This window comes from Sporosarcina sp. NCCP-2222 (genome assembly GCF_023168145.1).
GTDB lineage: Bacteria > Bacillota > Bacilli > Bacillales_A > Planococcaceae > Sporosarcina.
In genome coordinates this window covers 15239-97539 of the sequence record NZ_BQYK01000001.1, presented here as the reverse complement: position 1 = coordinate 97539, position 82301 = coordinate 15239, and the positions used below count along the sequence as shown (strand labels likewise).

Annotated in this window: 94 protein-coding genes and 3 pseudogenes; 61 read left to right on the top strand and 36 right to left on the bottom strand. The window is 42.0% G+C overall.

The window, feature by feature from the left end; translation table 11 throughout:
• From NCCP2222_RS20830 to rnz, 5 genes are all read left to right on the top strand, one after another.
• On the top strand, positions 1-142 hold a 142-nt coding region (locus NCCP2222_RS20830), incomplete at its 5' end, for a carboxyl transferase domain-containing protein (protein WP_375709152.1).
• A gap of 21 nt (positions 143-163) precedes the next feature.
• Complete coding sequence (locus NCCP2222_RS00560; RefSeq protein WP_248508597.1) at positions 164-1297, top strand: M20/M25/M40 family metallo-hydrolase; 1134 nt, start codon at positions 164-166, stop codon at positions 1295-1297.
• 2 nt (positions 1298-1299) lie between these two features.
• Positions 1300-1776, top strand: a complete 477-nt coding sequence (locus tag NCCP2222_RS00555; RefSeq protein ID WP_248508595.1) for a chemotaxis protein CheW — start codon at positions 1300-1302, stop codon at positions 1774-1776.
• A gap of 56 nt (positions 1777-1832) precedes the next feature.
• Complete coding sequence (locus NCCP2222_RS00550; protein WP_248508593.1) at positions 1833-3023, top strand: DNA polymerase IV; 1191 nt, start codon at positions 1833-1835, stop codon at positions 3021-3023.
• 9 nt (positions 3024-3032) lie between these two features.
• Complete coding sequence (gene rnz, locus NCCP2222_RS00545; RefSeq protein ID WP_248508591.1) at positions 3033-3971, top strand: ribonuclease Z; 939 nt, start codon at positions 3033-3035, stop codon at positions 3969-3971.
• Between the two features lie 202 nt (positions 3972-4173).
• On the opposite strand, the gene namA is transcribed toward rnz, so the two are convergent.
• The 4 genes from namA to NCCP2222_RS00525 all read right to left on the bottom strand — a co-directional run bounded on the left by namA (position 4174) and on the right by NCCP2222_RS00525 (position 8656).
• Entirely contained in the window at positions 4174-5193 is a 1020-nt protein-coding gene (namA, locus tag NCCP2222_RS00540; protein WP_248508589.1) for an NADPH dehydrogenase NamA, read from the bottom strand.
• 70 nt (positions 5194-5263) lie between these two features.
• Entirely contained in the window at positions 5264-6073 is an 810-nt protein-coding gene (gene proC, locus NCCP2222_RS00535; protein ID WP_248508587.1) for a pyrroline-5-carboxylate reductase, read from the bottom strand.
• A gap of 306 nt (positions 6074-6379) precedes the next feature.
• Positions 6380-7498 (bottom strand): TFIIB-type zinc ribbon-containing protein, encoded by a 1119-nt coding sequence (locus NCCP2222_RS00530; RefSeq protein ID WP_248508585.1) that lies wholly within the window; start codon positions 7496-7498, stop codon positions 6380-6382.
• Positions 7499-7516: 18 nt separating this feature from the next.
• Complete coding sequence (locus NCCP2222_RS00525) at positions 7517-8656, bottom strand: SPFH domain-containing protein (protein WP_248508583.1); 1140 nt, start codon at positions 8654-8656, stop codon at positions 7517-7519.
• A 166-nt stretch (positions 8657-8822) separates the two neighbouring features.
• Here NCCP2222_RS00525 and NCCP2222_RS00520 point away from each other — a divergent pair, with 166 nt between their 5' ends.
• From NCCP2222_RS00520 to NCCP2222_RS00495, 6 genes are all read left to right on the top strand, one after another.
• A complete protein-coding gene (locus tag NCCP2222_RS00520) occupies positions 8823-9764 on the top strand; it encodes an MBL fold metallo-hydrolase (RefSeq protein WP_248508581.1) in 942 nt (313 codons plus the stop codon).
• Positions 9751-10509 (top strand): SDR family NAD(P)-dependent oxidoreductase, encoded by a 759-nt coding sequence (locus NCCP2222_RS00515; RefSeq protein ID WP_248508579.1) that lies wholly within the window; start codon positions 9751-9753, stop codon positions 10507-10509. The genes NCCP2222_RS00520 and NCCP2222_RS00515 overlap by 14 nt, the downstream gene beginning before the upstream one ends.
• Positions 10510-10669: 160 nt before the next feature.
• Positions 10670-11770 (top strand): carbohydrate kinase, encoded by a 1101-nt coding sequence (locus NCCP2222_RS00510; RefSeq protein ID WP_248508577.1) that lies wholly within the window; start codon positions 10670-10672, stop codon positions 11768-11770.
• The gene (locus NCCP2222_RS00505; RefSeq protein ID WP_248508575.1) at positions 11767-12678 is read left to right on the top strand and encodes a pseudouridine-5'-phosphate glycosidase; all 912 of its coding nucleotides are present in this window, start codon (positions 11767-11769) and stop codon (positions 12676-12678) included. Before NCCP2222_RS00510 ends, NCCP2222_RS00505 begins: the two co-directional genes overlap by 4 nt.
• A gap of 118 nt (positions 12679-12796) precedes the next feature.
• Entirely contained in the window at positions 12797-13486 is a 690-nt protein-coding gene (locus tag NCCP2222_RS00500) for a YoaK family protein (protein ID WP_248508573.1), read from the top strand.
• A 134-nt stretch (positions 13487-13620) separates the two neighbouring features.
• Positions 13621-13971 (top strand): hypothetical protein, encoded by a 351-nt coding sequence (locus NCCP2222_RS00495; protein ID WP_248508571.1) that lies wholly within the window; start codon positions 13621-13623, stop codon positions 13969-13971.
• A 10-nt stretch (positions 13972-13981) separates the two neighbouring features.
• Here NCCP2222_RS00495 and NCCP2222_RS00490 read toward each other — a convergent pair whose 3' ends face one another.
• Positions 13982-14893 (bottom strand): catalase, encoded by a 912-nt coding sequence (locus tag NCCP2222_RS00490; RefSeq protein ID WP_248508569.1) that lies wholly within the window; start codon positions 14891-14893, stop codon positions 13982-13984.
• A 198-nt stretch (positions 14894-15091) separates the two neighbouring features.
• On the opposite strand from NCCP2222_RS00490, the gene NCCP2222_RS00485 reads away from it, so the two are divergent.
• The 5 genes from NCCP2222_RS00485 (at position 15092) to NCCP2222_RS00465 (ending at position 17884) form a co-directional block, all read left to right on the top strand.
• Positions 15092-15310: a DUF2829 domain-containing protein gene (locus NCCP2222_RS00485; protein WP_248508567.1), complete on the top strand. Its 219-nt coding sequence runs from the start codon at positions 15092-15094 to the stop codon at positions 15308-15310.
• Positions 15311-15414: 104 nt separating this feature from the next.
• Positions 15415-15561 (top strand): hypothetical protein, encoded by a 147-nt coding sequence (locus NCCP2222_RS00480; protein ID WP_248508565.1) that lies wholly within the window; start codon positions 15415-15417, stop codon positions 15559-15561.
• Between the two features lie 53 nt (positions 15562-15614).
• Entirely contained in the window at positions 15615-16370 is a 756-nt protein-coding gene (locus NCCP2222_RS00475) for a 3-oxoacyl-ACP reductase (RefSeq protein ID WP_248508563.1), read from the top strand.
• A 152-nt stretch (positions 16371-16522) separates the two neighbouring features.
• Positions 16523-17032, top strand: a complete 510-nt coding sequence (locus tag NCCP2222_RS00470) for a QueT transporter family protein (protein ID WP_248508561.1) — start codon at positions 16523-16525, stop codon at positions 17030-17032.
• A 201-nt stretch (positions 17033-17233) separates the two neighbouring features.
• Positions 17234-17884 (top strand): hypothetical protein, encoded by a 651-nt coding sequence (locus tag NCCP2222_RS00465; protein WP_248508553.1) that lies wholly within the window; start codon positions 17234-17236, stop codon positions 17882-17884.
• 65 nt (positions 17885-17949) lie between these two features.
• Here the strand turns inward: NCCP2222_RS00465 and NCCP2222_RS00460 are convergent, their stop codons facing one another.
• Positions 17950-18114: a hypothetical protein gene (locus NCCP2222_RS00460; protein WP_248508551.1), complete on the bottom strand. Its 165-nt coding sequence runs from the start codon at positions 18112-18114 to the stop codon at positions 17950-17952.
• A gap of 138 nt (positions 18115-18252) precedes the next feature.
• Here NCCP2222_RS00460 and dapF point away from each other — a divergent pair, with 138 nt between their 5' ends.
• A complete protein-coding gene (gene dapF, locus NCCP2222_RS00455) occupies positions 18253-19113 on the top strand; it encodes a diaminopimelate epimerase (RefSeq protein WP_248509748.1) in 861 nt (286 codons plus the stop codon).
• Between the two features lie 69 nt (positions 19114-19182).
• The gene (locus NCCP2222_RS00450; RefSeq protein ID WP_248509739.1) at positions 19183-20382 is read left to right on the top strand and encodes a dicarboxylate/amino acid:cation symporter; all 1200 of its coding nucleotides are present in this window, start codon (positions 19183-19185) and stop codon (positions 20380-20382) included.
• A 39-nt stretch (positions 20383-20421) separates the two neighbouring features.
• On the opposite strand, the gene NCCP2222_RS00445 is transcribed toward NCCP2222_RS00450, so the two are convergent.
• From NCCP2222_RS00445 to NCCP2222_RS00430, 4 genes are all read right to left on the bottom strand, one after another.
• Positions 20422-21279 (bottom strand): hypothetical protein, encoded by an 858-nt coding sequence (locus NCCP2222_RS00445; protein ID WP_248508549.1) that lies wholly within the window; start codon positions 21277-21279, stop codon positions 20422-20424.
• A gap of 174 nt (positions 21280-21453) precedes the next feature.
• On the bottom strand, positions 21454-23163 hold the full coding sequence (locus NCCP2222_RS00440) for an ABC transporter ATP-binding protein (protein ID WP_248508548.1): 1710 nt from the start codon (positions 23161-23163) through the stop codon (positions 21454-21456).
• An 18-nt stretch (positions 23164-23181) separates the two neighbouring features.
• Complete coding sequence (locus NCCP2222_RS00435) at positions 23182-23388, bottom strand: cysteine-rich CWC family protein (RefSeq protein WP_282570619.1); 207 nt, start codon at positions 23386-23388, stop codon at positions 23182-23184.
• Positions 23389-23574: 186 nt separating this feature from the next.
• Positions 23575-24039 carry a hypothetical protein gene (locus tag NCCP2222_RS00430; RefSeq protein ID WP_248508546.1) on the bottom strand — a complete coding sequence of 155 codons (465 nt, stop codon included), beginning with the start codon at positions 24037-24039 and terminating at the stop codon, positions 23575-23577.
• A gap of 76 nt (positions 24040-24115) precedes the next feature.
• Between NCCP2222_RS00430 and NCCP2222_RS00425 the strand changes: the two genes are divergently transcribed.
• Entirely contained in the window at positions 24116-24532 is a 417-nt protein-coding gene (locus NCCP2222_RS00425; protein ID WP_248508544.1) for a hypothetical protein, read from the top strand.
• 90 nt (positions 24533-24622) lie between these two features.
• Here NCCP2222_RS00425 and NCCP2222_RS00420 read toward each other — a convergent pair whose 3' ends face one another.
• A complete protein-coding gene (locus tag NCCP2222_RS00420; protein WP_248508542.1) occupies positions 24623-25045 on the bottom strand; it encodes a YugN family protein in 423 nt (140 codons plus the stop codon).
• A gap of 208 nt (positions 25046-25253) precedes the next feature.
• Here NCCP2222_RS00420 and NCCP2222_RS00415 point away from each other — a divergent pair, with 208 nt between their 5' ends.
• Together NCCP2222_RS00415 and NCCP2222_RS00410 are read left to right on the top strand one after the other, a co-directional pair.
• Complete coding sequence (locus tag NCCP2222_RS00415; protein WP_248508540.1) at positions 25254-25853, top strand: TetR/AcrR family transcriptional regulator; 600 nt, start codon at positions 25254-25256, stop codon at positions 25851-25853.
• 20 nt (positions 25854-25873) lie between these two features.
• Positions 25874-26386 carry a GNAT family N-acetyltransferase gene (locus tag NCCP2222_RS00410; RefSeq protein ID WP_248508538.1) on the top strand — a complete coding sequence of 171 codons (513 nt, stop codon included), beginning with the start codon at positions 25874-25876 and terminating at the stop codon, positions 26384-26386.
• A gap of 87 nt (positions 26387-26473) precedes the next feature.
• Here NCCP2222_RS00410 and NCCP2222_RS00405 read toward each other — a convergent pair whose 3' ends face one another.
• Both NCCP2222_RS00405 and NCCP2222_RS00400 read right to left on the bottom strand, forming a co-directional pair.
• Positions 26474-26929 carry an SRPBCC family protein gene (locus NCCP2222_RS00405; RefSeq protein WP_248508536.1) on the bottom strand — a complete coding sequence of 152 codons (456 nt, stop codon included), beginning with the start codon at positions 26927-26929 and terminating at the stop codon, positions 26474-26476.
• A 24-nt stretch (positions 26930-26953) separates the two neighbouring features.
• The gene (locus NCCP2222_RS00400) at positions 26954-28621 is read right to left on the bottom strand and encodes an FAD-binding protein (RefSeq protein ID WP_248508534.1); all 1668 of its coding nucleotides are present in this window, start codon (positions 28619-28621) and stop codon (positions 26954-26956) included.
• Between the two features lie 269 nt (positions 28622-28890).
• On the opposite strand from NCCP2222_RS00400, the gene NCCP2222_RS00395 reads away from it, so the two are divergent.
• Positions 28891-29409: a DUF2512 family protein gene (locus NCCP2222_RS00395; RefSeq protein ID WP_248508532.1), complete on the top strand. Its 519-nt coding sequence runs from the start codon at positions 28891-28893 to the stop codon at positions 29407-29409.
• Positions 29410-29431: 22 nt separating this feature from the next.
• Here the strand turns inward: NCCP2222_RS00395 and NCCP2222_RS00390 are convergent, their stop codons facing one another.
• A complete protein-coding gene (locus NCCP2222_RS00390; protein ID WP_248508530.1) occupies positions 29432-30655 on the bottom strand; it encodes an MFS transporter in 1224 nt (407 codons plus the stop codon).
• A gap of 200 nt (positions 30656-30855) precedes the next feature.
• Between NCCP2222_RS00390 and NCCP2222_RS00385 the strand changes: the two genes are divergently transcribed.
• The 4 genes from NCCP2222_RS00385 (at position 30856) to NCCP2222_RS00370 (ending at position 34170) form a co-directional block, all read left to right on the top strand.
• The gene (locus NCCP2222_RS00385; RefSeq protein WP_248508528.1) at positions 30856-31776 is read left to right on the top strand and encodes a phosphotransferase; all 921 of its coding nucleotides are present in this window, start codon (positions 30856-30858) and stop codon (positions 31774-31776) included.
• A gap of 165 nt (positions 31777-31941) precedes the next feature.
• Positions 31942-32799 carry an MBL fold metallo-hydrolase gene (locus NCCP2222_RS00380; RefSeq protein ID WP_248508519.1) on the top strand — a complete coding sequence of 286 codons (858 nt, stop codon included), beginning with the start codon at positions 31942-31944 and terminating at the stop codon, positions 32797-32799.
• A 159-nt stretch (positions 32800-32958) separates the two neighbouring features.
• Complete coding sequence (locus NCCP2222_RS00375) at positions 32959-33144, top strand: hypothetical protein (RefSeq protein ID WP_248508517.1); 186 nt, start codon at positions 32959-32961, stop codon at positions 33142-33144.
• A 153-nt stretch (positions 33145-33297) separates the two neighbouring features.
• Positions 33298-34170 carry a YitT family protein gene (locus tag NCCP2222_RS00370; protein ID WP_248508515.1) on the top strand — a complete coding sequence of 291 codons (873 nt, stop codon included), beginning with the start codon at positions 33298-33300 and terminating at the stop codon, positions 34168-34170.
• Positions 34171-34271: 101 nt separating this feature from the next.
• On the opposite strand, the gene NCCP2222_RS00365 is transcribed toward NCCP2222_RS00370, so the two are convergent.
• Both NCCP2222_RS00365 and NCCP2222_RS00360 read right to left on the bottom strand, forming a co-directional pair.
• The gene (locus NCCP2222_RS00365) at positions 34272-34646 is read right to left on the bottom strand and encodes an SLAP domain-containing protein (RefSeq protein WP_248508513.1); all 375 of its coding nucleotides are present in this window, start codon (positions 34644-34646) and stop codon (positions 34272-34274) included.
• A 123-nt stretch (positions 34647-34769) separates the two neighbouring features.
• On the bottom strand, positions 34770-35747 hold the full coding sequence (locus tag NCCP2222_RS00360) for an LCP family protein (RefSeq protein ID WP_375709141.1): 978 nt from the start codon (positions 35745-35747) through the stop codon (positions 34770-34772).
• A gap of 241 nt (positions 35748-35988) precedes the next feature.
• On the opposite strand from NCCP2222_RS00360, the gene NCCP2222_RS00355 reads away from it, so the two are divergent.
• Entirely contained in the window at positions 35989-36351 is a 363-nt protein-coding gene (locus NCCP2222_RS00355; RefSeq protein WP_248508511.1) for a hypothetical protein, read from the top strand.
• Between the two features lie 158 nt (positions 36352-36509).
• Here NCCP2222_RS00355 and NCCP2222_RS00350 read toward each other — a convergent pair whose 3' ends face one another.
• Together NCCP2222_RS00350 and NCCP2222_RS00345 are read right to left on the bottom strand one after the other, a co-directional pair.
• A complete protein-coding gene (locus tag NCCP2222_RS00350; RefSeq protein WP_248508509.1) occupies positions 36510-37301 on the bottom strand; it encodes a cytochrome c oxidase assembly protein in 792 nt (263 codons plus the stop codon).
• Positions 37291-37800, bottom strand: coding sequence for a DUF2243 domain-containing protein (locus tag NCCP2222_RS00345; RefSeq protein ID WP_248508507.1), 510 nt, complete (start codon positions 37798-37800; stop codon positions 37291-37293). Before NCCP2222_RS00345 ends, NCCP2222_RS00350 begins: the two co-directional genes overlap by 11 nt.
• 464 nt (positions 37801-38264) lie before the next feature.
• On the opposite strand from NCCP2222_RS00345, the gene hprK reads away from it, so the two are divergent.
• The 6 genes from hprK (at position 38265) to glmS (ending at position 44020) form a co-directional block, all read left to right on the top strand.
• Positions 38265-39194, top strand: a complete 930-nt coding sequence (gene hprK, locus NCCP2222_RS00340) for an HPr(Ser) kinase/phosphatase (RefSeq protein WP_248508505.1) — start codon at positions 38265-38267, stop codon at positions 39192-39194.
• Positions 39195-39363: 169 nt separating this feature from the next.
• Positions 39364-39924, top strand: a complete 561-nt coding sequence (locus tag NCCP2222_RS00335) for a GNAT family N-acetyltransferase (protein WP_248508503.1) — start codon at positions 39364-39366, stop codon at positions 39922-39924.
• Positions 39925-40000: 76 nt separating this feature from the next.
• Entirely contained in the window at positions 40001-40219 is a 219-nt protein-coding gene (locus tag NCCP2222_RS00330; RefSeq protein ID WP_248508501.1) for a hypothetical protein, read from the top strand.
• A 379-nt stretch (positions 40220-40598) separates the two neighbouring features.
• On the top strand, positions 40599-41264 hold the full coding sequence (locus NCCP2222_RS00325) for an MOSC domain-containing protein (RefSeq protein WP_248508499.1): 666 nt from the start codon (positions 40599-40601) through the stop codon (positions 41262-41264).
• A gap of 99 nt (positions 41265-41363) precedes the next feature.
• The gene (locus tag NCCP2222_RS00320; RefSeq protein ID WP_248508497.1) at positions 41364-41831 is read left to right on the top strand and encodes a GNAT family N-acetyltransferase; all 468 of its coding nucleotides are present in this window, start codon (positions 41364-41366) and stop codon (positions 41829-41831) included.
• Positions 41832-42217: 386 nt separating this feature from the next.
• Entirely contained in the window at positions 42218-44020 is a 1803-nt protein-coding gene (glmS, locus tag NCCP2222_RS00315) for a glutamine--fructose-6-phosphate transaminase (isomerizing) (RefSeq protein ID WP_248508495.1), read from the top strand.
• A 209-nt stretch (positions 44021-44229) separates the two neighbouring features.
• Here the strand turns inward: glmS and NCCP2222_RS00310 are convergent, their stop codons facing one another.
• Both NCCP2222_RS00310 and NCCP2222_RS00305 read right to left on the bottom strand, forming a co-directional pair.
• Positions 44230-44610 carry a hypothetical protein gene (locus tag NCCP2222_RS00310; protein WP_248508493.1) on the bottom strand — a complete coding sequence of 127 codons (381 nt, stop codon included), beginning with the start codon at positions 44608-44610 and terminating at the stop codon, positions 44230-44232.
• A 69-nt stretch (positions 44611-44679) separates the two neighbouring features.
• Positions 44680-44962: pseudogene (locus NCCP2222_RS00305) on the bottom strand (IS1595 family transposase); the annotation flags it as partial.
• 275 nt (positions 44963-45237) lie between these two features.
• Between NCCP2222_RS00305 and NCCP2222_RS00300 the strand changes: the two are divergent.
• The 7 genes from NCCP2222_RS00300 (at position 45238) to NCCP2222_RS00270 (ending at position 51005) form a co-directional block, all read left to right on the top strand.
• Positions 45238-46338: a DUF4145 domain-containing protein gene (locus NCCP2222_RS00300; RefSeq protein WP_248508491.1), complete on the top strand. Its 1101-nt coding sequence runs from the start codon at positions 45238-45240 to the stop codon at positions 46336-46338.
• A gap of 292 nt (positions 46339-46630) precedes the next feature.
• Complete coding sequence (locus NCCP2222_RS00295; RefSeq protein WP_248508489.1) at positions 46631-47296, top strand: Type 1 glutamine amidotransferase-like domain-containing protein; 666 nt, start codon at positions 46631-46633, stop codon at positions 47294-47296.
• Between the two features lie 37 nt (positions 47297-47333).
• The gene (locus tag NCCP2222_RS00290; RefSeq protein ID WP_248508487.1) at positions 47334-47609 is read left to right on the top strand and encodes a hypothetical protein; all 276 of its coding nucleotides are present in this window, start codon (positions 47334-47336) and stop codon (positions 47607-47609) included.
• Between the two features lie 289 nt (positions 47610-47898).
• A complete protein-coding gene (locus tag NCCP2222_RS00285) occupies positions 47899-48771 on the top strand; it encodes a GNAT family N-acetyltransferase (RefSeq protein ID WP_248508485.1) in 873 nt (290 codons plus the stop codon).
• A gap of 234 nt (positions 48772-49005) precedes the next feature.
• Positions 49006-49362: a VOC family protein gene (locus tag NCCP2222_RS00280; RefSeq protein WP_248508483.1), complete on the top strand. Its 357-nt coding sequence runs from the start codon at positions 49006-49008 to the stop codon at positions 49360-49362.
• A 55-nt stretch (positions 49363-49417) separates the two neighbouring features.
• Positions 49418-49816, top strand: a complete 399-nt coding sequence (locus NCCP2222_RS00275) for a VOC family protein (protein WP_248508481.1) — start codon at positions 49418-49420, stop codon at positions 49814-49816.
• A gap of 235 nt (positions 49817-50051) precedes the next feature.
• Complete coding sequence (locus NCCP2222_RS00270) at positions 50052-51005, top strand: calcium/sodium antiporter (RefSeq protein WP_248508458.1); 954 nt, start codon at positions 50052-50054, stop codon at positions 51003-51005.
• A gap of 148 nt (positions 51006-51153) precedes the next feature.
• Here NCCP2222_RS00270 and NCCP2222_RS00265 read toward each other — a convergent pair whose 3' ends face one another.
• Positions 51154-51387 (bottom strand): cold shock domain-containing protein, encoded by a 234-nt coding sequence (locus tag NCCP2222_RS00265; protein WP_248508456.1) that lies wholly within the window; start codon positions 51385-51387, stop codon positions 51154-51156.
• A gap of 341 nt (positions 51388-51728) precedes the next feature.
• Here NCCP2222_RS00265 and NCCP2222_RS00260 point away from each other — a divergent pair, with 341 nt between their 5' ends.
• The 4 genes from NCCP2222_RS00260 to NCCP2222_RS00245 all read left to right on the top strand — a co-directional run bounded on the left by NCCP2222_RS00260 (position 51729) and on the right by NCCP2222_RS00245 (position 55474).
• On the top strand, positions 51729-52127 hold the full coding sequence (locus NCCP2222_RS00260) for a cytidine deaminase (RefSeq protein ID WP_248508448.1): 399 nt from the start codon (positions 51729-51731) through the stop codon (positions 52125-52127).
• 227 nt (positions 52128-52354) lie between these two features.
• Positions 52355-53521 carry a YhgE/Pip domain-containing protein gene (locus NCCP2222_RS00255; protein ID WP_248508446.1) on the top strand — a complete coding sequence of 389 codons (1167 nt, stop codon included), beginning with the start codon at positions 52355-52357 and terminating at the stop codon, positions 53519-53521.
• Positions 53522-53587: 66 nt separating this feature from the next.
• Positions 53588-54127, top strand: a complete 540-nt coding sequence (locus NCCP2222_RS00250; protein ID WP_248508444.1) for a PadR family transcriptional regulator — start codon at positions 53588-53590, stop codon at positions 54125-54127.
• 363 nt (positions 54128-54490) lie between these two features.
• Positions 54491-55474 (top strand): phosphotransferase enzyme family protein, encoded by a 984-nt coding sequence (locus NCCP2222_RS00245; RefSeq protein WP_248508442.1) that lies wholly within the window; start codon positions 54491-54493, stop codon positions 55472-55474.
• A 457-nt stretch (positions 55475-55931) separates the two neighbouring features.
• Here NCCP2222_RS00245 and NCCP2222_RS00240 read toward each other — a convergent pair whose 3' ends face one another.
• Positions 55932-56903: a glycine-rich domain-containing protein gene (locus NCCP2222_RS00240; protein WP_248508440.1), complete on the bottom strand. Its 972-nt coding sequence runs from the start codon at positions 56901-56903 to the stop codon at positions 55932-55934.
• A 379-nt stretch (positions 56904-57282) separates the two neighbouring features.
• On the opposite strand from NCCP2222_RS00240, the gene NCCP2222_RS20690 reads away from it, so the two are divergent.
• Positions 57283-57411 (top strand): hypothetical protein, encoded by a 129-nt coding sequence (locus NCCP2222_RS20690; RefSeq protein WP_282570618.1) that lies wholly within the window; start codon positions 57283-57285, stop codon positions 57409-57411.
• Between the two features lie 9 nt (positions 57412-57420).
• On the opposite strand, the gene NCCP2222_RS00235 is transcribed toward NCCP2222_RS20690, so the two are convergent.
• Complete coding sequence (locus NCCP2222_RS00235) at positions 57421-58041, bottom strand: zinc dependent phospholipase C family protein (RefSeq protein ID WP_248508438.1); 621 nt, start codon at positions 58039-58041, stop codon at positions 57421-57423.
• Positions 58042-58592: 551 nt separating this feature from the next.
• Here NCCP2222_RS00235 and NCCP2222_RS00230 point away from each other — a divergent pair.
• Genes NCCP2222_RS00230 through NCCP2222_RS00220 form a run of 3 tightly spaced genes read left to right on the top strand, consistent with a single transcriptional unit; the run spans position 58593 to position 60168 of the window.
• Positions 58593-59144 (top strand): GNAT family N-acetyltransferase, encoded by a 552-nt coding sequence (locus NCCP2222_RS00230; protein ID WP_248508436.1) that lies wholly within the window; start codon positions 58593-58595, stop codon positions 59142-59144.
• The gene (locus NCCP2222_RS00225; RefSeq protein WP_248508434.1) at positions 59145-59693 is read left to right on the top strand and encodes a helicase; all 549 of its coding nucleotides are present in this window, start codon (positions 59145-59147) and stop codon (positions 59691-59693) included.
• Positions 59694-59703: 10 nt separating this feature from the next.
• Positions 59704-60168: a 2-thiouracil desulfurase family protein gene (locus tag NCCP2222_RS00220; RefSeq protein ID WP_248508432.1), complete on the top strand. Its 465-nt coding sequence runs from the start codon at positions 59704-59706 to the stop codon at positions 60166-60168.
• 59 nt (positions 60169-60227) lie between these two features.
• Here NCCP2222_RS00220 and NCCP2222_RS00215 read toward each other — a convergent pair whose 3' ends face one another.
• Positions 60228-60815: a YdeI/OmpD-associated family protein gene (locus NCCP2222_RS00215; protein WP_248508430.1), complete on the bottom strand. Its 588-nt coding sequence runs from the start codon at positions 60813-60815 to the stop codon at positions 60228-60230.
• Between the two features lie 259 nt (positions 60816-61074).
• Complete coding sequence (locus NCCP2222_RS00210; RefSeq protein ID WP_248508428.1) at positions 61075-62019, bottom strand: helix-turn-helix transcriptional regulator; 945 nt, start codon at positions 62017-62019, stop codon at positions 61075-61077.
• Between the two features lie 107 nt (positions 62020-62126).
• Between NCCP2222_RS00210 and NCCP2222_RS00205 the strand changes: the two genes are divergently transcribed.
• The 6 genes and pseudogenes from NCCP2222_RS00205 to NCCP2222_RS00180 all read left to right on the top strand — a co-directional run bounded on the left by NCCP2222_RS00205 (position 62127) and on the right by NCCP2222_RS00180 (position 66321).
• Positions 62127-62606, top strand: coding sequence for a GyrI-like domain-containing protein (locus NCCP2222_RS00205; protein ID WP_248508426.1), 480 nt, complete (start codon positions 62127-62129; stop codon positions 62604-62606).
• A gap of 48 nt (positions 62607-62654) precedes the next feature.
• Positions 62655-63103: pseudogene (locus tag NCCP2222_RS00200) on the top strand (phage tail protein).
• Positions 63104-63200: 97 nt separating this feature from the next.
• On the top strand, positions 63201-63911 hold the full coding sequence (locus tag NCCP2222_RS00195; protein WP_248508424.1) for a hypothetical protein: 711 nt from the start codon (positions 63201-63203) through the stop codon (positions 63909-63911).
• A gap of 153 nt (positions 63912-64064) precedes the next feature.
• Positions 64065-64793 (top strand): hypothetical protein, encoded by a 729-nt coding sequence (locus NCCP2222_RS00190; protein WP_248508422.1) that lies wholly within the window; start codon positions 64065-64067, stop codon positions 64791-64793.
• 106 nt (positions 64794-64899) lie between these two features.
• Positions 64900-65670: a prolipoprotein diacylglyceryl transferase gene (locus NCCP2222_RS00185; RefSeq protein WP_248508420.1), complete on the top strand. Its 771-nt coding sequence runs from the start codon at positions 64900-64902 to the stop codon at positions 65668-65670.
• 117 nt (positions 65671-65787) lie between these two features.
• Positions 65788-66321 (top strand): dihydrofolate reductase family protein, encoded by a 534-nt coding sequence (locus NCCP2222_RS00180; protein WP_248508418.1) that lies wholly within the window; start codon positions 65788-65790, stop codon positions 66319-66321.
• Between the two features lie 571 nt (positions 66322-66892).
• Here the strand turns inward: NCCP2222_RS00180 and NCCP2222_RS00175 are convergent.
• Positions 66893-67489 (bottom strand): ECF transporter S component, encoded by a 597-nt coding sequence (locus NCCP2222_RS00175; protein WP_248508416.1) that lies wholly within the window; start codon positions 67487-67489, stop codon positions 66893-66895.
• 202 nt (positions 67490-67691) lie between these two features.
• Here NCCP2222_RS00175 and NCCP2222_RS00170 point away from each other — a divergent pair, with 202 nt between their 5' ends.
• From NCCP2222_RS00170 to csaA, 3 genes are read left to right on the top strand one after another with little or no spacing between them, the layout of a single operon-like run.
• A complete protein-coding gene (locus tag NCCP2222_RS00170) occupies positions 67692-68537 on the top strand; it encodes a pyridoxamine kinase (protein ID WP_248508414.1) in 846 nt (281 codons plus the stop codon).
• A 55-nt stretch (positions 68538-68592) separates the two neighbouring features.
• Positions 68593-69207 carry a LysE/ArgO family amino acid transporter gene (locus NCCP2222_RS00165; protein ID WP_248508412.1) on the top strand — a complete coding sequence of 205 codons (615 nt, stop codon included), beginning with the start codon at positions 68593-68595 and terminating at the stop codon, positions 69205-69207.
• An 18-nt stretch (positions 69208-69225) separates the two neighbouring features.
• On the top strand, positions 69226-69555 hold the full coding sequence (gene csaA / locus NCCP2222_RS00160) for a chaperone CsaA (protein ID WP_248508410.1): 330 nt from the start codon (positions 69226-69228) through the stop codon (positions 69553-69555).
• A 51-nt stretch (positions 69556-69606) separates the two neighbouring features.
• Here csaA and NCCP2222_RS00155 read toward each other — a convergent pair whose 3' ends face one another.
• Positions 69607-70521 (bottom strand): class I SAM-dependent methyltransferase, encoded by a 915-nt coding sequence (locus NCCP2222_RS00155; RefSeq protein WP_248508408.1) that lies wholly within the window; start codon positions 70519-70521, stop codon positions 69607-69609.
• Between the two features lie 265 nt (positions 70522-70786).
• Between NCCP2222_RS00155 and NCCP2222_RS00150 the strand changes: the two genes are divergently transcribed.
• The 3 genes and pseudogenes from NCCP2222_RS00150 to NCCP2222_RS00140 all read left to right on the top strand — a co-directional run.
• A complete protein-coding gene (locus NCCP2222_RS00150) occupies positions 70787-71554 on the top strand; it encodes a class I SAM-dependent methyltransferase (protein ID WP_248508404.1) in 768 nt (255 codons plus the stop codon).
• Between the two features lie 70 nt (positions 71555-71624).
• Positions 71625-72446 (top strand): nucleotidyltransferase domain-containing protein, encoded by an 822-nt coding sequence (locus NCCP2222_RS00145; protein WP_248508402.1) that lies wholly within the window; start codon positions 71625-71627, stop codon positions 72444-72446.
• Between the two features lie 35 nt (positions 72447-72481).
• Positions 72482-72683, top strand: a pseudogene (locus NCCP2222_RS00140) (ABC transporter ATP-binding protein); the annotation flags it as partial.
• A 109-nt stretch (positions 72684-72792) separates the two neighbouring features.
• On the opposite strand, the gene dltD reads toward NCCP2222_RS00140, so the two are convergent.
• Genes dltD through NCCP2222_RS00115 form a run of 5 tightly spaced genes read right to left on the bottom strand, consistent with a single transcriptional unit; the run spans position 72793 to position 77026 of the window.
• Positions 72793-73968 carry a D-alanyl-lipoteichoic acid biosynthesis protein DltD gene (gene dltD / locus NCCP2222_RS00135; RefSeq protein WP_248508400.1) on the bottom strand — a complete coding sequence of 392 codons (1176 nt, stop codon included), beginning with the start codon at positions 73966-73968 and terminating at the stop codon, positions 72793-72795.
• Positions 73965-74198: a D-alanine--poly(phosphoribitol) ligase subunit 2 gene (dltC, locus tag NCCP2222_RS00130; protein WP_207961313.1), complete on the bottom strand. Its 234-nt coding sequence runs from the start codon at positions 74196-74198 to the stop codon at positions 73965-73967. Before dltC ends, dltD begins: the two co-directional genes overlap by 4 nt.
• A 34-nt stretch (positions 74199-74232) precedes the next feature.
• A complete protein-coding gene (dltB, locus tag NCCP2222_RS00125) occupies positions 74233-75396 on the bottom strand; it encodes a D-alanyl-lipoteichoic acid biosynthesis protein DltB (protein WP_248508398.1) in 1164 nt (387 codons plus the stop codon).
• A complete protein-coding gene (gene dltA, locus NCCP2222_RS00120; protein ID WP_248508396.1) occupies positions 75393-76865 on the bottom strand; it encodes a D-alanine--poly(phosphoribitol) ligase subunit DltA in 1473 nt (490 codons plus the stop codon). The genes dltB and dltA overlap by 4 nt, the downstream gene beginning before the upstream one ends.
• 17 nt (positions 76866-76882) lie before the next feature.
• Positions 76883-77026 carry a teichoic acid D-Ala incorporation-associated protein DltX gene (locus NCCP2222_RS00115; protein ID WP_248508395.1) on the bottom strand — a complete coding sequence of 48 codons (144 nt, stop codon included), beginning with the start codon at positions 77024-77026 and terminating at the stop codon, positions 76883-76885.
• A gap of 972 nt (positions 77027-77998) precedes the next feature.
• On the opposite strand from NCCP2222_RS00115, the gene NCCP2222_RS00110 reads away from it, so the two are divergent.
• The gene (locus NCCP2222_RS00110; RefSeq protein WP_248508393.1) at positions 77999-78562 is read left to right on the top strand and encodes a lysophospholipid acyltransferase family protein; all 564 of its coding nucleotides are present in this window, start codon (positions 77999-78001) and stop codon (positions 78560-78562) included.
• 330 nt (positions 78563-78892) lie between these two features.
• On the opposite strand, the gene NCCP2222_RS00105 is transcribed toward NCCP2222_RS00110, so the two are convergent.
• From NCCP2222_RS00105 to NCCP2222_RS00090, 4 genes are all read right to left on the bottom strand, one after another.
• Positions 78893-79573 carry a DUF4956 domain-containing protein gene (locus NCCP2222_RS00105; protein ID WP_248508391.1) on the bottom strand — a complete coding sequence of 227 codons (681 nt, stop codon included), beginning with the start codon at positions 79571-79573 and terminating at the stop codon, positions 78893-78895.
• Positions 79574-79617: 44 nt separating this feature from the next.
• On the bottom strand, positions 79618-80328 hold the full coding sequence (locus NCCP2222_RS00100) for a polyphosphate polymerase domain-containing protein (RefSeq protein WP_248508383.1): 711 nt from the start codon (positions 80326-80328) through the stop codon (positions 79618-79620).
• A 122-nt stretch (positions 80329-80450) separates the two neighbouring features.
• Positions 80451-81743 carry a sensor histidine kinase gene (locus NCCP2222_RS00095; protein WP_248509734.1) on the bottom strand — a complete coding sequence of 431 codons (1293 nt, stop codon included), beginning with the start codon at positions 81741-81743 and terminating at the stop codon, positions 80451-80453.
• The coding region (locus NCCP2222_RS00090) for a response regulator transcription factor (RefSeq protein WP_248508381.1) at positions 81733-82301 on the bottom strand (569 nt) is incomplete at its 5' end. The genes NCCP2222_RS00090 and NCCP2222_RS00095, both read right to left, overlap by 11 nt.

Sequence of the window (82301 nt, the reverse complement as noted above, 5' to 3'; positions counted from 1 at the left end):
ATATGTGGCGGCTTCGCACGGAATGGTCGATGATGTCATCGATCCACGCGAAACACGCATAAAGCTATTGCAGGCGCTCGATATGATGCGCAACAAAAAGGAAACGAGACCTAACAAGAAACATGGAAATATTCCATTGTAAGGATAGAAAGGACTGTTAACAATGAATGAAAAGAGACTGCTTGACGAGTTTTTCGAGTTGGTTCAAATCGACTCCGAAACGAAGCACGAAGGTACCATCGCTCCAGTGCTGAAAGCGAAAATGGAGCAGCTCGGCTTTGAGGTAATGGAAGACGATTTTGCTTCCCGCACAGGTCATGGTGCAGGCAACTTGATCGCCAATTTACAAGGCACCGTTGAAGGCGCCGATCCAATATATTTCACATGCCATATGGACACAGTCGTGCCTGGGCAAGGAATCAAACCTGTTCTCAAGGAGGATGGATACATTTACTCCGACGGAACAACTATCTTGGGCGCTGACGACAAAGCGGGTCTAGCCGCATTGTTTGAGATGGCCAAAGTGTTGAAAGAAGAGAAGATCGAGCATGGAGACATCCAGTTCATCATTACAGCTGGCGAGGAGAGCGGCTTGGTCGGAGCGAAAGAACTGGATCCATCCTTGTTAAAAGCGAAATACGGATATGCAGTTGATAGTGATGGCAAAGTTGGCGGCATTGTGACGGCTGCGCCATTTCAAGCGAAATTGTGGACAACGATTCAAGGCAAGACAGCACATGCTGGCGTTGCACCGGAAAAAGGCGTCTCGGCGATCAATATCGCTGCGAAATCTATCGCGAAAATGACATTGGGCCGCATCGATTCTGAAACAACAGCGAATATCGGCCGATTCGAGGGTGGCCAGGCGACGAATATCGTCTGTGATGAAGTGCATATTTTGGCGGAAGCCCGTTCTATTAGCGAAGAGAAGCTGAAGCAACAAACGGCTCATATGGTGGAAACATTTGAACAGACAGCGGCTGCGATGGGCGGAAACGCAACGACAGAAGTGAAGCTTATGTACCCCGGATTCCGTTTCACAGAAGATGCGGAAGTTGTTCAAACGGCACTCCAAGCCATTAAGAATGTAGGGCGAACTCCGGAGTTACTGACGAGCGGGGGCGGCAGTGACGGCAATGTATTTAACGGGGCTGGCGTGCCGACGGTTACCCTGTCGGTCGGATATGAAGAGATTCATACGAAGAACGAGCGGATGCCTGTAGAAGAATTGAACAAGCTGACAGAATTGCTCGTAGAAATTGTGAAGGTGGCAGCAGGGGCTGCGAAGGGGGAATAAGAATGGCGGAATTTAAAGCAGTCATCGTACAATGTGGAAATGAAGAGTATGCCATCGCAGTTGACTCTGTCGTTTCCATCGAGAAAATGGAAAAGATTAATCCGATTCCTCATCTTCCGGAGTATATGCTTGGATTGATGAAAATTCGCGGTGAACTCGTGCCTATACTCGATTTCGAAAAAATTTTATACGGCAAATCAGCTGCTAATATGCAGGAGGTTCGGATTGTCGTCGTACAAACTGAAGACTTGTATGTCGGTCTCGTCGTTCTGGATGCAAAGGAAATTATGGAAATTCCGGAGAGCAGCCTAACAACTTCTGGTTTGATGGCTTATTCGCGAACTCCATATTTTACATCAGTCGCCAACTTGGATGAACGGATGATTACCATTGTGGATCCAGTCATTCTTTCCAAGACACTGGCCGGGATGGATGAGATTGGTGATTACGTCCACTCTCAATCTATACAGGAACAATAATCAGTACCGGGCAGTCCATTGCCCGGTTTCATTTTCTTGCAGCGGGGTGATTCGATATGAACAGTGCCGGAAACTCGCAGGCAAAAGTGATCTTGCACTTGGATATGAATAGCTTCTTCGCTTCAGTTGAACAGGCGCACGATCCCTCTTTAAAGGGAATTCCAATGGCTGTCGCCGGGAACCCCAAAGAACGGCGCGGCATACTCGTCACCTGTTCCTATGAAGCGAGGGCACTCGGCATTTATACAACAATGACGGTTGGCGAAGCAAGACGTCTATGCCCGAATCTTGTCATCGTACCGCCGGATCGTGAGAAATACTCTACGGCATCACAGGCGGTATTCGCAATTTTGCGATCGTACACGGAACTGGTTGAGCCGGTGTCCATCGATGAAGCGTATTTGGACATCACGGACATTGGCGGCTTGACGCACGCTGTCTCAATAGCCGAACAAATGCAACAACGTATTTTACATGAGCTGGATCTGCCTTGTTCCATTGGAATAGCACCGAATAAATTTCTGGCGAAAACTGCTTCAGACATGAAAAAACCGATGGGGATTACTGTTTTGCGAAAACGGGAAGTTCCGGCCAAGCTATGGCCACTTCCGGTCATCCAAATGCATGGAGTAGGGCAAAGTACAGAAGCTAGATTAAAAGCAATTGGCATAACGAAAATTGGCGATCTTGCCAATGCAGAGGAATCACTGATAAAGAGCGAGCTTGGTAAGAATGGGATGCGCTTGAGGAATAGGGCGAACGGTATTGATTCACGTCCAGTTGATCCCGATGCGGCTGAGGAACGGAAAAGTGTTGGGAGTTCTACGACGCTGCCGATTGACGAAACAGACGAGCAAGCTTGTTTGGAAGTGTTTAAGCGGCTAGCGCAGCGTGTTGCGGAACGACTGGAAAGAAAGCAGCTTGCCGGCACCTCCATTTCAATTCAAATCCGGACAGCGGATTGGCGAAATCAATCGAGGAGCCGGACGGTTTTGAATCCATTATATACAGCCGAAGCTATTTACAAGGAAGCAGCCGAACTCTTTAGCCGCAACTGGGACGGGGATCCAATCCGCCTGTTAGGCATCACGGTATCTCAGGTCATTCCACGCAGTGAATTGCATGAACAGCTTTCGTTTGATACGTTTGAATACCATGCGAAGGATGCGAGAATGGTACAATTATTGCAAGAGCTGAAAGAAAAATTTGGTCCAGATAAAGTGAGGCGCGGATTGGGTGAAAGGTAGGGAGCAGCAGTGGAAGTCAGCTTTTTAGGAACAGGGGCAGGCATGCCCTCCAAACAACGGAATACCTCTTCGCTGGTCATTAATTTGGCTGCAGAAGAAGAGGGGTATTGGATGGTGGATTGCGGCGAAGCAACGCAGCATCAATTGCTTCATACGACAATCAAACCAAGAAAAATCAACAAGATATTCATCACCCATCTGCACGGAGACCATATTTTTGGGCTGCCTGGTTTCCTGGGCTCTCGATCTTTCTTAGGCGGCGATGAACCTCTCGATATATACGGGCCTCCAGGTTTGAACGAGTGGCTTATGACTACTATGCGCCTGACCAAGACCCATTTGACATACACTTTGCGTGTCCATGAAATCACAGAAGGCATACTGTTTGAAAACGATCACTTTACCGTGACGGCAAAGCAATTGCAGCATGTCATTCCGAGCTACGGTTTTCGGCTTGAACAGAAGCCGCTCTTAGGAAAGCTGCTGATCGAAAAAGCGGTCGCCGCAGGTGTTCCGAAAGGGCCATTATTACAAAAATTGAAGCAAGGAGAGGACATCATTTTGGAGGATGGCACGGTCGTTCGAAGCCAAGATGTTACGGGGGATCCACAAAAGGGTTTCATCCTTACAGTGCTCGGCGACACCAGCTTTTGCGAGGCTTCAATCGAACTGGCAAGGCAAGCGGATTTGGTTATTCATGAAGCGACCTTCGATAGTGAAATGGGCAAGTTAGCGGCTGATTACGGTCACTCCACTATCGTAGAAGCTGCGTCTGTCGCGAAAATGGCGGGAGCGAACGCCTTGATTGCCAACCATATTAGTGCACGCTTTCTTCCAGGTGATTTGGCACTCCTGCTGGAGCAGGGACAGGCCGTTTTCCCGAACCTCTTTATCGCTAATGATTTTTCTAAATACGCATTACAGGACGGTCGTGTGATTGAATTGTAAGGATTCAACTGCTATCCCGCCGGGATGCAGTTTTTTTATGTTAGAAGAACTAACTAATGAATTAATCACATTGTTAGTAAATGCCGTATCGAATACTCCTGCTATTTAGCACTAGCTAAAAGTTGATCAGTATGACTACCGCAAAAAACTCGGGTGGAGAAAGCATTCGTTTTCTCCACCCGAGTATAGCAGTACCTGTATATTAAAATACCCAGCCGCGATCATATTGCTTTGGAACTTCAATTTCAATGCCAAGTTCCTTTGCCGCCCGGTAAGGCCAATATGGATCCCGTAGTAGCTCACGCGCAAGCAGGATCATGTCCGCTCGTCCGTTTTTCAAGATTTCCTCCGCTTGGACAGCTGATGTAATCAAGCCGACTGCACCGGTCGGAATGGCCGCTTCCTTGCGCAACAACTCTGCGTAAGGCACTTGGTACCCGGGGAATGCGTCAATCTTTGCAGGCACAACTGCACCGGAACTGACATCAATCAGGTCGACTTCCTGTGTTTTCATCCATCTTGCCATTTCCACATAATCTTGCGGTGTCATGCCACCTTCCGTATAATCATGTGCTGAAATGCGGACGAATAATGGACCATTCCAAACGGAACGGATTTGATCGATGATTTCACGAAGGAAACGATACCTCTTTTCGCTTGAACCTCCGTATTCATCTGTCCGAAGGTTGGAGAGGGGAGAGAGGAATTCATTGATAAGATACCCGTGCGCTGCATGGATTTCAATTACATCGAATCCGGCATTCTTAGACCGGATGGCAGCGTCTTTGAAAGCTGTTATCGTCTTTTCAATTTCTTCTTTTGTCATTTCAGCAGGTGTTTTGTATTGATCGCTGAACGCTATTGCACTTGGTGCGTAAATGGTGCCGTCTACTGTCGCTTTGCGGCCAGCGTGTGCCAGCTGAATGCCGGTTGCCGAACCATGCTGTTTCATCATCCTGACTAATTCGGTTAATCCTTCGACATGTTCATCATTCCATATGCCAAGGTCCTGGGGGGAGATGCGTCCCTCTGGCAGGACAGCTGTTGCTTCGATGATAAGTAAACCGATTTGTCCGACAGCCCGCGAGCTGTAATGAATTTTGTGCCAATCCATTACTTTGCCGTCTTCCTGATCGCAAGAATACATACACATGGGCGCCATGACAATCCGGTTCTTAAACGTTACATCCCGGATTGTATAGGGTTCAAACAATAAAGCCATGAAAAAACCTCCTTGAATGCCTTGCTGACTAGCAGGATCGTTCTGCCTCCAGTATACCAAAAGTCCAATCTCAAAACATGGCGCCAAGCTCACGCGACCTGGCCTCTGCCCGACTAATGCAGGCTGCGACTGCTTCCTTGAACATTCGTTCCTCGAGTGTCCGTAAACCCGCTTCCGTTGTGCCTCCTGGGCTCGTGACATTTTTTCGAAGCACTGCAGGCTCACCGCCAGTCTGTTTCAGCATGGCGGCAGCCCCTTCCACCGTTTGAACGATTAATTCCCGCGCCACTTCCTTCGATAAACCGTTTGCCATTGCCGCTTCTTCCAGTGCTTCCACCATATAATAAATATAGGCGGGACCGCTGCCGGATAGGGCAGTCACCGCATGCAGTTCATCTTCTTCCACTTCTTTTACAATACCGATGGATCCAAGCAGGTGAAGAATATGGGTACGTAACGTGTCATCAACAAATCGATTAAAGGCAACGCCACTAGCAGATTTGCCGATGGTGGCAGACGTGTTAGGCATCGAGCGCGCAATCGGCCGGCTGCCAAGTCCGTTTTCCATAGTGTCTATAGATACACCAGCGATAACGGACAGAACAGCAGTGCCGTCATGTAATAATGGAGCGATTTCCAGCATGGCCTGTTGAATGTCTTTCGGTTTCGTTGCCAGCACAATCATATCCGCTTCCTTGAGCGCCCGTCTTTCTGGGCAGACAATAGCGACTCCATATTTTTCTTTCATCTCCTTCAGCCGATCGTCGTCCGATTTATTCATCACATACACTTGCTCCGCTTTCATTACATCATGCTTAACAATGCCCGCCACAATAGCTTCGGCCATGGAACCGGCACCAACAAATACGATCGAATTCATTTTTCCAACACCCTTTCCGTGTCAAATAAAAAAACGCCTTCATCCTCATTAGAGAGGACGAAAACGTCAGTTTCCGCGGTACCACCTTCATTTGCCGCAACTTGCGGCACAACTCATCCTTCCTTAACGCGGAAGGTACGGCCATGTTTCCATAGCAGCTCGGAAGCAGGTTAGAACGGGGAGTGGGATGCAACGCTTGCAGCCAATGACATTGCTCTCTGAAATCCTTCACCCATCCTATTGATCTTCCTCAACGCTCTAAATATTGGAACGATTATGTCATATATTCAGAATAAAGTCAACAAGTTAAAATGCATCAGAGAAGTACAAGACAACGGCTAGTACGGCAAGTGCTGCAATTACCACAAAGGACACCTTCCAGATACTTACCGGCGCTTGGCCGCTCACTTTTCCTGTTTGTCCATTCACTAAAAAACGATATACTTTTTGGTTGAATCGAAATGAAGAAATCCATAGAGGCAGCAGAACGTGCTTATACGTAATGCGCTCATAGCTAGTCGACACGGTCACAATCTGTACTTCATCGCCGCGTTCCTTGCTTAAGATCCCGCTTCGGATCCGGCTGTCAATAATGGATCTGGCGTCTTGCCAGCCGACTTTCAAAGGGATCGAATACCGTTCAGCCAAGAAACCGGAAACGTATTCTGTTTTGTAATCCACTAGATGTGCCAGCTGGAACGGTTCTACTTTGTTGATGAGCCCGGAGGCGACATTACGGGACGCTTTCACGAGGACGTCATCAAAAAACTTAGCGTAGCGGCCATGCTGAGTCCGCCAGCGGATTTTCCGCACTTGCTCCGTCACTTGTTTTGGTTTGCCATCTTCATATACGGTTCTCGTCTCGGTCACGTAATAATAGGTACCAATCCGAACGGTGTAGGCAGAGTCGGTTTGGGAGTCGAAGGTCCAGTAGGGGATGTACGCACCGCTCAATCGATCCAGCTCGTATGAATTCTTCAGTTTGGATGGGGCGAAATATCGTTTGCCGATCCATGTCTTAAATTTCGCGATTGCTTCTTCCTGCGGCACTTTGAAAGGGACAACGAGAGAAGGTTTGATGCCCGGACGATTCTCACTCTTCGCTATATGGCTGGAACTGCAAAACGAGCAGAAATCGGCATCGGCATCCCGATCCAGTACGGTCTCCGCGCCGCAGCTATCACATCGGAAAACACGTTTTTCTTTGTTCCAGCTACTATCCTCCTGCTCCAGTCCTTCATTGAAATCAAGTTCTATATCATTATGGTTTGTCGCCTCAATTGCATCTACTGTTCCGCAAAATGGACATTTCATAGAACCCGAAGCGGGATCGAATACGGTGTTTGCCCCGCAACTGTCGCACGTCAGTACTTCGGTTTCTTCTTGCTTCTTTGACTCTAAAACCTCCGATTGTCCTTCCGTCATACGATCACCACCCGCATGTTAATTGCTCAAGCCTTCGCCACATTCGCCGCAAAACTTGGCGGAAGGTGAGTTTGCTGCGCCACAGTCCGGGCATTTGATTTCTGTCACCTGCTTGGCGCCGCATTCCCCGCAGAATTTCGAGTTCGCATTGATTTCCGCATGGCAACTAATGCACGGCACCTTTGGAGATTGTATCGTTTGGCCGCATTCCGGGCAGAATTTTGCGGTCGCCCGGATTTGTGATTGACAGTGCGGACAAGCGATTTTCTGTTCCTCGGTGGATGAAGCTGTGGCAGGTTGGGCTGAGAAGGCACCCGCCATCACATTGCCAAGCGCTGCCCCTGCGCCGAGGCTGGCACCTGCGCCTGCAAGCCCGCCTCCTTCATTTTGCGCAATGTCACGGATCGCTTCTGCCGCCTGGTATTGCTGATACTGAGCCATATTGCCGAGTACGCCCATCGCCGTACGCTTATCCATCGCCTCTTCGACTTCTTTTGGAAGGGACAGATTCTCAATATAGAGGGACGTAATTTCAAATCCGAACTGGCTGAAGCGCTCTTGCATTTTCTGCCGTCCACGCTCGCTCAGTTCGTCGTAATGCATGGCAAGGTCCAAAGCTGGAATTTGCGATTCTGCAAACAGATCCGATAAGCCGGATAAAATCATTTTCTTTAAATGGCTTTCAATGCTCTGCGTCTCATACGAGCCATTTGTTCCAAACAGTTCGCGTAAAAATACGACAGGCTCTGCTACCCGGTACGAATAAATGCCGTAGCCGCGAAGGCGGATCATGCCGAAATCACGATCGCGCATCATAATAGGATTGGATGTACCCCATTTCTGATCGATGAACTGCTTCGTATTGATAAAATACACTTCCGCCTTAAAAGGGGAATTGAAACCTGTTTTCCATGATTTCAATTTCGTCAGCACAGGCATGTTTTGTGTATATAATACGTGGTGCCCTGGGTGAAAAACATCAGCGATTTCTCCTTCGTTGACAAAAATCGCCACTTGCGATTCACGGACGATCAGGCTGGCACCCATCTTAATTTCGTTATTCTGTACGGGAAATCGATAGACCATCGTATTGGTGTTCTGATCTGTCCATTCGATCACTTCGATGAATTGGCTTTTGAAAAAATTTAAAATACCCATAAGACTTACCCCTTCCATCCTTCTGTTGCGCTCATTATATCATACTACGATTGACCGATTGAAAGGTTTCAAGCTAGGAAGGATTCCGAAGAGTGACGGCATCGGGGAAACATTGTACAATGGACTGAACAACCATTCATTCTGACGAATAAAAGGAGTTTCTAAGATGATACATAAAATTGTACTGCCAACACCATTTGCTGTCGGAGATGTGAACGCATTTCTAATAAAAGGGGATACATTATCACTCGTGGACGCAGGGCCGAAAACGCCGGAAGCCTATGAAGCGCTGAAAAGGGGACTGAAGGATGCGGGATACTCCTTCGGAGACGTGGAGCAAGTCATTTTGACTCACCACCATCCTGATCATGCAGGATGGATGGACGCGTTCGACCGGGCGGATGTGATCGGGCACCCGTATAATGATCTCTGGCTGAAGAGGGATCAAGAATTCTTGGAGTATCATGATCGGTTTTATTTACAATGCCTCCTTGAAGAAGGTGTGCCTGAACAGTATTTACCGTGGGTGGAGAAGATGAAGCGGCCGCTTGCATTAATGGGCGACCGGACTTTGAACCGCACGCTAGGTGAAGGCGATGAACTTCCCGGCCATCCTGGATGGACGGTTATGGAAGCCCTCGGCCATGCGCAAAGCCATCTCGTCTTTTGGAATGAGAAGGAGCGCATGATGATCGGCGGAGATGTGGTGCTGGAAAAAGTGTCATCGAACCCATTGATCGAGCCCCCAGCAAACCCGAATGATCCGCGTCCGAGGTCGCTTTTGCAATATAATGCCTCGCTGCAGCGCATCCATGAGTTGCCAATCGATATCATTTACAGCGGCCATGGAAGTGAAGTGCGGGACATTCAGCCACTCATACAATCCCGGCTTGCGAAGCAAAAAGAACGGGCACACAAAGTGCATGGCATGATGAGTGGTGGCAGGAAGACTATTTTTGAATTGACGAAGGAACTTTTCCCGGCTGTCTATGAAAAGGAACTTGGATTGACGTTGTCAGAGACAATTGGCCAGGTAGATTATCTGTTGTCTGAAGGGAAAATCCAGGAAACGGAAGAAAGCGGCGTTCTATTCTATGAGCAAGCGTAAATCGGTACTCCTCACAGGGGCAACTAGCGGAGTGGGAAGAAACGTAGCGACTCGGCTCCTTGCGATGCCAGAGCAGTATCATCTGATCGCTACGGGACGATCCAACGAGGCTCTTCTTGAATTGAAGAAAGAAGGAGCGACTGTCATTTCTGCTGATATGGCGAATGCGTGTGATATCGATAAATTGATTGAACAAGCCGGCATACCCGACATTGTTATCCATTCTGCAGGTGTGGGCACCTTTGCACTGGCGCACGAACTGACCGACAGCCAGATTGAAGTGATGCTTGATGTAAACGTCCTGGCTCCGATGAAGCTGACAAAACGTCTGATGCCCGGTATGCTGGAAAGAAAAGATGGCCATATCATCTTTATCGGCTCTCAGGCGGGCAAGGTGGCAACGCCGAAAGCCTCGGTGTATGCGGCATCGAAACACGCCCTTATTGGGTACATAAATGCTCTTCGGATGGAGGTTGCGCCTCACGGCATACAAGTTTCCGCCATCCATCCGGGGCCAATTGATACGCCATTTCTTGATCATGCGGATGCTACCGGAACGTATCGACATTCAGTCGGGGCTCATTTATTGACGACCGAAACGGTAGCAGCAGCAGTTGTAAAAGTGATGACTAAGCCAGTGAGAGAAATAAATTTGCCGGGTTATATGGGCTGGACTAGCAAGCTATATGGGCTGGCTCCCGGATGGGTTGAAAGACTTGGAAAACGTTTTTTTGATAAGAAATGAAGCTGGAGTCCTTATGAAGGGCTCTTTTTTGTCGTTCATTCAACGGGTGTATCCAAAAGGGAATTTGCGTAAACGCTAAGATAAGGGTTGCATTGTTCATAACAAAAGTTTAAAATGTAAACAAAAGTTTATTGCGTAATGAAGCAAGGAGGCCGGAAAGGTGAATGAAAAAGAACAGCTCGTCCTCGAGTTGATCCGGAAAAATCCGTTTTTGTCCCAGCAGGAAATTGCAGATGAGATGAGATTATCCCGCCCAGCGGTCGCCAATCTAATCTCTGGTTTAATGAAAAAAGGCATTATTACCGGACGTGCCTATGTCATCCCGGAGATGCAGAAAATTGTTTGCATCGGCGGAGCGAATGTGGACCGGAAATTTCATTTAAAAAATGAAGAGCAATTGGGAACTTCCAATCCAACGACAGCGACAGTCGCAATCGGTGGTGTGGCGCGAAATATAGCAGAAAATTTAGGAAGGCTGGGCCATGCTGTCAAATTGATGACGGTAGCGGGGCAAGATGCAGATTGGGAATTAATCACAACGTATTCGGAACCTTTTATGGATTTGTCTGCTGTCCAACAGCTTCCAGGAGAATCGACCGGTTCCTATTCAGCAGTTCTGGATCCGCATGGTGAGCTCGTTATCGCGATGGCAACGATGAATGTCTATGAAAGCCTCACACCGGACTATATTAGTTTGAATGAACGGCATATTGCACAGGCTTCCCTCGTCATCATGGATCTGAACTGCTCTAAGCCAACTGCCGAATTCATACGGCAGCTAGCCGTTCGGCATGAAATTCCTCTTGCCATCGTACCGGTTTCCTCGCCTAAAATGGCGAATATGCCGGATACGCTCGAAGGGGTGACATGGTTTATTTGCAATGAAGACGAAGCCGAATCTTACACAGGTATCCAAATCGATACAAAGGAAGATTGGGAAAAAGCTGTCCTCGCCTTGCTGGATCGAGGCGCCGAACATGTTGTCGTCACGCGTGGTTCCGAAGGTGTGATGGCAGCAGATCGTCAGTCCAAACAAATCTTGCATGCCGAAGCAATCCAAGGAGTGCATGTGGAGGATGTGACCGGCGCAGGCGACGCCTTCATCTCTGGATTACTGCATGGTGTTGTGACAGGCTGGCCAAACGACAAAGCTGTCCATGCAGGCCGGGTAAATGCTGCAAAAACCTTGGAATCACCATCCACAGTCAGGCCGGAATTGACTGTATCACAACTAGAAAATGAAATGGAGGAATATAAATGAATCAATATCTCTCATACTCAGAAGAAGTCAAACAAGCCATGGAAGCAGGCAAACCGATAGTCGCATTGGAATCAACGATCATTTCACACGGCATGCCGTATCCGCAAAATGTTCAGACAGCACGGGAAGTCGAGCAGATTGTTCGGGATAATGGCGCTGTTCCCGCGACCATCGCTTTAATTGATGGCATGATCAAAATCGGACTTTCCGATGAAGAGCTTGAAATGTTCGGCAACAGTAAAAACGTAGCAAAAGCATCCCGCCGGGACCTGGGCTATCTACTTGCAACGAAGCAGTTAGGTGCGACAACGGTTGCCGCTACAATGATCTGTGCAGACCTAGCGGGCATCCGCATTTTTGTAACAGGCGGTATCGGTGGCGTTCACCGTGGAGCAGAAACAACTATGGATATTTCCGCTGACTTGGAAGAACTGGCTCAAACGAACGTCGCCGTTGTCTGTGCAGGAGCCAAATCGATTCTCGATATCGGCTTGACGCTTGAATACCTTGAGACAAAAGGGGTTCCAGTCATTGGCTACGAAACAGATGAACTGCCTGCATTTTATACAAGAAAAAGCGGCTTCCCAATTAACTTCCGGGCAGACGACGAAAAAACGGTTGCTGACACTTTACGAGTTAAGTGGGATTTGGGCTTGCAAGGCGGCGCAGTCATTGCCAATCCGATTCCTGCACAGGATGAACTTGAACCTGAGCTCATTGACAGCATTATCGCTAAAGCGCTAAAAGAAGCGGAGGCGAATGGTGTGAAAGGGAAAGATACGACACCTTTCCTTTTGGCAAAGGTGAAAGAATTGACAGAAGGAAAAAGTCTTGTCGCTAATATTGCGCTTGTTAAAAATAATGCGGTTGTCGGTGCGAAGATTGCTGTCGCATTTAACCAAGGTTGATTTTCAAAACGTCCATGTAAATGGGCGTTTTTTTCTGTCTTACGCGTTGGAGGGAATAGATTCCAACAGACGGGGTAGAGCAAGAAGAGAACCATTTGGCAAGGGAGGGTCTCTTATTATGAATATGGAATCTGGACAGCACGAGCAAATTAAAACAAGCTTGACTATCATCGCAACATTTTTAATGGGGTTTATTGATGCATATACATTTGACGTGCGAAACGGTACGTTTGCAAGTGCACAGACAGGTAATATGATCATGCTAGGTGCGAAATTGTTCTCGGGTGAATGGCAGGAGTCGGCGAGCCATTTATCTGTGCTAGCAGGCTTCGCATTAGGTGTCTTTGGTGGAGAAGCGATTTCATCAAAGTATTCCTATCTCGGTTTACAGCAATACCGTGTATTTTTAATGACTGAAGCAGTCCTATTATTGCTGCTGGCATATTTTCAGACCTCTCTACCTGACTCATGGATGGTTCTCTTTCTCGGAATACTTGCAGGCTATGTCCTTACCTTGTTCCGGACAATCAGGACAACAGGGGTGAATAATGGCATTATGACGGGTAATACGAAAAATCTTATGAACAACCTTTATAAAGTCATATTCCAAAACGATAAAAAAGCAAGAGAGGAATGCCGCAATTTGTCTACTGGCATCATGCTGTTTATCCTCGGAGTCGGCGCAGGCACACTCACTGTGAAGCTGGATACCCGGTTGAATTTATGGTGTGCGTTTACGATCATTTGCCTAACTGCAATTTGGATTGAAATGAAATGGATCTCAAAAGTGAAGCGATTGAGGGGTTAGCTATAAATGTTGGTATAGACTATTTCTGAGGGATTTATGAAACGTTACAGTTTGCACTTTTCAAGAATTCGCCAAATACAAAGGAATTAGCTAGCGGCAAAGCGAATACACTCATGAGGAAGGGGGCGTTTCTCATGACGCGGGAGAAGACTGCTAAATACATTGAAACACCAGTGAAAACGCTATTCAAAAAGTTTGCGGCTAGTAAGGATGTTACGCTTGTATATGGCGAACCGATTGAACTCGGATTAAAAAAAGTGATTCCAGTCGCAAAAGTAAAATATGCCTTTGGCGGAGGTGGTGACGGCCAAGGCGGAGAAGGGGGCGGCGGTGCCTTCTCCATTAAGCCTTTGGGTGTCTATGAAATTTTGCCAGAACGGGTTTCGTTCATCGGGACGACTGACAAGAAAAAGGTGACAGTGGCTGCTATTGTGACTGCTGGAATTGTGTTGTCCCTCGCTTTGGCGAAACGAAAGAAAAGATAAAGGGTCACTCCTACATATGGCGTAAACGTCTTGCAGCAGATAGGTCATAGACTGGTGAACGGAAGTGCAAAATAGGATCATCGGAACATTCGATGCCCTCTGTCAGGACGGTCGGATCAAAAACGAGCGATTCCGCTCCGTCCTCCCTCACCGAGTTCAATGAGAGCATGCCAATGTCGATCGTTTGCCTGTCAGCCGGCCACATAAGACTTGGATCGTCTATTGGATCTTCCGGCTGGGCTAATTGAATAAAAAGGCGAAATTGAACCGGTAACCCGTCCTCCAATCGTTTCACTAATTCAGTTTCCAAATCGATTCGTGAACCATACGATTTACGAACACTGGAAGATTTCACCGGTTTCCAGAAAAAGCGTACGGCTTGCCTGGTTCCTTCAGAGGAGACCAAATAGAAGGAGTGCAGGGCATGATACGTTTCTGTCGCAAAACTGGCTGGCGGCTTTAAGCTCTTGAGCAGCTTAGGAATGGTTGCAAACTCGGGCTTTTTAATCAAAACTTCCAACTTTTCTGTTATGGATAACGGCTCCTTAGCCATGACTTGCACAAGCCGGATAAAAGCTTCCGGTGTTTTGGTAAGAAATACAGGAACATTGGCCATCACCAAGTTCGTAAAGACATTCTCCTGCAACAGAAAACGCACCGCCATCCCTTTGATTGGCACGAGCAATTCATGTGGATTCGGAGTCGGCCAAAAATGGGAGAAGCGAACGATCGCGTTTACCGATTCGTCTTGTAAATGCTTGGCTGTTGTTAAGCTGGAAGCCGCTCCGTTCGGCTGAAAAGTCGCATCAAAGGCAATTCCTTTCGTATGGGCACGCCGCTGTCCTGGATAAGTTCCCACTGCATTCTCAATCGAATCTACCGCTTCCTCAGGTGTAACCTCTCTTCCAAGTTGTTCATCCATGCAATACACTTCCTCTCTAACGAATACTTCCATAATGATCGGATACCCATTCGCCGTCCAACTTATTCCTGACATAGCATCTACTTTAGTCTAACGTCATCCCTTCTTTTATACCGTTCATTTATGTTGAATCAATTTGTCATAGCGTCTTGTAACCGATATACTCTGTAGTGGAACTATAAATAAAGGATGATGACCATGACGTTTGAAGAAATCTTACCTCGCTTGAAAGCTGGAGATAAAGTTATCCGAGAAGGCTGGGGCGGAGCTGAGCTTTACGTGAAATTAGTCGGCGAAAAAGAGCTTGACGGACTTAAATTAAACCCCTATTTCGTCATCAACGTAGAAGGGGAAGGCTACACAATGTTCACCCCGACAGTCTGCGACCTGCTGGCGGAAGACTGGAAAGTGGTCTGAGCCATTATTTGCAGAGCGCCACAGAATGATAAGTAACTCTAAAAATCATAAATGGAAAAACGCAGGTAAATCTCCTGCGTTTTTTCAATGGATCAGGTGTTCGTTTGGTTACATTGTCGTTCATTTGGATTAATTGGCGTTCAGATTACTATATTGGCGTTCCTTTCGGCTTTTTTGGCGTTCCAGGCCAGTATTCAAACGCTGCACATCAGCAAGCTTATACAAATCGCGCGGATCTGGAATTGCAATGATAATATTGATGCGCTAAATAAAAAATTAAAAGTCCACAAAAAGGAGACACAACATGACATTCGAGGAGTTTGCCGGAAAGACGATATTTATTACGGGTGCTGGTTCTGGAATTGGACAAGCTCAGGCAGTTGCCTTTTTAGAAAATGGGGCGAATGTTTTTGGGCTGGATGTAGATATGGCCGGCTTGGAAATTATCCGACAACAATTTCCTTCACGTTTTCAATATAAGAGAGGTGATGTGCGGAGCAAGCGGGACATCCAAGAAGCTGTGGAATCGGCGATATCCTGTTTTCAGCACATCCATATTTTATTGAATACAGCCGGCGTGCTGGACAGTTTTTCGAAGACACTTGAGACGGATGAAGAGCTGTGGGACCGCATCATGGATACTAATGTTAAAGGGACCTACTTGGTGACAAATTGTGTGTTGCCTCATATGCTAAAGCGGTCATCCGGAACGGTAATCAATATGGCTTCGATTGCCGGTTTAGTCGCAGGCGGTGGCGGGGCTGCTTATACGGCTTCCAAGCATGCGATCGTCGGTTATACAAAGCAATTAGATTATGATTATTGCAGGTCTGGTATCCGGGCGAATGCGATTGCGCCTGGTGCGATCCAAACCCCGATGAATGCTGCAGATTTCGAAGGGGACGGGGCAATGGCAAAGTGGGTGGCTGAGGAGACGCCTGCCGGCCGCTGGGCACAGCCATCGGAAGTCGCGAATCTCACTCTGTTCTTGGCAAGTAAGGCGTCCGATTATATGCATGGTGCTGTCGTGCCGATCGATGGCGGGTGGATTGCGAAATAGCCGTATTCATCAATCCTGATTTCTGTTATACTACCCAAGTAAGCTTTTTCGGCTTGCACTGCGGCACTTCGTTCAGATAACTGATCTGACTTCCTTTGGCCGCAGTTATGACTAAAATGGCAAGACTGCCGTTTTACAAAGGAGAAATCATGATGAATACGACTTCCTTCAAGGAAACCCCTCAATCCACTGTCAGTGAGGTGTCCAAAACTGCGATCGTCGCAGCTTTATACGTCGCTGTCACCCTTCTGCTCTCGGTCATCAGCTTTGGAGCCGTTCAGCTCCGCCTTTCGGAAATGTTCAATTATCTAGCATTGCTCCACAAACGGTATATTATTGCGGTGACGCTTGGCGTCACTTTGGCCAACTTCATGTCTCCGACGTGGATTCTAGATGTACCCATCGGCGGTATTGCTACGTTTCTTGTTTTACTGATCAGCCGCGCAGCGACCAAGAAAATCAAAAGTATGGTTTTACAATTTGCGGTGACTGCGCTTATTTTTGCTTTTTCTATGTTCACCGTAGCCGGACAATTGACTGTCATGTATGGTGCGCCGTTCTGGCCGACTTGGCTAACTGTAGGGATTGGCGAGTTACTATCCATGACTGTTGGCGGAATGATTGTCTACTCCTTGCAAAAGAAAATAGATTTTACGAAATAGAGCAGAAAGTACATCCTTTGTTATGAGGATGTGCTTTTTACTATTAGTAGGACTTATCTCATGAAGTAGACATCCATAATTAGCAAATCTTCTAGTCTATTCAACTCCTTTTACTCACTTGGCAGTTATTTATATTGATTCTTATCTAATAGTTTATGTATAGTGGGGAAGTTGTAGAAATAATAAAGGAGTGGAATACATATGATAAAGAAATTAAGCACAATGGTGCTCGTCGCAATTTTGGGTACTTCATTGGCCGCCTGCGGAGATGAAAAACAAGAGGATGCTGCGAAAGGGAAAGACAATGCTACATCGGTTCAAAGCGATAGTGACAAAGCGGAAAAGGACGATCAGAGTAAGACAACTGCCTCAGAATTAAAAGAAGATCAACTCGGTATGAATGCAGAACAGTTCCAGGAAGCTTTTAATAAGGCTGCTGAAAAAGTAGGAATTCAGTACCGGGTTGATCATTCTGAGTGGTCCGAGCCGAGAAGAGGTTTTCAGATTGTAGATATTAAATTTGACGAAGACTATCAAATCCAGTTGTTGGGCAATGAAGGGGAAAAGGATGTTCGGGCTCTCATGTTTGGTGCGGATGAGATGGATGAAACAGCAACACAAATTATCATGACTTTGATTCGTACCGTTGATACACAAGTGACGGAAGAAGAGATGGACGACATTCTGGGAGAGCTGAAGCTAGCAGATTCTCAAGAAAAACAGGAATATGCAATTACCGCTTCACATGGTTATCGTTTTATGTTGCGGAATGCTTCGATGATTGAGTTCATCATAGCAAATGAAGACGATCCATATATTACTGAAGAAAATTGGAAAGCTGGAGAGTTTTAATAAGAAAGCTTATCAGTAGTTCACCTGTATATCAGGTGGACTTTTTTATTACAAAACCAATCGACTTATCTGGAAGACTGCCATCCATCCTCCAGCAATGCAAGCGCGTCATACAGCAAATCCATGTCGTCGAGGATGACCGGCTTCAAAGTGGTGGGGGCAGCATGATATTCGTCGGCGAGATGCTGTAGTTCCCTTGTGAGTATAGACTGTTCGCACTCTTTCTGCATATGCACTACCTCCTAATAGAAATCATACCCAGAAAAATGGTTTGGCAAACTCATCCGCTACGGATCATCTAGTAGATTTCAAGATGATATATTATACTATTTAAAAGGTTTTGATAAATGAGGAGGATTTGATTGGAGATAATAGAAATTCCATTTACTAAAATGCATGGACTCGGCAACAGTTATATCTATGTCGATGCCTTCCAGCTTCCATTGCAGGAGGCTTGGCTTGCTCCCTTAGCAAGAGCTATATCGAATCCCAATACAGGCATCGGTTCTGACGGGTTGATCCTGATTCTGCCAAGTGATAAAGCCGACTGTGGTATGCGGATATTCAATAAGGATGGATCAGAAGGTCAAAGCTGCGGGAACGGCTTGCGCTGTGTCGCAGCATATGCAGTGAAACAAGAGATCGTTACGGCATCAAAATGTGCCATTCATACGAAAGCGGGGCGGACAGAGGCGGAAGTAATTTCGAAGAGCGGGCAAGAAAGTATTGTAAAGATCGATATGGGACCGCCAGTATTGAATAGGCGAAGCATCCCGATGACAGGAGAAGATGATGCATACGTGATATCGGAATCGTTCCCGTTAGGCGCTCATACATTAGAAGTGACAGCTCTCTTCATGGGAAATCCCCATGCGGTATTTTTTGTTGATGACATAGAAAGTGCTCCATTACAGGAAATCGGTTCGATTGTGACAGACGATTATCGATTTCCCGAGAGAGTAAATGTGGAATTTGTTGAGATTATTAATTCAAAAGAAATGAATTTCCGGGTGTGGGAGAGAGGATCGGGAATAACGGAAGCCTGTGGAACAGGTGCTTGCGCTGCAGTAGTGGCAGCTGTTTTAAATGGCTTTGCCGACCGCGATCAAGACATAACGGTTCATCTAAGTGGTGGAGACTTGAGTATCTGCTGGGCTTCAGACGGACATGTTTGGATGACGGGTCCCGCTGAATTTTCAGCCAGTGGAGTGTTCTATTGGAATAGGTAGTTATGAAAAGCTTTGTACTAAAAGAACAAGGGGGGATGCAGGGTGAAATGGAAGGCATATCGGTTTCCAATGTTATTATTGGCTTCGATTGTCATCGGTTCGGTAATTGGTTTAATTTTCGGGGAAAAGGCAAGTGTTCTGAAACCGTTTGGCGAGGTGTTTTTGAATTTATTGTTTATGGTTGTTGTTCCACTCGTATTTTTTTCAATAACTTCAGCAGTTGCCAATATGGAAAGCATGAGACGGTTGGGGAAAATCATGGGCTCCATGATAACTGTGTTTGTGATTACCGGAATTATCGCCTCGATTGTTATGCTGATTGCGGTCTTAGTATTTCCGGTCGGCACAGGAACTTCGATTCCATTAGTTGAACCGGAACAAGTGGAAAAGTTAACACTGTCACAACAATTAGTCAGTACATTTACTGTGCCTGATTTTGTTGAATTATTCAGCCGGAGGAACATGCTCGCACTCATCGTCTTCGCTGTGCTGGTTGGAGTGGCAACGAGTTTGGCGGGAGAAGCGGGGCGGCCGTTGGCAAAGTTCCTTTCAAGCGGTTCGGAAGTGTTCATGCGTGTTATCAAGCTGATTATGTATTATGCGCCAATTGGTTTAGCCGCCTATTTTGCAGCATTGATTGGTTCTTTCGGAGCCGAATTAATCGGTGATTATGCGCAAGCATTTCTCCTGTATTATCCTGTTTCATTTGCTTATTTTGCGATTGGATTCACACTCTATGCGTTTTTGGCAGGCGGACGAAAAGGAATTGCCCGCTTTTGGAAAAACATCTTAACGCCTGCCGCTACTGCATTAGGGACAGGAAGCAGTTTTGCCACGCTGCCAGTCAATTTGCAGGCGGCCAAAAAAATTGGGGTACCAAAAGACATTCGTGAAACCGTCCTGCCGTTAGGAGCAACGATTCATATGGATGGTTCCTGTTTATCCGCTATGTTGAAGATCGCTTTTGTATTCGGCGTGTTTAACATGGACTTTACAGGTATCGGTACATTTTTAACTGCTATCGGAATTTCCTTGCTGTCGGGAGTTGTCATGAGCGGGATTCCAGGTGGAGGTTTCATTGGCGAAATGGTCATCGTTACGATGTACGGTTTGCCGCTGGAAGCATTGCCGATTATCTCTGCGATCGGTGTTGTCGTTGATCCACCGGCTACGATGGTGAATGCGACGGGCGATACTGTCGCAAGTATGATTGTATCCAGGCATGTAGAGGGCAAAGAGTGGATGGAGTCGGAAGCCGCAATCGAATAATTACAATCAAGACCGCCTCTTTCAAAAGAAGCGGTCTTGTCATTCTTCACCGAAAAAAGAGTAAAACGGTTCCTTATTGAGCTCGTTTAAATTTAACTGAAAGGTGAATTCTTCCTTTGTTTTTTTATTCATTTGATAAATAACGAAGGGAATGTGATGTTCATTTGCAACTTGTTGAATTCGAGTAGATATATTTATGTCTTCCTCACTTAAATGGAAAGTATATGTCGTTTCCTGATTATCCACCGTTAAGAAGGTCATCTTCCAGTAAAAGTAAGTATCGTCGGTCGGGTCGCTTATAGAAGCATATTTAACTGTAGGAAGTACTGTAATCTCTCTAATGTCATCATATGATATGGTTTCTGTTTCTCCTTTCCAACTGTGAGAAAGAAGACCCTGTTCCGCGTGGATTCCGCGATAATCACTCCACATGATATATTGGTAAGAAATAAAACCGATAACGATCAAGATAGAAAGGGAGCCGGCTATCCATTTTCCTCTTTTCGGTAAATCCATGAAGGGAAAGGTGAATATCAACAATATAAGTATTATAAAACCGATGGTAAGATCAGCACCTGATGCTTCCGAATAAGATTCATACAGGATAAAATGCTGATTGGCAAACGTCTCTCTTTTCAACTCTTCATAGCCATCCAATGATAAAAAGAGCGCCGGTACGATAACAAGACAGTAAATGAACCCCCAAATGTAGAGAATGCCGCTCTTCCTGAATTGATCCCTTCCGACCCGAATCATTTGCCCAAGTATGTAAAGAGGCAATCCGATTAGAAAGACCCCGATGAGGGCCGCGTTAAAATCTGATGAAATGTCTAGAAGTGTTCCGACAGATATCAGCAAACTCAGGATAACCAGAAACATCCCTACTCGCTTATTCATCCTTCCACCTCCCTCTATACAAACATGATCTGACCTAACCCCAATCAGTCGTAGCCGATTGCCCTTGGTAATTATACGATCCATTTTCAACTCGGTTTCACAAAACATTGTGCAGAAAAGAAAGTACCTATGAGCTGCCTTTAAAGGCCAATTCCCATAGGTACTTTTGTCGATTTAAACTTGATTCGCATGCAAGCGGGCAAATGTCCCGCCCTGTTCGACAAGCTCTGAATAAGTCCCTTCTTCTTCAATGCCGTTCGGGGTCACTACGATCACCCGGTCAGCATTCCGGATTGTCGTCAAACGATGGGCAATGACAAGCGTCGTACGGTTTTCGGACAATTCCTCGAGAGACTGCTGAATAATCCGTTCGGTTTCTGTATCGAGCGCAGAAGTTGCTTCATCCAATATGAGGATCGGAGGATTTTTCAAGAACATCCGTGCGATGGCAAGACGCTGTTTCTGCCCGCCCGATAATTTTAGGCCCCGTTCGCCGATTTGTGTTTCATAGCCATCCGGCAGATTAGCAATGAACTCTTCTAAATGAGCCCGTTTAGCTGCTTCGTAAATTTCTTCATCGGAAGCTGCAAGATGGCCATAGGCGATGTTTTCCTTCACTGTTCCGGTGAATAAGAACACATCTTGCTGAACAATACCGATTTGGCTGCGAAGAGATCTCTGTGTCATGCGACGGATGTCAAGCCCGTCAATTTCAATTCGACCCTCATTAACATCATAAAATCTTGGAATGAGAGAACAAATCGTCGTCTTACCAGCACCTGACGGACCAACAAACGCTACTGTTTGTCCAGCTTTGATCGATAGGCTGATATTATTCAAGACTGGTTTGTTATTGTCATACCCAAAGGTGACATTAGTCAGTTTGACATCTCCATTCAAATGAGGGACATCAATCGCATCTGTAGCATCTTTAATTTCTGGCTCCTGGCTGATTAACTCCTGAAAACGAGAAAATCCTGCCATCCCTTTTGGATACAATTCAAGAAGAGCACTGATCTTGTCAATCGGTTTCGTTAATATATTCACAAAAAGTATAAAGCTGACAAGTTCACCGTAGGTCAGTTTTTCATTAATAAAGAACCAAGCCCCTACAACAAGCACGATGAGTGTCATAAGTCGGGTCGACATATAAATGGAAGATGTAGTCCATGACATGACTTTATAAGCGACCAGTTTTGCTAAACGGAAATTGCCGTTGTCCCGGTTAAAACGCTGCATCTCGAAATCTTCATTTGTGAAAGATTTTACAACACGAGAGCCCGAAACAGAATCTTCGACACGGCCGTTTACTTCCGCTATTTTGCCATACATATTATGCCAGGCAGCGTTCATTTTCTTATTGCAATAGGTGACGATAACGATAAGCAAAGGCACCATGACCAGCGTGATTAACGCAAGTTCCGGATTAATAGTATACATAATGCCGAATGCCCCGGCGATGGTCATCACAACGATGAATGCATCTTCCGGTCCGTGATGTGCAAATTCACCAATATCGAAAAGGTCTGTCGTAATCCGAGTCATAATATGGCCTGTTTTTGTATTATCAAAAAAACGAAACGATTGTTTTTGAACGTGATCGAACAATTCTCTCCGCATATCCGTCTCAATATTGATGCCGAGTTTATGGCCAAGATAGCTGACGATATACTGCAGAAAAGTGCTGAGGCAATAAACAAGCAGCAATAGAATGCTGACTGTCGTAATCCGTCCCCAATCGCCTGAGGGCAACAGGGAATCGATGAACCACTGAACTGCAAGTGGGAAAGCCAATTCAAGCAATGCAACGAAAACAGCACTTGAAAAGTCGATGATGAATAAACGCCGATGTGGTTTGTAATAAGAGAAAAATTGTTTGAGCATGGTTGATTCCTTTCTTAGTTAACGATGCGACTCCATCTCTTCGTCGCGAATATAGTTATCTAGACACGTTTGGCAGATGCAAGTCTTTCGAATTTCTTCTTCCGGCACGAGCAAAAAAACACCTTCCGGAAAGGTTTTTTCAGTACACCAACACGATCCCATGGATTTATCCTGATTATTGCAACAGTGATTCGGGCCATGACAGATCGGGCAGAGTTCCGCCATCTATTCTTCCTCCTTTTCAATGTGTGTTGAAACTTCTCAAATGTAGAGAAGGGTAGTGTCAGGATGTACATTCAGAAGATTCATTCCCTAATCCTTGTACTAGTCTACCATTTATTGCAGATGATTAGTGAGGAAACCGAAATAAAAAAATCTGCCACCGTAGCAGCAGAAAATGTTTAATACAATTCACGTTTCCGTATGGAGCGTCTTACCTGAAAGTGATTTATGGCGATGGAGCCAATGAATGACGAGTTCAGCCACAAGTATGCTGTACGCCGCATGACTGAGCGTCCAATAAAGCCAGGCTTCCGCATCATTGGCCGCAGGCGGTTTATCGGACAAGGCTGTCAAGAAATATAGGATGCCGCTGCCCGCCGTATAGGTAAGAAAGTAGGGGAGTATGCGCTTTTCCAATTGAACCAAACTCAGGATGAAATAAAGACCGACAACACTGGCGATACAGAAGACAAAATGAAAAGAAATTCCAATGATTGGATATGATTCCCATTTACTTAGAATTGGTATATAATCGACATTATATAGGAGGGTGTACGCTTTATTGCCCGTGGCGACATACACTAGTTGCAAGAGACCGGCAAGTAGGACGCCTGCCAGAATCCCGATGATTACCAGCCTGCTGATTACCTTCAATATGAGTCACCTCGTCATTTTTTGTATTAAATTCCCGAAGGAGAAAATAGTAAACATACAACAGGGGGTAGAGTTTATGGAAAATGCATATAAGGAAACATTCGACCGTTTTGCCATATACCTGTTTGCTTCCTTTTTATCACCCGTATTATTCGCCGTGTGCTTCTCTTTTTATTCTCAACTAATATTGGAAAGTTCCTGGACCTTTTTATCAATGTTCATCTTGGCTGCTATTTTTACCTTTCCTATCTTTTTGGTTGGAGTCTTTCCTATTTCCTTGTTTATCGACTTTTCTAATATAGGTAAATCGCTGTCAGTTTGGAAGAAAGGTATATGCTATGCTTGTAGCGGTGGAGTTATAGGATGTATTGCAGGAATTTGGGTATTCGGAGCAAGTGAGGCATTCACGTACCTGCTAGCAGCTGTTTATGGCATCGTTGGAGGACTTCTTCATTTCTTTATTTTATTTTTCTTAAAAAGAATCTTTCGGTGAAGAGACATAAAGTAAAAGCATTCCGTCTTTCCATGGAAAGATGGAATGCTTTTTTAATATAATTTGACAGCAGGGATAGTAACTTGATTCTTAAATAGGCACAAAAGTCATGCCGGAAAGTGTTTTGCTAATCACTTGCTCGCCATCTTCTGCCCAGCTGGATTTCTTCTCGATCGGGGCATCCTTGTCGACAGGTTTCTGGAATTGTTCCAAACCAGTCACAGTTAGAACCGGGCTTTCTTCTTCGTCGAGCCCAATATTAAGGATATGCTTAATAATAAATGGTTTTTTAAATAGCAGAAGGGCATCTTGTTGATCGAGTTCCCCTTGAATGACATCGAATGGGCAACGTAAGTAAATGGTCACACCGCCCTGTTTGTACAATATTTTATCAAATAAGCCTTGGTCATAATCCCAATTTCCCAATATCAATCCCTGGTCTCCAAAATGTTCGCATATTTCCCCGTAATACGCCTGTTTACCTTCCAGTTCTGTTTCTGTTAAAAATAACATGAAGATCAATCCCTTCGTTTGCTGATTCTTCCGTCTTTACCCAATCGATAGGTTTATAAACTGCTAACTTGGCTGAGGGGTCTCACTTATGCAAAGAAAAAGACGGATGTTGTAGATGTTCAAGACGGTGTGGTTGCGATATGATAGGAGGATAAGTATATATAGGTCAAAAGGAATGAGTAAGATGACTTTCAAAGAGAAACGAACAGTGCAAATTTTACAAGCTGCTTATAAAGTGTTTGTAGAAAAAGGGTTTGAATGGGCCACCATGCAGGACGTAGCAGAGGAAGCAGGACTTGGTGTCGCCACAGTCTTCCGTTATTTTCCGAAGAAAAACAAACTAATTATCTCGGTTATTGTTAAGCTGTTGCAAGAGAGGCTATCATCCTTTGATCGGATTTACGAAAGTGAAGGCACCTGCTATGAGAAATTTGAAATGCTGTTAAATCATTTCATTAAAGTGAGTGACTCCGTGCTGTGGAATGATATGAAGTTGCTCGAGGCGTTCGAGACGTACGCGGCATTTGCGCAGGAACCGTTGGAGGATATCGCAGACTACCACCAGGCGTACGCAAATATTACCAACGTAATTTTAAAAATCATTGAGGAGGGCAAGCATGACGGCTCCATTCGTTCCGATGTGGCAAATGCGGAAACACTTGGGGCCATCTCGAATATATTTGGCTTGTTTACACGAAAGCTATCTTTCTTTGAAAGTGTCCAGATGGGGGATATGGTCATTTTACCGATTGAACAGGCCTTGCGGATTCGGGATATCTTTCTCGACTATTTGAAGCCAGTGAATTGAAAGGACGGGAGAATGGGAAAATGAAGATACATACAGGTCCTGCAGTTTCCTTAAGGCGATTGGCAATGGAGGATTTTGAAACTGTTACAGAGTGGAGCCGTGATGAGCTCTTCTGTTTGGCGAATGGTTGGGAAATTAATCGGCAACCTGAGGAGATGCTCAGCTGGTGGACACGATGCGTAGAAGGAATTTCTGAAGACTTTATTCGACTGGGATTGGAATACGAAGATCAATTAATCGGTTATGCTGATTTAGTAATAGGCAAAGAGGAAAGCGCTGAATTGGGCATTGCTATCGGTAATCGAATGATATGGGGAAAGGGGATCGGCGTTTTGGCATCCCAGTTAATGATGGAGTATGCCGTGAAAGAACGGGGAGTCCGTTCATTTCATGCAGAAACACATGAATCCAATCAACGTGCCCGCCGGATGCTGGAGAAGTTAAATTTCCAGGAAGTAAGCCGAAATGGTATGGATGAGTATAAAGGCGAGGTTAGCCGTCTATTGCAATTTTCGTTGGATATAATCGATTAAAAAGAGGGAAACCGGTGTGCATCGGTTTCCCTCTTTTTTGACTCGAAATTAAGTCTCTAGTCAAAACTTGTTATCCTACTCGAAATGTTAGACAGTGACGCCTTCAATTTCATTAATTTTGCCAGCAATCGCTTCAGTCAACTGTTGAGCGGTTTCAGGCACGAAATTCTTAAGTATTGTATTAATCATCGCACCCATCATGCCACCTGCCGTAATATCCAAATGACCAGTCATGCGTGTCGCTGCATCTGTGATTTTTTCCGCTTCGAAATAGCCGCCACCCGTGAAATTATCGGAAAGGCCTTTCAAGTCAAATGTGACTTTTGATGGTTCGATCCACTCTAGAATGTCAATTTGGAGCTTGACGGTTTTCTTCATAAAGCCCAAATCTCCTTTGAATTTCCATGTAGATTGCTTTTCGCTTAAAATTTCGTGCTCAATATATCCAGGAACAAGAGGCGCCCAGTTGTTCATGTCGCTTACAAAGTTCCAGATGTTTTCGATAGGTACTTGCAATTCTACTGTATGTGTTCCGTTTGGCATGTTCATTCACTCTTTCTATTGTAATTATAATGCTAATGCTTCCGCTTCTTTGATTTCACGTGCTTCCTTGGCGCCAACTTCTTTGCCGACGATATAGCCCATTGTCATGGCTGGTCCGATAGTTCCGCCAGCACTTGTGTAGACTGGACCTAAAATACCCATTGCGGCATTGCCCGCTGCGTACAGCCCATCAATCACATTACCGCGAAGGCTGATAACTTCGCCTTTTTCATTGATGCGCGGTCCGCCATTAGTTCCAAGTGCTCCGAGATGGACAGGTATCGCATAGAAAGGACCTTTTTCAATCTTTCCTAGGTTCGCTTCCGCGTTTCCACCGCCTCCAAGAATGTTCTCGAAGTGGGTTGTCCCACGATGGAAGTCTGGATCTACACCGTTTTCCACATGCTCATTCCATCGGGCAACTGAAGCTTCCAAACCGTCTGGGTTAACACCGATTTTCTCCGCCAGCTCACGTAAGGAATCTGCACGATCGACCCATTCAGGAGCCTCTTCGCCAGGCATCATCGTGATAATCATCTGGGAATCCTTCAATTGTTGATCAAAGATCATCCAGTTTGGCGCTTCGTTCGGATATTCAAGTGCGACAGGATCGTACTCGAAGAACGAACGAGGTAGATCATTGTATGTAGTGCCCTCGTGTGCAAAACGTTTTCCGTGCTTGTTCACGATAATGCTATTCGGGCCAAAACGCCCGCCGCCTGTCTGATTCATAACATGGTCTTCATACTCGAACGTCGGATCTTGCATTGTCGGATAATACCAAGCTTCCGTCATGTTGCCGAGTGCGGCACCCGCTTCCATTGCCATGATTAGTCCGTCGCCTTCGTTTCCTGGAGGGGACATTGGGTGGGTGACATGGCCTTTTAGGAATGTTTTAATCAATTCCTGATTCCATTCAAAGCCACCAGAAGCAAGTACGACGCCTTTTCGTGCTCCGATGAAGATTTTTTCTCCATCTTTTTCAGCAACGACTCCAATGACCTTGCCTTCGTCATCAAGGACAAGCTCTTTACCTGGTGTGTTCAGTTGGATATCAATGCCGCGTTCAAGGGCACCCTTTAATAATGCACCAATCAGTGAACGGCCCATTGTGACAATATTGTTTTCCATCCGCTCCGCAATTTTCATAAAATCAATACCGCCTACTGCGCCGCCTTCTGCTAGTGTGAGTGGAGGAAATACAGGGTTTTGGCGTACGAGCGGCCCCCATTCGCCAACTTGGTTCAAGTCGAATGGTTCCGGATCTAATGATCGCGTACCGTTTTTCAACGCTTCCGGAAGGTGTCCGTAGTATTCGGAATAGCCCTTTGGCGTCGCAAAACGAACGGGTGTGTTTTCATGTAAATAGTCGATCATGACGTGGCCATTGTCGACGAAAAGATCGATAAACTTTGGATCCGGCTCCTTACCTTGCGTGAGTCTTTTAATGAATGTAATAGCGGATTCACGGTCATCCTCAATTCCTGCTTCTTTCATGTAACGGTTCATCGGAATCCAAGGTACACCACCTGAAAATGCAGTCGTCCCGCCAACTTGATGAGTTTTTTCCAACATTAACACTTCCGCACCTTGATCTGCTGCCAAAACAGCAGAGACAAATGCAGCACCTCCAGTACCGAGTACGACGACATCAACTTCATGATCCCATGTTGCCGGTCTATTTGCAGGCATAATTAATCCCCCAATTCTTTACTATTCTAGTTTTTTTATAAATGATAGTGACGCTATCATTAGGTACAGTGTACTGCAACATATTCAGTAAAATCAATAAGAATTTGATTAAATTTACCTAGTTTTATTTAAGTATATAGACTTATTTTGAGATTAAATTTTATTTTTTCATATAAGTCGATTTTTATTGTTTCTGTTTTTAAATGGCATAAACAATGGATAAAAAGTGGGAGAATGGACAGCCTATCTAATAGGGAGGAGATTGTATTATGTATTCAGGAGAAGGCAGTTATGTAAAAGGTTTTTTTGTCAAATGGCTCATGACTCTTGCTATTCTTTGGATCATCTTGACTGGCATTTATAACGTCCCTATTGTGAGTACTCTTTTGATCAGCATCGTTGTAACAGGAATAGGTTATGCAGCAGATATTTTTGTCATGCCTTTTCTCGGAAACCCGCTGGCTGCAGCAGGAGATTTTATACTTAGTGCAGTTATTATTTGGGTGATGGGCTTCTTTCTGTTTCCAGCTACAGACGGGCATTTGCTCATATCCCTCATAAGCAGTGCAGTACTCGCATTAGGCGAGCTTGCTTTCCACCGCTATATGGCAACCAGTGTATTTGATCAAGAGACGAACTCAGAACCATGGGCTGATAATCATCCGTACTTTGATTATGACAGAAATTTGCGGGCAGAATTCGGTGAGGAGTTTGATATGGACGAAATGCGCCGAGCTCATGAAAAACGAGAAAAAATGAAAAAAGAAAATGAAAAAGAGAACCCGTAAAATTGCGGGTTCTCTTTTTTGGTTAGTGGATTTTCGGCAATACGGACGTTTTCTGTTTGGCGTAGCGCTTCGATACGACAAAGAATAATGCTGCACTGAGGAATCGAAGTGCAGAGTTAATATACATGGCCATATCGACACCCAGATGTTCCAAAAGCCAAATACCGATTTGCGGTGCAATAAACGCAACAAGTGAAAGCAATACATTATAAGTTGTAATGCAATAGGTTCTCACCTGTTCAGGCGATTGTTCTAACAGGAGATTGAACAATAGCAACACAACACCAGCGAGGAAAAAGCCGGATGATGTCTGGATAAGAGTAATGTAGTACAAATTTGTAGACAGCACTGTCAAAAATGGCGTGGTTGCCATCCCAATGGCAGCGTACACAAAGACCAACGTATTCGACTGCCTCTCCGCCCATTTTTTCCAAAGAGGAAAGGAAAGAAACTGAGCAAGCATGCTGCCGACCGAGAACATACTGATCCAAAAAATGGTCGCTCCGACAACCCGGACATGATAAATATTAAAAATTCCCCATGCCATTTGCCAGGCAAAGTTGAAAAATAAAGCAGCGATCAAAAACCAAACATAATTTGAGTGCCGGAAAATAGACCAATCCATTGTTTTGTTTTTCTTCATCGATCCTTCTTTTTTTACAACAGGTTCCTCATGTTTCAGAAGCAGAAAGACTTCCAGCAAACCGAAGCAAAAAGCGATTCCGAAGAGTACTTGGTACGCGGTCGCATTCGATGATGCATCTTTCATGATCAATCCGATCAGCAGGGTAGATACCAGTCCCACAATCGTTAGAAGCCGATTACGGTCACTAAAAAAAGAGCCGCGATTTGATTCGTCGACCAACCCGCTGATAAACGTCTGCCAACCAATGTTCGCCACAGTATTCGGCAAACTCATAAGTGCAATAATGACAAGGAAAATCCAAGCTTGCGAAGGGTTAGGGAAATAAACCGTCATAATAATCAAAATGAACAACAGCCGTGCAAGCAAAACCGACATCGCAACGAGTTTTTTCTGTGCAATAGCTCGATTCAGCAAGATAGCGGCTGGAATAGTCATAAGCAGTGCCATGAGCGGAGGAAGGGAACTGATTAGCCCAACCTGGTAATTGGTCGCCCCTAAAATGGTAATGGCGAAAATTGGAAAGAAATTGTTGGAAAAGTTCAACGCAATCGTTGACGCCATTCCATGATAAATACTTATTTTTTCATTATACGTCCGCATGCTGCATCTCCATATTGGTAATTTAGTCAATTAACTCAATAGAATTATAACGCTGATTTTCCGGAAAACAAGAGTTTCTTGAATCGAAATATTTTTGGTTGATCACTGAAAAGCAGTATCTGAAAATTTTTAATCAAATGTAGAGTTTTTTGTGTATAATGTTGGAAGTATGATAATTTGCTAATATAGGAGAACCAGAAATGAATAGTACGCCACTTTTGAGATATTTTGGTTTTGAGCTGGCTGATGAGCAAGATAGCATATATGCTTTTTCACCGGTATATAAAATTGACAATAAAATAGTTAAACGAACACAATATCCGATGGAAAGCGCAATAAATCTTATCAAATACACCACCTATTTAAAGGATGCAGGCATACCTATTGTGACACCCGTAGACTTACATACCAGCAATCCACAACAAATAGAGGAAGAAGTATACATATGTTATCCCTATATTGATGGCACAACTTATCGAGGTGTAGGAACAGAGATAAAACAAGCTGGTGAGCTTCTTGGCAAGATTCATTTATTATCTTCAAGAGATAATTCGTTTAACTTAAACAAATATGATGTGTTTGATTTTACTTATGAGGAAGTTGATGAACACGTAAAAGAAATCGCTAAAAATGCTGCAACTTCGACGATTGATTTTGATTTTCAAGGTTTGCGAAATCTATTATATACAGCGGTAGAAAATCAAGAGAAACTAAAGAATGCTTCGTTGATATGGATAGAAACGCCTCACGACTATAAAGCAAATAACTTAGTATTTACCAAAGATCCTGTAATAATTGATCCTGATAATGCGAAGTGGATTCCACGAATATTTGACTTGGCGCTAGCTTTATTACTATTTCATAATGAACTATCTTCAGCGCCAAATAGGGTATTTACGCCATTAGAATGGCAGCTCTTTCTCGAAGGATATAGTGTACATCAAACCTTGACAAGAAACGAAAAAGAAATGTGGCAAGCAGGTTTACTACATGTATTTTTAGATGAAGTCATGTGGTTGATAGCTGAAGTAAAGGAAGATTGGCAGCGAGTTGAACAAAGAGAGTTGTTTGTGAGTTTACTAAATATGATTACGAACGCGGAAGAATACAGGTTAATTTAATTAGAAATTAATAAAAAGTATTCTAGAGTTGATAAGACTAAACCAAGGAGGTACAAGTCCAATGGTAAAACACCAATAATCCGAGAAAATCTATAGTTTATAGCACTTAGAATATACATGTAGATTTTCTCTGTTCAGAAAATATTAGAATTGAGGAGAGAGAACATGTTAAAAAAATTAAGCGACACAATATATTATTTACCGAATCAAAATGATAAAGAGCGTCCGACATTAGGACTGGTTTGTGGCGAACAATACAGTCTGATAATCGATGCAGGCAATTCTACAAAGCATGCAGAAAACTTGATAAATGAAATTGAAAAGTTAGATGTTCCGCCAGTCAAATACTTGGTGATTACTCATGCTCATTGGGATCATTTTCTCGGAATGAACGAGTTGGACGCAACGATAATCGTAAACAGTGAGACAAATCGGCGTTTAAAGCAATGGCAAATGTTTTCGTTTGATGATCATTCTCTCCAACATTATGTAAGTAGTAATAAAATGAGTGATTTTTGCCGGAAAATTATACAGGAAGATATACCCGAACGAGATCATTTTACTTTGCCATCTCCCGACATTATATTTGAGAATACTCTCACGATAGACCTGGGGAATAAAATATGTCTTCTCGAACAAATAGCTAGTACGCATACAGACGACTCTACGATTGTATTTATTCCGGATGAAAAGGTGATTTTTTTAGGCGACAGTGCATATGGCACGACCACAAATTCTTTATATCATTTCAAACAGTCATTGTTGTTGCCGATGATTGAAGATATTCAGAAATACGACGCAAAATGGTTCTTGCTAGGTCATGAGTCGATCTGCGATGTAGAAGAAATGGATACGTATTGGAGAGAACTAACTACCGCAAGTGAGGCGGTATTGACCGATTCGATGCAACATTCGATCGAAAACTTTACTAAAGCAAATGAACGAGAACCAAATGACAATGAAAAGTTTTTTATTCAGGCCTTCGTAAATGATCGTATTCTTCAATTGCGAAACGATTCATGAAGAACAGCAGCCTTCTCATATGATCTTAGTGGAGGTGAAGGTGTCTTATTTGTAAGAGCCGGATAAGTACTTTCAAAGTTCTAATTGATAAATGCTTTCAATTAAGCTATGATGAAGTGAGAATAATTCTCATGACATGAACTGGAAAGGGTGGCTGGAATGATTCGTCTCGTATGGGTTGCGATAATGACTGGAATCGTCTTTGGAGTATCGACCGGATATGCAGTAAATGGATGGGATATCGAAGGTGCCATGGCCGGCTTGGTATCCATTGTCATACTTGCAGGAGTTTCCACTATACTTTATGCAAAATACCGGAGAGCCTTGCAAGAAAGCCATTCGTAATAGGATATTGAGAAAAAACATCAGCGCTTGCTGATGTTTTTTTATGGTTATACTAGAAATGGGTCTCATTGATCATGTTAAATTGTATGTAAATCAGCTACAATTTGTTCAATTGCCTAATGAGTGCAAGATATACAGGTGCAGGAGGTATATATGTTTTTTATTGAAGCGAAACGGATCATAGTCGTCATATTCGGCTCTTTGTTATTAGCGATTTCATTAAATTTCTTTTTGATTAACGCGAATGTCTATGCAAGTGGTTTTTCTGGAGCTGCCCAACTTGTATCCAGTATTTTAAAGGACCATTTTGATATTTCAGTGAGCACAGGAATTCTGCTGCTGCTCTTCAACATCCCTGTTTTCATTCTCGGATGGTTTAAAGTGGGCAGGGGATTTACGATCTACAGTATCGTATCTGTCCTATTTGCAACGCTGTTTCTCGAATTGCTGCCGGTTTTGTCGCTTTCGGATGATATCATTTTAAATGCAGTTTTCGGTGGTGTCATTGTTGGGGTTGGCGTCGGTTTATCGCTGAAGCTGGGTGCTTCTACTGGTGGCATGGACATTGTGGCAATGGTTCTTTCTCGGCTGCAGGATAAGCCGATTGGTACGTACTTTCTCCTGCTAAATGGAGTCATTATCGTCCTGGCGGGATTTCTATACGAACCCGAGAACGCACTGTATACAATGATCGCCCTGTATGTGACTACAGCAGTTATTGATATGCTCCATACTCGACATGAGAAAGTGACCGCGATGATCATTACGCGCAAGGCAGATGAATTGCAGAAAGCCATTCATGACAAAATGGTGCGTGGGATTACGATTCTTCCTGCAAAAGGCGCGTATTCAAAAGAAGACAAAAACATGATGTATCTCGTTATCACGCGATATGAATTGTATGATTTAGAGAAAATTATTAAAGAAGTTGATCCGAAAGCGTTCACAAATGTCGTCCAGACGGTCGGGATTTTTGGTTTCTTCCGCAAAGATGGGGAAAACGTGCAAAAGGCAGTGCCGAAATAATAAAAAACCAGCAGACGCTGGTTTTTTTGTTTTTCCAATGTTAACTAGAGAGAGCTTGCCGAGGGCTTTGGTAGGTTTCTATCACAATACTTGCCTTTAACTCATTTTAGCAAGTCAATACTTATAGTTATCAGCTCACTAATATCGCCATCTTCTGTCGACTCGGGAGGGAAGACAAAAGACCAAGGCATAGTAGAATTAGGTGGGATAATTAATGACTCGTCAAAATTATGTTGCGCTAACCTCTTTTTTTGTTGTTCTAGCTGGACTTGAACGTGATCTAGCGAAATTGGGTATGCAGTTCCGTTTTGCAGAAAGATGGTTGCGACAATACCCCCGTTTCTTTTTCGTTTAATCAAGTATGGGGAGGCGTTGAATGAATGGGAAGGGGGCATGGCGGTAAAGGCGGCCGTCAGTTCGGCTCTCCCTTTAGATGGCAGCGTCTGTTCCCAAACCGGATGAAAATGCAACTTCATAAAAAAGGACCTCCTTGTTTTTACGGATTGTTTCATTTTAACATAAAAAAGATTTGATATTGTTATTCAAAAAAACACAGGCAAAGGGAACATGAAAGTCCTCTTTGCCTGTATCATCATAAGTTAATCTTGGGATTGGTCATCTTTTGTCGTATCTGCTGCTGTATCCACGGTAGGATTCAAGAAATCGTCGATGGCCTGGATATTTTTTTCAAAATCAATATCAAGGACTTGCCCAACATTGACATCGCGATCGACGAAGGAATGATCAACCGGAATCCGCATCGTATCTAGGGATCCCGACTTATTTTCTAAAATGCCCTTTGCGATGGATAGGATCGTTTTCTTATCCAAATTAGTGTTTACATACGCGTCAGCTGTACCAAGGAGTTTTGGCAGGTTGACGAGACTATGGAAGCCGACCGCTTCGTCCTTTAACTTGGAAAGAGCTTCCTGCTGTCGAGCCACCCGTCCAAAGTCGCTCATTTTGTCATGACGGAAACGAACATATCCGAGTAGTTGTTCACCATGCAATGTCTGTTTTCCAGGCTGTAACGTCATGCCGATACCGTGCTGCATTGTATATGGTATTTCCACTTCAATGCCATCCGGTGCAATTAGATCAACCATTTTCGGGAATCCATTGAAATCTACGATCGCGTAATAATGGACATCTAGGTCGAAGTTCTCTTTTAATGTTTGTCTGACCAGTTCCGGTCCACCAATAGAGAAGGCGGCATTCATTTTTTGTTTGCCATGCCCTGGAATAGAAACATACGTATCCCGCATGATGGAGATAAGTTTGACTTTTTCTGTCTTTTGATTATAGTTGGCTACAATCAATGTATCCGACCGGCCATCTTCGTCTTTACGTGCGTCCGAACCGAGAAGCATGACATTGATTTCTCCGAATTTCGGTTCTTCGCCTTCGAATAAATCAAATTCCTTGTCCTTCACTGTACTGTCAACGGCTTCTGTAAAGCCTTGATTGTATTGGTACACCCAAAAAATGACCCCTGCACCAATGAGAAGAAGGAGCGAAAGGAAGATAACGCCTTTTTTCTTCATTCGTTTCTTTTTACGTGCTTGCATTCTATTCATAACTAACCACCTAACATTCAATATGATGAATTCCTATTCTTTATATGCATGAACTCTAAATAAGAGACTATACGCCAAAATCTGACCTTCTGTATGAGACGCGCTAACTGGCTAAAAGGTTTCCCGAACACCGTATTATAGCATTAATTAGGCTCTTAACATATATCCAATTTGTGTTTATTGAGTTCACAGAAGAGGAAAGAGGTATAGTAATTCATTGATTTAGGAAGGAGTGGCATTCATGAGAAAGGCAGAAACATTACAAGACTTTCAAGCTTTAGCTGAAGATGCAATACAAAGTAACAGGGAAGGAAAGATATATTTAAACCAGTCAAATGAGCATTTCGAAGAGCCATTGCTATCTGACGAAGACACGGCTGGTCGTACACCCATGCAAGTGCTTCGTTTCATTTTTAAAACAGAAAATGAAACGATAGTTTGGGAATATCCTTTTTCTGAGACCTCTGAACTGGAGGAAGTGAATCTCCAGCTCGAACCAATTTATGAACACTTTCCGAAACAGGTGATCGAACTGGATGAAGCAAAGCGCTTAATTCGTGTAAGTGAACAGGATGGAGGGGCATCTCAGAGAAACTCCCTATGAATAAAGCAATGTTTTGTAGATTCTTGCACTATCTTATTATCCCTATCAAACTGTTAGTTCATATGTGGATGTTAAGCCTCTCTAAAAACTAGGGAGGCTTTGATTGTTAACTCTGAACGAAAGATGTTGGAACCACTAAAACTATTTTCTACATCTTGTTAATGCTCGGTGAGGGTAGCATACACTGTCCTGCGTCTGCTCTTTCGATACCACTGGTGGAAGAGGATAATGATCAACACTAAATCAACCGCATCCCCTCCGTAATACATGAGCATGGCGCCAAGACGTACATCTTCTATTTCCACCCCTACAGGTGGATAGGCGTATAAGTACTTAGATAGGATTCCATGGCCTGCAAGTGCCAAGATAAATACCGCTGTCCGAAAACGAAAAGAATACCGATGAGCCACTGGGTCGATATTTATTATGGAAATAGTAAATAAATAACCAGCAGTGAAAACATGCATATGAACAATAGTATGAAGAAGCAAGCTTGTGTGCATTGCTTGGAAAAGCCCGGTTGTGTAAAGTATCCAAAGGCCGCCGATGTTTAACAGGGAAGCTGTGACAGGGTGGGTATAAAATCTTGCCACTTGGCTTGAAAGGAGCTTGCTAATACGTCGAGCGCGATTCACATTCAAAGACCTCAATAAAAGTGTCATAGGAGCTGCCAAAACTAGTAGCAGCGGTCCAAGCATCCCAAGAAGGAGGTGGCCGGCCATATGCCAAGTGAACGAATGGCGGGAAAGGACGGCAAGCGGCCCGACAAGTGCAGCCAGACAGCAAAAAATTCCCGCGAACCATAGAAATGTCCGGTAAACTGGCCATTTGCGAAGCCTGTGAACCCGGTTCGTTTTATATACTGCCCAGCTATAAGCCAAAAGTCCGGCACATGCTGGAATGATAAAAAATAAGTTCATCAGGGACCAAGCTGCCTCTTTATGCATCATAGAGTACCGTTCCTTTGACCATTCGTTGATTTTGTTTGGCATTTCGAATCAGAAGGGTTCCTGCAACAATCATAATAATGGCAGTTACGTTCCACACGACATCATATGGGACAATATCGACGTGATATCGGATTTGATGAATACGCATCACTTTATGCTGGATTGTTCCGTCATATAGCTGAAATGCTCCTCCGCCTATCAGTTTTCCTCCCCACCACACTTTATGCCAAAACGCATTCAAGCGCCGGAGATCTGCCACCAAATACAAAGCGCCCACTGTCGCAAACCAACTAAATGCATGGAACAGACCATCTGAAACCAGCCCGACAGCTATCGTTGATTTGTCATAAAACTTATGCCAGTGCAGCAATTGATGAAAAATGGTCTCATCAATAAAAGCAACAAATCCAAGACCAAACAGAATACCTGACCAAAGATTTTTTTTATAATGTAGTTCACGGTTCTTTAATTGCTGTAAATGTTTGGAGTCCGTTTTCAAGCAACACCCTCCTGACTGTCAGAATGCAATCGTTATGGAGAGTATTGCCGCTAAGTCGGTTGCGTAAACCGATTCGGGCTGCAGAGAGGGTGCTCGTATGTATTTTGTAGACGGATTTTTGCGAAATGAAACGCTGAATAATTGAGAATTATGCCTGATAGGCTAGTTTAGGAGTCGGAAAATCACTGATTGTTTGAGAAATATGGAACACGATAAAAACCGTCTAAACATCTGAGACAAGATGCTCTGCTGGTTACCGAGAGCCCGTTTAGAAATAATAATGGTAAGAGATTTTTCAATTATATGTCTGTTTGTATAAACAAACATTTACAAATGGGTTTCATAGAGGAAAAACTTAAGTGATTTCTAGCCAATTTATGCAACGTTGTCAAATCGAAAACCATATTTTGATCAGCCCATGTTATAATAAGGCAAATTCATTGTGAAACGAAAGGTGACCGGTTATGAAAACAGTTACGGTGGGCGATATAGTAGAGCGATTCCGATTTGAAGTTTTGGTGGGGGAGAATGAATTGCATCGACCTTTGAAGCATTCGAAAGTTCGCCGCCCCGGATTGGAATTCATGGGGAAGTTTGATTTCATTACGACTGAGTATGTCCAGATTCTTGGCACAAATGAAATCAATTACTTGCATACGCTCTCGGATGAGGATTGCAAGATGCGGATCGGTAATATTGTGACTTATGATCCGCCGTGCATTATCATCACGTCCAATCAGGAAGAACCGCTTGGTCTGCGCCAGTATTGCACGGAGGAGCATATTCCTGTTTTGCGGACAAAGGACTCCATGAGCGAGCTAATTGCGAAGCTCGATGCATATGTCATCAAAGCGATGGCACAGGAAATAGCTATTCATGGCGTCTGTGTAAATGTTTCAGGGATTGGCATTTTGCTTCGTGGAAAATCGGGCGTTGGAAAAAGTGAAACTGCACACACCCTAATTGGACGCGGACATCGCCTCGTTGCCGATGATATTGTGGTCCTAAAGAAACTGAGCCCGCAAACATTACTTGGCAGCCATGACGAGAAAAATAAAGAGTTTCTCGCCTTGCGTAGTATTGGCCTTCTCAACGTAGTTCGTTTATACGGCCGCGCGGCTTTCCAAGAGGAAACGAGAATCGCACTCGACATTGAACTGACGGAATGGCAGGAAAATGCGCTTAATAATGAACTGGAACTTGATCAAAAATACAAATACTACATGGATGTTCCGATTCCGCATATCCAGATCCAGCTGCAGCCTGGTCGTGATGTGGCAGGACTCATTGAAGCAGCGGCCAACAATTGGTATTTGCAGCAGCAAGGGTATAGTGCGGCAGAGGAATTTATGAAGCGGCTTGAATCAGAGTTTGAGGAAGAGTCTAAAAAGTAATATCGTTGGATTGCCCCTTTATTTATGCATAGAGGGGCAATTTTTTACATCTTAAGTAATCCTGTTAGAATGCTTAAGTAAGTGATGGTTTTAACCGCTGTTTGATAGGTTTATCTAGGGAAATTTGTTTGTCAAATAGTAGCCAACTAGCAAAAGTAAGGAGCTTCGTATGAGTAAAGAAAAAACTTTTACAATCGACTGTGGGGATATCCTATTAAGAGAGTTCTGTATTGATGATGTGGACGCTATTTATCAATTGACTTCAGAACCAGAAGTATATGAATATTTACCGGATTGGCGATCCACAAGGGAACAACGGCTGGAATGGGTCAGGCATTATGAGATACCAGACAACAAACGATTCCTCGAGGCTGTACCTAAAATCGGTCAGCATTTTTTAAAGCTCGGCATTATTTTAAAAGAAACCGGCGAATTTATCGGATTTTGCAATACCGGAATTAAAGAGGAATTACCTGTGCCAAACAGGGAGGTTGCCTACGCAATGTCCACAAGGCACAGCAGTAAAGGCTATACATCTCAAGCTGTCAAAGGGTTGGTAAATTATTTATTTACGCATACGGACGTTACTCAAGTGAACGCTGTCGTGCTTCCAAACAATATTGCATCGAAAAGGGTAGTCGAAAAATGTGGATTTCAGTGGATCGGTGAGGTCTTCATCGAAAAGGAATTATATGATCACTATGTGGTAGAAAAATTTACAGAAAAATGAAACTTCCTGTGTTGCAATTCGTATAGATGGCAAGGGATGTTCGCGTATCAATTTAAAGATAGTGAGGTGAGTACGAATGGCTGGCAGATTTGAATGCAATTTTAAAAACAAAGAAGTTCGAATGTATATGTATATAATGGTACCGTTTTTTATTGCAGGTTTGGTATGGATTTGTAATATGCAAAACAAATACAATCCAATCGTCCAATTGATTCCGCTTATCGCATGGACTATCTATTACATCTGGCGCCATTCCTATCGCAAGAAAATGAAGACGGAATCGTCTAATCGATAAAAATTTTAAACGAACCGTCCAACACCGGGGCGGTTCGTTTTTATTCACTTCTCCACCATCTTTCGGAAAGAGCTATGATCATCAACATAACTTCCAAGGATTCATCCGCAATCGGTACATATCAAATGAATCAAGGCTGTCCCAAACCCTAATATTCCACAGGGAGAAATCGTTCCCGTAGCCACTTTGTTTTCTGCGTCTCATCTCTGTTTCACCGCATTGTGGACAATGATCAACTTAATATTCGCTCATCGAATTACTCCTTGCTATATATACTCATGGGAATTGGTGTGAATTCATCTTATACAAGTTTTCCCTAAACAATTTTGAAAAAATACTATATAGTTAATGAAATACATATCAAATGGTGGAGGGATTTATGTTGGTTAATCGGGAAATTGTCACTTTTTCAATCGGCAAACCGAAAACAGTTGTTTACGAAGAGTCAAAGGAAATGGTAACGGGTATTTGTAAGGACCAAATTGCGGAGGCGTTCTTGACAAAGGACGGATTCAATGGAGACGGCGTAGCGGATTTGCGTTTTCACGGGGGGCCGGACCGGGCGGTGTGCATCTATCCATTCGAACATTATGCTCAATGGGAGGATGAGTTTGAACGGCCTCTGCCCCGTTCCACGTTTGGAGAAAACTTAACGGTCATGAATATGGTAGAACGAGACGTCTATGTAGGGGATATCTATCAAGTTGGAGAAGCCGTTATCCAAGTGACTCAAGGAAGGGTGCCATGCAGCACCATTAACAAACGGACCGGCTTGCCGCTCATCATGAAGCGAATGATTGATACAGGCTATACCGGCTATCTATGCAGAGTAATTAAGGAAGGGCTTGTTAAAAGCGATTCCTCTATCACACTCATCGAACAGCATCCGGATCAAATCTCCATTGCCTATTGCAATGAAATTTATTTCCGTGGCCAAAAAGATGTGGACGCGATGAAGCGCATTGTTGCCATTGAACCACTAGCAGAAGAATGGCGGAAATCTTTGCAAAAACGCATTGATAAATGGGAAACGGTTAAAGGATAAGGGGTAATTCCATAGTAGAAAATGCAAAGGATAGAAGAGCTTATTTACTAAGCTCTATCTATCCTTTTAAATTTATGGGAATAGGGAAGGATAACTAAGATGGAAATCAATATAAGGTTGGCGAATGATAACGATATCCTTGGCTTATGTCGGATAAGGAATAATAAAGAATTATTCTCGAATTATGTAAGGCAATTTGCTAAGAAGGAAGTATATTTTGCAGTCGCTGAACAAAATGGACTGATATTAGGTTTTGGAGTTCTTAAATTAAAGGGATCTTTGTTTCCTAAGTTAAGCGACTTATATGTAAAGGAGGAGTATCGGGGTATTGGAATAGGCTCTGAATTGATTACGTATAGAGAGAATATAGCCATGAGATTCGGCCATCGTGAAGTATTTGTAAGTGTAGACCCAATAGAGAATCCCAAAATGTTGAAGTTAATTAGTAAAAACGGTTATGATCCCATCTCAGATCCATATATAAAAAAAGCCATATATTATAATGTTGATGGTTCGACTTACGCTAAAACCTATACAAGAATTGACTTAAAGAAGTTGTTAAACTAACAGATGCCTTTTAAATAACTTCCATACTACCTGAATAATCGGACTTACTCTATAGATTGACAAAAAAATAGCGAGTTTTGTATGATTAACGGGTCGGTTTTTACTGACCTGTGCCAAGGAGGGAAATTTGCGGCCAAATGGAAACCAATTATAGCGCCAGTGCTGGGGAAATCGGATGATCCACATCCCAGCAGACGAGGTGGAGGAGTATCGAAACATTCGGCGGATGCCTCCCGATCGAAATGCCCGATTGTAACTTTTGCCTACAAAACATTTGAGTGATCAGACGGACAATGAGGCAAGAAGGCTATTCTAACAAGTGAAAGGCAAACACTTCGGACATCCCGAGGTGAACTTTGCCATTTCTTCAAGAGGAGGAAATCAATATGTGTGGAATTGTCGGTTATATTGGCGAGCAGGATACGAAAGAGATTTTATTAAAAGGGCTTGAAAAACTTGAATACCGTGGGTACGATTCAGCAGGTCTTGGACTGCTCACTGCAGACGGTGTAAAAGTTATCAAAGAAAAAGGGCGGATTGCAGATTTGCGCAATGCCGTTGACCCTTCTATTGACTCAAAGACTGGGATTGGCCATACGAGATGGGCAACACACGGAATTCCAGATCAGAAAAACTCTCATCCTCACCAAAGCGAATCAGGACGTTTCACATTGGTGCATAATGGAGTCATTGAAAATTATGTTCAGCTTCAAAAGCAATATTTGCAAGGCGTCAAAATGAATTCGGATACCGATACGGAAGTTATTGTGCAGTTGGTTGAGGTGTTTGTCAAAGAAGGGATGGCTACGGAAGCTGCATTCCGGCATACACTTTCCTTATTACATGGTTCCTACGCAATCGCAATGCTCGATTCCGAAGACCAAGGTACTATTTACGTAGCTAAAAACCGCAGCCCATTGCTTGTCGGTGTTGGGGATGGCTTCAATGTCGTCGCATCCGACGCGATGGCGATGCTGCAGCTGACAGACCAGTTCATCGAGCTGCATGATGAAGAAGTTGTCCTTGTTACTAAGGATGCGATCCGCATCATGACACTCGACGGTACGGACATCAACCGCGCGCCATATACAGCAAAACTGGACATGAGCGATATTGAAAAAGGGACGTACCCGCATTATATGCTCAAAGAAATTGATGAGCAGCCAGGCGTCATGCGTAAGATATTAACAGCTTATACAAACGGGCAAGAAGAACTTACAATTGATCCGGCGATTATCCAAGCGATTCAAGACGCCGATCGACTCTACATCATCGCAGCGGGCACAAGCTACCATGCGGGCTTGATCGGCAAACAATATTTTGAAAAGCTTGCAGGCATTCCTGTCGAAGTTCATATTTCCAGCGAATTCGGCTATAACATGCCATTGCTCTCGAAGAAGCCGTTGTTTTTATTCATCACCCAATCAGGTGAAACTGCGGACAGCCGCCAAGTGCTCGTGAAAATTAAAGCGCTCGGCTATCCGACAATTACAATGACCAACGTTCCGGGCTCCACATTATCACGGGAAGCGGATCATACTTTGCTGCTTCACGCTGGCCCGGAAATCGCAGTTGCATCTACAAAAGCATACACTGCACAAGTTGCGGTACTTGCGATAACTGCGTACGTTGTAGCGAAACAATTGAACAGGGAAACTGATTTTGATTTGAGACAGGAACTTTCCATCGTGGCAAATGCCATCCAAACCCTTGTGGATTCGAAGGATGATATGGAACAGATCGCAAAAGAGTACTTGGAAACAACACGCAACGCCTTCTTCCTTGGCCGCAACCTAGACTTCTACGTCAGCCTGGAAGGTGCTCTCAAGCTAAAAGAGATTTCCTATATTCAAGCAGAAGGCTTTGCTGGTGGAGAACTGAAACATGGAACGATCGCCCTTATCGAAGAGGGCACGCCAGTCTTTGCACTTGCAACTCAAAAATCCGTTAGCCTCAATATTAGAGGAAACGTGAAAGAAGTCGTTGCTCGGGGAGCGCATCCATGCATCATTTCCATGGAAGGTACAGAAGAGGAAGGGGACCGCTTCGTCTTGCCGCCGGTGCATGAATTATTGACACCGATCGTGTCGGTTGTTCCGTTGCAGCTGATTGCGTATTATGCTTCCTTGCATCGTGGATGTGATGTAGATAAGCCGCGGAACTTAGCGAAAAGTGTGACGGTGGAATAAGTTTTAATAAAAAAAGAATTGCCTTTTATGCCCTTTAGATGTGTTTTGTCTAAAGGGTTTTTTATTTTAAGCTTTGTTAGTTTTTGTTGTTGATAGCAAAAAAGAACTTCCCATTTTGTAGAAGTTCTATAATGATTATATTATTCGCTTTCTTAACTACTGCCCCTATAGTTTATGTGTAATTGTTCACAAATTTATTAATTAAATTGTTACATCGATTTTTTTTCGATCGCCATACGCAGGTTCGATATAACTCCAATTAGCAATACAATCGAACAAACCATTTGTTCAAATGGTGTTCCAAACAATTGTTGAATAAATCCAAAAGACCAAAGGACAACAAAAAACCAACATATAACTGTTATTCTTCTTAGGGATTTATATAGTTTAATTTTGCTAACAATTAACGTAAAAACTACTCCAATTATAGAAATAACGATATTTATTATAGATACTGGTAACTGTTCAGCTAACGATTCAGACCTTCCACCATTAACCCAAGTGAATGGAATAATTTTACTTATAATAAGAAAGTGGATTAAGATAGTCAAAGAGTAAAAAATAAATCCCATATATACAGCAGTTTTCATATTAATTCTCCTGAGTTTTTCTAAAATAGAATCACCTCATTTATCTTCTTATTTCAGTTTGTTCAATTATTTGCTTGCAACTCCATGAGATTGCTGCATCCATCCTCGAAGCTTCGATGGTAACGGTTGACGGTTTGAATGTGATAAAGACCCTTCGTAGGAATCTTGCCATCTAACCTTTATCAGCCACATACGTTTTAGAGGAATGCTAAGAATCGGTGCATATTACGTTTTCTTGCTAAAGTTTATGACCGATTGCTTTATCTAATACCTCTCTAGTTAATCTGCCCATTCCTTATGTCCTCGAAAAAGTCTTATTGTCACGGTTACTTGCAACCCAAATATATATTTGTACTTTGCAAGTTATTTGGCGTTCCATGAAAAGGAATAAAGAAAGAATAGTAACCAATACAATTGGATGCCCTCTGTAAGATGGGCGTTTCCAATCTCCCTGGTCACCGATTGTTTAATGGTGCAGTACAATGGGGAAAATAAACTACAAGGCATTGCCTATTAAATAAGTTGCTTTCTAAGCAAATTGCGCCCCAATATACATAGAATTTTGAAAAGGGGAACCGTTTAAGATCAGTAGTAAATACAACGCTAACATGAGGAGACCTGCCTACCATGGAAAATAACCCATCCTATTTTTATCATTTTCTAGAACCAATATCCGATGATTTGTCCCAAATGGCAAACGGGCTTGAAAAGAGTATTTATTCCAGTCCACAGACCATGTTGATGCATGCCCGGACATTTGTCGAAGCTATTCTCCAACGGGTGATGATTGCCGAACAGCTGTCAGGGGAAGATAATCTGACACTGAAAGAAAGGATTGATCTGCTGGAGAAGAAGGGTTTGTTGGAAAAGGAAGTCCTTGACGCACTACATCAAGTGCGGATGAACGGAAACTCAGCTGCGCACGAAACGAGAAATTTCCGATATTCTGAGGCACTCCTTTCTTGGGAGGCGATCTATTTGATCGTTCGATGGTATGTGAAGAAATACTCACCTCAAGATATAAAAGTGCCGGCTTATCAAGATCCGGAGCCTCGGAAAGGTGATGAAACCGAAGTGTCCGAACTGGAAGAGCGGCTGCAAAAGATGGAAGCCTTAATCCGTTCCAACATTCAACAACATAAAGGTCTCACTGAAGAAATGGAGACAGCTGCAAGTTCAAGTTCCCCTGAAGACGCACTGCCGGGTCTCGCATCAGTTCGCACAATTGTATATAAAGACCGCAGCTTGGAAGTCCCGCATTTTCTTCGGGACGCCTTCCTGCTGCCTCAAAGATTCGAGAAGTCAGAAAGTTACCTTTCTGTACTTGGAGCTGAAGAGGAAGTGAGAGTGATGAGTGAGCTGCCGAATAATCTGGAAGGATTACATGAGGATGTTGAAGGGTTTAGTGAAGAACATGACGAGATGTTATTTACAGAATTGAAACACTTAATTAAAGAAGAAACAGCCAGACGTGAGGTGGAGCTTGGGCATCCAGGAAAACTCATTCTGTTTTACAAGTCGGATTATGTCATCGTTACCGACCCATTGGCGAATATTTCGCTCTCCGAGGAAGAATTCGATGGACATCCCAGTCTCTTTCACCAGCTGCAAGAAGACCAGATAGAACGGGTGGGGCAGCTTCCCAAAGACCTGGCTACTTTGACTAAATATGACGACGTTGGTTTAGCAGAAGTGGAAGAACTCTTTGGGCAATTGAAAGGGAAATAAACCTTCTGTAATGTATTGTATCTCTATTGGACAAATACTTGACAATGCCATGTTTATTGAAGAAGGAATTTTAGAAAAAAATAAGCGTTAGGCGAAAAGCCGGCTCTTTATCAAAAAGAACCGGCTATTTTATTTGATAAGTAAAGGAATGGATAAAATGTCCTGACTATCTTGTAAATGTTATGAAAATTGTTTTATCTGCTATAATTATACCAAGTCTGTTACGTTAATCGATAAAAGACAGAGAGAGGCATTTCGTTATCGTCTATGTCATTTAATTGTGGAGGTACATATGAAAGCTCATTACTATTTAGGTTGGTTTACTACTTTCTTTCCAGAGAAATTAAGCAAGGCATTACGGAAGGATATAACTGATAGAAAATCGGTAGTTATGATTAGCTCGAATCCATCTGTATTCGAAGAGGATGGTGCTACTGAGCGTTCGTGGCTGGATCAGGCTGGCATTATATTTCAAGAGTATCATTTAATTAACTATCGCGTACAGAAAGAAGACGCCCAAAGGTTGATTCAACAGGCTTCGGTCATTTTCTTGTTGGGTGGAAGCACTATTAATCTTAATCGTTTTTTGATGGAATATGACTTGTCAGAATGCATTAGAAACTGCAGAGCCGTTGTATTAGGGGCCAGCGCTGGCGCAATCAACATGTCTGCCAAATGGTTATGCTCAAAAAACTTAGGCTATGACATTCCAAAAAGTTCTGTTTATGACGGTATCGGGCTTAGCGATTTTTCTATCCTGTCACACTTTGATCTTGAAGATAACATGGAGCTTGTTCGTGACGAGCTGTCTCCTCTGTCAGGAGAAATGAATGTTTTTGCCTCTAACAAAGATTGTGCTGTACGAGTAAAGGGAGACCAAATTGATATCTTTGGCCATGTCTATTTAATCTCCCGTACTACTATCTTGAAAGTAGAAGAGACCTCAAAGTTTTGTTGATTGAAGGCAGTTTTTTTCATTAAGGGGGAAATGGAAAGTGGGAAGGAAATATAGTAAGTATTCGATCGTTCTTGTTGTAGTTGGAATATTTATTGCGTATATGATTTTTCCACCTATTAATATAACCTTTGGAAAGTGGTCTATGATTGCTATACCGATAGGATTTGCTATCTATTTAACAGGTATAACTCTTGGAATTATTGCATTCATCAAGAAAGAAAAAGGGTTTATTAAATATCTATCGTTAATTTCTATTTTGCTTGGTGTCTTGTTTGTAATATTCCTATCGTTTATATTCGGTGGTGAAATCTAGTAATATCGAATATCAAGATATCATTTTTATATGGATTGGAGAGTTGATAAAACAGCGTGTTCTATGGAAAATGCCGTCCTGGCTATAGCGGTTTCAGATTTAAGTTCCTGGTGGATGGGCTGGTGTCAGCTTGGAACAGCTTGTCCAATATGGAAAAGTGGAAGTGAGAAATGGGTCGGCCAAACAGTTAGATCGAGGGTTCATGCCTAGTGCTTAGCCTGTTTGCTTAACTTCGTTCTTAACAACTCTTACAACCTTTTATATCTTAATAAAAATTGAGGGATTGCCAATGAATATTACGTATCAATTGATGACTTCACTGAGCTTTGAGGAAGCACATGTCCTCTTTAATCGTGGGTTTGAGGGCTATTTGATGCCGATGAATTTATCTCTCGACACATTTATCGGACGTTTTGGAAATGAAGGCTTGTCCCCGGCATTGTCTATCGTTGCATTTGATGGAGCTAAACCGATTGGCTTTGTACTTCAGGGAATCAGAGAAGCGGACGGACAAAAGATTTCCTGGAATGGCGGTACGGGTATCGTTCCTGAATATAGAGGCAAGAAGCTGGGGAATGGATTGATGGAAGCAGCGGAGAGTGTCCTTAGAGAGCATCATGTTTCTACAGCAACATTAGAAGCCCTCTCTGAAAATAAAGCAGCCATTGCTTTATATGAGAAGTGTGGATATCAAGTAGTGGATGATTTGCTGTTTTTGCGTGGTAACGGAATTTTGGATGCTCAGCTGCCGGATCTTGAAGGCTATGAACTGCAAAGGATACCGGCTGTTCAATCGATTGGATCTAATTTATTTCCAAGTATGGTCCCTTGGCAAACAGATTCGAGTAACACGCCAAAAGCGGGTGGTGAAGTCGTCTTGATAACGACGAATGGCGAAGTAGAGGCAGCTTGTTTAATTCGAAAAAAACAAGTGTTTGGCAAAGATGCGGAAGGCATCACTCTCTTTCAAGTAAGAGAAAATGGGAATGATGGCGCTCTTTCTAAGCTTCTGGCGCATGCTCTGGAATATGACCGTCCAATCACACGTACAACATATAATTTCCTGAAAGGAAATGGCCGTGTTGTTTCCTGTCTATTAGCTTTAGGTTTTGAAAATACGTCAGTATCTCAAGTGTTTATGACAAAAAGTTTTGGCATATGATAAAACTAAGCAGCAGGCTCATAAGTGGGAACGGACATCGATTTACCGAGTATACATCCGTAGGGGGCGAAATGAGTATGGCAAAAAAAGCTTACGGAGAACTAGTAATAAGTAAATCATCTCAGCAATTATTCGCATGAGGTGATTTTTGGAGAATTGTACTCAGACGAACAAAGCAGTATAGTTGGAACAGAAGTTAATAACTGAAAATTATTACAGATGGAGTTGAGTACGATGATCAAAGGATTCGGTGGAGTATTTTGGAGAACTAAAAATTTGGAGTCTGTAAAAAGGTGGTACGGCGAAGTATTACAACTAAATCTAGCGGAGTGGAATGGGACAGTAATTACACCCCAAATTGGTAATGAGACTGTATTTTCTTTATTTGAAGAGAATGATCCCTATTTTCCAACGGATCAGCAAGTCATGATAAATTTCCAAGTTCATAATATGAACGAAACGATTCAGCATCTGGAGAATGTTGGAGTGCCTCTTGCTAAGCAAGAAGAAAACAGCGAGTTTGGAAAGTTCGTTTGGATTCATGATCCAGAAGGACGATTGATCGAACTTTGGGAGAAAAACAGCCTTTAATTCGCGATTGCTTTCGTTATAACAAGCTATATTAATTTCTACTTGGGGGGATACAATGATTTTTGAAATGACTACACAAGTACGTGTTTCCGACATGAGGGAAGGACAAGAGTGGTATAAAATATTACTAAATAGGGAGCCGGATTTTGTTCCACATAGTGGATTTGCGGAGTGGGAAATCATTCCTGGCTGTTGGCTGCAGGTGTCAGAAGGAGTTCCAGCGGTGGGGAATGGTCCCATGCGCTTAGGAGTTCGTAATTTGGAAGCTGAAAGGGTTCGACTTGTTGAACAGCTGCAAATTGATGGCTTTGAGATTTTCTCAAGACCTGAAGTATCAGCTAAATGGTGTACGTTCTCAGACCCTTGGGGCAATCAAATCGGTTTTTTTGAGTACTTGGATAAGAATGAAGAACAAGTAAGAATTGCTTCAATAGTAGGTAAAGCAAAGAAGTAGGATAATGTAGAGAGAGCTTAAAATGCTTTTAAGTTCTCTTTCTCTAATTATAAGTAGGTCAATTATTTATATATAGAAGAGTAAAAAACAAATACATAATATACGAAAACATAGAATTTCGGATACAGTTTCGTGTATTGAGGATTGGATCTTTCCGATGTTAGCTATTTGTCATACCGGGGTACGTACGTAAGTGATCAGATATCATGAGTGAAATCGCTTGGGAGGGGAACCAATGGCATATTTTTTATTACTTGTCGGGTTTGTACTGTTAATAAAAGGAGCTAATTATTTTGTTGATGGATCCTCTAATATTGCAAGGCTGCTTCAAGTTCCGCCTATATTGATCGGATTAACTATTGTAGCTTTCGGAACAAGTTCTCCCGAAGCGACAGTCAGTATTCTGGCTGCTCTTGAAGGAAATGCAGATGTAGCGGTGGGGAATGTCGTCGGCAGCAATATTTTCAATATCACTCTTGTTGTCGGTCTAACTGCTTTTCTATATCCGTTAAAAGTGGAAGCAGAGACCATAAAAAAGGAAATCCCATTTACACTACTTGCAAGTGTGGCTTTGCTTATTCTTATGAGTGACGTTGCATTGCAGGGGTATAGCGAAAACATGATTACAAGAAGTGACGGCTTCATCTTCATCTTGTTCCTTTGTATTTTTGTTTACTATATTATTGAGGTTGGTCTTAAAAGCAGGAAAAACGCAGTGAATGAACATGACACTGAAAATAGTAGCTGGGGTAAAAATATATTCATTACAATAATAGGTCTGGCAGCGATCATTTTCGGTGGGGATTTAGTTGTAAATAATGGTACGAAAATCGCCTACTCCCTTGGTATGAGTGAAACACTGGTTGGTCTTACGATTATTGCGATTGGAACTTCACTTCCTGAACTTGTGACTTCCATTTCAGCAGCATTGAAGAAAGAGAGTGAAATTGCTCTCGGGAATATTGTAGGAAGCAATATTTTTAACATTTTATTTGTACTCGGTGCCTCGGCTGTCATCTCCCCATTACAAGTGAATGACAAAGTATTTATGGATGTTGTATTTATGATCGCACTGACTGTAATTTTATTGATTTTCTCGAGGACCGGTTATAAAATCGGAAAGCGGGAAGGCATGGTGCTTGCCGTGGTCTACATTATTTATTTAGCATATATAATAGTTCGGAATTAGTGAATATAATTAGTTAAACACCAAAAACGGAATCGAGAGCCATTACATTTCGATTCCGTCTTTTTTGTAGTCAATTAGGTCTTCTCTGAAAAGGCATGAATGGAGTTTATATGTTTTATGCTCCTTACACGTGATGTGTGATCACCAATTATTTATCTATATCAAGTTTCCTAACATTTATAGCTTGACGTGATTGTTCTTTTAAATTTGGATTTTCGACAAGGTCAAACGATACGATATCACCTTTTGTAAGTGATTTATAATCGTTCATTTCAATATTACTGAAGTGTACCCATACGTCATCTTCACCTTCCATCGATATCCATCCCCAACCTTCTTCTTCGTGAAAGATGCGACAGACCCCTTTAATGTTACGGCTCATAATAAATCCTCCTTTTTGAGATAGTAATTCCTACATTTGACTTCATTATAAAGTAAGCTAAGGTTAACAGAGCTTTGGTTTTTTATCAGATACAGTAGATCACCTACAAAATGATATTGGAGATATTGTATTTAATAAAAGCTAAACTACATTTGTTGCGCCAATAATTCGCTGGCCATTTATCCCTAAAGAATATACCAAGATTGAAGCTGAATGAATAACTGCTAAAAAATATTGTTGACGAATATTTCAAACTACTATAAGATTGAAGTCCTGCCAACAAGTTGTTGGCGTCTAGGGGACTTTTGATAAGTTCATTCTTATTTTGGAGGATGGATCAGATGAAGAAAGAGCAATTAATGGATAGTGCGCGAAAGATTAAGTCAGCAGCGTATGTGCCTTATTCGAAATTTCCAGTTGGGGCGGCACTGTTGTTGAAAGACGGTACTGTCATTAATGGGGTGAACGTGGAGAATGTCTCGTTTGGAGCTACGAATTGTGCTGAACGGACAGCTATCTTTACCGCAATCGCAAATGGTTACGGGAAAGGCGACTTTCGAGCGATTGCAGTTGCAGGAGAAACAGAAGATTTTCTACCGCCTTGCAGTATTTGTAGACAAGTGATGGCCGAATTTTGTTCACCTGACATGCCTGTCTATTTGACGAATGATAAGAATGACATTCTGGAGTTAACGCTCCGTGATCTTCTTCCGTATGCCTTTACAGATTTAGAAATGTAAATAAAGTTATTTAATTGATTTAAACGCTATAGCCATTCTATTGAACAACTCTTGTTCTTTGGAATGGCTTTTTTTATGAGCTGTTATTCATAAAACGGACATAAAATAAGAGCAAATTTAGTTTCGTATAAATTTTTTATTTGCAAACAGCGAACAGATTTTATACAATTTCCTACATAGTTTAATTAGAGTACTTTAATTGAACCAGAAGAGAAAGGAAGTATAACATGAAGTTCACACAGTTTATAAAGAGTAAAGGTGCCACTTCCTCAATCTTTATGGGGATTTTCTATGCGGTATGTATGTTGGGGATTTTTCTGCCTGGTTACACGGCGATTCCTAAAAATATTGACCAATTATCAATTGCGATAGTCAATGATGATGTTGGACAAATTGGTGAGCAAATTGAAGAGAGTCTGGCTGGTCAACTGCCATTCGACAAAATAAAAACAAATCTTTCAAATAAAGAAGCCATGCAGGAGCTGGAAGATAATAAGCTGGCGTTGGTCATCCATATACCTACAACATTTTCAAACGAGTTACAAAATAATGCGGGTCCCTCCAGCATAGATTTTACGTTGAATGAGGCGGGTGCCACAGTTGTTTCTTCTACAATGAATCAAGTTATTTCCCAAATTAATTCGCAATTGCAGGAGCAATTTTCACAGCAGACGGCAGAAGGGGTTCTTATGAATCTTAACGTGCCTAAGGAGCAAGCGGAGGAATTGGCAACTAAAATTGAAAAGAGCTACGTCGGTCATGTCGTAACAATCAATGATGTACCGGACGGCATGCACAATAATATGCTGCCTATGTTTTTAACGATGGCATTGTATGTCGGCGCAATGATTGCCGCCATGCAATTGGTTGGTGCATTTAGAGCAAACCGCGGTAAAACGACCAAAACACGGCTGTTTATCTATGTTCAATTTACAGCAATCCTTGTCGGAATAATGGCAGGTCTCGTCTCTGCAGGAATGGCAGTAGGCATCAATAATCTGAGCGGTGATCAATTCGTACAAATCTGGGCACAACAAATACTAAACTATTGGGTATGCTTCAATTTCACAGCCATAGTTGTGTTTTTGATTGGTGAAGCAGGAATGGTCTTGAATATTCCCATCCTATTAGTCCAGACGATTGCAAACGGCGCGACGATCTCTCGAGATATGATGTATGCTCCATATGAGTGGGCTAGCCATATCACGCCGATGTATTATTCAGTACAGGCCTATTTTGCGAATCTTTTCGGCAGTACAAGCGCCAGTCCTTATCTAATCGGTTTAGCTGTGGTTGGCCTTGCCGCCATGCTTCTTAATATCATAATTGTTTGGCTTCTCCACAAGCCGGTCGACCTAATCGAAAATCAGGAAGCGGAAACGGCGATTGGATAATGAGAGCTGAAGGAAATACTTAGTTTTGTTACAATAAAACTATTATTTGCCTAAGGAGCTGAAGCAATGGCAATCCAAATTTTCATCCTCACACAGCTGATGGAGGAAGATACGTATCCATACAAATTAAAAAAGCAGTTAGCGGATTTGCAGCCGTTGGAAAAGATAAATGGCCTGACGGAAAGCAAGCTATATTACCATTTTGAATCGTTAGTGAAACAAGGTTTAATTGAGGCGAAAGAAATAATAAAAGAAGAGCATCGACCTGACAAGCAAGTTTTTGGCATAACGGAAAAAGGTCGGGAAATACTGCCCATAAAGATCTATAAGCTTTTTGAAAGTGCCGAAGACATCGGGGATATGGTCATTGGGTTAGCTAATATGAAGTATGTCGAACGCGGTAAGGTCATCGGTTTATTAGAAAAAAAGATAGACAAGATTAATAAATCGCGCGAGCAGCTGTGCCAAATCGATGCATCACATTTAATAGGGCCAGAGCATAAGGTGTTTGCCGAGTTTGTGGATGATTATGCGCACTATAAAATAACCTCTAATCTCTCATTTTTAGAGCGATTAATTAAGCATATCGAGAAAGAAGAAATATGAGGAAAACTATTGCTAACTGATTATATAAAATGGTATAATTTTCTTAACAACATCGAAGGGAGTGAGTTAGTGCAATGACTAATTTAATGAAGATCACCTTAAAAATTACATGTCCTGCCTCTCACTCTTACGGCTTTACTAGGTAGCTTTTTGACTGCGAGGTCAAACTGCTTATAGTACAGAACAGAATCTGAGCTACAAGGTAATTTTTTCTACCTCGTAGCTTTTTCTATTTTTAGGGTCTTATAAGAGTGAGGCAAATGTAGTTCCAGGTGATCGTTCTCAATTACTGGGAGGTAATTGAATGAAATACGGAGGACTGCTTGTACCCAAAGACCAAAAAGAAAATAGGGAGTGTCTGTAATGTTGAAATTGAAATATTTATTTAATCATGTCGATTTGGCTGAAATGCTAGTGAGGTATTGGGAATATGATGAATCATCACTTGAGATGTTCAAGTATTATCGAGTTTCCTCCAATGCCATCTATCCATTTCAGAAAGATGGATCAACACAGTTGTTGCGTTTCTCTCCAAGATCAGAGAAGCTACACGAGAATTTATTGGCTGAACTTGATTACATTGCGTATTTGAAGACTCAAAAGTATGGTGTGTTGGAAGCGGTTGTTTCGAAAGAGGGAGAGAGGCTAGTTGAAGCAGATACGCCTTGGGGCGAGTATTTCGCTTCAGTGTTTAAACGGGTACCAGGCGTGCAAATCGGTAACACCGATTTAGACGATGGAATCGTTTTTAAGTACGGGGAGGCATTAGGGTTGCTCCATCAGCTGTCTAGCAAGTTTACACCATCTGTCAGTAAACGCTGGTCGTATAGAGACGTATTGGATTGGGTACAAACGATACTTATGGAGTATCCAAATGAAACGGCGGCTTTAGCGGAAACGGAAAAATTGAGGAGTTATTTTGACTCAATCCCTAAGAAATCAAGCAATTATGGGCTGATTCATTATGATTTTGAATTTGATAATGTTTTTTATGATGAAACGAGCGGATCCTGCTTTGCCATCGACTTTGATGACTTCATGTATCACTGGTATGTAATGGATATCGTACAAGCGATGGATAGTTTGGAAGATTGCATTTCGGCCGAACTGCTTCAACAGAAAAAACAATGCTTTCTGGATGGCTACCAATCGCAATTCGACATTTCAAATGACGCATTTGATTTGATACCGGCTTGTAAACGATTTGCCGATTTATACAGTTATGTTCGTCTTTTGCGATCTTTAGAAGAAGCGTGGGAACACGAACCAAAATGGATGGTCGACTTGAGACAGAGACTTATTGGAGCTATGAAAAATGATTCCATTAATTTTGGTAACGATTTTTAAGAAAGCCGCGAAAGCGAGAAAAGATGACCTCAGCACGTTTGAGGTCATCTTTTTTGAAAAAAGCTATGTATTTTACTAAAGCATCTTATTGATATTAATGGTAAGCTGGAATAAAGGAAAATATGAGCATCGATAGAAAGAGAGCGTAATATGAGTAAACTCACATTGTTTTTTAGGCAGGATAACAAGATTAGCAAGAAATTGATACTCCTGCTGTTCTGCCTGTGCTTTGGAACTTACAAGATATTTTCTCAAGAGACGGGCCAAGTATTATCTATTATGTTAAGTGTATTTTTTTACTTGGCAGCTATTTTGCTTGCGAGAGATATTATTTTGCAGTTAAAAGCCTATCGCAAACGAGACACTGCAAAGTAATTTCCAGGCGCCTAGCTTAATTACAAGTTGGCGCCTGGCGTGTTTGTTAGTTAGTGGTGATACATTGGCAGACGGTGGTTGTTCATGATGAACAACCACTACACGAGCTGCAGGAACTGCAACCGCTGCCGGAGTGGGTGGATTGGGTCACTACATCTGAGCCAGGCTGATATTCATTCACGTGACTGGTAAGATCATGCCAATCCTCATCCTGCTCCTTGTCTTGATCGACACCGCTTGCATAGCCTATTCCATCTCCATTATACCCATCATGCTTGCTCTTTCGCTCTTCAATTTCAATTGCGCCATATGTCCCAACCCCGAAGAGAGCCGCTCCATACCAATAGCCCTCAGGTTGTTGAACTCGTTGCGTAAGTCTGTTATCTTTTCTCTCCATCAAATCCTCTGCAAATGCAAGAAATGCATCCATCGACTCAAGCGTAGGAGCCGCTGCACGACGTTTGCCAAGCTCCGATTTTATTTGTGACGATTGGTATTTAATATTTTGCATCCATCTTTCATGCTCTTCTCGCTCCTGTAAAAAATCACCCCATAAATAGGAATGATCTGAGATGGGGAAAAAGGAAAGATACAGAATATCGAACCATGCACGTTCCGCCGGTAAGTGTTTCGGCTGGCCATGCGGATGATGTTCAATTCGCTCACCGATAAATTCAGTACTGAACTTTTGATACAAGGTGTCTTCTTCAAGAAATAGATGCCATATGTCATCAACCTTTTGGGAGAACATGGGCAATCCTTTTGAAAAGCTTGCTAGCAGCAAGAACTTCTTTAATTCGTACCAGCGTGCCTGTATTTCATATGGAGGCAAGCTGCCATTTTGTATACAGTATCGTTCATTCACAACTTTTTCTATCTCATTAGTCCATGCTTGATTAAATTGCTTGAAAAGTTGTTTGGTCGCCTGATCAGCCCAAATCGGCGGGTTCAACTTTGGAGAACGTCTAGGCCGTTTCAATCGATTCGATTTCGACTTTATTACTACGGCGTAAATGAGGAACACAACAGCAACTGTAAGCATCCATCCGCCCATACCATCAACTCCTTATCATTACTTCCATTTTAGCTATTATTAGGAGAAGCTACAATAGTTAGGAAGCCACTAATCTTCAAGTGATTCCTCAACGTAAATAAAGTCCATGGTTACGGCGCTGGGTTAGATACCGGCATAATTGCGTATAAGGGTGCAATGAAAAATGTGATAATAATGAAACTTATCATTCAATAAGAACGTAACCAAAGTAAGACATTTATTGCTACCAAATAGGCAGTGATCTCACGGACCTAAAATAGGCCCTTTTTATACCGGTTAGCTTTTTTAGCGATGAAAATTTCCTAACGAAAGAGGAACTGGACCAGGATGGTAATTAAATATCTTTCGCAAATAGAAAGAATAGGTAAGGGGTGTTTGAGTGTACGAAATTAAAGATTCCTATTTCATCGTAATCGATCCATTATTCATCATCATTTCTGTCGTCACCGTGTTGCTAGTAGTGACTGCCTTTGTTTTTTATAGAAGAAGAGTTCGCCAGGAAAAGTAGAGTGCGGACTTACTGTATAGTTGTTTTTATTTGTTCCAATTGAAGCAAAGCAATGTCGACAGAAGTTTCGATATATCCTATGATCTGCTCGAGCGTAAAAACCTGCAGTTTATTCTGGATTACGAGTCCTTGGTCATATGACAGATCAGCAATAACATGAGGAATGAACTTTTGTATATCAATACTTTTCACTTCCAAAAGATCCGGGACAGAGTAAGACTCCTGAAGATAATACAGCAATTCATCTCGATTGCCATAATGCTCAAGTAATAAGCCATTCAACATGCGGAAATCGTTGTGATATCGTTCATAGAGTTTCTCGTCGGCATTCATGCGATTTTTTAGCCATGAAAGATAGAAGCCTTGAAGCCAAACATTATCTGCGATCAAATGAGTGTAATACCCGAGCAGATAAGGGTCTTCTATAGATGAATCATAGTTATTGAGAAAGCCGTTAAAATCTATGCTTCTAGTGTATTTTTCTGTTGCGCCAATAAAATAATGTGACAGTTCTTTTGGAGATACCGCATCCGGAGCAATCCCTCCTAACAACAATGCAGTTTTGTTTTCGATTGATAAATGCTCCGCGATTTGATTCGCAATCAAGAGATGCATGATTCTTGAGCCCATTCTGCTCATCCTCTCATAATGTAATAATTGGTAGATTTGTATTGATGATTCAATCTTATCCCTCTTTGATGAATTTGTAAAATTGGTTTATTTTATAATTTTGATTGAAATGTTTTATATAGAAGTGCACACTTTTGTTTGTGAGCAAGATCAAACATTTATTGCAATTGCAGATAAATCGAATTCCACGAAGACAGCGGAATCTCATTATTTTGTTCAGTCAATTATTGTGCAAAAGTAAAGAGACTTGAACAAGAATAATTCATCAGAATACGAAGAAAGGAAGGTGAACTTCATGGCCTCATGGATATTTTCAATGCAGTTATTTTATTTATTAGTGTTATTGCCTATTGGAATTTTGATTGTGTACACGGTAGGTACTCTTGCACAACGTTTGCTAATAGGTAAAAAGGAGAGTAAAGAGAAAGGGCACCATTCTAGTAGTTCTAATTATTATGATTCTTAAAAGTAATAATTCAGTTATAATTGAAAGACAAGGAAGGGGGATAACCAATCCCACTTCCATTTTTGCATCCAAAGGAGGTAACTGAATGATTTATATGGAAACCCAAAGATTGCGATTGCGAGACTGGGAAGAAAACGACTTTGCTATATTCTGTGAAATGAATACAGATGAAGAAGTGATGGAGTATTTTCCTAAAACCTTAACTGCTGAGGAGTCGCTTCATTTTAACCAAGCAATTCAAGCGGAGCTAAAGGAATGCGGTTTTGGATTATTTGCAGTGGAAGAAAAGGAGCAAAACGAGTTTATCGGATTTATTGGTTTTCACAAGGCGTCATTTGAGGCGGACTTTACCCCTTGCGTCGAAATCGGATGGCGACTCAAGAGGGAGGCTTGGGGGAAAGGATTTGCAACAGAAGGTGCTAGGGCTTGTTTGCATTATGGTTTCACTGAATTGGGATTTGAGGAAGTCTATAGTTTTACTTCTGAAATAAATGAGCCATCCCAAAATGTTATGAAGAAGATTGGCCTGGAGTTCAAACAATTCTTTGAGCATCCAAAACTATCTTTGGATAGTCCGTTGCGAAAGCATGTGTTATTTCATATTCACCGAGATGACCTTTTGGAAAGAAGGGTGTAAATGAGCATTTATCCTAATTGTCCGCAGACAATTCGAAAGCTAAAAATGGGTGGGTTTACGAAAAGGCAGCTAATGGAGGAACTGAACCGGAAAGCAATTCACATCAATGCACTGGGGGAGCAATTACTTTCAGATGAACGCTTTACCCTTTCTGAACATACATATCAGCTAATTACTGTCGAGCTAAGCGTCAGGGATCTTGGATTAACAGAAGGGGCTTCACTCGAACAAATTTTTGAAACTGCAGAACAGCTCGGGCTACAAATCGGTCCTGTCGAAATGGGTCTGTATATACGGCTAGCTTATCTTGATCAGCCAGAAGGGTCAGCAGGCAAACCAGCCAGAACACAACGAGCTCCATACGGTTCCATCACGATTGCAACAGAGATTATGGACGGGAGTGATGAATTTCCAAAGGGTTTTTATCTTCGTCGGATCAATGGAGAACTTTGGCTACGCGGGTACGTTGCTGATAATGAACATATATGGGATCCGGATGACAGGTTTGTTTTTTGTCAATCCGAGTGTAAAGAAATGAACATGAAGTGAGGTGAGCAGTTTGATTTTGGTCAGCTCCTGCTTAGCCGGGTTGCCCGTTCGCTATAATGGGACAGGATGTCCGAATGGTTTGATTGAGAAACTATTGGCGGAAAATAAAGCGATTATAGTATGCCCTGAATTGTTAGGAGGCTTTACTACCCCCAGAGAACCTGCCGAAATTATCAGGGGAGATGGGGAGGATGTATTGGATGGAAAAGCAGAAGTCATTGAGAAATCTGGCAGGAATGTCACGGACCTATATCTAAAAGGAGCCCGACTGACATTAGAAAAAGCCCTCGAGTTGGGCGTGACATCAATCGTCCTCAAGGAATCCAGTCCATCGTGCGGCAGCTCTATGATTTACAATGGAGAATTTAGTGCTAAGAAAATTGCTGGTGTCGGAGTGACAACTGCATTACTTAGGAGACATGGATTGCAAGTTATTTCTGAAGAAGATCTTCCGGCATATTTGGATTCTCTGTAACAAACAAAAGAGGGAAGTGCATTTCGTCAAGCACTTGCCTCTTTAGCATTTTGTATATTTCAATCATTCAAGCCTTTCCCAGCCAGGATGTCAGGTATGCATTTCTCAATTCGTGATTCCCGGGTTTTAGCTTGTTTTGCCTGGGAGAAATAGAAACAATAAGCTCTTTGTCGGCCGGGAGTAAGTTTTTCAAAAGCCTTTTTCAAGTCAGCAATCTCTTCAAATTTGGCTTGCAGTTCTTCCGGTATGTGGAGCTCTGTCTTTTTTGTCACTTGCAAACCCGCCTTTTCCACGGCAATGGCTTGTTTAATATAATCCTTTAGAATTTCTTCTTTTTCCAGTACTTCCTCCAGTTGAGTGAAACGGATTTGACGGGCCGCTTGTACATTTTCTGTCTGCTGGATGAGGAGACCCAGCGGATCTTCCATCAGAGCTCCTTTATGGAATAAAAGCGCACAATAATCCTTAAATCCATGAATTAACACAATGTTTTTTCCTTCAAATGTATAACACGGATGCATCCACTTGAACTCTTCGGTCAGATCGCAATCCAAAGCGATTTGTCTCAGCTTTTCAGACTCTTCCTTCCACTTTTTTGCATTGCTCATATATTCATCAACCTTCGGATTTGTTTTACTCTGTACCAACGAAATCCCTCCTTCTCATATGATCAAACTTCAATTCCTAAAACGTGGCGCATACTGTAGTGAAGAGAAAATTTGTAGATCTTATGTTTGAACAAGATAAGATACATAAAGTAAAAATAATCTGCTACCGTGAGTTTGAAATGTAGCTAATAAAATTTCCACATCACAACGAAATATAAAGTATTCCCTTTAAGATCCGAAAAAGCTTCGGAACATACAATTTCCTCGTTAATGGAACTTTCAAATTGATTTCGTTTGTTCAAAATGTACAGAGCCTTTGTAGGATTGCCAGCCTCATTTCTTCAGGCATCTCTTTAATTATAATATCGCGCCCTAAAAACAGCAGCCAATTTATCATCTCATCTATTTCATTTTCATTGTCCATTTGTATGTATGTTTTCAACAAGGCTGTCGATTGAAAAGGACTCGTATAGGTAAGGGTAACTTTCATAGGATGGTATTTCCTGAATTGGCCAATGGCATTCGGTCCAAGCTCGAGGACAAGATTGTCCGTATTAGTTTGCGTCCTTATTTTATTGGCAATCGTTTTCTCGCCGATTCGCTTACTGTTCGAATACTTTTCGACCTGCTTGAGCTTATCTACGGCAAATACTTTTCTGTTTTCATCTAGTAAATGGAAACCTTCAATCATCCATTGGTTTCTTTCTTGATAAAGATGCAAAAGATAAATGGGATACGTTCCTTCCAAAGTGGAAATTAATAAGTAGCGATCGGATAAAAGCAGTTGGATCAGTTGTTCTAGCATCGGATGGGGAAGGTCGGATAGCTCTAATAAATCATGATTCGCCGGATTGGTACCTGGAAAAAGTAAAATTTCATTGAGCAAGACTAAATCGTCTTGCTGATTTACAGACAAGAGTCCTAGTAATTTTTCTGCCAATGATTGACGACTTTTGAGATAGGGCAGTTGTTGATTTCTTGTTGCCATAAAGGCAATAAAGAGGGCTTTCACCTCATTGTCGGTGAAGCGGACTACGGGCAGGACCGAATTATGCATGACAGAATAGCCCCCGTCCCGACCGACTTCAGCGACCAGTGGCATGCCCATTGCTTCAATTTCACGGATATCCCGAATGGCAGTTGAACGTGAGATAGTAAATTCCTGCATTATTTCAGAAATCGTGAAGTGAGAACGATTATTGATATATCGCATGATCGTATTGATCCGTTCCACTTTCTTCATCGGGACCTCCAAAAACAGTATCGTTTTTTGACATGATTAACGATTATTATAAACCTATCAAGTGAAAAGACAACTCATTTGAAATAACAAAAAGGGTGGTTGCGAAAATGGTTGAATATGCGATTGAGCAAAAAGATGGTTTTACTGTAGTGGGGATTGGTGTTGAGCTGACAAGCCATTATACGGATTTTGCAGGATTAAACAAGGAAAAGTCTGATTTCTGGGAAGCGATCAGACAAGATGGAACACTTGAAGCATTGCAAGCCGTAGCTTCCAACGACTATCTGTTTGCTGTTAGTGAAGCTGTGAACAATAAAATGATGTACTATGCAGGTGTTAGGACTGAAACGAATGTACCAAATGCAACGAGAATGATCCAGTTCCCAAAAGGAGCATACGTTGTAGTCAAAGGAGAAGCCCATACAGCGGATGAACTGAACAACCAACTTACAGGAGTTGCCTTTGGTCAGGTACTTGGAGAAGTGACAGAGTATGCCTATGTGGGAGGACCGAATGCAACTGTTGAGATGGGGAATCGGGAAGGAATGGTTTATGGTGAAATGTGGATTCCAGTCGTGAGGAAATAATCGTAAGAAGGAGCGAAGGCGTTGTCCTAGGTTGTTGATTTCAAAAATGTGTCCACCATCGGGTTAGAATCTTCCCCGGTCGCCGAAGCGATTGCTGGCTTGCGTGCAAATGAAGCCAGGTACTTTATGAATAAATAGAAGCACGAGTTTATAACAGTTTCTGCAAGTAAAAGCCGGGAGACACTTGCTTATGTAAACATAATTTAAAAAGATGAACGGGACCTCGAATTTGCAGCCAAACCGTTAGAGACATCACGTTTTCAAGTAGATACCATTCACATCGCATATGTCTTCTGTGAAGATGGCCCGTGTGTCAATGTCATGTATACCATGGATGACAATAAGAAACGTGCTGTGAGATTGAAGCTATCTGATGGTATGGAAGTGCCTAATGTGTTAGAAGGGAAGTTTAGTTCGCGAGACAGAAATTAAAGCTGGCCGGCACTATCCGCGGTTCCTACTTTGTCATTAAGAAGGAGTATGAATTGCAGCTTTAGAAAGTAAATTAATTTGAAATAGACTTGAGAAGTGATACCTCTTTGGATAAGATTGTCTGAAGAGGTTTTTTGTGTAGGGATATTAGGAGGGTTCAGCTTGGCAGTAGTGTATGATCTGAACATGGATGTAATAGCATTAATTGCGAAAGCAACTGGTTACACTTTACTCGCATTAATGGTAGCACAACTTTATAGAAAGCAATCAAAAAAACCGCCAATTATTGCGATTATTCTGGTCGTCTTATTCGGTTTATTTTCTTTTACTATAAATATACCAATTAATGATTCATTTATCTCTTTATCCATTTTGCCTCTAGGTGTTTGGATTTTATTTTTTATCTTAAAACGTAAAGAAGGACGTTGGGCTACCTATCGATCGTATGCCTGGCTGGGATTTGGTGCAAATTATCTCTTCCTGGCCATTCAATTACTCGCGATCCCAATCCATTATTTTGTTTATCCGGAAGATAAGCTGGAGACCTACTTTGCTGTTATAGAAAAGGCTGCCGTTATTCCGACTCATCCATCTGGATCGGAGTCTTGCTTGGATGAAAAACGACTGATCGAACAAATAAGGTCGGCGAAGGAGGAGCCGTTTTTTTCAGAAGAATGGTACTATGAAACGTTTGTTGGCTCAGAGTCCGGAACAAAGGAAAGGTTTCGATATTTATTAATAGGAGTGGGGCCGAAATGGAGTAGCGGATTGCATGCGCTCACATTTATTGAGAAAGATGGAAGAGGCATATTAGTCACGTCGCGTAAACACCAGCTTTATTATCGAATGGAAGATTCGGTTTTCTGTCGGTAAGAAAAGGAATGGATCTTTACTTTACGCTTTTAAAAAGGCTTTTTTTATGAACGTCAATTACAAAAACAATTGCAAACTAGAAGGGGGAGTCTGTTGTTAATCCATTTGTTTTCCTCTAAATAATTAATTAATGATCCAAGGGAGGTACGGCACTTGAAAAAGCGGTTAGTAATGGGAGCGGTTGTCGCCTTTGTTTTATGTTTCGGATTCATATATTGGTTTTACTTTTCAAGTCCCTCCTCATTCCCTACAGATCAAGAAGTAACAGAAAGAATCAACAAAGCTTTTCCGGGAGCTGTTGTGTCAACCGTTTTAGATAAACTTCCAGCTGATGAGCGTCATCTCGTTATACCGGCAGAAGATGATTATGGTCTAAGCTACTGGGTATGGGAGCATCGGGAGTGGAAGATAGCTGAAGTGGATGGCGGAGGCAGGCCAAAAATATGGAAGGTTAACGTGAAGGATCCCTCTTCCTATCGAATTGTTTGGAATATCCGGCCGGATCAGCAAGCTCAATCGGTATCTTTTTACGCTGTTCAACACCGGAATTATAGTTGGGGAGATGAAGTTGGTCGATATGTACCTAGAATTCAGATGGAAAAGGAAGTACTCCTCTCATCCTCGCAGTATGGCATGATAGCTTTTCCAAATGAATGGCTGAGCTATCTAGAAAGCGAGCAGCAAGCGAAGACCTCTCCTATTCATGGATCAATGTTGACATCTATGTATATGGATCCATCACTTCAATTTGGATGGAATTTATATGATGAATCGAAAAATGAATTGAATGGTACTTGGGGCCGGCGGTCGGGGGAATCCTATTCTTACGAGCAAGAAAACATTGAGTTTCTTTTGTCTATATACAAATCGGAGCTTGAATAACAGTAATGTTGATATTTATTGCTATGAGCCACTGCAATTCTTTGACTTCGCTCCACAAGGAAGGCTATGGTAAGGTAAAGTATTTTGAGCAATAGGAGGAAAGATTTTGCACAATGAGCTTGTAACAATTGGACCGGTAACCATATATGGTTATGGATTAATGATTGCAATTGGGATATATTTCGCCTATCGTCTTCTTATGTATCGGGCCGAAAGAAAGCAATTTGACGAAAAGCATATTACCTCTCTGACTTTATGGGGGCTGCTCGGTGGATTTCTTGGTGCTAAATTATTATATTGGATGACCCAGATACCGAATATCCTCTCCGATCCAGGTATTCTTTTGAATCTCGGAGAAGGCTATGTTGTCTATGGAGGTATCATTGGCGGTATCTTGGCTGGGTTTGTGTATAGTAAAATATACCAGCTGCCTTTTCTTCGGTATATGGACCTGTTTGTGCCATCCATTGCTTTAGCACAAGGGTTTGGCCGGATCGGTTGTCTGCTTGCTGGCTGCTGTTATGGTGCAGAAACCAACAGCTGGTTTGGGATAACCTTTCTACACTCCGATATTGCGCCAAATGGAGTTTCGTTAGTTCCGACGCAAATACTGGAGAGTGTATTTAGTTTTGGCGTATGTTTCTTGCTGCTTTTCTTGGCGAAGCGAACAAATAAGGCAGGAATCGTTGCCTATGCCTATCTGATCCTTTATAGTGCAGGAAGATTTATCATCGAGTTTTACAGAGGGGATATTATTAGGGGAGAAGTAGGGATTTTGTCGACTTCTCAATTTATTGCACTCTTTATCATTTTGGCAGCCAGCGCTATCCTGATCGCTCAAAAATATCAGAGTCAATGGATGAGTAAAAATGCATAAACAAAATGAAATGTAAGCCTCTTTTCATTTGTAGAGAGGGGTTTTTTCACCGTGAACAGTAACGAATTCCATTGAAAATAGCTAGTGTTGTTAAATTTTGAATAAAGGAGATTTTTTATGGGGAACAAACGAAAAGTAGTATTGTTTATTGCTTCAAGTTTAGATGGATATATTGCTACAAAGGAAGAATCGCTTGAGTGGCTCTTTTCTGTTGAAGGTGAGGGGGATAATGGGTTTTCGGAGTTTTATGATACGGTGAGTACGGTAATAATGGGAAAGAGAACATATGATTGGATCATGAGTCATGAGTTAAAGGAATTCCCTTATGTAAACAAAGATTGTTATGTGTTTACTAGATCTGTAGTGGAAGACAAAGAAAATGTGGAATTTGTGAGCAGCGATCTTCCTAAGTTGATAAACGACCTGAAAAACCAAGAGGGGAATAACATTTGGATAGTTGGTGGAGGAGAATTGTTACAAACATTCTTGGAGGAAAAGTTAGTTGATGAAATCATTGTAACAGTTGCCCCAGCTATACTTGGTAAAGGGATACCACTATTTCGAGAGGGAGATTACCAATTAAATCTTTCATTAAAAAGGACGAGGACGTTTAATCAATTTGTTGAACTGCATTATGAAGTGAATAAGTAAAAATAGATGGTTAGACTGTTTAGTGCCATCAATAATAAAGCGAGTAGGGAAGCACAGGTTTTCCTACCCGCAAAGATCATATATGTCTCAAGAAATGTTTACATATAGTAGCCCTATAAAAATAATAGTGCAAGATAAGAGAAAGTGTGCAATTAAATATAGTAGGAATTTATATATAAAGTGAAGAAACTAGCTAAAACACAATAAGATAAAATTAAGTAGCGTACAACCATCTTTCTAGGAAGGGGGGAATCGTTTGTATTCTCATTTCTATAGTAATCTAGGTTCAACTATGCTGCTATTCATATTTTGGTGGATGCTTTTACTGGTCTTTCATCGCATGATGAACCGTTATCCAGGCAGAAAAAGCCTTAAGCACGATTTGATTTTGACACTTTTTCAAACTGTGGCGGTCTTCCTATTGCTGCCAATCATTTCTTATCTTGTTGGAACTTGATTCTATGGATTATTACGTAAGAAATTGTTGACCATATAGAATGGTAGTTCTTTTTAGATTTCACAAATGAAAACAGCGAAGAGAGCTACTAGTTTCTCATCACTGTTTTTATTACTACCTATGCCGGAAGAAAGGTGTCTTTTTCAAAGCTACGCAAAGGGGAATAGCAATCATCAAACCGACAACGCTTTGAATGAGGTCACCTGGGATGGATGCCAGTGGCGCCACCCAGTTGTTATACATGATGCCTTGCCCGATATAGTACACTGCCAGCATGACAGGTGTGGACGCAACGGCTGCCAAAATGTTAAGTTTTACACTACCTCCACTATGACCTTTCGACCAAGCAATCTTCCCGACGATATAGCCTTGCAGCGCCCGAGCTATGATGGTCGTGGGTGCCCAGATAATCCATCCGCCAAAAATATCGAACAAGCCCATCCCGATCGCTCCAGCAAGCGCTCCCTTTTTGGGACCGAATAAAATGGCGATGATGAAAAGTGCAGCTGTCCCTAAATGGATTAGCCCCCCCTGGCCAATCGGAAGCTTGATGTTTATGAATACAGTTGACAATAAGACAATTGTAGACAGAATGGCTGTCAGCACTAAGTCCATCGTCTTTGTACGTGTATGGGTCGATGTCTGGCGTTGTATTAGCACTGTATGATTTGTCTTTGATATGGTTTCTTTCTTACGTTGTAATGTTTGCATTGGCGCATCGATTCCTCACTTTATGGAATTTTGATTACTCTTATAGTACTGAATGTCTGACCATCACAAAAGTGCCAGTTTGACGAAAATTATAGAGGTCAGATAGAGAGAAAAGAAATTCAGATTCTCTATATTCTTGCTTTCCCTTTCTTGTGGTACGATGAAAGAAGTGCAAGTACCGAAGAGTTAGGTGGGAAATCAATTGAAAAAAGTTGCGATCATCCAAGATATGTCTTCTTTCGGAAAATGCTCGCTCACTGCTGCCATCCCGGTCTTATCTGTCATGGGGGTGCAGCCAGTGCCTTTGCCGACTGCTATTTTAACGTCGCAGACAGAATATCCTAGTTATTTTTGTGAGGATTTAACGTCGAAGATGGCCCATTTTACAAACGAGTGGAGTAAGATGGGTGTTTCATTTGATGGCATTCTTACAGGTTTTGTAACAGGGAAAGAGCAAATAGAAAATATCTTTTCTTTTTTACATACGTTTTACAAGGAAGAGACAACGCTCCTCGTAGACCCGGTAATGGGTGACAGGGGAGAGATGTATGATGTATTTACTAATGATTTGATTAGCTATATGAAGGAATTAGTGAAGCGTGCAGATCTTATTACACCTAACGTTACAGAATGCTGTTTACTGACGGGCCGGTCGTTTGACAACCTGCAAACGTACAAAACGAAAGAGGATTATTTACTCGCCATTGAGGAGACAGGCTGGCAGCTGCAATCAGAAACCGACGCAAAAGTTATCATTACCGGTTTGAATCCGCCTGCCCTGTCTGAAACGAGATGCGTCGGAAATATGTACATTGATAGAACCTGCTCGTATCACAGTCTGCAAGAATATAACGGAAAGAGTTATTCCGGCACGGGTGATTTATTTGCCTCTGTTATGATGGGCGGTATGATGCGCGGCCAGAATATCGTAGAGACGATGGAGCTCGCGGAAAGATTCTTATCAGCCGCAATCAAGTCGACATCGGAAGAGCAGATTCCAACGGTTGCCGGTGTGAACTTTGAATCGTATTTGCGGATGCTGCTATAACAATATTAATTAATAACAGTACTTAAGCTCTTATTCAGGTTGAAGGAGGGTAGGAATGGAACCGATTATTCATGGTATTTTGCTCGCGTTCGGTCTCATCCTGCCCCTCGGCGTGCAAAATATTTTCGTCTTTACACAAGGAGTTACACAGCCGACTCTCCTAAAAGCATTCCCTGCGGCGATCACCGCTGCTATTTGTGATACTGTCTTGATCGTTCTTGCTATTTTAGGATTGTCTTTGATCGTTTTGCAATTCAAATGGCTGCGGCTTATCCTAATCGTAGCAGGCATTTTGTTCCTTTTGTATATGGGAAGGGTCATTTGGACATCTCCGGCAGCAAATATGGAAGGAACTGTTGCGATGCCGGTGAAACGGCAAATCCTATTTGCGCTTTCCGTCTCGTTATTAAACCCGCATGCCTTATTGGATACAATTGGCGTGATCGGAACGAGCGCAGTTAAATATAGTGGGCAGGACAGACTTCTTTTTACTCTGGCCTGTATTGCAATATCTTGGTTGTGGTTTTTCGGGATCGCTACGTTTGGATCCCTGTTGAAAAGGATTCAGATCCCTTCAAGCACTTTTATCTTGTTTAATAAATGTTCAGCTGTTTTTATTTGGGGAACTGCGATCTATTTATTGATTGGATTATGGCAAGGAATAAAATAGAAAGAGAGGCGAAGCCTATTGGCAACAATTGAAGACTTCTTACAAATGGATATTCGGGTCGGAACCATTACACATGCAGAGGCGTTTCCGGAAGCTAAGGTCCCAGCCATCAAATTGAAAATCGATTTTGGCGAGCTTGGCATGAAACAGTCCTCTGCACAAATAACGAAGCGGTACCTTCCAGAAAAGTTAATTGGACAGCAAGTGGTCGCCGTCGTTAATTTTCCGCCGAGACGGATTGCAGGGTACAAATCAGAAGTGTTAGTCCTAGGAGGCGTGCCGGAGGAAGGCGACGTGGTGTTGCTAAAACCGGATATACCTGTTTCAAATGGTACGCCGATTGCATAAATAATCCAGAAGCCATCAACCGAACTAGCAGGCGGATGGCTTCCGGACAACTTATCGTTTCACGGCGTGTACATAATGGATTGTTTCAAATGCGGATAATTCATCGGATCTGTTTTGAAAAAATTGCTCTTGAATATCGACTGGAGATAAATGTTCATAAATTAACAAACCAGCGTCCTCCAGCAACCGCTCTAATTCCTCGAAAGAAAAGCATGACTTCATGGGTTCTCCTGTAGCAGAAGCTAGTTGAACCATCTGTTGCACACGATTATATCTTCCTTTTTCGTTAAACAGCTGTTCATCCGCATAATCAAAAACAATCGAACTGCCTGCTGGAACATCCGCAAATAACATTTTCAGCAATTCAGCAATGTCCTCTTTCGTCAGGTAGTAAGATACCCCCAACAGACTGAAAAAAGTTTTTTTATTTGGTGAGTAACCAGACTCTAAAAGATCTTTACATTCAAATCCCTCACTGAAATCCATAGGAACAAAATGCAAGTGGCTTGGTATGGACCAACCGGCTTTCTGAATCCTAAATTTTTTGGATTCTTGTGTAGCGGGATGATCGATCTCAAAGACATTTAAACTGCTTACATCTGAATGGCGAAAGCTATACGTATCCAGGCCGGCTCCTAAAATTACATATTGAGTGGTGCCCAATTGAATCTCATTGTGCAAGACTTGTTCGCAATAAGCTGAACGGCCAATCGAAGTGGGGGCCAACTGTAAATGAGTAATCCAACGTAAAATCTTATCGGGACAATTTTGATATTTTTCTTTAATAGATGGATTGAAAAAATCAATTCCTTTTACCATGTTGCGGCTAATCTCCTCGAATTCTTTCTCAGAGATCAAGTCATTAACAAGAAAGTCATCAAAAATTTTCGGTGCATCGAAACGACTATGGTAGGCTCTTCCGAAAGCAGTCAAAACGGAAGTAAAGCTTGCTTGTTGATCCTCCAATTGCTTTTTCCTCCCCAATAAAAAAGATTCCCCTGGCCAGGAGAACCTTAGTATACACATATATTATATAATTGTAAATTATAGCATAAATAAATTTTTTTGTCAAATTTTAAGCATGGAGAGATATAGAATAGATCTGCCATGAGATGTATTAGCTAGTTAAATATGTTAGAATGTTCTTGTTATTGTATATTGTGGACTGTGAATCGTTGATAGGAAGCAAATAAACTAGCTATAGTTTTGATTCAAAATGGGAGGTCTTAAAATGTCTTTTAGTTATTATGGAGAACTTTGTACGGAAGTGTACGATATTACGAAGCCAGTCGGCCATTCGTTTGGCGAGGAGATTCCCTATTATATAGAGAGACTAAAAAGCTGCAAAGGTCCGATCTTGGAAGCGATGGTCGGTTCAGGACGCTTTTTAATTCCTCTATTAGAGGCGGGTTATCATGTGGAAGGTGTTGATTATTCAGCCGATATGCTATTGTCCTGCCGTGAGAGATGTCTGGAACGAGGATTGGCACCTCTCTTATATGAGGCTGATATAAAAGAGCTATCAATGACGCAACGATATGAGGCCATTCTGATTCCTGCTGGTTCTTTTCAATTGATTGAAGAACGGAATGAAGCTATGGAAGTTTTAAAACGATTGTATGAACATCTGGAACCAGGCGGCAGATTGATCCTTGATCTGTTTCTTCCGGAAGCACAGTTTAAAAAGATTGGTATGGTCGTTGCAAATTCCACGTTTTCCTTACCCGATGGTGACACAATCACGATGGAAGAAAAATTAATTGAAGCAGACTTGTTCCAACAGAGCATAGTGTCCTATTTAAGATATGAAAAATGGCGTAACGGCAACTTAATGCAAACGGAGTTGCAACGATTTGCGATCCGTTGGTATGGAGTGGAAGAATTCAAGCTTATTTTACAAAGTATCGGTTTTACGGATGTAGTGGTGTCGGCAGATTATCAATATGGAACCATGCCGAAGAGCCACGATCAAACCTTTACATTTGAGGCAGTAAAATAAAGTTTACATGATGCAGCAATCCTCATAAAATTCCTTGCTTTATTAAGAGGCATAAGAGGAGTGGGATGATTTGGATTCTAGAATAACAAAACCTGTACAAAATGTATTAGACCACTACCTAAATCTATTCCAAGAAAAATTACCTGAAACGTTAGATGGTTTGTATATACACGGTTCGATAGCATTAGATGCTTATCAAGAAGGTTCCAGTGATATTGACTTCATGGCAGTAGTTAACAAACCATTAGGTGAAGAGGAAGTACAAGCAATCAGCCGTATCCATCAAGAATTAAAGCGCCAACAGACCATAGAGATGGATGGCAGTTATATTCTTAATAATGAGGTGGGTCGGAATTCGAATAAGATAAGCGAATGCCTTTATGTGAATGGCGGAAAAGCAATGCGGAGCAAGCATGAGATGAATCCAGTCACTTGGTGGATGATGAAAAATAAAGGAATTCGTTGGACAGGTCCAGACATTACTTCGTTTTCCATAGAAGTAGAAGAAAGTGAATTGACTTCATTTTTACTCCGGAATATGAACTCCTATTGGGCTGGACGAGTCAATATGTTGAAGAAATATAAACGAGTCGCTGCCTTTTTGCCAAATCGACTGATTGAACAAGAGTTGCTCTGGTCTGTTCCAGGTGTATTGCGTCAATATTATACGTTACAAGAACGAGCGGTCATTTCAAAAGCAGAAGTGTGTACATTTGCTTTCGACCATATTCCAGAAAAATGGCATCTTATATTAAACGAAGTGATAAGTCTGAGAGATGATGGGAAAACGGGATATTATAAATCGAAGAAGAAGAAAATTGACGATCTCTTGCAGTTCTTGATTTATATCATCACGTATTGCAATGAAAAGTTTAACGACCAAAAGAACTAAAATGGATTTTTCTTATTAACGAAACATCCTACTAGTTGATGAACAGGGTAGGAATTTCCGGACTTGAAAATCGGGACATTACACATGGGAGTCAGCTCAAACATGCGGGAATCTGCAGAGCCTTGATAAACAAACCGAAGAGTATTTTTTGCAGATGAACCTAGCGGGGCACTGAATTTCAAATCAGCACAGGAAATCATGAATATTTTCTCCGACATCAATCGGGATGGAAGTAGCAAGTAGGATTGAAAAGATTACAGAGCAATTAAGTGTGGTGGGATATAATACTTTTCTTAAAAGAGAGAGACAGTCTCAAGTGATTTATCACTTAGGACTGTCTTTTATTTTACGGTCGTGCCCAGTATTGGTCTAACTCCCGATCAAGATATACCCAGCCCTTCCAACCTATATGGATGGTATCCATAATAAAATAAGGGTCGTATTCATGGTCGGTAAAATCAACAAAATCAACGTCCGCCTCTGTTAGCACTTGTTTCATTTTATTATAATATTTCTGACGTCGTTCCTCAGGATACTCGTTATAATCATACCAATAGCCATTTACAGGAATTGAAACAAATAACGGTTTTGCACCCGCATCCTTCAAAACATCAATGACAAGTTGGAAATCTTCATATTCTGGGGAATTTGTATAATCTTCTTTTTTACGCATCCCTTTCATTCTGGAGATACCGGAATTTTCAAGTCGTTTATAAAATTTATCTTCAATCATAAAATCATTTGTGACTCGTTTTTTGCCATATTCTTCAGCATTGTGCAATTGCTGCTCGAATGTTTGATTTGAGACTAGCGTGTCATTGCTTTTTAATTCATGAGGTTTTTTAGGGAAAAGCGAATAATATAAGTCCTTTTTTTCTAAGAGGGCCTTTTTGAAATGTCCCGCCATCACTGCAAGCGGACCGATAATTCTTCTTTCCTGTCCATCCGATATTTTGTATTCATAGATTATTTTTAGCAGGTGATCTCGATTTACAGTGTCAAATTCAAGCAGGCGCTTCATTCCCCGGTTGCGGAGTTCTTCATCAAGATCCTCATTGTATGCTAAATCATAGGCGTGTAATAAAGAATAGTTAGGAGCCAGATGTAGTTCAGGCATCCCTTTTTTCGTGAACCATTGTGGTGAAATAATGAATACAATTTTTTTATTCTTTAAATTTTCCTCCTGTGCGGCAAAATTTAAAAAATGGGTGATTGACTGCATACCTCCACGCCCAATCATGAATGTAGAGTACGGGGCATCCGTAGCTTTCGCGTAATTATAAGGGTGGAAGGGGTCAAATCGATTGACTTCGGATGATCCGTATAAAGGCAGTACATTCGGCTCCTGCAGCATCCGTTCCTGCAAATAAATTCCCTGAAAAACAAGGGGAGACAAGCTTGTTTTTGCTTGCTCTACATGCCCCTCAGGAATCCAAGACTTGATCCAGGAATTCGGAAAAAACACAAAAACAGCAAACAGAAAAAAGGCGATAAGTAGGGAGAGAAAGCCTTTCTTGATCATTGTCTCTCAGCTAATTTCCCTGCGATGCGATTCGGTGTATTCCATTCTTCCCGATTGAAATCAGTGATTGGCACGGAAATGTTAAAGCGGTTTTCAATTTCAACTAATAGATTGATAGTGCCAAATGAATCTAACAAACCTTCTTCAAATAAATCAAGATCTGGATTTTCTAAAATAATATCATCTTCGCAAATTTCCACTAGCATGTCTAAAATCTGTTGTTTTTCCATTTAAAATTCTCCTTTTTCGTTAGGCAAAGCCAAATTAAAATAATATACCTGAAAAAATATAGAAACCAAAGCATACCGCATTAAAAGTGATGAACACGCCGATTGCATGAGTCCATTTGTTTTTCGGCCAACGTTTATGCTTTTTGTTCCAACGTTCAAATTTATCAAAGCTGATAATTAAGAAGGCATGGTACAGCCCATAAACGATATAGTGCCATTCTAAGCCGTGCCAAATCCCCATTAAAAAGAACAATAAAAAGAAACCGATATAGGAAATCGTATATTTATTTTTTATCCATTTCTTCTTTGTCATCCAGAATACGAATCGCATATAGACATAATCCCTAAACCAGAAAGATAGGCTCATATGCCAACGGTTCCAAAAATCTTTGATATTGCGGCTCGAGAATGGACGGTTGAAGTTGACGGGCGTTTGTATTCCCATAATGCGGCTGACCCCGACAGCAAACGCGCTATAGCCTGCAAAGTCGAAAAATAGATAAAAACTATACGCATACATATACGCGATCTGACCTTGAAAAGGTGTCAAATAGTTGTACGTTTGATCTGGGAGAAAGACAATTGCATAATTATAGATCAAATAAGCTAAAATAAATTTATATAAAAAGCCTACAAATATATAATTTATCCCACTTAATAACAGTTTTTTATACTCCTCACCCGAAGGGATCGTATGCAAATCTTTTTGAAAACGCCGCCAACGGTCAATGGGCCCCGATGATACAGTCGGAAAGAACAAGAGGAAATAAGCAAGCTCAATGAATGATATTTTCTCTTTAAGTAAGCCATCGCGTGTTTCTAAGATCATTTGGACCGATTTAAAAGTAATGTAGGATACACCAAGGAAACCAAATAAATGATGAAGTCCAAGTAGTGGAAGAACCTTTACAAGTACAAGTGGCAGAATGGACAGCAGCACAGCACTAATAAAAACATAGCTGTTATTTTTCTGTGAGCGATATGGTTGATAACCAATGATTAAGAGCAGTTGAAAGACTGTAAAAAGGATAAGTGAAATTGAGCCATTTAGAGAATTGCCGAAAATAAGGGCTAAAATGAGAATGGAGATCAAAATATTATAGTTTTTCGCCGGTTTCCCTCGAAGTCCTGCGATAACTGTTGGTAGTAATAAGATTCCTATGATGATGAAAAATAAAATATTTCCGTAGGGCGTCATACTGTTCCCCAAGCCGCCAATCGATTACGATCAATTTTACCATTTGGATTTAACGGTAATGTCTCCATGTATTTGAACGATTTCGGTATCATATAGGACGGTAAATAATCCGATAACGATGCTTTCAGCTGCTTTGTCATTTTAAAGGCCGAATCTGTTAAAGGCTCATGAAGAACAATATAAGAACTTAGCGAAACAATTTCATCATCTTTTTCGATTGGAATCACTACACAATCTGAAACAGGGGGTAAACTCTCAATTCGTTTCTCAATTTCTTCAATTTCTAAACGATAGCCATGTAGTTTAATCTGATAATCCTTACGTCCAGAAAAAAATAAAAATCCATCTTTCTCATACCCAACATCGCCAGTTTTATACGTACGTTTACCATCCTGTAAATGAAAGGATTTTGCTGTTAAAGCAGGCGCATTCAGATATCCTGCACTAACGGTAGGTCCTGAAATTACAATTTCTCCATCTTCCCATAAAGAGATATTTTGATTAGTTACAGGTGCGATCGGTAACTGCTCAAACTGTGTTAGAAGTTCCTCTGTCACTTGTACAAAGGATACCGCAACTGTTGTTTCTGTAGGGCCGTATAAATTATAGATTGAAGCGTGCGAGAAGCGTTGCATAATTTCTTTAGCCACGGCAGGCGGAAGCACTTCACCACAAAACAAAAAGGTAGTCAGAGCCGGCATTAGCTCTTGGTTCCACTCTTTATTCATCAAACACATCTTGGCGAAAGAGGGAGTAGAGGTCCAAATGCTGGTTTTCGATGCAGCTAATGAGTCAAACAATGCTTTTGGATTTGTAATTTGCTCCTGCGAAATTGCATGAAGTGTATGCCCACCAACGAGTGCGGGATATAAATCCATGACAGATAAATCGAACGAATAGGGAGCCTGATTCAAAAAAACGCTGGATTCTTGAAAAGTAAAGTGCTCATGCATCCATGTAACGAAATTTGCCAAATTATCGGCTGTTATTTGCACACCCTTTGGTTGTCCGGTTGAACCGGAAGTGTAAATAATATAATGGATTTCTTCATCACGAACCCAAGAAATTGGCTCCAGCGTCTCGTTGGACAGTTGAGCTGTCAGATCGTTAACTGGCATAACAGGAATACAGACTTTTGTATGTAATGGTTCGGTTGAAAGCAGTAATTCTGCTTCGGATGCTTCAATAATTGCTTGAAGTCTTTCAGGTGGTATGGATGTATCTACTGGAATATAAGGATGACCTGCCTTGACAGCTCCTAAAAAGGCAACGATTTGAAAAGGAGACATATGCCCATACACAATAATCGGTTGCTGACGTTGTAATCCTCGTTTGCTAATAGAGTGAGCTACACAATCAGAAAAATGCCAAAGCTCGTGATACGTCAAAGTCATATCATCAACGCGGTAGGCGGTTCTCTCGGGATGCTTGCAAGCTATTTGTTCTATTGCTGCTAAAATACTAACCATCGGATAAACTCCTTTATCTAAAATTCTGTGTAAATAAAAGCTCCAGCATCCATGTCATGGAAGCCGTGAATCAGAAATAACAGCACCAAAATAATGAAATAAAACAAGGTAAGTCCTATAAAACGGTAAAGTTCATGTTCTTTCCACTTGCAGAAATGCATCTGTCCACCTCCCACAAATAAGCTGCTTTCTCTTTCGCCTCCTTTTCTAATCATGCAATGTAGATTTGCCTTGTGAAATTTGAAAGCTAATGGATATCGTACCTCTTTACCGGTTTCCAAATAACAGTCCCAAGAAATATTTCACTCTAAGTCCTGAGACGCACATTTTAGTTGTTTCAAATCTTTAAGGAAATTTTTTTTGCACAGTATTGACGGATTGCGATTATGAAATGTTGCTGAAATTTAGTATACTCATTGAATTTTAAGGAAAAATTAAGGTTGCCTTAAGATTTGGAATAACTTATAACAGTTCTTACATTGATCTTAGTAAATGAAAGTAAAATCAAAGTAAACACTACGGAAAAAAAGAGTAATTTTTTCTTGCTTGTATCTTTTTTGAGTAAATAATCTATTGAGCTTATGCTGTAAATATGAAAACAATACGCAGAGTGAAAAGCAAATGGATATGGCAGCTAAACTTTCATCTATAAAAAGGGAAATTATGTCTAACTTAAGAAGGATGGGGCAGTGTTCAGGTTATTAATAGCTGCGGGAAACATACGAGCGGTTAGAGGATATATATGAGAGGTTCGGAAGTATTTACGAGCGGTCTTCTGAAGAATCGAGCGGTACGGGAAATATACGAGCGATTGTATGGCTGATTCGAGAGGGGCGGGAAATATACGAGCGGATACCTCACTTAATCGAGCGGTTCAGAAATTTTCTGAAGGTCTAACTTGTAGTTAGCTTACAATACAATTTCACTCACTAACCCAAGCGACCACTTCCCATGCAAGAGCACTCGTCCACTAAATCGTACACGTCTATCAACATACAAGCAATCCACCAACATAAAAGAACCATTCATTTCTCGCTTCAAAAATTTTGGCGGTAGAATTTAAGTGGAATAAACGTCCCTATTACTCTATAATTAGTACCTAGTACTATAACATGATGATAAAAGGTGATCGAATGTATAGAGTTATTTTGAGAGTCGCCAAAATGATTCTCGGAATGCTTGGGAAGTACGAAGTCAAAAACAAACATTTGCTACCTGTTGAAGGGGGCTATATTGTTACGTGCAGCCATAAAGGCTGGTTGGATGTAGTCATTTTAGCAGTTTGCTTGCCAAGACCGATTCATTTTATGGCGAAACAAGAACTCTTCGAAAACAAGTTGCTATCCTCCTTTCTAAGGAAGCTGAACGCTTTTCCTGTTAATCGGGAGAATCCGTCTCCAAGCAGCATTAAAATTCCAATTAAGTTGTTGAAGAATGGAGAAGTCGTCGGCATATTTCCGGGTGGCACCCGAACGACTGAAAATGTCGCCTTAAAACGGGGGGCGGTCACCATAGCGAATCTTGCAAAGGTGCCGGTTGTTCCAGCCGTATATGATGGCCCTTCTTCAATTCCTGAGCTGCTGAAATGGAGGAAAGCAACAATCACTTTCGGAGAGCCTTTCTATGTTGCTACCAAAACGAAGGAAGAACTAGCCTCGTACACACTTCTGTTATCTAATAAGATGAACGGGCTCTGACATGCAAACTACTACATATTTTTTAAAAAGAATCATATAACTGCAACTTTTCAAAAGGTAACCCTACTGTAACTTCAACGATCTGCACGAACTTGTTCTTATCAAGACTGCTAAAATAGAAAATGTGGAAGAAGAGAGCCGTAAACCTAATATTTTTGGGTTTTCGGCTCTTTGCTGTTGCTATTTTCTTACAAGGTTTTTATAGTAAGTTTTTCTGGCGAGGTAGATACATTCTATCTAATGGATGATCTGGTGGTGGCGCAGCAAAGTTTATTATCATAAATAAGTAACCCCCTCCGGTTCATTAACCGAAGGGGGATATGGTTATTCTCATGCTGTGAAATTCCCGTCATAGCTCAACATAATCGCAGACTCGACGCCATCGATATGAGAAAGGATGTTGACGAAATTCATGTCATTTTGTTTGATGCGAACTTCGTAGGTGATTTCATGGCTGCCGGGCATGACGGATTTGGACTTGATCGAATGCTTGCGCGCGTGTTCGGCAACAACCCGTTCAATCGGTGCTTCAATCGCTGCTTCATCATACCGCACAACAAGCAAATAAGGGTTTTCAACTTTCACTTTGTTGATAAACAGCAAGAGCACCAGGCCGATAAGGACAGCGCCAAGGACTGCTAACGGGATGAAGCCTGCTCCGCACAATATGCCTGTGACAATCGCCCAGAAAATATAAACGATGTCCATCGGATCTTTAATGGGTGTTCTAAAACGAACAATGGATAATGCTCCGACCATACCGAGCGATAGGAGGATATTGGATGAGATACCCATGATGATTAATGCTGTTGCCATCGTCATGACGATAAGCGTAATGTTGAACGTATGGGAATAGATGACTCCCGAAAAAGTCTTTTTATACACCCAGTAAATGAACAGCCCGATGAAAAACGCAGCAAGCAAGCCGAGCAGTGAATCAATGATTGAAAAACTCGAAGTCTTTTCAAGAAAACTTGATTTGAATATATCTGTAAATGTTATGTTGTCCATGTTGATTCCTCCGTAAATTTATCGTTCCTAAATGAAGTGATTATTTACCCATACATCCGACAGATTTGGTATTTGGAATAGGTCCCTTTCAGCCTGTCGCCCAATTGAAGCAATTGTTTAATGATGTCTGGCAAGTAATGGTCGTATTTCACTTCCAGAATGACGGCATCTGTGTCTGTTTCGACCATCGGCAGTTTGGGGTTGAGTAGATCATTGTTCCGGAAGCTCGTTTTAATATTGCTATCGAACGTCACCCGGACGTTACCATGGGGATAGATGAAAACCTCCCGTTCATAATCCACGACAGTTATTGGTTTCAGCTGATATAAGCTCATTTGAATGTATAATTCCCGCAGCAGACTTCTCGAATCAAATTCCATCCAATTGATGTCGCCATGCCGGAGCTTTTCGTATTCAGACGCGGTAATCAGGCATTTCTGTTTATACGTCAAGTTATTCCGTTTACTTTTCTTTTCTAAATGAAGTAGGGACATATTGTAATCGTAGAGGCGAACCCTGAATTTATCGCGGTCTAAATACCCTTCTTTCTTTTCAGTCAAAACTTTGTTATCGAAGTTATCAAAGTAGACACTTCGGATGAAATAAGTTCCTCGAGTGTTCACATGCGGGTCGGTTTGCATGTAGTGCTTGAGCCGATTCCTCAGGATAAAACAATCCATCTTGGTAATCTCGTGTTTCAGTTCTGTTCGGCCTTGCAGACTCTTTCTATATGTCGTCGCCATCTTTTGTATCATTCCTTTCATTTCCCCGGTAATTCGTATTATTAGGGACGAACCTTAAACAAACCTTAAGGAAATGTGCACAAAAAAAATCAGGAGTAGAGAAGAGGTTTTCCCGACGCCTGATTTCGTTACTGTTATTTTGGTATTTTGATTTTAAACGTTGTGCCTCTTGGTTGATTTTGCAAGACCGAAATGGTACCGCCGTGTTTTTCAACAATCCATTGCGCGATGGAAAGACCGAGTCCAGTACCGCCGGTTTCTCGGGAGCGTGCTTTATCTTCCCGATAGAAACGGTCGAAAATATGCTGTATATTATCAGGCTTGATGCCGATTCCGGTATCGCTTACTTCAATGATTACTTTAGATTCCTCTCTATATGTTCTTACATGGATCTTGTCTTGGCTGGAAGTATATTTAAGTGCGTTATCAAATAGGATGACGAGCAATTGATGGAGTCGTGCTTCGTCTGCCTCGATTGTCGCCTCACTTTGTAATTGAAAGGAAAAATATTTGTCCTGCGAGTCGGCAATATCCATGAATGGACTGCACACGTCTAGAATTAAGTCATCTATTTTTACCGATTGTTTCATTAACTCGGTTTCCGAGGAGTCCGCTCTCGCCAGCGTCAATAAATCAGATGTCAATTTAGATAGTCGCCTGGTTTCAGATAAGCCGAGCGCTATATGCTCAAATTTATTCAAGATTTTTTCTTCCGGCTCCACAAGCAGCGCCTCCAATTTGTTTTGGACGATGGTCAGTGGAGTTCGTAACTCGTGGGAGGCATTTTCGACAAATTCGGCTTGTTTGTTCCATGAACGGATAATCGGATTCATCATTTTTTTGGACAATAAATAACTGGCCGTTATAGACAGCAGTATAAACAGGATGGAACAAAGCAATAACAATTCAGCAAAATTATCAATAATCGTATATTCCGCGTCAATATTAATGAGGAGCTCAGTGTAAGCTGCACTTCCGTCCAATGGATTTTGAAAGACGATCGTTCTGAAATGATATTCATCATCAATGGTTGTCGTTGTTAAAACATCAAGATTTTTCAGATCCAATTTATAGGTCTGAAAATAGTTTTCATAGAGCAACGTACCAATTTCATCTTCATTCGCAATAACCCCTTGATTATCCCATTTGAGGACAATAATCCGTGGATTCGTGTTAGGCCGTCCTTCAGGCAAGAGATTACGATTCGGCTCCTTTCCCCTCATTGGCAAGTCGATCCTTGGAAATGTTTGGTCGGTGATCATTTCCTGAAACGACTCCAATTCACGATCCGCTTTTGAAAATAACGTACGCTGTACTTCATGGAAAATAATGAAGTCAAAGATAGTGAAAATTACGGAGAAGGCGACTAAATTGAGTAACATGAATTTCAATTGCTCTTTCCGGAACAGTTTGTTTTTACGCATCATTTTCACCGTTTTCCGTCCACATATAGCCTAACCCACGAAATGTTTTGATGTAGCGATCATAATTTAGCGCTTTTAGGTTTTTGCGTAATTTACTCGCGTACACCTCAACGACCGTAGTGGACGTGTCCGACTCAAAGCCCCAAATCCGATCAAAGATCTGTTCTTTTGTTAAAATCGTATTTTTGTTCACAATCAAGTACTCTAAGAGATCGAATTGTTTTCCGTTAACTGGAAGTTGATCATCACCGATGGATGCGGTCTTCATTTTTAAATCAAGCTTCAATTCTTTAAATGTCCTGGTATTCTCCTCATGGAAACCACCGACTCGTCTCAAAATTGCTTCCAAGCGGAGCAACAGTTCTTCCCTGTGAAACGGTTTTACGATATAATCATCGGCCCCGACTTTAAAACCTTGAATTTTATCGTCAATCCCATCCTTCGCAGTGAGCATCATGACAGGTGTCGTAATATTGTTCTGACGAAGTTGCCGAAGAACCTCGTAGCCGTTCATGTGAGGGAGCATGATATCCAAAATGATAATGTCGAATATGTTCTGTT

What these genes read in the sequence shown, in the direction of transcription:
- NCCP2222_RS00560 (WP_248508597.1), top strand. Translation starts at nt 164, where the DNA reads ATGAATGAAAAGAGACTGCTTGACGAGTTTTTCGAGTTGGTTCAAATC.
- NCCP2222_RS00555 (WP_248508595.1), top strand. Translation starts at nt 1,300, where the DNA reads ATGGCGGAATTTAAAGCAGTCATCGTACAATGTGGAAATGAAGAGTAT.
- NCCP2222_RS00550 (WP_248508593.1), top strand. Translation starts at nt 1,833, where the DNA reads ATGAACAGTGCCGGAAACTCGCAGGCAAAAGTGATCTTGCACTTGGAT.
- namA (WP_248508589.1), bottom strand. Translation starts at nt 5,193, where the DNA reads ATGGCTTTATTGTTTGAACCCTATACAATCCGGGATGTAACGTTTAAG.
- proC (WP_248508587.1), bottom strand. Translation starts at nt 6,073, where the DNA reads ATGAATTCGATCGTATTTGTTGGTGCCGGTTCCATGGCCGAAGCTATT.
- NCCP2222_RS00530 (WP_248508585.1), bottom strand. Translation starts at nt 7,498, where the DNA reads ATGACGGAAGGACAATCGGAGGTTTTAGAGTCAAAGAAGCAAGAAGAA.
- NCCP2222_RS00525 (WP_248508583.1), bottom strand. Translation starts at nt 8,656, where the DNA reads ATGGGTATTTTAAATTTTTTCAAAAGCCAATTCATCGAAGTGATCGAA.
- NCCP2222_RS00520 (WP_248508581.1), top strand. Translation starts at nt 8,823, where the DNA reads ATGATACATAAAATTGTACTGCCAACACCATTTGCTGTCGGAGATGTG.
- NCCP2222_RS00515 (WP_248508579.1), top strand. Translation starts at nt 9,751, where the DNA reads ATGAGCAAGCGTAAATCGGTACTCCTCACAGGGGCAACTAGCGGAGTG.
- NCCP2222_RS00505 (WP_248508575.1), top strand. Translation starts at nt 11,767, where the DNA reads ATGAATCAATATCTCTCATACTCAGAAGAAGTCAAACAAGCCATGGAA.
- NCCP2222_RS00500 (WP_248508573.1), top strand. Translation starts at nt 12,797, where the DNA reads ATGAATATGGAATCTGGACAGCACGAGCAAATTAAAACAAGCTTGACT.
- NCCP2222_RS00495 (WP_248508571.1), top strand. Translation starts at nt 13,621, where the DNA reads ATGACGCGGGAGAAGACTGCTAAATACATTGAAACACCAGTGAAAACG.
- NCCP2222_RS00490 (WP_248508569.1), bottom strand. Translation starts at nt 14,893, where the DNA reads ATGGATGAACAACTTGGAAGAGAGGTTACACCTGAGGAAGCGGTAGAT.
- NCCP2222_RS00485 (WP_248508567.1), top strand. Translation starts at nt 15,092, where the DNA reads ATGACGTTTGAAGAAATCTTACCTCGCTTGAAAGCTGGAGATAAAGTT.
- NCCP2222_RS00475 (WP_248508563.1), top strand. Translation starts at nt 15,615, where the DNA reads ATGACATTCGAGGAGTTTGCCGGAAAGACGATATTTATTACGGGTGCT.
- NCCP2222_RS00470 (WP_248508561.1), top strand. Translation starts at nt 16,523, where the DNA reads ATGAATACGACTTCCTTCAAGGAAACCCCTCAATCCACTGTCAGTGAG.
- NCCP2222_RS00465 (WP_248508553.1), top strand. Translation starts at nt 17,234, where the DNA reads ATGATAAAGAAATTAAGCACAATGGTGCTCGTCGCAATTTTGGGTACT.
- NCCP2222_RS00460 (WP_248508551.1), bottom strand. Translation starts at nt 18,114, where the DNA reads ATGCAGAAAGAGTGCGAACAGTCTATACTCACAAGGGAACTACAGCAT.
- NCCP2222_RS00450 (WP_248509739.1), top strand. Translation starts at nt 19,183, where the DNA reads ATGTTATTATTGGCTTCGATTGTCATCGGTTCGGTAATTGGTTTAATT.
- NCCP2222_RS00445 (WP_248508549.1), bottom strand. Translation starts at nt 21,279, where the DNA reads ATGAATAAGCGAGTAGGGATGTTTCTGGTTATCCTGAGTTTGCTGATA.
- NCCP2222_RS00440 (WP_248508548.1), bottom strand. Translation starts at nt 23,163, where the DNA reads ATGCTCAAACAATTTTTCTCTTATTACAAACCACATCGGCGTTTATTC.
- NCCP2222_RS00435 (WP_282570619.1), bottom strand. Translation starts at nt 23,388, where the DNA reads ATGGCGGAACTCTGCCCGATCTGTCATGGCCCGAATCACTGTTGCAAT.
- NCCP2222_RS00425 (WP_248508544.1), top strand. Translation starts at nt 24,116, where the DNA reads ATGGAAAATGCATATAAGGAAACATTCGACCGTTTTGCCATATACCTG.
- NCCP2222_RS00420 (WP_248508542.1), bottom strand. Translation starts at nt 25,045, where the DNA reads ATGTTATTTTTAACAGAAACAGAACTGGAAGGTAAACAGGCGTATTAC.
- NCCP2222_RS00410 (WP_248508538.1), top strand. Translation starts at nt 25,874, where the DNA reads ATGAAGATACATACAGGTCCTGCAGTTTCCTTAAGGCGATTGGCAATG.
- NCCP2222_RS00405 (WP_248508536.1), bottom strand. Translation starts at nt 26,929, where the DNA reads ATGCCAAACGGAACACATACAGTAGAATTGCAAGTACCTATCGAAAAC.
- NCCP2222_RS00400 (WP_248508534.1), bottom strand. Translation starts at nt 28,621, where the DNA reads ATGCCTGCAAATAGACCGGCAACATGGGATCATGAAGTTGATGTCGTC.
- NCCP2222_RS00395 (WP_248508532.1), top strand. Translation starts at nt 28,891, where the DNA reads ATGTATTCAGGAGAAGGCAGTTATGTAAAAGGTTTTTTTGTCAAATGG.
- NCCP2222_RS00390 (WP_248508530.1), bottom strand. Translation starts at nt 30,655, where the DNA reads ATGCGGACGTATAATGAAAAAATAAGTATTTATCATGGAATGGCGTCA.
- NCCP2222_RS00385 (WP_248508528.1), top strand. Translation starts at nt 30,856, where the DNA reads ATGAATAGTACGCCACTTTTGAGATATTTTGGTTTTGAGCTGGCTGAT.
- NCCP2222_RS00380 (WP_248508519.1), top strand. Translation starts at nt 31,942, where the DNA reads ATGTTAAAAAAATTAAGCGACACAATATATTATTTACCGAATCAAAAT.
- NCCP2222_RS00375 (WP_248508517.1), top strand. Translation starts at nt 32,959, where the DNA reads ATGATTCGTCTCGTATGGGTTGCGATAATGACTGGAATCGTCTTTGGA.
- NCCP2222_RS00370 (WP_248508515.1), top strand. Translation starts at nt 33,298, where the DNA reads ATGTTTTTTATTGAAGCGAAACGGATCATAGTCGTCATATTCGGCTCT.
- NCCP2222_RS00365 (WP_248508513.1), bottom strand. Translation starts at nt 34,646, where the DNA reads ATGAAGTTGCATTTTCATCCGGTTTGGGAACAGACGCTGCCATCTAAA.
- NCCP2222_RS00360 (WP_375709141.1), bottom strand. Translation starts at nt 35,747, where the DNA reads ATGAATAGAATGCAAGCACGTAAAAAGAAACGAATGAAGAAAAAAGGC.
- NCCP2222_RS00355 (WP_248508511.1), top strand. Translation starts at nt 35,989, where the DNA reads ATGAGAAAGGCAGAAACATTACAAGACTTTCAAGCTTTAGCTGAAGAT.
- NCCP2222_RS00350 (WP_248508509.1), bottom strand. Translation starts at nt 37,301, where the DNA reads ATGATGCATAAAGAGGCAGCTTGGTCCCTGATGAACTTATTTTTTATC.
- hprK (WP_248508505.1), top strand. Translation starts at nt 38,265, where the DNA reads ATGAAAACAGTTACGGTGGGCGATATAGTAGAGCGATTCCGATTTGAA.
- NCCP2222_RS00335 (WP_248508503.1), top strand. Translation starts at nt 39,364, where the DNA reads ATGAGTAAAGAAAAAACTTTTACAATCGACTGTGGGGATATCCTATTA.
- NCCP2222_RS00330 (WP_248508501.1), top strand. Translation starts at nt 40,001, where the DNA reads ATGGCTGGCAGATTTGAATGCAATTTTAAAAACAAAGAAGTTCGAATG.
- NCCP2222_RS00325 (WP_248508499.1), top strand. Translation starts at nt 40,599, where the DNA reads ATGTTGGTTAATCGGGAAATTGTCACTTTTTCAATCGGCAAACCGAAA.
- NCCP2222_RS00320 (WP_248508497.1), top strand. Translation starts at nt 41,364, where the DNA reads ATGGAAATCAATATAAGGTTGGCGAATGATAACGATATCCTTGGCTTA.
- glmS (WP_248508495.1), top strand. Translation starts at nt 42,218, where the DNA reads ATGTGTGGAATTGTCGGTTATATTGGCGAGCAGGATACGAAAGAGATT.
- NCCP2222_RS00310 (WP_248508493.1), bottom strand. Translation starts at nt 44,610, where the DNA reads ATGAAAACTGCTGTATATATGGGATTTATTTTTTACTCTTTGACTATC.
- NCCP2222_RS00300 (WP_248508491.1), top strand. Translation starts at nt 45,238, where the DNA reads ATGGAAAATAACCCATCCTATTTTTATCATTTTCTAGAACCAATATCC.
- NCCP2222_RS00295 (WP_248508489.1), top strand. Translation starts at nt 46,631, where the DNA reads ATGAAAGCTCATTACTATTTAGGTTGGTTTACTACTTTCTTTCCAGAG.
- NCCP2222_RS00285 (WP_248508485.1), top strand. Translation starts at nt 47,899, where the DNA reads ATGAATATTACGTATCAATTGATGACTTCACTGAGCTTTGAGGAAGCA.
- NCCP2222_RS00280 (WP_248508483.1), top strand. Translation starts at nt 49,006, where the DNA reads ATGATCAAAGGATTCGGTGGAGTATTTTGGAGAACTAAAAATTTGGAG.
- NCCP2222_RS00275 (WP_248508481.1), top strand. Translation starts at nt 49,418, where the DNA reads ATGATTTTTGAAATGACTACACAAGTACGTGTTTCCGACATGAGGGAA.
- NCCP2222_RS00270 (WP_248508458.1), top strand. Translation starts at nt 50,052, where the DNA reads ATGGCATATTTTTTATTACTTGTCGGGTTTGTACTGTTAATAAAAGGA.
- NCCP2222_RS00265 (WP_248508456.1), bottom strand. Translation starts at nt 51,387, where the DNA reads ATGAGCCGTAACATTAAAGGGGTCTGTCGCATCTTTCACGAAGAAGAA.
- NCCP2222_RS00260 (WP_248508448.1), top strand. Translation starts at nt 51,729, where the DNA reads ATGAAGAAAGAGCAATTAATGGATAGTGCGCGAAAGATTAAGTCAGCA.
- NCCP2222_RS00255 (WP_248508446.1), top strand. Translation starts at nt 52,355, where the DNA reads ATGAAGTTCACACAGTTTATAAAGAGTAAAGGTGCCACTTCCTCAATC.
- NCCP2222_RS00250 (WP_248508444.1), top strand. Translation starts at nt 53,588, where the DNA reads ATGGCAATCCAAATTTTCATCCTCACACAGCTGATGGAGGAAGATACG.
- NCCP2222_RS00245 (WP_248508442.1), top strand. Translation starts at nt 54,491, where the DNA reads ATGTTGAAATTGAAATATTTATTTAATCATGTCGATTTGGCTGAAATG.
- NCCP2222_RS00240 (WP_248508440.1), bottom strand. Translation starts at nt 56,903, where the DNA reads ATGGGCGGATGGATGCTTACAGTTGCTGTTGTGTTCCTCATTTACGCC.
- NCCP2222_RS00235 (WP_248508438.1), bottom strand. Translation starts at nt 58,041, where the DNA reads ATGGGCTCAAGAATCATGCATCTCTTGATTGCGAATCAAATCGCGGAG.
- NCCP2222_RS00230 (WP_248508436.1), top strand. Translation starts at nt 58,593, where the DNA reads ATGATTTATATGGAAACCCAAAGATTGCGATTGCGAGACTGGGAAGAA.
- NCCP2222_RS00225 (WP_248508434.1), top strand. Translation starts at nt 59,145, where the DNA reads ATGAGCATTTATCCTAATTGTCCGCAGACAATTCGAAAGCTAAAAATG.
- NCCP2222_RS00210 (WP_248508428.1), bottom strand. Translation starts at nt 62,019, where the DNA reads ATGAAGAAAGTGGAACGGATCAATACGATCATGCGATATATCAATAAT.
- NCCP2222_RS00205 (WP_248508426.1), top strand. Translation starts at nt 62,127, where the DNA reads ATGGTTGAATATGCGATTGAGCAAAAAGATGGTTTTACTGTAGTGGGG.
- NCCP2222_RS00180 (WP_248508418.1), top strand. Translation starts at nt 65,788, where the DNA reads ATGGGGAACAAACGAAAAGTAGTATTGTTTATTGCTTCAAGTTTAGAT.
- NCCP2222_RS00175 (WP_248508416.1), bottom strand. Translation starts at nt 67,489, where the DNA reads ATGCAAACATTACAACGTAAGAAAGAAACCATATCAAAGACAAATCAT.
- NCCP2222_RS00165 (WP_248508412.1), top strand. Translation starts at nt 68,593, where the DNA reads ATGGAACCGATTATTCATGGTATTTTGCTCGCGTTCGGTCTCATCCTG.
- NCCP2222_RS00150 (WP_248508404.1), top strand. Translation starts at nt 70,787, where the DNA reads ATGTCTTTTAGTTATTATGGAGAACTTTGTACGGAAGTGTACGATATT.
- dltD (WP_248508400.1), bottom strand. Translation starts at nt 73,968, where the DNA reads ATGATCAAGAAAGGCTTTCTCTCCCTACTTATCGCCTTTTTTCTGTTT.
- dltC (WP_207961313.1), bottom strand. Translation starts at nt 74,198, where the DNA reads ATGGAAAAACAACAGATTTTAGACATGCTAGTGGAAATTTGCGAAGAT.
- dltB (WP_248508398.1), bottom strand. Translation starts at nt 75,396, where the DNA reads ATGACGCCCTACGGAAATATTTTATTTTTCATCATCATAGGAATCTTA.
- dltA (WP_248508396.1), bottom strand. Translation starts at nt 76,865, where the DNA reads ATGGTTAGTATTTTAGCAGCAATAGAACAAATAGCTTGCAAGCATCCC.
- NCCP2222_RS00115 (WP_248508395.1), bottom strand. Translation starts at nt 77,026, where the DNA reads ATGCATTTCTGCAAGTGGAAAGAACATGAACTTTACCGTTTTATAGGA.
- NCCP2222_RS00110 (WP_248508393.1), top strand. Translation starts at nt 77,999, where the DNA reads ATGTATAGAGTTATTTTGAGAGTCGCCAAAATGATTCTCGGAATGCTT.
- NCCP2222_RS00105 (WP_248508391.1), bottom strand. Translation starts at nt 79,573, where the DNA reads ATGGACAACATAACATTTACAGATATATTCAAATCAAGTTTTCTTGAA.
- NCCP2222_RS00100 (WP_248508383.1), bottom strand. Translation starts at nt 80,328, where the DNA reads ATGATACAAAAGATGGCGACGACATATAGAAAGAGTCTGCAAGGCCGA.
- NCCP2222_RS00095 (WP_248509734.1), bottom strand. Translation starts at nt 81,743, where the DNA reads ATGATGCGTAAAAACAAACTGTTCCGGAAAGAGCAATTGAAATTCATG.